Below are 115,343 nucleotides of genomic sequence, written 5' to 3'. Positions count from 1 at the left end.
ACCGGCTGGATCTCCGGTTTAACCAATGTGTTTCCGCGTGAGTCGGTGATGTTATTTAAACTGGCCCGCGCCGGGCGTATTAACGAGGCACGGCAAATTTACCGCTGGTTTATGCCTCTGCTGCGGCTGGATACCATTCCAACCTTAGTGCAGTGCATTAAGCTGGCTGAGCAATTGCTGGAGCGTGGCAGTGAGCAGGTGCGTTTACCGCGGCTGGCATTGGAAGGCGCAGAGCGTGCTTATGTTGAACAGGTGGTTGCCCAGGCGCTGCGCACCCGGCCAGATCTGGCCAAGTATGACGCCATGTTGGCGCAATAACCAAGCGGAGGCTGGCGGTGTTAAAAGGAAGCTTTTTTTGTATCGACGCCCATACCTGTGGTAATCCGGTGCGGCTGGTAACCAGTGGGCACCCGGTGCTGCGCGGCAGTACGATGAGTGAAAAACGGCTGGATTTTCTCGCCCACCATGACTGGATCCGCAAAGGCCTGATGTTTGAACCTCGCGGCCACGCCATGATGTCGGGTGCCTTTTTGTACCCGCCCTGTTCAGACAATGCGGATGCCTCGGTGCTGTTTATCGAAACCAGTGGCTGTTTGCCGATGTGTGGCCATGGCACCATAGGCACCGTAACAGCCGCGATAGAGGCGGGCTTAATCCAGCCGAAAACGCCGGGCGAGTTGGTGCTGGATGTGCCGGCAGGGCAAATTCAGGTCAGTTATCGCCAGCAGGGCGACAAAGTGCTGGCGGTGAAAATTATCAATGTGCCGTCCTATCTGGCTATCGCTGATGCCTGCGTTACAGTGCCGGGGCTGGGGGAGTTGAACATCGATGTTGCTTATGGCGGTAACTTTTATGCCATTGTCGAGCCACAAGCAAATTTCCCCGGTTTAGAGCACTGGAGCGCAGATAAAGTGCTGCATTTCAGCCCGCTGCTGCGCGATGCGATGAACAGTGCTTATCAGTGTCAGCATCCACTCGATAGCAGTATTAGCGGCGTTAGCCATGTGCTGTGGACCGGTGCGCCGAAAACCGCCGGCTCTGATGCCGCCAATGCGGTTTTTTATGGTGATGGCGCTATCGACCGCTCGCCTTGTGGTACCGGCACCAGTGCCCGTATGGCGCAGCGTTTTGCCCGTGGTTTGTTACAGCAGGGCCAGCGCTTTGTACACGAGAGCATTATCGGCAGCCAGTTTAGCGGTGTGGTGGAAGCGGTAACTGAAGTTGCCGGTTGCACGGCAATAATACCGTCCATTGAAGGCTGGGCGCATGTTTATGGTTATAACCAGATCCGCATCGACGATGCCGATCCCTACGCCGAAGGTTTTCTGGTGAGGTAATGATGATTACAGGACAACATTATATCGGCGGTCACTGGTGTGGTGAGCCGCTAAGTAAAAACACTGCTTTCAATCCGGCGCAAAATGCGGCGCTGCCATGGTGCTTTGCCGAAGCGGGGCAGGCTGAACTGCATAGCCTGACAGAGCAGGCAGCGGCGGCTTTTGCGCAGTATCGTTATGTAACAAACACCGCTAAAGCTGATTTTCTTGATGCAATTGCTGCTGAGCTGGAGCAGCGTAAAGCCGAGATTATCAGCACTATGGTGCAGGAAACGGCGCTGCCCGAAGCCAGAGCAGAAGGGGAGCTTGGCCGCACCTGCAACCAGTTGCGGTTATTTGCCACTGAGCTGCGCGCGCCAGCCAGCGATTGCAGCCTGCCAGCGTTACCGCAGCGCCAACCCTTGCCACGGCCGTCGCTGCGGCTTGGCAAAGTGCCGCTTGGCCCGGTAGTGGTGTTTGCCGCCAGCAATTTTCCGCTGGCGTTTTCGGTCGCCGGTGGCGACACTGCCTCAGCGCTGGCAGCCGGCTGTCCGGTGATTGTTAAAGCGCACAATGCGCATCCGGCTACGTCTGAATTGGCAGCGCGGGCTATAGCAGCGGCAGCAGATAAAACCGCGATGCCGGCCGGTGTGTTTACGCTGGTGCATGCCCGGCAGCATGCATTTTCCGAAGCGCTGATCCAACATCCGGCGATTAAAGCGGTGGCCTTTACCGGCTCTGAGCAGCTGGGCATGCATTTTCAACGCTTGATCTGGCAGCGACCGGTGCCTATTCCGTTTTTTGGCGAGCTGGGCTCACAAAACCCGCTGTTTGTGTTGCCACGGTATCTGGCACAGCATGGCGACAGTTTTGCCAACCAACTGGCGCAGTCGGTGCTAAATGGCTGCGGTCAGTTTTGCACCCGGCCCGGCTTAGTGTTTGTACCCAAAGGGTCTGGGGCATTACAGGCGTTACTTAAACAGCATTTTAGCCAGGCTCAGGCTGGCGCCATGCTAACGGCGAAAATCGCCAGCCATTACCGCGCTGGCTGTCAGGCGCTACTGCAAACGGATGGCGTAAGCTTGCTGGCGCAAGGCGAGGGCGAAGAAACGGCCTGCTATACCCGGCCGCGGCTGTTTGCTACCTCTGCCAATGCGTTTATGCAACAGGGCGTTTTGCAGCAGGAAATTTTTGGCCCGGCCACGGTATTGATTGAATGCGCTGACCTAACTCAAATGCAGATGCTGGCCACCACCTTACAAGGCCAGTTAACGGCCACGCTGTATGCCACTGAGCCGGAACTGGCCCCGGCGTCCGCTTTGGTGCAGGAGTTGGAGTTGCACTGTGGCCGCCTGGTTTATAATCAAATGCCAACCGGAGTTGAAGTCTGTGCCGCTATGCAGCATGGTGGGCCCTTTCCGGCCACTACCGACAGCCGGTATACTGCGGTAGGCAGCCAGGCGGTGCAGCGTTTTTTGCGGCCACTGTGTTATCAGAACTTTCCAGTACGTAGCGGAGATGCAGAATGAGTAAACAAATTGGTGGCGCAAGCGCCGCAGATGCACTGGCGCAGCTAAACGATATGACGGCTGGCGTGGTGCCAATTACGGCCGACGAGTTTGCTCAGCGTCTGGCTAACGCCTGCCAGCTAATGCAACAGCAGCAGTTGGATGCGATGCTGCTAACAGCCGGCACTAATTTGTATTATTTTACCGGTTTGCGCTGGTATGCCAGCGAGCGTCTGGTGGCGGCATTGCTGCTGGCCGATGGCAGCTTGCATTACATTATTCCCGAGTTTGAACGCGGTACTATAGCGCCGCTAATGCTGTTGCCCGGCCAGCTGCATGGCTGGCAAGAGCACGAAAGCCCGTATCAGCTATGCGTGCAGCTGCTGCAGGGCAAAACCACGCTGGCGCTGGATGAAAGTGCCGCGTTTTTTATTGCCGATGGCTTAAAACGCGCAAACCCGGCGCTGCAGCTAACTAATGCTGCCAGTGTTAGCGCGGTATGCCGGCGCTGTAAATCAGCCGCCGAGCTGGCCATTATGCAGCGGGCGATGGATATGACGCTGGCCGTGCATAAAGCGGTAGCCAGCATCTTATATGTCGGCATCAGTGTGGCTGAAGTCGAGGCGTTTATTGCTGCGGCGCATCGAAAGGTAGGGGCGGTAGAGGGCAGTTATTTTTGTATAGTGTTGTTTGGTGGCGACACGGCTTATCCGCACGGTGTGGCTAAGCCCAAGGCGCTTGAAGACGGCGACATGGTATTAATTGATACCGGTTGCCGCTTGCACGGCTATCTGTCAGATATTACCCGCAGCTATGTGTTTGGCACGCCAAGTGCGCGCCAGCGTGAGGTGTGGCAACACGAAAAAGCTGCTCAGGCAGCTGCCTTTGCCACCGCCGCCATTGGCGTGCCCTGTCAGCAGGTAGACCGGGCTGCGCGCAGTTATCTGCAACAACAAGGCTACGGCCCAGGCTATCAGTTACCTGGCCTGCCGCACCGTACCGGTCATGGTATCGGCCTGGATATTCATGAATGGCCCTATCTGGTTGAGGGTAATGAGCTGCCGCTCTCAGCAGGAATGTGCTTTAGCAACGAGCCGATGCTGGTGCTGCCGGGCGAGTTTGGCGTGCGGTTGGAAGACCACTTTTATATGACAGAGCTGGGCCCGCGCTGGTTTACTGAGCCCGCTTTGGCCATTGATCAGCCGTTTAGCTGAACCCGCTAAAAGGAACTTAGCTGGCGGTTATTCTCTCCTAATATAAAGTTAGTACGCTCTAGGCCGATAACAGGTAAACCACTTTAGGAGAAGCCGATGGACGCTTTTATGCCCTTTATACAGCGCGTACCCGGTACGCCGGTCGAGCCTGATCCAAACCAGGTGGTGCCGGTGTTTAAGGATGCGCGTTTAAGCCCAATTAAGCCCAACGAGCAGAAGTACCTTATTTTAACCCGACAGGCGCGTAAACGTGACCGGCGTCAGGAAGACTACCCGGATGCGCCTTACACTACACCGGAAGATGAGCAGCATGTGGATAAAGACGGCCATCTGGATATTTTTGTCTGAAATTCCCCGCGATTAAGGCATAATAACCGACTTATTTTATTGTTGGTTGTTGCAGTGCTATCTGGTTTATTTAATCATCTATCGAGTTGCTATGCGTAAGCAGGTTGCCAGCGCCTTTGCGCCAGGCGGCGCTTTGGCGTCGCATATTGCCGGTTTTAACGCCCGCGACGCCCAGCTGCAAATGGCAGAAGCGGTGGCCGACGTGATTGAAACACCGGGCGCCCTGGTGGTTGAAGCGGGTACCGGCACTGGTAAAACCTACGCCTATTTAGTACCGGCGCTGCTAAGCGGTAAAAAAGTGGTGTTATCTACCGGCACGAAAAACCTGCAGGAACAGCTGTATTTCCGTGACTTGCCCAAAGTAGTTAAAGCCCTGGCCAGTCCGTTGCAGCTGGCGCTGTTAAAAGGCCGCAGCAACTACTTATGTTTATTTCGCTTAGAGCAGCATTACAACCATGTGCCGCTGCAGGATGAGCAGTTGATCCAGGATCTTAGCCTGATCAAAAAATGGTCGGCCGAAACCCAAAGTGGCGATATCGGCGAGCTAAGCTACATCAGCGAAGACTCCAAAGCCTTGCCGTACGTTACCAGCACCACGGATAACTGCCTGGGTAAAGACTGCCCGGTGTATGAGGACTGCCACTTACTCAAAGCGCGTAAAAAAGCCCAGGCGGCTGATCTGGTGGTGGTTAATCATCACTTATTCTTTGCCGATTTAGCGCTGAAAGACACCGGCTTTGGCGAGCTGTTGCCGCAAATGGATGTGATTATTTTTGACGAAGCACACCAGCTGCCAGATATTGCCAGCGACTATTTTGGTGAAAATGTCTCCAGTAGGCTTCTGCTCGATTTATGTCGTGATATCGATACCGCCTGCAAAACCGAGCTGCGTGACCACCCGCAATTAGCTAAAACTGCCGATAAAGTCGCCTTATTGATTAAAGACTGGCGGCTGCAGTTTGGCACTGAACCGGCCAAAGGCAACTGGCGCGAGCTTTATCAAAAAACTGAGATGCAAACCGCGTTGAACCGTGTAGGTGAAGCGATAGACATGCTGTATCTGGTGATGAAAAGCAGCCTTGGCCGCAGCGATTTAATTGATAATGCCTTTGAGCGTTTAGCGCTGTGTAAAGCACGCTTATTAAAGTTAACCGATATGCAGCAAAGCGGCGTTAGCCTGTGGTTTGAAACCACCCGCCTGCACGTTAGCCTGCATTTAACGCCGCTAAGTATTGCCGACAAGTTCCGCGATATTGTCGCTGCCGATAGCCGGAGCTGGGTGTTTACCTCTGCCACCTTGTCGGTAAACCATGGCTTTAGCCATTACACCGCGCAGATGGGGCTGAACAACGCCAAAACATTGTTGCTGGAAAGCCCGTTTAACTATGGCGAACAAGCGCTGTTGTGTGTGCCGCGCTATTTATCGGAACCGCACGAGCAGGGCATGGCAAAGCAGTTACTGCAAATTGCGGTGCGGCTGATAGAGGCCAATAACGGCCGCTGCTTCTTTTTATTTACCAGCCACCGCATGCTGCAACTGGTGGCAAAGCAGCTGCCGGATCTGATCCGTCAGCCGGTGTTGGTGCAGGGTAGTATAGGTAAGCGTTTGTTGCTGGATCAGTTTGTTAAACTGGACAACGCCGTGCTGCTCGGCACCGGCAGTTTTTGGGAAGGCGTAGATGTGCGTGGTGACACGCTAAGCTGCGTGATTATCGACAAACTGCCATTTGCCTCGCCGGATGAGCCCTTACTGCAGGCCCGCAGTGAAGACTGCGTTATGCGCGGTTTAGATCCCTTTGCGCAAGTGCAGTTACCGCAAGCTGTTATTACGCTAAAGCAAGGCGTAGGCCGCTTAATTCGCGATGTTACCGATCGCGGTGTGATGGTTATTTGTGACAACCGTCTGGTAACCAAGCCGTACGGCGAAGTATTTTTAACCAGCTTGCCGCCAATGCGCCGCACCCGCTCACTGGATGAAGCGGTGGACTTTTTACAACAGATAAAACAGGACAGCTAAGTTGAACACAGCCACTCGTAAACTTCTTGCCCTTGATACCTCAACCGAAGCCTGCTCAGTAGCCTTGCAGGTTGGCACGGACATCTTAACGCTGGACGAAGTCTGCCCGCAGCAGCATAGCAAACGTGTATTGCCGATGGTGCAGCAGCTATTAAGTCAAGCCGGGATCAGCTTGAATCAGCTCGATGGTATCGTGTTTGGTCGCGGGCCTGGCAGCTTTACCGGGGTGCGTATTGGCGTGGGGGTAACTCAGGGGCTGGCCTTTGGTGCTGATGTGCCGGTGTATGGCGTTTCAACATTGGCGGCGATGGCCCAGGCGGCGCAGCGTTTACACGATGCAAAACAGGTTATCGCAGCGATAGATGCGCGTATGGCGGAAGTATATATCGGCAGCTTTGTGTTACAAAACGGTCTTATGCAGCCAAGTAGTAGTGAAGTTGCTATTAAACCACAGGATATCAGCGGCTTTGGCCTTAATGGCGAAGTGCATGCTGTCGGTACCGGTTGGCAGACTTATACAAAGGCGTTGTTGCAAAAGCAGGCTGCTGTTATCGCCGATGATATTTTATATCCGTCGGCGCAGGATATGCTGACGCTGGCACTGCCAGCACTTGCTGCCGGACAATTTATTGCCGCTGAGCTGGCAGAGCCGGTGTATGTGCGTGATGAGGTGACCTGGCAAAAACTGCCCGGAAGATAACCTTCCTACTTGAAGCTGCAGCGGTGTTGGCTGCATTAACTCGCCCCAATCACATAGACAACTATGCTCATGGGGACGAGTTAACTTGCCGCCTTGCTGCATCGTCAATTAGTTTGGCTATCCGAAGTGTAAAAGTGCTTGGTTTGTTGGCGCGGCTGGCTATAATTAGCGCTATGTCAGGATGAGTTTTGTACTATGACACTGAATATTAACGCTGCAGCAAATGCTACGCAAAGTATTGGTACCGTATTTAATGGTGCTGAGCCGCGCCGTTCAACACTGCGCAACGACACCGCAACAGAGTTACCGTCAGGCCGCGGTGTGCGGGCAAGCTCAGAGGTAATAAACCGGCTGGATGATGAACGCCGGGAACAAGCCAGTTTCACTGCCAATACAGACCGGCGCAGCCAACAAGCGATAGATGCTTATCAAAGCCAGGCTAACGAGCAACGTCGCAGTGAAGTACAAGCCATGCTGGGTGTTGATCTTTACGCCTGAGTAAATCCAATTCTCTGTTATTGTCGTAACCTAAACGGTACTTACTTGTTTTGAGACGGTTATGACTTCTACCTGTTTAATCACCGGTGCCAGCTCCGGCATTGGCCGGCAGCTGGCACTGCACTACGCTGCCAATGGCTGGACAGTCTACGCTGTAGCGCGATCTGCAGATAAGCTTGATGAGCTGAGTAAAAATGCTCGCATTCATGCGCTACCACTTGATCTGACGGACAATACGGCCCTTCAAACTTCGGCTTTAAAATTGCTGGAACAAGGTGTTGTGTTGGATCTTGTACTGTTAAACGCCGGCACTTGTGAATATGTTGATGTGTATGATTTGGATTTAGCGGCTTTTGAGCGCACCTTTGCTATTAATTTTCATGCCGTGGTGGCAGCAACTAAATACTTTATGCCACTGTTAAAAGCCTCATTATCACCACAGCTTGCTATCGTAAGTTCGATGGCACATTTCTTTCCGTTTACCCGCAGCCAGGCCTATGGTGCCAGTAAAGCCGCCGTCAGCTACTTTACTGACAGTTTGCGGGTTGACCTGGCCGGCAGTGGTATCAGCGTGCATTTGATTGAACCGGGTTTTGTCGACACGCCTTTAACGCAAAAAAATGATTTTGCTATGCCGTTTTTGGTGTCAGTTGAGCAAGCTGCCAGCAGGGTTTTTGCCGGCTTAGAACAAGGCAAAAGCCGTATTCGTTTCCCACGGCGTTTAAGTGTGATGTTAAAGCTGCTATCGCTGTTGCCATATAATTTACGCAATAGTGTAGCGACGCGGATGAAACAATAATGAATGATAAAGCAACGTTTAATTGGCGGGCGTTAATTGGTTTTGAGCTTTGCTGGTTAGCACTGGTGTATTGGCAGCAGCTTGCGGTTATTCCGGTGTTGTTGTACTGGTGTTATGGCATGTGGCGGTTAAACAAGGCAGGGCGCATCGCGGTTGTGATAACTCTTATCGCCGGCTTAGTGGTCGATATGTTGTTGGTTCAGGTTAATGTGCTGCAGTTTAGCAGCGGCAGCCTGTTGCCGCTGTGGTTTGTATTACTTTGGGGCGTATTTGCCCTGGCAGCGGTGGAGTTTATGGCAAAAGTACTGACTAAACCCTGGCTGGCGGCGATATTAGGTGCCAGTGGCGGGCCCTTATCTTATTGGGGCGGTGCCGCATTAAGTGGCGGTGTTATGCAGTTTCCTCAGCCGTTATACTCGGCGTTGGTGTTAACTGCAGTATGGGCGCTGATTGCTATAGCGCTTGGTCAAAGCAGGAGGTGGTATGTTAAAGCCGTATAGTGTTGCATTGCTGCTGGGTCTGGCTGGAGCTGGTTTTAATGCGGCGGCAGTGCCGGAGCTGGCGACAGTAGGCGAGGGCTCTTACCGCTACCTGTTTTGGCAGCTGTATGATGCGCGCTTAGCGACACAGAGCGGTCAGTTTGAAAGTTATAGCCAAAGTACGCCGTTGTTGTTGGAGCTAACCTATAAACGCGATATTACCAGGCAGCAGTTTATTGATGCCACAGTAGATGAATGGCAAAAGCTCGGCCAAAGCAGTAAAGAGCAGCAACAGCAGTGGGCACAACAACTGCAAAGCTTGTGGCAGGATGTAAAAGAAGGCGACAAGTTAGCGGCGTTATTAGAAGCTGATGGCCGTGTCAGGTTTTATGTAAACAGTGTTGAAACCGGCATATTGGACGATACCGCTTTTGGTGCGGCATTCTTTGACATTTGGTTGCACCCAAACACCAGTGCGCCGAAATTGCGCCGCCAATTAATTGCGATTAATTAGTAGTATACAAACGAACCGGTTTGCCCACGCTAACGCGCCATGCCTTCAACGGTTAGCTTAGCGCAAATCGGTTCTTATTTCGGCGTAATTACCGAAAAGCAACTTACTTAGTTTGCTGAATATATTGCATCAGCTTCTTTGCGATTTCAGTATTATCCTGAAAGCCGGCAAAGTCTTTAGCATTTTTACCGTATGCCAGCACCGCAACATCTGCAGCGGTATGGCCGCCGGTCGTCCAGCCGGTGTAAGAGTATTTAGCCACCAACTGGTTTGACAGTTTGCGCAGCGTGGTTTCATCTTGTTGCCGGGTAGCCAATAACGTTTTTTGCTCTTCGTCAGTTAAGTTGATTGACGTAAGCTCTGCCCATAACGCCAAAGCGGCGGCATCAGAGTCTGCTTGCTTTAGCTGTTCTGCAATTTTGCGGCCGGTGGCTTTTACCTTACGTACAACATCTGGCAACCACTGGTATTCACCAGCTGCACCCAGCGACATACCGCCGGTTTCATGATCAGCGGTAATAACCAGCAAGGTATCCGGGTTTTTATCCACATAGGCTTTGGCTACCGCAATAGCTTTGGCGAAATCGTTCATTTCAGCCATGGCGCAGGCGATATCGTTATCATGGCCACACCAGTCAATCTGGCTGCCTTCTACCATCAACACAAAGCCTTTTTTAGCCGGTGTTAACAATGACAGCGCTTTTTCGGTTAGTGGCGCCAACATAGCATCGAAACCGCTGTTCAATTTAGCGGGCAAGGCGGTTTCAGCCAGTAACATCATCGCTGGCGCTGTGGTAATGCTGTCTAGCTGGGTGTAATCGTCTGTGTATTGATAACCCAGCTGCTTAAATTCATTGACCAGATTTCTGTCTTCACGCACAAAATATTTAGTGCCGCCGCCAATCATTACGTCGGCTACCGGTTTGCCATCAATACGATAATCCAGGTACATATCGGCAATTGCATCGTAATTGCGCCGGCTTTTATTGTGGGCTAAAAAAGATGCCGGTGTAGCATGGTTGATTTGTGAGCTGGCAACAATACCATTGGCTTTGCCGAGTTTTTTCGCCAGCTGCATCATAGTGCCGATCGGAATATGCTGACGGTTTACTGCGATAGCACCATTGTAGCTTTTAAAACCGGTGGCCAATGCCGTAGCCGCGGCGGCTGAGTCGGTAACATAGGTATCGTCATCCGGATAAGTACTGGCCATCCCCAGCCACAACTCATCAAAAATAGTGTTTTCTACCTCAGGTGTTGTTTTATCGTCAGTAAAATAACGATAGGCTGATAAGTAAGACGGCCCCATACCATCACCAATCATATAAATAATATTGTTTGGCGCAGAAACTACTGCCACAGGAGCCAATAGCAGTGACAGAGAAAATATATGTTGGCGCATCAGAATACCTTTTTAGTGTTTGACGTTGTGCGTTGCTAGTGTACTTTATACATCAGGTATGACCAACAGATGTCGACGGCTGGTGGGCGATTTACGCTGAATCAGTTTAACGGCAAATGGTTTATGCAATTTTAAAGGAACTGAAGTACAGCTGCAGGCTCAAACCATTACCGGTTCAGCTGGCAGTCAGCCAGCACTTAAGTATCACTCTACAAGGTATGATTTATGTCGATAAAAACTATAACAAAGACATGGCTATGTTCTGGCCTGTTAAGTGCGTTAATAATAAGTGGTGTAAACCAGGTTTATGCCGAAGACTGGAGCATACAGCTTCAGCAACTGGCACAAAGTGAGCTGCGTAGTAGTGAAAACCGTGCCCGAAATAAATACCGTAACCCTGAACAAACACTGCAATTCTTTGGTTTGCAGCCCGCTATGTCGGTACTGGAAGTTTGGCCGGCGCACGGCTGGTACACTGAAATACTGGCACCTTTTTTAAAACAACAGGGGCAACTAACGCTGGCGCAGTTCCGGCACAATGATGGTTCATTAAAAGATGACCGCAGTATTTTCTGGGCCCGTGTAAGCCAACGCCTTGCGCAGCGTATCGCAGAGAATACCGACCACTTTGGTGAGCCGCTGTTTGTTGAATTAGACCCGCCATTATTGTATCCGGCAGCCATTGAACAATTTGATATGGTGCTTACCTTTCGCAATGCACATATCTGGAATGAAACCGGCCATTTAGCCGACACATTAAAAACCTTATTTGCAGCGTTAAAGCCAGGTGGGGTAATGGGCATGGTGGAACACCGTGCCGCAAAGTTGTCAGATATTTCCAGTTCAGCTGTCGAGGGCTACCTCGACGAATCCTATATTATTAACGTTGCCGAACTGGCCGGGTTTAAGCTGGTTGCCAGCAGTGAGATAAATGCCAACCCGCTGGATGCAAAAAATTACCCTAAAGGCGTTTATGCACTGCCACCAACGCTGGCTATGGGGCTGGAAGATAAAAATAGCTATCTGGCTATTGGCGAAAGTGATCGTATGACGCTTAAATTCATTAAACCGGTGCAGTAACTGCCGCAATTGTGTTAACAAAGCAATTGTGGGATGATTGGCCGTTAGAGTAATAACTCCAATTAACTTGATGCAATAAAAGCGCGGCAACAGATTGCGTGCAACAGGTTTAATATCTATACAATAATAACCTTAGACAAGAGGAGAGGACGGTGGATAGAGTTTGGTTAAAACGTTACCCGTCAGGCGTACCCGCAGAAATTAATGCCGATCATTACCCGTCATTATTAGATATTTTTGAACAAAGCATTGCGCAGTATCCGGATAAGACCGCTTTTATCAATATGGGTAAAAGTATCAGTTACCGTGAACTGGACCAGCAAAGCACCGCTTTTGCTGCTTATCTGCAAACAGAGCTAGGCCTGAAAAAAGGCGATGCTGTTGCCATTATGATGCCTAATTTACTGCAATACCCTATTGCTTTAATGGGCGTACTGCGTGCGGGTTGTGTAGTGGTTAACGTAAACCCGCTTTACACACCACGCGAGCTGGAGCATCAGTTAAATGATTCAAAAGCTAAAGCTATTGTTATCGTAGAAAACTTTGCTCATACCTTAAGTGCTATTGAAAGCAAGGTAAAGCTAGACCATGTTATTCTTACTACCATGGGTGACCGCTTAGGCCTGCTTAAAGGTGCTCTGGTTAATTTTGTTGTCAAGCGCATTAAAAAGCTTGTACCCGCTTATACACTAAGTAAATTTGTGCGGTTTAATCAGGTGCTGGATAAAGGTCGCGAGCTTAGTTACAGCAAGCCTGATCTGCATGGCGCTGATATTGCCTTTTTGCAGTATACCGGCGGTACTACCGGCGTTTCTAAAGGTGCCATGCTAACGCACCGTAATATGGTAGGTAACCTGGAACAGGTTAGTGGCTGCCTGGATAGCTTCCTAAATAAAGGTGGCGAGAATGTGGTTACAGCTTTGCCGCTTTATCATATCTTCGCTTTAACGGCTAATTTCTTTACTTTTTTTAAGTACGGCGGTACCAACCTGCTTATCACCAATCCTCGTGATATGGCTGGTTTTGTAAAAGAGCTATCGAAGTTTCCGTTTACTGCTATTACCGGTGTTAATACCTTATTTAACGGTTTACTTAATACGCCAGGCTTTGCTGAGCTTGATTTTTCCAAGCTTAAGCTGTCACTCGGCGGTGGTATGGCGGTGCAACGTCCGGTAGCAGAACGTTGGCAGAAGACAACGGGTACACGTTTGGTTGAAGGTTACGGCCTGACGGAATGTTGTCCGCTGGTGACTATCAGCCCATACGACTTGGACAGTTTTAATGGCAGCATTGGCTTACCGGCTCCGTCTACTGATATTCGTTTAGTCGATGAAGAAGGCAACGATGTTGCCCCGGGTGAGCCAGGTGAAATGCTGGTTCAAGGACCTCAGGTAATGTTGGGGTATTTAAACCGGCCGGAAGAAACGGCCAAAGTACTGAAAGACGGCTGGCTGTACACCGGTGATATTGCCCGTATGGACGACGAAGGGTTCTTTTATATTGTCGATCGCAAAAAAGACATGATTTTAGTCTCTGGCTTTAACGTCTATCCGAATGAAATTGAAGAAGTAGTCGCGATGATCGATAAAGTGCTGGAAGTGGCTGCAGTTGGCGTACCTAACGAGTCGACCGGCGAAGCGGTTAAACTGTTTATCGTGAAAAAAGATGCCAGCCTAACGGAGCAGGAAGTGATCCAACACTGCCGGCAACATTTAACGGGCTATAAAGTGCCTAAACTGGTAGAATTCCGCACAGAATTGCCAAAAACTAATGTAGGTAAAATACTGCGGCGGGAACTTCGCGGCTAGCCTATAGCTGCAGTCTCAGTTGTAGTGTAAGCCGGCTTAACTGCCGGCTTTTGTTTTCAAGGAAGCGCATGTATTCGTTAATAACAGACAATAACGCGCTGGCAGGCTACTGTCAGCAGGTTGCTGCCGACAGCATACTGGCATTGGACACCGAGTTTATCCGTCAAAGCACGCTGTATCCTAAGCTGGGGTTAATTCAGCTATTCGATGGGCAGACCCTGGCGCTGGTAGATCCGCTGACAATCACTGATTGGCAACCGCTGCAACAGCTGTTATCGCGGCCAGATTGTATTAAAATGCTGCACTCCTGCACTGAAGATCTGGAAGCCTTTGCCAGCATCGGTATTAACCTTATCAGCCCGCTATTTGACACCCAACTGGCGGCAGAGCTACTGGGTTGGGGCAGCAGTGTGGGTTATGCCAGGCTGGTAGAGCAATTAAGTGGCGAGCAGCTGGATAAAAGTGAATCGCGTACCGATTGGTTGGCACGGCCGCTTAGCAGCACCCAACTGCAGTATGCTGCTAACGATGTGTTCTACCTTTATCCGCTATATGCAAAGCTGTGCAACGCGCTTAGCGTCGGCCAGCACGAGCTGTTATTACGTGAAGGCGAGCAACTAAACAAGCGCAAGCTACAGCAATTACCGTTGCAATACCGCTATCTGGAGATTAAAAACAGCTGGCAGCTGAGCCCACGTGAGTTGGCGGTACTGCGTGAAATGGCAGCCTGGCGTCAACAATACGCTATGGAAAAAGATTTAGCCTTAGGCCTGATAGTTAAAGATGCGGCTATGCTGGAGCTGGCTAAGCGCCGCCCGGCAACAGCCGAAAGTTTAATGAATATTCCATCCATTCCGGCGCGAGAGGTACGCCGCCATGCTAAAGCTCTGGTTGAGATTATCGCTGCTGCTAAAGAGTTGCCACAGCAGCTCTGCCCGCAGCGTTTTTATCATACCGACAGCTTTATAGGCCATAAAGAAACCACTGAGCAGCTAACAAAAGCGATAAAACAGGCAGCAGCGTCACTGGCGATACCGGTAGAGTTTATTTCAGTTAAACGCCAATTAAACGAATACCTTAATTGGTGCTGGCGGGTATCGGATCAGGACCGCGCCTTGCTGCCATTGCCTGAGTATCTGCAGGGCTGGCGCGCAGAGCTGTTAGCGCCGTTTTTACCTCAACCTATACATGTCCGTAGCTAAACCAACATTAAACGTACAGCAGGCAAAATAGATCAGACGATTTTTTGCCTGTTTTTTTGCGGTTTTTTGGCTATTTTTTTCATGATCCTGCCCTAATTCCTTTACGTAACTTTTCAGCACTTATCAACTGAAGGGTTACAACAATGAAAGGAATAAAAATATTTGCTTTGCCTGCAGTTCTATCGCTGTCTCTGTCAGGATGCTGGCTAGATGGTGATTCAGACCCGGTTCCAACACCTCCGCCACCACCACCTCCACCACCGCCAGTAGTGGTTAACGCGTCATTACAAGTCGTTCATACGTCTATAGATGCACCTGCCGTTAATGTACTTGCTAATGGTTCGGCGGCGATAGAGGGCCTTGGTTTCGGTGAAGCATCAGAGGTATTGTCTCTTGCGCCTGCCACTTACAGCGTGGCGGTAGACGCGTTATTGCCAGGTGACGGTAATACTGCAACGGTAATTGGCCCTCTGGATTTGGCGCTGGCAGAAGCGGTGCGTTACACCGTTTTTGCAGTAGGGAAAGTTGCTGAACAAACGCTCGAGCCCATAGTCGTAACTGGCTCGGTAACAGATGTTGCAGCGGGAAAAATTCGTTTACAGGTAGTACACGCCGCGTCAACAGCGCCTGAAGTTGATATTCATGTAACCGCCCCCGGCGCCGCGCTTGGCGCACCGCTGGATACCTTGATGTTTAAAGACTCAACCGAGTACGTCGAAGTTGACCCGGCTGAATATCAGGTGCGCATTACGCTGCCAGGTACTGAAACCGTGGTATTTGACAGCGGTACTCTGCCATTAACCACAGCCGGTACGGATTTAGTGGTAGCGGCGATAGACAGCCAGTACTCCGGTGCATCGCCGGTATCGTTGTTGGCCGTGGGGCAGGATGGCAGCGAGCTGGCCATTTTAGATGCTAACGCCACCTCATCGCTACGCGTGGTTCACAACGTGTCAGATGCACCGGCAGTAGATGTAGTGGTAAATGATAACTTTACCGAGCGTTTGGTTACTGCGCTGGAATTCCCGGATTTTACCGGTTATGTCACCCCGGCGCCTGCCGACTACAACGTCAAAGTGGTGGTATCAGGCACAGAAACAGCGGTAATTAATGAAGATGTGACACTTGACCCGGGTGCTTTCTACACTGTGCTGGCAGTAGGCTCACTGGATGCAGCTGACAACTTTGCCATTGAACCGCTGGTTCTGGCCGACAAACCACGTCGTATTGCCACCGCAGCCCAGGTTCGTATTGTGCATGGCTCTACGCTGGCTGGTAACGTTGATATTTATGTTACCGCAACAGAAGATATCAGCGCCGCCACGCCAGCTTTTGCTGCCGTACCGTTTAAAGCTGAAACCGGCTATGTAGCCCTGGCCGCTGGCGACTATGTGGTTACCGTAACACCTGCCGGCAGTAAAATGGCAGCGATTGGCCCGGTGGCGTTAACACTGGAAGCCAATAGCATTTATACCGCCATCGCCCGTGACGGTGCCGGTTTAACCGCAGATGTTGGTTTAATCTTGATGGACGACTTCGTCCAGCCATAAAACTAACTAACAGAAGGTCCTGTTAAGTTAAAGCCCGCGCAAGCGGGCTTTGTTTTTATGCGGTTTTTATTGTTAACTGCTGTGAAATATTTTGCCAGTAGTAAGGTTTTTTGCTACTTTGCCGCAGCAAAAAATAATGATAACAGGAACGTTAATAATGAAGTTGTCCGCTGTTTGCACCTTATTATTGGGGGCGGTATTGTCTGCTTTATCTGCAGCAAAAGAATTACCCGTTGAAGCTTTTGCCAGTGCGCCGGCGATCGACAAACTTAAGTTGTCGCCTGACGGTACCAAGCTGTCGATGATCCAGACACTTGATACCGAAAAAGAGCAGTTAGTGCTGGTGAAATTATTTGATTTACAAACTGGTGAGCAAAAATACCTGGTTAAAGCGGACAGTCGCGACCTGACAATTTACTCGGTGATCTGGGCCAATAATAACCAATTGCTGATGCGTGCGGCGTATGCCTCACATCGTTATGGTACGCCGGTAACTGAAACCCGCCTGATGGTAATTGATGTAGAAACAGGTAAAAACCGTAGCGTCGTGAATGGCCAGTTACAGCGTAAACTGGTGCGTACGCCGCAGTTTCAATCGAATATTGTTGATGTAATGCCAGAGGACGAGCATAACTTTTTATTGGCGTTAGACGGCTTTAGCTATGGCTCCGGCACCAGTGTGGTAAAAGTGAGCCTGAACGGCGAGCTGCATGAAATGGTGGCGCATGCGCGAAAAGATTTATATGACTGGGTGGCAGATCGGCAGCACCGGCCCCGTATTGCCCTGTTTCGTGATGACACCCGCTTCGAAGTGCAGGAAAAACTGCTCGATACCAAGGAATTTCGTACCTTATGGCAGTTTGAGCTGTTCTCCGAGCAGGAGGTCTGGCCATTAGGCTTTGATGCTGATCCGAATATTTTGTATGTCTCTGCCTATCATGAAGGCCGCTTAGCCATTTTTAAAACCGATTTATCGGCACAGCAACCGACGCTACAACTGGTTAAGGCCGATGAAAACTACGATGTGCCGGCCGACATCAGTTACTCCTGGCAAGACAAAAAGGTGATTGCCATTGGCGAGGAGTATGTTGATGCTGGCTATCAGGCGTTTCAAAAAGCAGTAGACAAGGCTTTACCTGATGCGGACAACCATATTGTCAGCATGAGCCACGATAAAAACCGCTACATTATTGAATCCAGCAGTGCCACAAACCCCGGCAGTTATCTGCTGGGCGATCGGAAAGAAAAGTCGATGACTTTTTTATTGGACAAGTTTAGCCAGCTTGAGCCAGAGCTAATGGTTGCCAAACAGAAAATTCAATACCAGGCTCGCGACGGCCTGAACATCGAAGGCTACCTGACCACGCCGCTAGGCTATCAGCAGGGCGTTGTACCAACTATTATTTTTCCGCACGGCGGCCCAATCAGCTTTGATGACGAAGGTTTTGATTACTGGACACAGTTTTTTGCCAACCGTGGTTATGCAGTGTTGCAAATGAACTTTCGCGGCTCACACGGCTATGGTTTTGACTTTAAAAAAATGGGCCTGCAAGGCTGGGGCCTGCAAATGCAGGACGACGTCGAAGACGGCACTCGCTGGTTAATTAACAAAGGCATAGCTGATCCTAAGCGTATTTGTATCGTCGGAGCCAGCTATGGTGGCTACGCTGCATTAATGGGTGTGGTTAAAACACCCGACTTGTATCAGTGTGCAGTAAGTTTTGCAGGTGTAACCGATGTTGAAGCGTTAGTTAAGTCACACCGCCGCTACACCAATTATGAAGTGGTTAAAAAACAGCTGGGTGATGATTTTGATTTACTGAAACAGCGCTCTCCAGTTAACCATGTCGATAAAATTCAGGTACCAGTGTTGCTGGTGCATGGCACTAAAGATCGCAGTGTGCCGGTAAAACAAAGTGTCGCCATGTATAAAGCGCTGAAAAGTGAAAATAAAGACGTGCAATATATAGAGTTGGAAGACGGTGATCATTACCTCAGCACCAACAGCCACCGGCTACAAACCTTTCAAGCGATGGACAGGTTTTTAAAACAACACTTAAAAGTGTCAGTGCAGCAAGCAGCTGTGCAATAAGCACTGTGGCCCTTTGGCCCCTAAAAATGGGGTTTTCCAGCCGTTTGTACCACAGGCAAAAACCTGTGCTGTCCCAGTACATCACTTTTAGACGGGTACGCTGCCGGTTACAGAATACAAACAAGGCACCGCTAAACGGCGATTGCTGCATGTCCTGTTCAACCAACAGCGACAAGCCATTGATAGACTTTCTAAAATCTACCGGCTGTTTATGCAGGTAGATTTTCGGCGGGTCGATAAACATCTTCATGATTAAAGCGCCCGGAGCAACGCTGCTAACCACAAGGCATCTGTACCGGGTGGTAAGTCCAGCTCAACATCGTGCTTTTTCAGCAGCATTGGCTGGCTAAGCAACATGCCTTGGGTGGTCAGCTCGACAAAGCCGGTATCGTCTTCCTGTTGCCAGGCGAGAAGTTGCCGCTTACGATAACTGAAATAGGTTGGGTCAATGCCTTGCTGTTTTGCAAATTCGGTTTGAGTTAACCCACTGGCTTTTTGCTGGTCAAACAGCGGCAGCCATTGCTCGGTTGTTCTGCGGATCATGTGAAACCCCTGTCTGGTAGTAGATTCAGACAGGGTAAGAAGATTTAGCTAAGCCTGGAATGTGCGGTTTTGGTTGCCAATTTAACCGATGTTTCGGTGCATCATGCCGGCTTAGTTGATGCGTTAAACGCCTTTGACGCAGAAGATGATGCCGCGCTGGATGGCAATTTGCCGCTAGCACCCACATTGGAGCAGTATTACTACTAATTGTAGATAAGCTAAAACACCACCTCCTATGGAGGTGGTGATCGCTCAGGCGGAGCTAGCTTGTATAGTAGCCTTGTTTAATGCCTGTTCGTTTGTAAACAATCAATAAAAACGGTATTGCTAAATTCGTTTTAGATTTCCAGGATCAAGTGCAAACTGCCCTTCAATCGTGAACATGTTTTTATTAATAATCTTTTTCTTTTTCGGCCCTATCGGCTTTGTTTGAAACGGGTTGTCATCAATATTACGATGATAACGTTGCTTTAATGCAGCTAACTCATTTAATTTTGCTTGTACTACCGCATTGTTAGGGGGCAATTTTTTTAGTTTAGAAATGGCAGTTACTAAGGCATTGTATTCTTGATCAAATTCAATTTCGGTTTTGCTGGGCAGGCGATCTAATAAAGCGGCTTTAACTGGCCCATTTTTGCAAATTGACTGGTGGGTCCAAGCCCATCCATAAGAGGCAATTATTTTTGAAGCGTCACTGTTTCGGTTTAATTCAAAGTTTAACCAATCAAATGCACCGGTTTTTATGTTTATCGGAGTAATACGGCTATGCGAATCTAATAAGTGCTGCATGACAGTGGCATCCATACCGAATACACCGCGAGTTAAAGCTCGCTGTATAATATCAAGAATGTAGATAATCATCCTAAATTCAATACTGCTGGTAATAGCGGTAACCGGATTCAAACTCTCCGGCAATTGGTTAAACGCAGCTGATGGCAAGTTCAGCGAACTGCCCTCTGAATTCAGCTTGTTGAGCGCGCCTTGCTCAATACGGTTGAGTGGTCTTCCGAGTAGTTTCCGTAGAAATATATCAATAAATGGTTTCCCAGCTGGTGCGGCTTTCAATGACAAGGCGGCATTTTCAGTTTCACCACCTTCGGTAAGCGTGAATATAAGAATTTGTCGGCTATTGTCTTGTTTGGTGTTTATAGCTGGATCTAAAAATAAATGCAGAGGTAAATTACTCGTCAGGCCTCCATCTACGATAGTTTTTTTACCCTCCTTGTTTTGACAAGGCTCGAATACAATAGGAATGGACATTGATTCACGAACTGCTACCGCTACTTCTTTGTTTGCAGAGCCTGCATCTCGTGAACTATAGACAATATGTGCCAGTCCATCTTTTGCAGGTTTAGAGGAATCTGTTGCAGTAACATAGAGATCTATTTTATCTGTGTTGGCTTTATTCAGCATGCCAAATGTCACGGGCTGTTTAATATCTGTAATTAGTTTTCGTTGCAAAGCTTTTGCTTGAATAAGTTGTCGCATTTTTGCCAAAAATTCATCACCCTTAAATAGGCGTTTTAATCCAACAAAGTTGATGTAGATCCGTAGTAAAGGATAAGTATTAATAATTTCAAGGATAATCGCGTCAGCAAGCGCCATTCTTTGTTTATTTATGCTGGAAAAAACGGTGTTTAGCACAGTCATAAAGGCTTTTATCAACTGACTAATAATTTTTCGGGTAAGAGCAGACGTAGATCTGACACCAGATTTGATTTGTTCAATCACAAATCTTGTTGTTGCTTCTATGCTGCTTTGCATTTCTTTTATAACAGGATCTACAAATTTTTTGACCTTCAATGCATTGAGCAGGGCTTTCCTGACCAACCCAATTAAGTTTGCTTTTAGTTCATCTGGTTTTAATACACTGCCATAGTCTGTTAAAATCACGCCAATCGATTGTGTCAGCTCAGCTTTTGCCCTGTTCAGGTGCCGCTGAAACTCAGCGATTAATTGATTAATAACTTCTCCGGAAAGCGTTAACCAAAGCACGTTATTACGGCGTAAATTGAGCGGGATGTCTTTTGCGTCTAAAGGCGCGTCAAGAAAGCTATCAAAATAAATTTTGCTTATATGTTGCTCAGGTGGCAGCGTCGCTGGACGTTGAGTCATGTCGTCTCGCATTAACCATTCAAATTCTTCCGGTGTATAGCCTACCGCAATCAATGATGCAATAATTGCCCCAGCAGAAGAGCCTGCGACACGCTCGAACCAATAACCTTTGTCTCTTAAGCAACGCAGCGCACCAACATAGGCTCCGCCTAAACAACCCCCACCTTCAAAAACTGCGTCAACCCGTGTTAATGGATAATGTATTGTTGGTACACTCATAAAATTTCCCTTTCATGTATTGTATTAATTTATGGTAAGTATTTGCAGGCAAAAACAGATCTCATGCCAGTCAAAATTAAATTCAACCAGTTAACAATGGTTAAAATTAAGTTTAAATTTAGCGGGTGTAACGAATTATTCAAGGTTAAATCAATGAGAGGGAATTGCTGAGTAAACGCCTTAACCGGCCTACGCTAGCGATGGCTGAGCTGATTGCCAGAAACACTAAAAACGGATAAATGCCCTGTAAGATTTGTTCAACTATAGAGTGCTGAAAATATCAATTGAGGCATAATTTTGTAATTAAGGTAGTTGTATGGGGCTGAAAATAACAAACCCGCTGGCGCGGGTTTGTTGGCTCAGTTTAACGCTTATCATCCGGGAAGGTGATATTCAGTTCCAGCACTGACAGTTCGTTGTCGCGCTGCTCTAACGACACGGCGATATCCTCCGGTGAAATGTCCACGTATTTGCGGATCACTTCTAAGATGTCGCGCTCCAGCTGCGGCAGGTAGTCGGGGCTGTTACGCTTTCTGCGCTCGTGCGCCACGATGATCTGCAGCCGCTCTTTGGCGGTATTGGCGGTGTTCTTTTTACTTGAACGAAAATAATCCAGTAACGACATGCGTTAACCTCCAAAAATCCGTTTTAACAGGCCCTTTTTCTCCACTGTTAAAAAGCGGAAGGGCACATTTTCGCCCAGCAGGCGAGCGACCGTGTCTAAATAGGCCTGGCCGGCATCACTGTCTTTATCCAGAATAACCGGTTGGCCGGAGTTAGAGGCATTAAGCACTGCCTGCGATTCCGGAATGACACCCAGCAGGTCGATGGATAAAATCTCTTTTACATCGTCAACGCTAAGCATTTCGCCTTTTTCTACCCGCTCCGGGTTGTAGCGGGTGAGTAGCAGGTGCTCTTTAATAGCATCCAAACCTTGCTCAGCGCGGCGTGACTTACTGGACAACATGCCAAGGATGCGGTCTGAGTCGCGTACTGACGACACTTCCGGGTTGGTGACGACCACGGCTTCGTCGGCAAAGTACAGTGCCATCATGGCGCCGGCTTCAATACCGGCTGGCGAGTCACACAGAATAAAATCAAAGTCTTTCGCCAGTTCGTTTAATACCCGCTCTACGCCCTCTTTGGTCAGGGCGTCTTTGTCACGGGTTTGTGACGCCGGCAGGATAAACAAATTATCAGTACGCTTATCTTTAATCAGCGTTTGTTTTAAATTGGCTTCACCGTTAATGACATTAACAAAGTCGTACACCACGCGCCGCTCGCAGCCCATGATTAAATCTAAATTGCGCAAACCGATATCAAAATCGATAATAACCGTTTTATGGCCTTTTAACGCCAGGCCGGTACCAATGGCTGCGCTGGAGGTGGTTTTACCTACGCCGCCTTTACCGGAGGTGACAACAATAATTTTTGCCATCAATAATTCCTTATACTAATTCTGCTAATACCAGTTGGTCGTCTTGCAGCCTGACACAAGCTGCTTTACCCCATAAATTGCCTTGCAGGCTCTCGCTTAACCAGTAGTTGCCGGCAATAGACACCAGCTCGGCTTGCAGGTTAGAGCAAAAGATCCGTTTTGAATTGTCACCGGCGGCTCCGGCAATGGCTTTGCCGCGCAGGGTGCCGTAAATATGAATGTTGCCATCGGCGATAACCTCAGCACCGGCACCGACAGTGCCCCTGACGATTAAATCTGTGCCTTTGGCGTAAATCTGCTGACCTGAGCGCACCGTTTGCTCAACAATACGCGCGTCCATTGCCACACTGACTTGCTCTGGCGCGGCCTGTGCCGGCACAGCGGCGCTGGGTTGGATAGCGCTATTGCTTGCTTTGACGTCTTTACCCAGCTGCAGCGCGGCTAACCCGGCTTGCTGTGCCTGCTGCTTTAACGTGCTGTCAGCACCACAAACGCCAACCAATACCAGATTTAAGCCAGTAAATAATTCTTTTATAGCTTTAAAATCAGGTGCTTGCTGACAGTTGCTAAGGTTTAGGATAATGGGCGCCTGATAAAAAAAGGCCGGAGCTTGTGCAAGTTTCTGGCTTAATTGTGTCGCTAAAGCATCGACACTAAGGTCGGCGCAGGACAGTACCGATAAAGGAAATAAACTGCCCTTTAATTCCAAAGACTGATCTGACATAAAGGTTGTTTGCGCACTAGTTAGAGTTTGTTGCTGTTACCGCTTTGCCAAGCTGCAACACGCGTTTTTATTTGCGCCGCGGCATTTACCTGCCTACGCATAAAGTTGGCTTCATGTTATAGTCTGAGCCTTCGTTAAGCAAGGCAGATACGTGGTTTTATTCGATGCTATGTGCAGTATATAAAAGTGTAAAAAAAGACGGGGCTTACCTGTACGTGCAGAAGCGGGATGATTTTAGTGCAGTGCCTGCTGCGTTGTTACAAAGCTTCGGCACTCCGCAGCTGGTTACGCTGATAAATCTGGCCGGGCGGGAACATTTAGCCAACGCCGACATCAATAAGGTTAAACAACAATTGGCAGAGCAGGGCTTCTATTTACAGATACCGCCGCCAGTTGAAGATCTGCTGGCGCAGCATAAACGCCGGCAATAATACTATTACTTAATTCTTACAGGCGATATCTATGTTGAAGAAGTTTATTTCGCTTGCTGTCTCAGCCGTATTCAGTGTGTCTCTTTATGCTGCTGACAGTAAGCCTGATTTTGCGCAATACACCGCGGCGCTAAAACAAGAAGCGCTGGACAAAGGCTACGCCGCTGAGCTTATCGAGCCGGTGTTTGCCTCGTTGCAATTTCACGAGCGCGTGGTGTCAGCCGATAAATCGCAGCCTGAATTTGTCGAAACGTTAAGTACTTATCTGCCTAAAAGAGTGAGCGAGACCCGCATCAGGATGGCACGCGAGCGCTATAAACAGTACTTACCCCAGCTGGAGCAAATTGCCGCTGAATACGGCGTGCAGCCAAGGTTTATTGTGGCGTTGTGGGGCCTGGAAAGCAGTTTTGGCCGCATTATGGGCAATTTTTCGGTGCCCTCGGCGCTGGTAACCCTTGCTTATGATGGCCGGCGCGAAAGCTTTTTCAAGCAGGAGTTTTATCATGCGCTGGATATTTTGGCGCAAGGCCATATCAGCCTGGATGAGATGAAAGGCTCCTGGGCTGGCGCGATGGGGCAAAGCCAGTTTATGCCCAGCTCTTTTATGGCCTATGCCCGTGATGGCGATGGCGACGGCAAAAAAGATATCTGGACCAATCAGGCAGATGTATTTGCTTCGATTGCCAATTATTTAAAGCAGCAAGGCTGGGATAACAACAAAACCTGGGGGCGTGAAGTACTGCTTCCGACAGACTTTGATGCGGCAAATGCCATTGCCCGTGGCAGCCTGCAGCGGGGCGAATGGCTCAAGCGTTGGGCGCAGTCAGAGCGCAGCCTGGCCGATTGGAATAAACTAGGGGTGCGGCGGTTAAACAATACTGCTTTGCCGGCACGGGATATTACTGCCGCGCTGGTGTTGCCCGATGGTGAGAGTGGCCGGGCCTTTTTAGCCTATGATAACTACAAGGTGCTGATGCACTGGAACCGTTCATACTATTTTGTGACCAGTGTCGGCTATCTGGCCGATTTAATTATTGCACCGGAGTAATAGCGCATGAGTTATCAGCATGTCAGCGTAAGCGGCCAGCCCATTGCGCTGCCGGTAGGCAAGGTAGTGTGTATTGGCCAGAATTATCAGGACCATATAGCCGAAATGCAAAGTAAAACCGCGCCCGACGCGTTGTTTTTTATCAAACCGGCTACCGCGCTGTGTGCCCTGGCGCCAGGTTTCACTATTCCGCTAAACCGTGGTGCGGTACACAATGAAACCGAGCTGGCGGTGTTAATTGACAAACCGTTAAAAAACGCCGGTTATGCACAGGTGCAAGACGCTATATGGGGCTACAGCCTGGCGCTGGATTTAACCCTGCGTGATGTGCAGGCGCAATTAAAGCAGCTGGGGCGGCCGTGGGAAATTGCCAAAGGCTTTGACGGTGCCTGCCCGGTGGCGGGGTTTATCGAAAAAAGCCAGCTGCAGCATCCGCAACAGACAGAATTTCGCTTAACGGTAAATGGCCAGCTGCGCCAGCAGGGTAACAGCGCCAATATGATCCGTGGCATTTGCCAGCTTATTTGCGAGATGAGCCAGCATTTCACGCTGCTGCCCGGTGACATAGTGTTAACCGGCACGCCGGCTGGTGTTGGACCACTGCAGGTGGGTGACGAGCTTGAACTACAATTGGCAGAACACCTGTATGTAAACACAAAGGTAAACGCATAATGGCATTGGCTGAACGCTTTTGGGAAAACAAATCCCTGCAAGAAATGAACAACGAAGAATGGGAAGCCTTGTGCGATGGCTGCGCCAAGTGCTGCCTGAACAAGTTTATCGATGATGACGAAGAGCAAGGCCCCACAGCGGTGCTGCATCAGGATGAACAGGTGCATTACACCAATATCGCCTGTCGTTATTTAAACAGCCATAAATGTGAGTGCACTGAGTACAGCCAACGTACGGTATTGGTACCTGATTGTATTGCGCTGACTAAAGATAATTTAAAAGACATTTTTTTTATGCCTACCAGCTGTGCTTACCGCCGCTTACATGAGGGCCGTGGCCTGCCGCATTGGCACCCGCTGCTTAATGACGGGAAAAAAAGCCTGATGCATAAAAAACAAATGTCGGTGCGTAATAAAACCATTTCGGAGTTACAGGTAAATCTGGATGACTTTGAAGATTTTATCGTACGCTGGCCACTGAACGATCTGGACTAACCGCAGGTACACTATCTTGTCATTTTTTCAATATAGCCAACAATTGCTTGAGCATCTGAGCCCGGTTACCCTGCAGCTGATTATCAGCTTCTTTGTGCTGGTATTGTATTTTATTCTCAGCCGCCGAATTATGCCGCTGCTATATCAGGTTATTGCTAATAGCCGGTTAAAAGCCGAGATGAATAAGCGCGCCGCAGTGGTTATTCATATTCTGCTAGTGCTGTTGTTAATTGTTGTGCTCAGTGTGGTTTGGGGCGTTGATATTCGTGGCTTGCTGGTGCTGGCATCATCAATGATTGCCGTTGTTGGTGTGGCGTTATTCGCGGCCTGGAGTTTACTCAGTAATATCACCGCCTTTTTTATCCTGCTTGGGCAAAAAGCTTTTGCCGAGGGCATGGAAATACGGGTAGTCGATGGCGCTAATTACCTTGAAGGCCGTATTGTTGAAATAAACCTGTTTAGCACCGTACTGCGCACCAAAGATAACGAGCAGGTGGTGTACCCGAATAACCTGTTAATTTCCAGACCTGTGGTGGTATTTCCGAAAAAAGCCCGCAAGTTAGTGGTTAATACCGTGGTGGAAAAAGCCCAGCGCTGGCGGCGCAAAAGTTTTAGCAGCACAGGTAGTGAATGATTTTTCCGTGACAGTGGTTTTGGCTGCTGCTACATTCGGCAAAAAGACCATGATAAAAATAACGTTAGCCTAAATGCGCTTAAAACAGATCAAACTGTCTGGCTTTAAATCTTTTGTCGACAGCACCGTAGTGCCTTTTCCACAGCAAATGACGGCTGTGGTTGGCCCCAATGGCTGCGGTAAGTCGAATGTGATTGACGCTGTGCGCTGGGTGCTGGGTGAAAGTTCGGCAAAAAATCTGCGCGGTGATGCCATGACAGATGTTATTTTTAACGGTTCGGCGCAGCGTAAACCGGTATCGCAAGCTTCAGTTGAGCTGGTGTTTGAAAACACCGAAGGCCGGGTAGCCGGCAGCCTGGCGGACCGCAGCGAAATAGCGGTTAAGCGCATAGTGACCCGTGATGCGCAGTCGTTGTACTTTTTAAATGGCAGCAAATGCCGCCGCCGTGACATTACCGATATTTTTCTTGGCACCGGCCTTGGGCCGCGCAGCTACGCTATTATTGAACAAGGCATGATCTCGCGTCTGATTGAGTCTAAGCCGCAGGAGCTGCGGGTTTTCATTGAAGAGGCCGCCGGTATCTCCAAATACAAAGAGCGGCGGCGCGAAACTGAGAACCGCATTAAACACACGCGGGAAAACTTAGATCGCTTAGCGGATGTGCGCGAAGAGCTGGGCAAAAATATCGACAAGTTAAAACGCCAGGCCAGTGCTGCCCAGCGTTACAAAGAACTCAAAGCCCAGGAACGCAAGCTAAAGGCCGAACTAACCTGCATAAAATGGCTAGCCTACAATGGCCGTTACAGCGAGCTGGAACAGCAACTGACACAGCAACAAACCGAGTTGGAAAAATATCAGTCGCAGGAGCTGGGCGACCAGCGCGTACTACTGGAACTTAAACAACAATCGCAGGATGTACGCCAGCTATTGGAACAGGTGCAGGCGCGTTTTTACCAGCTCGGGGCCACTATCAGCCGGTTGGAGCAGCAAATTTTGCATCAGCGCCAGCAACAGCAAACCTTAACGGCTCAGTTGCAGCAGGCACAACATACCCTGGCACAAGCAGAAGACTTTATCGCCACCGAGCAGGCGCAACATGCCGAACTGCAACAACAACTGGCAGAAGACGAGCCACAGCAAGCTTTGCTGGATGAGCAACTGGCAGAGCTGGCAGAGCAGCTGCAGCAATTGGAAGAGCTGCAGCAACAGCAGCAACAGGCGTTTAATCACTGGCAACAGCAGCATTTTCGTTTGCAACAGCAACAGCAACAACAACAGTTGCAGCAGCAAAATCAGCTTAGTCTGTTGGCGCAGTTACGCCAGCAGGAACAGCAGCTGCAACAAGAGCTGGCTGAACTGGCTCTTGAGCCTTTGCAACAGCGTGTCGAAGCGCTTGAAACTCAGTTTACTCTTGTCGCCACACAAGTGCAGCGAAGCACTGAGCTGCATGAACAATCGGCGTTGGCGGTACAGCAGCAAGAGCAGCTGAGTCGTGAGGCTGATGCTGCGCAGTTACAGGCAAAATCTGAGTTACTGCTGCTGCAGCGCGAGCAACAACAACTGCAACAACAGCAGCAACAAAAAGACGGTGAGCAACAGCAATTATTGCAGCAGCTGCAGCTTAAACCCGGTTGGGCGACGTCGGTAGCTCTGGTGCTGGGCCAGCTGCAGCATGCTGCGATAACAGAGCAACTGCAGGCTAAGGCGCAAAGCGTGGTGTGCCACAATACCCGTGTTGGCGTTAAAGGGAGCCTGGCCGGGGTTATTGTCGATGGGGTGTATCCCGACAGCTTTAATCAGATCCTTTGCGTAGCAGACATCGACGCGGCGCACCAAGCGCTGCCTGGCTTGGCTGCCGGCCACAGCGTAATCACAGCATCGGGCTATTGGCTTGGCAGCAACTGGTCATTACAGGCCGGTGCGCAGCAACAAGACAACTACTTATTCCGCCAGGAACGCCTGGTGCAGTTAACGCAGCAGCTAGCTACAGCGCAGTTGCACTTAACGCAGCTGAGCGAGCAATACGCCACGCAGCAGCAGGCGCAGCAACAGGCGCAGCACCAGATGCAGCGAGCCGCAGAGCAACTGCAACAGGCACAGCAAGCGCAACAACAGCAACTCACAGCTAAGCTGCTGGCACAGCAGGAGCTACAACAAGCGGAAAAACAGGTACAAAAGCTGGCGGCGGAACAACAGCAGTTACAGCTGAAACAAGCGCAACTGGAAGAAAGCACAGAGCAGCTGGCTATGGCGCTGGAACACAGCGCCGAGCAATTATTAGAGCATGAAGCTGCGCAGCAGCAACTGCACAGCCAAAGCGGTAATCAACAACAACAGTTGCAGCAATTACGCAGCCAGTTTGAACAAAAACGTACGCAGCAGCAACAACTGCTAATGCAACAAAAGGTTGCCGAGCAGCAATTAAATGCTCTGCAGCAGAGCTTACAACGTGCCCGTTTGCAACAGCAACAATTACAAGAGCAAACCACTTTGCTGCTAGCAAAACTGCATCAGGATGATGAGCCGGAGTTAATATTACAGGAACAACTGCAGCAGGCTTTGCTGGAACGCGAAGACGCAGAGCAACAGATGATTGCGCAGCAAGAGCAGCTGACAGCGATAGAGCAGCAAATTCGTGAGTTGGAGCAGGGCCAGCAGGGTATTTTACAGGTGCTAAACAAAAAGCGGGCTGTGTTGGCAGAATTACGTCTTGATGCTGAAGGCTATCGGGTGCGGGCCAACAATATGCTGGAACTTCTACGCGAACAGCAGGCCAATATGAAGGATGTTTTGGCAGAACTGGCACCTGAGGCGGAAGAGGCGCAGTGGCAACAGCAACTGGACAAAACCGTCGAGGCTGTCGGCCGGTTGGGGCCGATAAACCTGGCAGCGATTGAAGAATATGAGCAGCAGGCTGAACGCAAGTTGTATTTAGATGCGCAAAATGATGATTTAGCCGCTGCGATGGAGACACTGGAAACAGCAATCCGCAAAATTGATAAAGAAACCCGGCAGAAGTTTAAAGATACCTTTGAGCAGGTAAATGATGGCTTAAAAACGCTGTTTCCCAAAGTATTTGGCGGCGGCAGTGCTTATCTGGATCTAACCGACGAGGACTTACTGGAAACCGGTGTTTCGATAATGGCGCGACCACCGGGCAAAAAAAACAGTACAATCCATTTATTATCGGGTGGTGAAAAAGCCCTAACCGCCTTATCATTGGTGTTTTCGATTTTCCGGCTAAATCCGGCACCGTTTTGTATGCTAGATGAAGTAGATGCACCACTGGATGATGCCAATGTCGGGCGTTTTTGCAATCTGGTGCGGGAAATGTCTGAAACGGTACAATTTATTTATATTAGCCACAATAAAATCGCTATGGAGATGGCGGCGCAGCTAATGGGCGTGACGATGCAGGAACCTGGCGTGTCACGGGTGGTTGCAGTGGATGTGGATGATGCTGTAAAAATGGCAGCAGCCTCTTAATAAAAGGTAATTATATGGCTGACGAACTACGTTTAATTTTTATCATTATTGGTGCTTTAGTGCTGGGTGCCTTGTTACTACATGGGTTATGGACAGTACGCAAAAATGCCGGCCAGCCAAAGCATCGCTATTTTGACGAGTCTGCAGATAACAACGGCGAAAAACCCGATGGTTTTGATGAGCTGGGTGTCGGGCCGGTGCGGGTTATTAAAAAAGCAGCCATGGCTAAAACGGCATCGGTTAACCAGGAGACGCCAAAGCCTGCGGCCTTGCAGCAGCCTGTTGCTGAAGTGCAAACCGAACTAGCCTTTGATGAGCCGCAAGAACCACAGCTTAATTTCAGTGCGCTAACTGAAGAAGAGTTGCAACAAGACACGTTTAGCCAACCAGAACAGCAGCCAGAGGCAGAACAACACGCCGCTGCCGCGCCAGAGCCGGCCGAAGTGCTGATTTTGTACGTCCTGTTGCCAGAACACAAAGACATGAAAGGGCCTGATCTTTTATCGGCATTATTAACCCTGGGCTTTAAGTATGGCGATATGGACATATTTCACCGTCATCAGGACAGTGCAGGCTCAGGCGCGGTGCTGTTTAGTCTGGCGAATATGTTTAACCCAGGTACTTTTGATCTGGAAAATATCGAAAAACTTAGTACCCGCGGCGTAAGTTTATTTATGACATTGCCTGGGCCGGGTGAGCCATTAGGCAACTTTAACCTGATGCACAATGCCGCTAAAAAACTGGCCGAAGAGTTTGGTGGCCAGGTATTAGATGGTCAGCGCAGTGTGCTAACAGTGCAAACGGTGCGCCACTATGTGGACAAAATCCGTGAATTTCAGCGCCAGCAACTTATTCACGGTTAACGGCGAAAATAACATCAGCTAAACGGCAGGCAGTAGTCCTGCCGTTTTTGTTATGGCAAACTCAGGCGTATTTTTTTACAGGCAACGATTTATGAGCCAGTCTCTTTTGCAGCAAGTGCAGCAGCTTCGGCAACAACTGGAGCAATACAATTACCAATATTATGTGTTGGATAACCCAACGGTACCCGACGCAGAATATGACCAGCTATACCGCCAGTTACAGCAACTTGAAACTGCGCACCCGGACCTTGTCACTGCTGATTCGCCCACGCAGCGGGTCGGTGCTATGCCACTGAGTAAGTTTGGTCAGATCAGCCACAGTATACCCATGCTGTCGCTGGACAACGCCTTTGATGCAACTGAGTTTCATGCGTTTTGTAAGCGAATGGCAGAGCGGCTCGATAGCAGTTCGGAATTCAGTTTTTGTTGCGAACCAAAACTTGATGGTTTGGCAGTGAGCATTCGTTATGAACATGGCATTTTGGTGCAGGCCGCAACCCGTGGTGATGGTTTTACCGGTGAAGATATTACCAGTAATGTGAAGACCATTCGGGCCATTCCGTTAAAATTGCGCGGCGACGCTGTGCCAGCCGTGCTGGAAGTGCGCGGCGAGGTATTTATGCCACTGGCTGGCTTTAACGCCATGAACGATAAAGCCCGCTCTGGCGGCGAAAAAATATTTGCCAATCCGCGCAATGCTGCCGCTGGCAGTTTACGTCAACTAGATCCAAAAATTACCGCACAACGGCCGTTGATGTTTTACGCCTATGCTGTTGGCAGCGTAGAAGACCCGGCCTCTTTGCTTGACGGGCGCAGCCATTATCAGCGCTTAATGCAATTAAAGGATTGGGGGCTGCCGGTTTGTGCCGAAATCCGTTTAGTAACCGGAGCACAAGCCGCGCTGGATTATTATCAGGATATTCTGAAACGTAGGGCTGAGCTGGCATACGAAATTGACGGCGTAGTGATTAAAGTCGCTGATTTAGCCCAGCAACAGGCGCTGGGTTTTGTGGCCCGGGCGCCGCGCTGGGCCATTGCGTTTAAATTTCCGGCACAGGAAATGCTGACAACCTTGCTCGATGTTGAGTTTCAGGTCGGCCGCACCGGTGCCATTACTCCTGTGGCCCGGTTAGAGCCGGTAGTGGTCGGTGGTGTTACTGTCAGTAATGCGACCTTGCATAATCAGGACGAAATAGACCGGCTGGCAGTAAAAATGGGTGACAGAGTGATAGTGCGCCGCGCCGGTGACGTGATCCCGCAAATAGTCTCAGTGGTGCTTGAACAGCGACCTGATACAGCGCGCGATATTGTCTTTCCGTTAAGTTGTCCGGTATGTGACTCGGCAGTAGAGCGGGTAAGTGGCGAAGCCGTAGCGCGTTGTAGCGGCGGTTTGTTCTGCGGTGCTCAGCTTAAAGAGTCGATTAAACATTTTGTCTCACGCAAAGCCATCGATATAGAAGGCCTGGGCGACAAGCTGGTAGAGCAGCTTGTTGATCAACAGTTGGTGAAAACCCCGGCTGATATTTATACGCTTGATATGGCGGCGTTGGTCGGGTTGGAACGGATGGCCGAGAAGTCAGCATTGAAATTGCTGGCGGCAATTGAACAGTCGAAAAGCACTACTTTGCCACGGTTTATTTATGCTCTGGGTATTCGCGAAGTGGGTGAGGCTACGGCACTGAATCTGGCTAATCATTTTAGTACGCTTGAGCACTTGCAACAGGCAACGCTGGAGCAGTTACTGGCCGTAACAGATGTTGGCACTGTGGTAGCGGAATATGTAAAAGGCTTTTTTGCCGAGCCGCACAATCAAAGCGTCATAGCTGCCCTGGTTAGCGCCGGTATCAATTGGCCGGTAATAGCCCTGCAGGCACAAACCGAACAGCCATTGGCCGGGCAAACTATAGTGCTTACCGGCACGTTGAGTAGTATGGGCCGTGATGATGCCAAAGCTAAGCTGCAACGGCTGGGGGCTAAAGTGTCTGGCTCGGTATCAGCAAAGACTCATGCTGTGATTGCCGGTGATAATGCCGGCTCTAAGCTGGCGAAGGCGACAGAGCTAAATGTAACGGTGTGGACAGAGCCGCAAATGCTGGATTTATTTACCAAGTATGGGGTGAGCTAAATGCCAGATTTTCTGTATCAGCTATTGCTGGACTGGGGGGCACTGTTTCGCCCTTATGTACGCGATATAGCACTGGCCATGGTGGCGACGGCATTGGTGGTGTTTGGCGATGATATTAACCGTTTACTGCGCCGTCATACGGCAGCACTGCATTTTGTCTGGCGCACACTGATTTTTATTGCGCTGTGTGCTTTTGGTTATGGCGCTCTGACCATTTTTCTGACACCTGTGGTGGCGGGGCAGCTGGCTAAACTAAGCAACTTGTGGCTGCCCTGGGCAGCACTGGGCATTTTTGTGCTACTGGCGTTACTGGCGCAGCGCAAAAGGCAATTATGACAAAGGCACCGCTATGGCCGGTATTGGATGACTATGGCCTGCAGAAGATCCCGCTGCGGTTTTATGCTTTACTACTGTTATTGTTGCGGCCTTACATTTGTTGGGTAATGGTACTGACATTGCCACAAACCCAGCGCGATATGTTGCGCTGGTTTTACCCGCTGCAGCATGACTTTATTGTTGCCTGTCTGCTGGCACTGCCATTGTTACTGTTGCTGGCGGCGCTAAGCCAGCGTAAGCCCAAGGGCAAGCAAAGTTTCCGGCATATCTGGCGTTTTGGCCGGGTGATATTATTTACTGTGGCAACCATCGATTTAGTGCTGAGTATTAGCCAGTTACCGGCCCAGGTTATGCTGGACGCGCCCTGGCGTATTATTACCCCGGTGCTGTTGTTTCTAAGCGTGTTGTGGTTGTCGCGTTCACGCACGTTGGCCGTCGTATTTTCGGAATGGCCTGATGCCACACCGGCTAAAACACCGGACTAATTCAGGCCCGCTGGCTTAAATACTTTTGCTTCAATTGCAGATAACGTTGCTGTTGCTCGCCTTTAAGTGCTGTATTGTCTATCAGATGCTGGCACTTAGTTAGCAGCTGCTGTTGCTGCTCCGGCGTGCACAATGGCCTGGGGCTGGTAACTAAGGTTTGCCATAAGTTCAGGGCGATACCGGCGTTTTTGGGCATTACCTGAAAAGCCAGAACAAAGGCATTAAAGGCTTCTTGCCAGTTACCATGCTGATACAAATGTACCGCGTTGTTGTTTAACTCACGCGGGCCATGAGCCATCGCTGCGCGTTCTTGCTGCTCCTGAGCAACATAAGCGGCTAACGCAGGGTCCGGCTGATGTTGGCGGCAGTACTGACTGATGCGGCTAAACAACTGTTTTGATGCGTCAAGCAAGCCTACTTCATGCAGTGCTTTGGCTTTGTCCAGTGCAGCTTCCAGTGAGCTAATATCAGCGTCGGTAGTTAAATCTTCCAGCAGCTGACGAGCCTTCTGTTTATGATCCTGCAAATACAGCAGTCTTGCCTGCACCACCTGATGTTGTTGTGCCAATGTATTGGCGCTGTATTGGCGCTGTACGGTATTAAGTGACAAGGTGGCTTGACGGTTTAATCGCGATTGTTGCTCGTCATCGTCTATGCTCAGGGCAAACTCAATACTGGCACGGGCCAGGTTCAGATACAGCTCTGGTTGTTCGTACATAGAGTAGCGGGCAAACTTAACCATGTCGCGCGCTGCACGGTATTGTATTTCGTAGTCGTGGTTTAACCGTGACAGCTGCAGCAGTTTTTGGTGGCGCAATAAATTACGTGGTGCTATGTCTGCCGCCGCCAGAATATGTTGCTGCGACTGCTGGTAGCGTTGCTGGCGAAACTCAAGCTCAGCCAGGCAATCTAACGCAAACAAACGGGTGTCGCTGCGTGCCAGCAAACGTTCAAGCTCGGTAAAAGCCTCCCGTTCGGCTTCTCTTTGCAACATGCAGCGGACCTGCCCCATCCGGGCCCAGCTAAAGGGCTGTACTTGCAACATGGCTGCAAAAAACTGCTCTGCAGCGGCATAGTCGCGGGTTTGCAGTAAAATGTCGCCTTTGAGCTTAAGCAGCAACGGAAATAACTTATTTAGCTCGGGTTGTGTGAGTTGCTGGTTTATCAGTTGCAGGGCCTTGGTGTATTGCTGCAGTTCGAGCTGCTCATAAATCGGACGAAGTAGTTGTTTGCGTTTTAGTAAGCGCTCTATGCGTTGTTGCAAATCGCGGATCACGAAAGGTTTGGCCAGAAATTCGTCAGGTTGTAATTCCAGCACACTGTGTACCAGTTGAGGATCTGTGTCGGCACTGATAAACAGCAAGCCACAGCTTAACTTTTGTAACCCGCTAAGCTTTAACTCTTCAAACAGTTGATAGCCATCTTTACCCTGTGCCAGGTTGTAGCCACAAACGATTAAATCATAACTGTTTTGTTTGCATAGGTTTAGTGCGGCCTGCGCTTTGTCGGCGTAGCTAAGATTATGGTAACCGAGTTGCTCCAGTGCGTAACGCAGGTAACTTTGAGTCAGACTTTGATCATCAATAATAAGAATGCGTTCATCGCGTTTAACAGCAGTTTCCATAGGGATAAAGCAGATACCAGGCAGAAGATTGGCTTTACTATAGCAAGTTTATGGTAACAAGAAAGAGAGAAGTGGTGGATTGTACTGGGTTGAATCAGTGGAAACCGTCTTGTCATGAAGAGCGGGCGGTGCTTCTCATGATAAACTGGAATTGGTGGATTGTACTGGGTTGAATCATTGGCAACCGTCTTGTCATGAAGAGCGGGCGGTGCTTCTCATGATAAACTGGAATTGGTGGATTGTACTGGGTTGAATCATTGGCAACCGTCTTGCAATGAAGAGCGGGCGGTGCTTCTCATGATAAATTGGAATTGGTGGATTGTACTGGGTTCGAACCAGTGACCCCCGCCTTGTAAGGGCGGTGCTCTCCCAGCTGAGCTAACAATCCATGGGAGTATCAAGCAGTTTTAAATTTTGGTGGATTGTACTGGGTTCGAACCAGTGACCCCCGCCTTGTAAGGGCGGTGCTCTCCCAGCTGAGCTAACAATCCATGGGAGTATATTTGTATCAATTGGTGGAATGTACTGGGTTTTAATCAGTGTCCACCGTCTCGTCGTGAAGAGCGGGCGGTGCTTTTCATGATAAAACATCAAGTGGTGGATTGTACTGGGTTCGAACCAGTGACCCCCGCCTTGTAAGGGCGGTGCTCTCCCAGCTGAGCTAACAATCCACGCTGTTTGATGGCGCTCATTATAGGGAGCATGGAAAAGCTGTCAACAATATTTTGGCAATTGTGGTTCAGCTGCTGCAAAAGTAAACATTCTACCCGGTTTTAACGCAAAACAGTGACAATGCGCAGCCCGTTGCGGGTGCATCCGGCGCGGCGCATTGTTACAATACGTCTCAATATTGCACTGTGATGGAAAAATTATGTCTCTTGTTACCCGTTTTGCTCCAAGCCCAACCGGTTATTTGCATGTCGGCGGTGCCCGCACGGCGTTATTCAGCTGGCTGTATGCCAGAAAAAACGGCGGTAAGTTTATTTTGCGTATTGAAGATACTGACTTAGAGCGTTCAACGCAGGCGTCGGTAGATGCGATTCTGGAAGGGATGCAGTGGTTGGGCTTAGATCACGACGAAGGCCCTTATTATCAAACTCAGCGCTTTGATTTATACAAGGAGGTTGTGGCACAGCTGGTGGCTGATGGTAAAGCTTATAAGTGTTTCTGCACCATAGAAGAAGTAGACGCTATGCGTGAAGCGCAAACCGCAGCTGGCGAGAAGCCACGTTATAACGGTATGTGGCGCGACCGTACTGATCACCCGGCAGATAAACCTTTTGTTATCCGTTTTAAAAACCCACAAAGTGGCACAGTGGTAATTGACGACTTAATCAAAGGCAAAATTGAGATTGCCAACAGCGAACTGGATGATTTAATTATTGCCCGCAGTGACGGCACGCCTACCTATAATCTTACTGTGGTAGTAGATGACTGGAAAATGGGCATTACCCATGTGATCCGTGGCGATGACCATGTAAATAACACGCCGCGGCAGATGAATATTCTGGCCGCGCTGGGAGCCGAGATACCGAAATACGCCCATGTGCCGATGATCCTGGGTGACGATGGCAAACGGTTATCTAAACGTCACGGTGCTGTAGGTGTGATGCAATATCGTGACAATGGCTTTTTGCCAGAAGCGTTGCTGAATTATTTGGTGCGGTTGGGCTGGTCACATGGCGACCAGGAAATTTTCAGCAAAGAAGAGCTTGTTCAGCTGTTTGATTTATCTGCCTGCAACCGTGCACCATCGGCTTTTAACACTGACAAGCTGATATGGTTGAATCAACATTATATGAAAACCTTACCACCAGAGCAGGTTGCAGCCCAATTGCAATGGCATATTGATGAGCAGAAGCTGGATACCCGCAATGGTCCGGCATTAACTGAACTGGTAAAAGCACAGGCAGAAAGGGTAAAAACGCTGAAAGAAATGGTAGAAGTGAGTCGCTATTTCTACGAAGATTTCACTGAGTTTGATGCCGAAGCAGCAAAAAAACATCTGCGTCCGGTTGCACTTGAACCCCTACAGGCAGTGCAGGCTAATCTTGAAGCATTAAATGACTGGAGTCACCAAGCCATTCACCAGGTTATTAATGCTACTGCTGAGCAGCTCGGTATCGGCATGGGCAAAATTGGTATGCCGCTGCGCGTGGCTGTGACTGGGGCTGGCAATTCGCCGGCGCTGGACATTACGCTGGCGTTAATCGGTAAAGCCCGGACGTTGGCCCGGTTGCAGCTGGCGTTAGACTTTGTTGCGGCGCGCGCTGCCGAGTGAGCTAAGCCGATATCAGGCTTGCGGCCAAATGCAGAATTTCTCAGCCCGTTAAACCGGGCTGAGATACACTGCAACTGTTACAATCTGACTTAGGACGACAAACAACACTAATACGTCGTAGGTTATAAAACTCATGGGTAAAGCTGGTTTAGGAGTATGTTAGCGAGATAATGCGATTTTTTTTATTTGGTATTAGCGTAGTGCTGATGTTTAGTCTGTTTGGGGTACAGGCATCTGAGTCGGAGGCCTTGCCAGACAGCGAAGAGCCGCTGCAGCCCATTGGTTTTTTTGGCACGGTAACCGGTAGCGTTGAACTGGGGTTTTTACTTACTTCCGGCAATACCGATTCGTTCGCTATTCGGGCGAACAGTGAGCTGGTGCATGATCTGCAGTTTTTTCGCAATAAATATCAGTTACACAGCGTTATCCAGAAAAACAATGTGGCCAATAGTGATTCGGGCAAAAAGCACCGGGTAACAACGGCCAATCGTTACGGTTTTTCAGGCCAAAGTAACTATAAACTGGTGACAGGTCGCGAGTCGATATTTGGCCGTGGTGCATATAGTTATGACAGGTTTGCAGCGTTTCGTGAACAAGCAACTCTGGCGGCAGGTTACGGTAATCGCATATACGAGCAACAAAGCAGCTACGTTGATTTAGAAAGCGGCCCTGGTTTTGCTTATCAACGCAGTGCTGCCGGAAACAACAACAGTGGCGCTATCTGGTTTGTAGCGGGAAATATGGATTACGCGTTATTTGACAATACCCGTTTTCGCCAGACGTTGGAAGGTGCATTGTCGTTAAATGGCGAAAACTCAACATTGCTAAGCCGCAGCAGTCTTACCGCAAAGATAGTGGATAAACTATCGATGCGTTTTAACTTTGTTGTGCGGCACAACTCGCGACCTGAAGGTACACTGCGCAAAACAGACACCGAAACATCGGCATCATTGGTGTACACGTTCTAACTGCTGTAACACACCTTATCAAATGTTCTTAGCTCTACAAAAAGTTAATTAGCAAGCTCATTGCCGGTAGCGGTATTGCTGGCAAAGGCCAACAAGTTATCACTGGTTACCTGACAAATTTCTTGCAATGCCTCTTGGGTAAAAAATGCCTGATGACCGGTTATCAGCACGTTAGGGAAAGTAAGTAAGCGCTTAAACACTTCGTCGTCTATCACCTGCTCAGACAGGTTTTCAAAAAACAAATCGGCTTCCTGTTCGTACACATCCAGCCCCAGGTAACCAATTTTCCGCTGTTTTAAACCGGCAATAACCGCTTTGCTGTCAATTAAGGCGCCGCGGCTGGTGTTAATCAGCATCACGCCATCTTGCATGCTACCGATGCTGTAATGGTTAATAAGGTGCTTGGTGTCGGGCGTTAGCGGGCAGTGCAGGCTGATAATGTCACTTTGTGCGTATAGCTCTGCCAGAGGCACATAACGGCCCCCCAGCTCCTGTATAAGCGGGTTTTGTACAATGTCATGGCACAGCAAGCGGCAACCAAAGCCATGCAGTATCCTGGCTGTCGCTATGCCGATACGGCCAGTGCCAATTAAGCCGACTGTTTTACCAAACAGGTTAAAGCCCAGCAGGCCGTCGAGGGCAAAGTTATCATCGCGTACGCGGTTATAGGCTTTGTGAAGTTTGCGGTTAAGGCATAACATCATGCCTATGGTGTGCTCTGCGACGGCTTCCGGCGAATAAGCCGGTACCCGAGCTACACGAATACCCAACGCTTTGGCGGCGTTCAGGTCAACATTATTAAAGCCGGCGCAGCGCAGCGCCACCATTTCAATGCCCATTTCAGACAACTGCTGTAATACAGCAGCATTTAAATCGTCATTAACAAACACACAGACAGCATGGCAGCCAGCTGCCAGTTTTACACTGTCACTGCTTAAGCGGCTGTCAATGTAAGTAAACTGCAGGCTGGTGTCTGCCCACTGGTTAAAACCTTCACGGTCATACTTTTTTGCACTGAATACGGCAACTTTCATGGCTATTCTCCCATTTGTTATCGTACAGCTTAGCGTATAACAAAATGAGATATTTAGCGCTGGATCAAAGTTACAGCAAGTCAGCTATTGATTGCGCAATGCTGGCAGGCTTGGTGCGTGGTGCATAGCGCTTTACTACATCGCCGTCTTTGTTTACCAAAAATTTGGTGAAGTTCCACTTAATAGCCCGGGTTTTTAGCAGGCCGCGGGCGCTGTCTTTTAAGTGCTCAAACAACGGTGATGCGTCCGGACCATTTACCATCAGCTTGGCCATTACCGGAAAGCTCAGCCCGTAATTTATTTCGCAGAACTGCTGAATATCGCTGTCGGAGCCCGGCTCCTGGCTACCAAACTGGTTACACGGAAATGCCAGGATCACCAGGCCTTTGTCATGATACTGCTGGTACAATTGCTCCAGCTCTTTATATTGAGGTGTAAAGCCACACTGGCTGGCGGTGTTAACAATAAGCAGCACCTTGCCGCGATACCGGCTTAAATCGACTTCGTTACCGGCTGCGTCTTTTACTTTGTATTGATGCACATTAGCCATGCGGATCCCTTAGTTAAAATGCTTTTCATTGTGTACGGAACTTTGTAAGCTTTGCGCCACAGTATGTCACAGATTTAAGTCATTAATATGTCAATTAATAGTGAGAACAAGGTCGCCTTTATCGGCCTGGGCGTGATGGGCTTCCCGATGGCGGGCTATCTGCAGCAAAAAGGCTATCAGGTAACGGTGTATAACCGCACCGGAGCTAAAGCGGAAAAGTGGGCAGCGCAATATGGTGGCAACTTTGCCCAAACCCCTTCTGCTGCGGCACAAGGCGCAGCGCTGGTGTTTCTTTGCGTGGGTAACGATAACGATGTGCGCTCTGTGGTGTACGGTGAGCATGGCGTGCTGGCCGGTATGGCCTCAGGTTCAGTGTTGATAGACCACACTACTGCATCGGCTAACTTAGCCCGTGAGCTGGCACAAGCGGCGAAACAGCAGGGGATCGGCTTTTTAGATGCGCCGGTATCTGGCGGACAGGCTGGCGCTGAAAACGGCGTGTTAACGGTGATGACCGGTGGCGAGGCCAGCGATTTTGCTAAAGCCGAATTGGCAATTATGAGCTACTCACGCTGCGCAAAATTATTGGGCCCGGCAGGCAGTGGCCAACTGGCGAAGATGGTAAACCAGATCTGTATCGCCGGTGTGGTGCAGGGCCTGGCCGAAGCGCTGAACTTTGCGCAGAATGCCGGTTTAGATGCCGCTGCTGTGGTCGAAGTGATTTCACAAGGTGCTGCCTCATCGTGGCAAATGCAAAACCGCTCACTGACGATGCTCGAAGGTAAATACGATTTTGGCTTTGCGGTTGACTGGATGCGTAAAGATTTGGGCATAGCACTTAGCGAAGCACGCGAAAACGGCAGCCACTTGCCGCTAACAGCGTTAGTGGATCAGTTCTACAGCGAAGTGCAGCAAATGGGTGGTAACCGCTGGGATACCTCCAGCCTGCTGGCGCGGTTAAAGCGTTAAACGCCATAGCAAAAGAAAAAGGCGCCGCGGCGCCTTTTTTGCTGTAGGTGTTTAGTTAAACACCATCTCCGGTATATCGCCTTCGACAACCAGCTTGCCGGCGGTTTTTTGCTTAATTTCGTCGACCGAAATACCCGGTGCGCGTTCCAGTAAGTGGAAAGCGCCATTACGTACTTCCAGCACGGCTAAATCGGTAACGATTTTCTTCACGCAGCCCACGCCAGTCAGCGGCAGGGTGCAGTCGGTTAACAGCTTGCTGTTGCCGTATTTGTCAGCGTGAGTCATGGTTACCACGATATTTTGTGCACCGGCCACTAAGTCCATGGCACCGCCCATGCCTTTTACCAGTTTGCCTGGGATCATCCAACTGGCGATATTGCCGTTTTGATCCACTTCAAACGCGCCCAGTACGGTTAAGTCAACGTGGCCACCACGGATCATGGCAAAGCTTTCGGCCGAGCTGAAAATCGCCGCGCCTTTAATGGCGGTGACGGTTTCTTTACCGGCGTTAATCATATCGGCGTCAATTTCGTCTTCAGTTGGGTAGGGGCCCATACCGAGTAAGCCGTTTTCTGACTGCAGCATTACTTCAATGCCGGCCGGCACATAGTTGGCCACCAGCGTAGGAATACCGATACCTAAGTTCACGTAGTAACCGTCTTGCAGCTCCTGCGCCACGCGCATGGCAACCTGTTCACGAGATAAAGCCATTGTTGCCTCCTTAACCTTGACGGACCATACGACGTTCAATGCGTTTTTCAAAGTTGCCTTTAATCACGCGCTGCACATAAATACCCGGGGTGTGAATTTGTGACGGTTCAAGTTCACCTGGCTCGACTATCTCTTCTACTTCAGCCACGGTAATTTTACCGGCGGTGGCCGCCATCGGGTTGAAGTTCATTGAGGTGTGGCGAAACACCAGGTTGCCGTAACGGTCGGCTTTCCAGGCACGTACTATGGCAAAGTCGCCGGTAATGGCCGGTTCTAACACGTAGTGACGGCCATTAATTTCGCGGGTTTCTTTACCCTCGGCCACCGGCGTACCGTAGCCGGTGGCAGTGAAAAACGCCGGAATACCAGCACCGCCGGCGCGCATTTTCTCGGCCAGGGTGCCTTGTGGTGTTAATTCCACTTCCAGCTCGCCGCTCAGCAGTTGTTTTTCAAACAGGGCGTTTTCGCCCACATAAGAGGCAACCATTTTTTTAATTTGCCGGTCTTCCAGCAAAATGCCCAGGCCAAAGCCGTCTACACCGCAGTTGTTAGATACGACGGTGAGATCTTTGGTTTTCATTTTTTTGATCTGGGCAATTAAGCCCTCAGGTATGCCGCATAAGCCAAAGCCACCGGCAATAACGGTCATGCCGTCCTGCAGGCCTGCCATGGCGTCTTCGTAGCTATGTACGACTTTATTAAACCCTGCCATTTGTTGTCCTCTGTTCTTTGCTGAACTATCTGTTGCGAACTGCTCTTCGACTGCGCGACTGCTATCTGTGCCAAGGTAAGCGCGCAGTAGACTTTGACCGGAACCGTGTTTTTCATGGATGAAAAACAGGAGCCTACAGGGACGTATTTACGGCGTGTTCCGGCAAAGTAGTACGGAGTGGTTACCGTGTTCGAAGAACCTTAGTTGTTGCTGTTAACTAACTACCAGTTTGCGTGCTCTTGGCCCTAAGCGCCAATCCTACTTTAGAACTAGGCTGCTTCCCCAACTTGTCGGTAATAAACCAGCCGGCTTTGGCCAGCGCAGTTAAATCGATACCGTGTAAAATGCCAAGACCGTTAAGTAAATACACCACATCTTCGGTGGCAACATTGCCTGACGCACCGGCAGCGTAAGGGCAGCCACCTAAACCTGCAACGGCACTGTCAATCACAGCAATGCCGCGGTTTAGCGCCACGTAAATATTGGTTAACGCCTGGCCGTAAGTGTCATGAAAATGCACCGCCAGCTTATCTGCCGGTACCATGCTAAGTACCGCATCCAGCATAGCGTTCACTTTATCCGGCGTGCCTACACCTATGGTATCGCCCAGTGAAATTTCGTAGCAGCCCATCTCCAGCAACGCTTTAGCCACCAAAGCCACTTCAGTAGGGGCGACATCGCCTTGATAGGGGCAACCGACTACGCAAGACACATAGCCACGCACCTTAATGCCGTCGGCTTTGGCCGCTTCTACTACCGGCGCAAAACGTTCCAGGCTTTGAGCTATGCTGCAGTTAATGTTTTTCTGGCTGAAGGCTTCAGAGGCTGCGCCAAAAATGGCTACCTCAGTGGCACCGGCGGCTTTGGCCGCTTCATAGCCCTTTAAATTGGGTGTTAGCGCCGCATAGGTCACGCCGGCTTTACGGCTGATACCGGCAAACACGTCTGCAGAGTCCGCCATTTGCGGCACCCATTTCGGCGAGACAAAGGCACCGCTTTCAATATAGCTATGGCCAGCTGCGGTTAGCATATCAATCAGCGTGATTTTATCTTCTGTGGCTACCGCAGCCTCGTTTTGCAGGCCGTCGCGCGGGCCGACTTCAACAAGGCGGACGAGCTTAGGTAAACTCATGCTTCCTCCGGCGTAAAATCGACCAGTTCGGCGCCGTCTTTTACCAGGTCACCGGCGGCATAGAATACTTCATTCACCACGCCGTTTTTCGGCGCTTTAATGCTGTATTCCATTTTCATCGCTTCCATTATCACCAGGGTATCACCGGCATTAACACTGCTGCCGGCCTTGGCCATTACCGCCACAATAGTGCCGTTCATCGGGGCTGTTAAGCTACCGGCATGCTCACTGCCATCTATCTCGGTGGCAACCTCAGTTTGATAGATAAAGTCGTAACGCTGATGTTTGATAAACACACTGATGGTGTCGCCGTAGCGGCTTACCCGCACCTTAGTGCGGTGATCGCCCAACACGGCGCTAAGCTCATCACCATTAAGCTCGGCAGTGCAGCATAGCTGTTGGCCTGCCACGTCAATCACATAATGCTGCTGTAGTTGCTGCACTGTTAGTTGTGTGCTGTGGTCGCCATGTTGCAAGGCGATGTTTACCGTTGGCATTTCATTTAACCGCCAACCATGGCTGAATTGCCAGGGGCTTGAGCCGCTGCTGCTTTGCGGTACTTTTTGCTGCTGTAAAATAAACAGCGCAGCTAATACCAATGCCTGATTATTTTCTTTATTCGCCGGCGCAAATAAGCTTTGCTGGTGTTTGTTGATAAAGTTGGTATCAAGCTCGGCGGCTTTAAACGCCGGGTGCTCGGTTAAGCTGGTTAAAAAGCTTAAGTTAGTGGTAACACCGGCAATGCGGTAATCGTCCAGCGCACGTAACATGCGGGCGATGGCGCGATCGCGGCTTTCATCCCAGACAATCAGCTTGGCGATCATCGGGTCATAAAACGGTGATACTTCATCATTTTCTACCACACCGGTATCCACCCGCACATGGCGGTTGGCTTCAGGCTGGCGCAAATAGGTCAGTTTACCGGTTTGCGGCAGGAAGTCGTTGTCCGGATCTTCGGCATACACCCGCACTTCAATAGCGTGGCCATCAAGTTGAATGTCGTCCTGCGCCAGCGGCAGTGGCTCGCCTGCGGCGACCAACAGTTGCCATTTAACTAAGTCTTGGCCGGTGATCATCTCGGTAACCGGGTGTTCTACCTGTAGCCGGGTGTTCATTTCCATAAAGTAGAACGAACCGTCTTCGTCGAATAAAAACTCCACCGTACCGGCACCGCGATAATCAATGGCTTTAGCCGCTTTTACTGCCGCTTCGCCCATGGCTTTGCGCTGTTCGCTGCTAAAGTTTGGTGCCGGTGCTTCTTCAATCACTTTTTGATGCCGGCGCTGAATCGAGCAATCGCGCTCAGCCAGGTACACGGCATTGCCATGGTTGTCGGCAAATACCTGAATTTCAATGTGGCGCGGCTTGGTTAAATAGCGCTCAATCAGCATTTTGTCATTGCCAAAGCCGGCTTTGGCTTCACGCCGGGCACTGGCTAAGGCATCATTAAATTCTTCTTTTTTCCATACCACTCGCATGCCTTTACCGCCGCCGCCGTAGGCGGCTTTCAGCAGTTGCGGGTAGCCGATACGCTCTGATTCTTTGCTTAACAGCGCATCGTTTTGATCGTCACCATGGTAACCCGGCACCAGCGGCACGCCGGCTTTGGCCATAATATCTTTTGCCGCACTTTTTGAGCCCATGGCGTTAATGGCACCCACCGGTGGGCCGATAAACACCACGCCGGCGTCCTCACAAGCTTTGGCAAAGCTTTCGTTTTCTGACAAAAAGCCGTAGCCCGGGTGAATCGCTTGGGCGCCGCTTTGTTTGGCGATGGCGATAATTTTGTCGCTGCGTAAGTAAGAGTCTTTGCTTGGAGCAGGGCCTAGTAAATAAGCTTCATCGGCCATGCGCACATGGCGGGCATTGGCGTCGGCTTCGGAATACACCGCTACGCAGCGGATACCGAGTTTATGTGCAGTGTCGATAACGCGGCAGGCAATTTCGCCGCGGTTGGCGATTAATATTTTACGAAACATTATGCGTCTTCCTTGCCAAGCCAGGCCGGTTTACGTTTTTCTAAGAATGCGCTTAAGCCTTCCTGACCTTCAGGTGATACCCGGATTTCAGCAATCGCTTGCTCAGTATGAGCAATGACATTGTTGCTGATTTTACGGTTATAAATATTATGAATAAGCGACTTAGCAGCAGTTAACGCCGCTGGGCTGTTTTGCAGCAGGGTATTAATCAGGCTTTCTGCGCTATCACCCAACTCGCCTTCGCTGACCACTTCATGCAGTAAGCCCAGTTGTTGTGCTTTGGCAGCCATAAAGCGCTCAGCCGTTAAGAAGTAACGCCGGCTTTCGCGCTCGCCAATGGCGCGTATAACGTAGGGGCTGATCACGGCCGGAATAAGGCCAATGCGTACTTCGCTTAAGCAGAAGCTGGCATTTTCCTCGGCGATGGCGATATCGCAGCAGGCGACTAAGCCTAAAGCGCCGCCGAAAGCGGCGCCTTTTACCAGTGCAAGCGTGGGTTTGGGGAATTTATCCAACCGGTGCATTAAGGTAGCCAGTTCGCTGGCGTCTGCCAAATTCTGGTTGTAGTCTTTTTGCGCCATAGAGCGCATCCAGTTTAAGTCGGCACCGGCAGAGAAGTTCTTGCCGTTGGCGGCCAGCACCAATACCCGCACTTCATCGTTATTGGCTAAGTCACCTAGCACGGCGATTAGCTCAGCGATCATCGCATCGTCGAAGGCGTTATGCACTTGTGGCCGGTTTAGCGTTAAAGTGGCTACGCCGCGCGGGTCGATACTGACTTCTGTGTAAACCTGGTTCATTTTCTTCCCCTGTTACATCCGGAACACGCCAAAACGGCTCTCTTCAATCGGTGCATTCAGCGCAGCGGCTAATGCCAGCCCCACTGTCATCCGCGTTTGTGCCGGATCGATAATACCGTCGTCCCACAAGCGGCCACTGGCATAATACGGGTGGCCCTGTTTTTCATACTGCTCAATAATCGGCTGTTTCAACGCTTTTTCGGCGTCCGCCGACAGCGTTTCGCCTTTGCGGGCCAAACCGTCTTTAGTCACCTGCGCCATAACGCCGGCGGCTTGCTCGCCGCCCATTACCGAAATACGGGCATTGGGCCACATCCACATCATGGTTGGGTCGTAAGCGCGGCCACACATACCGTAGTTGCCGGCGCCGTAGCTGCCGCCAATTAACACGGTAAATTTGGGCACCTTGGCACAGCTTACTGCCATCACCATTTTAGCGCCGTGCTTGGCAATGCCTTCGGCTTCGTATTTTTTACCCACCATAAAGCCGGTAATGTTTTGCAAAAACAACAGCGGAATTTTGCGCTGGGCACACAGCTCAATAAAGTGCGCGCCTTTTTGCGCAGACTCTGAAAACAGTATGCCGTTATTGGCGACAATGCCTACCGGATAGCCGAAGATGCGCGCAAAGCCACACACTAAGGTAGCGCCGTAGTATTGTTTAAACTCATCAAAGTCTGAGCCATCGACAATGCGGGCGATCACTTCCTTGACATCAAACGGCTTGCGCAAGTCAGTACCGACAACGCCGTACAGCTCTTTGGCTTCATACAGTGGCTCTTGAGGGGCTTTAACATCCATGGCTTGCGGGGCAGGGCGGTTAAGGCGGCTTACCGCATTGCGCGCCAGTTGCAGCGCATGTTCGTCGTTTAACGCATAGTGATCAGCCACGCCGGAGATTTTACAGTGCACGTCAGCACCGCCCAGCTCCTCGGCCGAGACTTCTTCACCGGTAGCGGCTTTAACCAGCGGCGGGCCGGCTAAAAATATCGTGCCTTGCTCTTTAACGATAATGCTTTCATCGGCCATCGCCGGTACATAGGCGCCACCGGCGGTACAGAGGCCCATTACTACGGCAATTTGCGGTATGCCTTTAGCCGACATATTCGCCTGATTAAAGAAGATACGGCCAAAGTGCAGTTTGTCGGGAAACACATCATCCTGGCGGGGCAGGTTGGCACCGCCGGAGTCGACCAGATAAATACAGGGCAGGTGGCAGCGCTCGGCTATCTCCTGCGCGCGCAGGTGTTTTTTTACGGTAAGCGGGTAGTAAGTGCCGCCTTTTACCGTGGCATCGTTGGCGACTATCATGCACTCGACCCCGCTAACGCGGCCGATACCGGCGACGACACCGGCGCTGGGCACGTAGTCGTCGTAGCATTCCCAACCTGCAAACTGACCGACTTCTAAAAATGGTGAGCCGGGGTCGAGTAATTTTTGAATACGGTCACGCACAAAGAGTTTGCCACGGGCGGTATGGCGGGCAATTAAGGCTTCGCCGCCACCGAGTTTAATTTGCTGTACTTTGCTGTTCAGATCATCGACCACGGCCTGCATGGCGGCGGCGTTTTTCTGAAAGTCCTCAGAGCGAGGGTTGATTTTTGAGGTAATTCTGGTCACTTAAGTCACCTTTAACCGGACCCTCAGGTCCGGTGCAGAAAAGCTTGAAAGGTTTGTGTAGCGTTTAGTTAGATTCGGTAAACAGTTCCCGGCCAATCAGCATACGGCGGATTTCCGAGGTACCGGCACCAATTTCGTACAGCTTGGCATCGCGCAGTAAGCGCCCGGTAGGGTACTCGTTAATGTAGCCATTACCGCCTAGCAGCTGAATCGCATCCAGCGCCATCTTGGTGGCCAGCTCTGCCGAGTACAAAATAACTGCAGCAGCATCTTTACGCGTGGTTTCACCACGGTCGCACGCTTTAGCTACCGTATAAACGTATGATTTAGCCGCATTCATCTGGGTATACATATCGGCCAGTTTGCCCTGCACCAATTGGAATTCACCAATGGCCTGGCCAAACTGCTTACGGTCGTGAATATAAGGCACAACAACGTCCATACAGGCTTGCATAATGCCCAGCGGACCGGCTGCCAGTACAACGCGCTCGTAGTCGAGGCCACTCATTAATACTTTAACGCCGCCACCAACCTGGCCCAGCACGTTTTCTTCCGGTACTTCGCAGTCTTCAAACACCAGCTCACAGGTGTTAGAGCCGCGCATACCCAGCTTGTCCAGCTTTTGCGCCGTGCTAAAGCCTTTAGTGCCGCGTTCAACAATAAAGGCAGTAATGCCCTTAGAGCCGGCGTTAATGTCGGTTTTGGCATAAATTACATAAGTGTGTGCATCCGGGCCATTGGTGATCCACATTTTATTGCCGTTTAAAATGTACTTATCGCCTTGTTTCTCAGCGCGCAGCTTCATGCTGACTACGTCTGAACCGGCGTTGGGCTCACTCATCGCTAGCGCACCGATATGCTCGCCAGAGCACAGCTTAGGTAGATATTTCATTTTCTGCGCTTCAGTGCCGTTGCGGAAGATCTGGTTTACACACAGGTTAGAATGCGCACCGTACGATAAGCCAACAGAGGCAGACGCGCGGCTGATTTCTTCCAGTGCTACTACGTGCTCTAAATAGCCTAAACCAGAGCCGCCGTATTTTTCATCAACGGTAATGCCCAGCAGGCCCAAGTCACCGAATTTGCGCCACAGCTCATTCGGGAACTCATTTTTTTCGTCAATATGGGCGGCGCGTGGCGCGATTTCTTCGCGGGCAAAGGCGTTAACCTGCTCGCGGATCATATCTACCGTTTCGCCTAAATCGAAATTAAGCCCTTTATAACTGCTAATCATTGTGGATCCCCGTTTGCTATGTTTTTCAACCGCTTAGGCGGTTTTATGTTGTTTGGCGTCGGCTAAGGTGTCGCGGCAACGTTTTTCTACCGTTACCAGCTCCATCAGCACAACTTTGATATCGTCCATCTGCTGATGCAGTTCGGCTTTTTTCAGCTCAATCAGCTTCAACATGGTACTTAATTGGGTCACGCTGCTTTTATCAGCGTCATATAATTCGAACAGCTGGCCGGTTTCGGCCAGACTAAAGCCTAAGCGCTTGCCGCGTAAAATAAGCTTTAACCTTACCCGGTCGCGTTTACTGTAAATGCGGGTTTGGCCGTTGCGTAAAGGCGTTATCAGCCCCTGATCTTCATAAAAGCGGATACTACGGGTAGTAATATCAAACTCTTTGGCCAGTTCGCTGATGCTATATGTTTTTTCTTCTTTTTCTGTCATATCCGCCTTCCCCGAAAACGCAATCAATATAAGTGAAGTTTACGTAAAGGTAAAGCTGAGGCGGTGCTGCTAAGTTGGCAAAATGGCCATTTTTACCGGCTTTGTAAAGCTAAAATGCCAGTTTGTACTGGTCAGACTGTACACTTTGCTGAACCAAAAGCGCCGCACCCTACCATAGTGTTAGGTGGTTGACGTTGGCGTAAACGTAAATTTGGTGTAGGCTCTGGAGCAACTTTTTGGCCGACAGCTTTTTGGAGATCTTTATGGCTACCGACAATATTGTAATCGTTGCTGCTACACGCACCGCTATGGGCGGTTTTATGGGCGGCTTAACCGATGTGGATGCGACTGTATTGGGGGCAACCGCAATAAAGGCTGCGTTAGAGCAAGCCGGTTTAAGCGGTGACAAGGTTAGTGAAGTAATAATGGGTAATGTGCTGCCGGCCGGTTTAGGCCAGGCACCGGCACGCCAGGCTACATTAAAAGCCGGCTTACCATTATCCGCCGGCGCCACTACCATTAATAAAGTATGCGGTTCAGGCTTAAAAGCCGTGATGCTGGCCAGCGACCTGTTAAAAGCCGGCAGCGCCGACGTGGTCGTGGCCGGTGGTATGGAGTCGATGAGCAACGCGCCGTACTTGCTGCCAAAAGCACGTAGCGGTTACCGCATGGGTCACGGCGAAATTAAAGATCATATGATGCTGGATGGCTTAGAGAATGCCTACGACGGCAAAGCCATGGGCTGTTTTGCCCAAGGCACAGCTGATGAAAAAGGCATTACCCGCGAGCAGATGGACGCTTTTGCTGTGCAATCTACCACCCGCGCCCAGCAAGCAATTGCCAGCGGCGCCTTTAACAACGAAATTACGCCGGTAACCTTTCAAACCCGTAAAGGCGAAATGACCTTTGCGATAGACGAGCAGCCGGGCAATGCCAAAATCGACAAAATTCCTTCTCTGCGTCCGGCCTTTGCCAAAGACGGCACTATTACAGCAGCTAATTCCAGCTCTATTTCTGACGGCGCAGCTGCGCTGGTATTAATGCGCGAGTCTGATGCTAAAGCACAAGGCGTTAAGCCATTAGCCCGCGTGGTAGCACATGCCACCAACTCAATGGAGCCAGCACTGTTTACCGTAGCTCCGGTTGGCGCGATGCAAAAAGTGCTGCAAAAAGCCGGCTGGGATAAACAGCAGGTAGATCTGTGGGAGATTAACGAAGCCTTTGCCATGGTAACCATGCTGGCGATTAACGAGCTGGGCTTAGATGAAAGCAAAGTAAACGTAAACGGCGGCGCCTGTGCGCTGGGCCACCCTATTGGTGCTTCAGGTGCGCGTATTCTGGTTACCCTGATTCATGCGCTGCGTAACCGCGGTTTAAGCAAAGGCGTGGCCTCACTGTGTATCGGTGGCGGCGAAGCCGTAGCACTGGCAGTGGAAGTACTGTAACAAACATTTAAAGCTGCCGGCGCAATTAAACATACAACCAGCTGGCAGGATACCCAAACAATCGGGAGAAGCAACATGACACAACAGGTTAAGCATTTTATCGACGGCGAGTTTGTCGCACCAACAGGCGACAAACTGATCCCCGTTACCAACCCGGCAACACAAGAGGTGATTGCTCAGGTGGCATGTGCCACATCGGCAGAAATGGAGCACGCTATCGAGTCGGCCAAGGCCGCTTTTTTAACGTGGAAAGAAGTGCCGGTATCAGAGCGCGCCCGTTTAATGATGCGCTTTGCTCACCTGTTAAAAGAGCATCAGGGTGAAATTGCCGACATTATCTGCCGCGAACTGGGTAAAACGGTAGAAGACGCCAAAGGCGATGTCTGGCGTGGTATCGAGGTAGTAGAGCAGGCAGCAAACATTCCGTCATTAATGATGGGCGAAACGGTCGAAAACGTCGCACGCAGCATCGACACCTACAGTTACATTCAACCGCTGGGCGTCTGTGCCGGTATTACGCCATTTAACTTCCCGGCGATGATCCCGCTGTGGATGTTCCCGATGGCTATCGCTTGTGGTAATACTTTTATTTTAAAACCGTCAGAACAAGACCCGATGACGGTAAACAAAATTGCCGAGTTGTTCGTGCAGGCTGGCGCGCCCAAAGGCGTATTACAGGTAGTGCACGGTGCCAAAGAGCAGGTTGATGCCATTTTGCACCACCCGGATATTAAAGCCATTTCGTTCGTTGGCTCGGTTAATGTTGGCCAGTACATCTACAAAACCGGTACGGACAATTTAAAACGCGTACAGGCCTTTGCCGGTGCGAAAAACCATATGGTTATTATGCCGGATGCGAACAAGCAGCAGGTGGTAAATGCCCTGGTAGGTGCCTCTGTTGGCGCCGCCGGTCAGCGCTGTATGGCGATTTCTGTAGCGGTATTTGTTGGCGCTGCAGCAGATTGGATCCCTGAAGTTGCTGCGGCCATTGGTAAAGTGCGGCCGGGTGTTTACACCGACCCGAATGCCGCTTACGGCCCGCAAATCAGCCCGCAGGCGCGTGCCCGGGTGTTATCACTGATTGAACAAGGTAAGAAAGAAGGTGCTACCTGCGTACTGGATGGTTCTGACTGTAAAGTGGAAGGCTACCCGAACGGTAACTGGGTAGGCCCAACGGTGTTTAGCAACGTCACTACCGATATGGAAATTTATAAACAGGAAATTTTCGGCCCGGTGTTAACTACTATGCAGGTAGATTCTTTAGCTGAAGCATTAAAAGTGGTAAACGACAGCCCGTACGGTAACGGTACTTCTATCTTTACCGCCAGCGGTGCGGCGGCACGTAAGTATCAGCATGAGGTGGAAGTAGGTCAGGTAGGTATTAATATTCCTATTCCGGTGCCACTGCCGTTTTTCTCGTTCACCGGCTGGAAAGGCTCGTTCTATGGTGACCAGCATGCTTACGGTAAGCAGGCGGTGCGTTTCTATACCGAGACTAAGACTATTACAGCACGCTGGTTTGATGACGATATTCCGGTGTCTGGCCCGAATATGTCGATTAATTTACGTTAACGTACACAGGTGAAGAGCAGACTTTACTAAACTGACCGTTGGAGGCCATGGATGGCCGGAATCGAGCCCCAGGGACGGTTTACGGCGTGTCAGTGTGTAAAGTGTGTTCCTCGCTGCCCGGTGCAAGCAACCGCTTCCACCGTAACAACACGCAGACCCGCTCGGATCTCCCATCCTCGCTTTTGATCGTCTGCTTAGTTGTTCCGGTTCCGCGTTGCAGTCAGTCTCCGATGCAGGTTCAAAACGGTTAATACGGCGACGTACGCAAGCAACTAAGCCGATTAGATAAGCAGGACCAACTATGAATTTCAATTTAACAGAAGACCAACAAGCCTTTGTCGATGTGGCCAAACAGTTTGCAGAACAAGAACTGGCGCCATATGCAGCAGAGTGGGATCGTGATCACCACTTTCCTAAAGACGTCATTCAAAAAGCCGGTGAGCTGGGGTTTTGCTCATTGTATACGCCTGAAGAAGACGGCGGTATGGGGCTTTCGCGGTTAGACTCGTCGATTATTTTCGAACAGCTGTCGATGGGCTGCACGGCCACTACGGCCATGCTGACCATTCACAATATGGCGACCTGGATGATAGCCACTTGGGGCACCAGTGATGCCAAAGCCGAGTGGGTAGAGCATTTAGTTACCGGCCAAAAGTTAGCCTCATACTGCTTAACCGAGCCTGGCTCGGGCTCCGACGCAGCCGGCCTGCGCACCAGCGCGAAAAAAGACGGTAACGACTACGTATTAAACGGCTCTAAGATGTTTATCTCTGGCGCAGGTTCCACTGAAGTATTGGTAGTAATGGCGCGTACCGGTGAAGCCGGGCCAAAAGGTATTTCGGCTTTTATCGTGCCGGCTGATGCCAAAGGTGTTATTTACGGCAAAGCGGAAGAGAAAATGGGCTGGAATGCCCAGCCAACCCGTTTAATCACTTTTGAAGATGTGCGCATTCCGGCGCATTACCTGTTAGGTAATGAAGGCGAAGGTTTTAGCTTTGCCATGAAAGGCTTAGACGGTGGCCGGATTAATATTGCCACCTGTTCTATTGGTACCGCGCAGCAGGCGCTGAACACCGCGCGTAACTATATGTTAGAGCGTCAACAGTTTGGTAAGCCATTGGCCGCATTTCAGGCGCTGCAGTTTAAACTGGCTGATATGGCAACCGAGCTGGTAGCTGCGCGGCAGCTGGTGCGTTTAGCGGCGTTTAAGTTAGACCAGAAAGACGGTGAAGCTACCGCTTATTGTGCGATGGCCAAGCGCTTTGCTACTGATGTTGGCTTTCAGGTGTGTGACCAGGCACTGCAGTTACATGGCGGTTATGGCTATATTAAAGAATACCCACTGGAGCGGCATTTCCGTGACGTGCGCGTGCATCAGATTTTGGAAGGCACCAACGAAATTATGCGGCTGATAATCGGCCGGCGTTTACTGGATGAAGCCGCAGGCGATATTTTGTAAGTAGCAGATGAATTCAAGCTGGGGGAACAGGATTGTTCTAAACCGACCGTTGGAGGCCATGGATGGCCGGAGTCGAGCCCCAGGGACGGTTCATGGCGTGTCGGTGTGGACAAACCTGTTTCACCGGGCTCGGTGCATGAACTTCGCCTAAATCAGGAGACAACAATGGCTCAATTAAAACTCGAAAAACGCGGTCACACGGCGCTTATCACTATGTCTAACCCGCCGGCCAATACCTGGACCCGTGACACCTTAACCCAGCTGCGCGACGCGGTTAAAAGCCTGGATCAGGATAAAAATATCTATGCCCTGGTCATCACTGGTGAGGGCGATAAATTTTTCTCTGCCGGCGCTGATTTAAAGTTGTTTGCCGATGGCGATAAAGCCATCGCCAGCGATATGGCGCGCATTTTCGGCGAAGCCTTTGAAACCTTAAGCGCCTTTAGCGGGGTGTCTATTGCCGCCATTAACGGCTACGCCATGGGCGGTGGTTTAGAAGTCGCGCTGGCTTGTGATATCCGCATTGCCGAGCAACAAGCGCAAATGGCGCTGCCGGAGGCCAAAGTTGGCTTATTACCGTGTGCCGGTGGCACCCAAAACCTGGCCTGGCTGGTAGGCGAGGGCTGGGCGAAGCGGATGATCTTATGCGGCGAGCGATTAGGTGCAGAAAAAGCGCTGCAAATTGGCCTGGTAGAAGAAGTAGTAGCTACCGGCATGGCGCTGGAAACTGCACTGGCGATGGCCGATAAAGCGGCTGAACAAAGCCCATCCTCGGTTACTGCCTGTAAAAAGCTTATTCAACAAGGTCGTAGCGGCAGCATTCAGAGTGCCTTACCACTGGAGCGTGAGCTGTTTGTCGCTTTGTTCGACACCAAAGATCAGGTAGAAGGCGTGCAGGCATTTTTAGAAAAACGCAAAGCTAACTGGGTGAACGGCTAATGAGCGGCGCAAATGACGTAGTGCTGTATCAAGAGCTTACAGCACAAAACGGCAAAAAAATCGGTGTGGCCACACTTAACTCAGAAAAGTCGTTAAATGCCCTTAGCTTGCCGATGGTAGAGTCGTTATTACCACAATTATTAGCCTGGCAGGCTGATAGCTGCATCAGTATGGTGCTGCTGCAAGGCGCGGGCGATAAAGCCTTTTGTGCCGGTGGTGATATTCGCGACTTATATAAAGCCATGCTGGATAAACCTGGCGAGTATGCGCCTTATGTTGAAGACTTTTTCACCAAAGAATACACACTGGATTATTTAATCCACACCTTTGGCAAGCCGGTGCTGGTGTGGGGTAATGGCATAGTGATGGGCGGCGGCCTCGGCTTAATGGCCGGCGCCTCGCACAGGGTGGTTACCGCTACCAGCCGAATAGCGATGCCGGAAATGGCGATTGGCTTGTATCCGGATGTCGGCGCAAGCTGGTTTTTAAACCGTATGCCCGCCGGTTGTGGCCTGTTTTTGGGTTTAACCGGTGCCTCTATTAACGCGGCTGATGCCAAATTTATTGGTCTGGCAGATAATTTCTTGCTGCATGAACGCAAAGCCGCGCTGTTAGAAAAACTGCTGACAGTGAAGTGGGGTGATACGGTAGCGCTGAATCATCAAAAACTCAGTGATATGTTGCGCAGTGAAGAAGAACAGTGCCGCGCGCAAATGCCGCTAAGTAATATCAGGCCGCATCAGGGCAGCATAGAAGCTTTAGCTAAGTTTGGCAGCTTAAGTACGGTGACCGATGCAATCAATGCTATGGCTGGTGAAGATAAATGGCTGCAAAAAGCCAAAGAATCGCTGGCTTATGGTAGCCCCGTTACGGCGCATATCGTGTTTGAGCTGTTAAAGCTGGGGCAGAGCAAAATACTTGCTGACAGCTTCCGGTTAGAGCTTGGCCTAAGTGTGCAGTGCGGTAAGTTGGGGGAATTTACCGAAGGCGTGCGCGCCTTGTTAATGGACAAAGATTTACAACCCAAGTGGCAATACAAAACCGTAAGCGACGTGCCGCAAAGCGTGATTGATGAGCTATTTCGCTCGCCGTGGGCTGCTAACGAGCATCCGCTGCGCGAACTGGGCCAATTGGATAACTGATTAGGAGCAAAGATGGCGAAGGTTGCATTTATAGGTTTAGGCAATATGGGTGGCCCTATGGCTATCAATCTGGTGAAGGCCGGGCATGCTGTAACCGCCTTTGATTTATCAGCAGCGGCGCTGGCGCAGGTAAAAGCTGAAGGCGCAGTAATAGCGGCAACAGCAGCAGAAGCCGTAACAGGGGCTGAGTTTGTGGTTTCAATGCTGCCGGCCGGTAAGCATGTCATTGGCTTATATCTGGGCGAGCAGGGTATCGCAGGCAATATCAGCAAAGATGCACTGGTCATTGACTGTTCAACCATCGATGCTGACAGCGCGCGTAAGGTCGGCGCTGGTTTAGCAGCCCAAGGCATTGCTTTTATTGACGCGCCGGTGTCCGGTGGTGTGGGGGGGGCTAAAGCCGGTACCTTAACCTTTATCGTCGGCGGTGATACAGCGCATTTTGAGCGCGCTAAAACCGTGCTTGGCAATATGGGTAAAAACCTGTTTCACGCCGGTGATGTTGGTGCCGGCCAGGTTGCGAAAATCTGTAATAATATGCTGCTGAGTATTTTAATGGTCGGCACCTCAGAAGCGCTGCAAATGGGCGTCGATAACGGCCTGGACCCGAAGGTGCTGTCTGACATTATGCTAAAAAGCTCGGGCCGTAATTGGACGCTGGAACTTTACAACCCCTGTCCGGATGTGATGCCAAATGTGCCATCCAGCAACGGTTATCAGGGCGGCTTTATGGTCGATTTGATGGCGAAAGATTTAGGCCTGGCGCTGGAAGCGGCATTGCAAAGCCAAAGCAGCACACCAATGGGCGCACTGGCGCGCAGCCTGTACGTGGCGCACCAGCGGGCTGGCAATGGCAAACTGGATTTTTCCAGTATTTTTAAGCTGTTTGAAAAGAAGTAATTGGTTAAGTGGTTAAGTCACGCGGCTACTGCGTACATTTTTTCTGAGACACGCCATAAACCGTCCATGGGGCTCGATTTATGAATTTCGTCCATGAAATTCACCCCACGGGGCCAGCGAAGCTGTTCAAATTCGTTCCTGACGAATTTGTCGGCATCCATGGCCTCCAACGGTCTCAGAAAAAAGTACATCCGTATCCGCTACTACGGCTTTTTTGCGAACTCCATCGTTACTTCAGAGACAGACGCGGATGTACTTTTTTGGCGGACCGTCTTTTTCATGGATGAAAAAGAGGAGCCTACAGGGACGTATTTACGGCGTGTCCGACGAAAAATGTACGCAGCGGCTGTCGGTACAGAACAATACTTGCAAATTAAGGTAGAAAGATGAACCTGCAAAACAAAACCATCGTTATTACGGGCGGGGCACAAGGCCTGGGCTTTGAAATGGCACGCATGTGTGCGGCAGAAGGTGCCAAACTGGCATTAATTGACATGAATGCCGATCAGCTGGCAGCCGCCAAAGCGGAACTGGGTGCTACAACCATGGTACACACCTACATTGCCAATGTTGCGAATGAAGAACAGGTAGAAGCTACCTTTGCGCAAATCGACAGCGACTTTGATGGCATTGACGGGCTGATTAACAACGCCGGCATTTTGCGCGACGGTTTATTGCTGAAATACAAAGACGGCGAGCTGCAAAGCAAGATGTCACTGGCGCAGTTCCAGTCTGTTATCGACGTTAACCTTACAGGCGTATTTCTGTGCGGCCGTGAAGCGGCTGCAGTGATGGTTAAACGCGGCACTAAGGGCGTGATTATTAATATGTCGAGCGTTGCCCGTGGCGGCAATATGGGCCAAACCAACTACGCCGCCTCTAAAGCCGGTGTGGTGGCGATGACCGTAACCTGGGCGCGCGAATTAGGCCGCTTTGGCATTCGTGTTGGCGCCATAGCACCGGGCGTTATCCGCACCGCCATGACCGATGCGATGAAGCCTGAAGCGCGTGACCGCTTAGAGAAAATGAAGCCGGTAGGGCGCTTAGGTGAAGCCAGCGAAATTGCCCACACGGCTAAATACATTTTTGAAAACGATTTTTTCACCGGCCGGGTAGTAGAAATCGACGGCGGCATCAGCATGTAAGTTGCCGGCTAGTGAGATGAAAAAAGGCGCCGCGGCGCCTTTTTTGTTTAGAGAACGCCGTTTTACATTTTACAATGGCACCCCGGCAAAGTTAGTTTATCTCTGTCGTAACAGCCTGGCGCACTGCAGGGATCAGGCGGCGGCTTACCGGTAGCTGCTGACCATTTTGTAACAATAACGAAGCGGCACTGCCAATGCTTTTAGTGGCACTGGTTTGTAATCGTGTTACCTGTTCTAAGTTGACCAAATATGAGCGATGCACCCGCAAAAAGGTACTGGGCAACTCTGACTCCAGGTTTTTAAGGGTGCCGCTGTATAAATGCTGGCGGCCATCGGCCAAATTAATTTCGCTGTAATCGCCCGCCGCCTGACAAAAGGTAATTTGCGCTGTATTCACAATATCTATTTTTCCTGCACTGTTTATCTTTAGTGTGGCAGGTTTATCGTGCTGTATATCTTGCGCTAAGCGTAACGTCAGTTTTGCAATGCGTTCTTTGTCCTGTTGATGCTTATCAAGCTGAATATTGTAGTCCAGCGCCTGTTGGATAAATAAGTAACCCAACAACAGCGTAATCAAGACAAAATACAGATTTTCATGAAAGTAATCTGCACTGAAAACGATAACCAGCAAAAACAGTGACAGTGCTATAGCGGCGGCAATGGCGTTTTTGTCCCTGCTGCGATAGCCATTGTGGTAAGTAAGGAAGGCAGATATCAGCACAGGACAAAATGTTGCGGCAGTGGTTTTACTATCAAAGCCAGGTATCAGCATTATGGTTAACAAAGTCGCTATAGCGCCGGCATAAATCCAATGCAGGGCATACCGGCTGGCAAAGCGCTGCGCCATAAATATCAGGAGGCAAAGGCCAAAAGAAAACGAAGATGCGGTGATAACCAACAACCGAAAATCATGCAATGGGTAAGGGTAGCTAAACAAGGCGCGACTAATTTCACTAAATAGCTGCAGCGTGACAAACAGGCTCATAAGAGCTAACAATAGGTGTTGACCACGCTGCATTGACTGCAAGCTGCGGATAGCAAAATACAAAGAGGCAGTAAGCAAAATACCGAGTATAACCAACATCCAGTTACTGTAACGTTGTAGATGGTGTTGGGGAGCGTTGTAGTGGTCGATGCCGATAAAGTGCACCGGGTTAGGTAGTGTAAATAAACTTTGCCGGGCCGACATTTTAACAACCAGTTGATTGTCACCCAGCAGCAGCAGATCCAACGGAACATAAAATCGCGCATCCATATTGCCTGCGATTTCGTCTGGTTGATTGCCAGGTAGGCCATTATTGCCAAGATGGTAGCCGTTTAAATAACTGCTGCTGGACGCTTTGGCGTTTAGATACAGCGCTAACGGTGGCTTTAGCTGAGTTAACTGCTGTTTACTAACGGGTAACGTAAGCTGCAACCAGAGCGTTTTGCCCTGAGGATCAACATCTGCCAAGGTTAGGTGCTGGCATGTGGCTGCGGTAAAGTCGACAGGCCAATCCGGCTGTATTGTCGCATCACACACTGTAACAGCCTGCTGCCGCTGCGGCGTGATAACAGCAAAACAGCTTGCGCTAAACAGCGTTAGCAAAGTAAACAGCGTTAGCAAAGTAAACAGCAGGCTAGCTGTTTTCAGCTTTAGAGTTGCGAACATCGGTATCCCGTTGCTTATAAGTTGTCCAACCATTTATCGACTATTTGCTACCGCTTACTGGTTTTGCATTGAAAGTTGCTACCACTAAACGAATAGCGCTGGGCTGTCTTTGGTTATTTCTGCTGTATTGTCAGCAGGTTAATCAAGGAGAGCATGTTATGTTATCAAAGCAAAAATTAATAGCGGTGCGTTTTTACCCGCTGCTAGCCGTTATCGACTCGGTACCAATGTTCGAGATCGAAACGAGGAAATGCTTATGAGATTTTTAGTGCTGTTGCTACAGGTTGCGGTTTTATTTTTATCAGTGCAGGCAGACGAAGCCGAAGCTGACAACTATTGGCGCGCCATTGAGAAAACGGTTAAGGACAGCGGTTTTAATGGCACTATTGTTGTTGGCAATAAGGCACAGGTTATTTGGCAGAAAAGTATAGGTTACGCCGACACTGATAGAATAATACCACTTACTGCAGAACACGTATTTAGCCCGGGATCGGTTGGTAAAGAGTTTACTACTGTCTCAATTATGCAACTGGCAGCCAATAACAGCTTGGAATACCAAGATAAAATCTCAAAATATATCCATGGGCTACCTTCGTGGGCTGATAACATAACCATAGAGCACATCCTTACGCATACCTCAGGTTTGCCTGATGTGGTGTGGAAGCAGCACATCAGTACGGCTGATGCGGTACAACAAATTAAGCAAGCGCAGTTAGCTTTTGAGCCCGGAGCTGGCTACAAATATACCAATTTGAATGTTGTTGTTCGTGCGTTAATAGTGGAGAGCATTACAGGGCAACGTTACGCAGATTACATTGCGGATACAATTTTTACAGTAGCAGGTATGACAGACTCGTTCCATCAAACCGAAACGGGCCTGGTCTCAAAAGCTGTTGTTGCAGGTGACTTTCCGACGAATATTGCGGGATTAACCGTCTATGTATCGCCGTTTGACCTGTTTAAGTTTGAGAATGCCCTGTGGAACGGTTCGTTAATTGACGCAGAGCAGTTAAAGTGGGTTTTGCGTGGCGACATTTTGTCTGGAAAAGACAACAGGGCATATTTTGATTTCGGCAGTTTTTCAATGAACGACAATGACAAGCTGGTTGCGTGGCAGCATGATGGTTCAAACCCCAGCCATCACACACTTAAACATCATGACTTTATCACAGGCAATGTATTTATTTTAATGTCGAGTGACGGCAATAAATCGACGTTATACAAGATTTTGAATGAACTGAAAATTTTGGCTTCGAAATACGTTCAGCCTATACCGTTAAAGCCTAATGAAGCAATGCAACCGACTGCGAATGAAACTGCAATCACCTTCACTGCCGACAATGGAAATAGCACTGAAGCTTACGCTGGGTCATTTCAGGTGGCGGAGAACAGAAACAAACCAGATAGCCGCCAACTTACCATTCACTATGTGCGCTTCCCCGCGTTAACTGATAAACCGGCAGCACCAATAGTGTATCTTGCCGGCGGGCCTGGCGGCTCTGGCATTAGCACCGCTAAGGGACGACGCTTTGAGCTCTTTATGGCGCTGCGTCAGCACGCCGATGTATTAGCACTAGACCAGCGTGGCACCGGTTTATCGGATGACGTGGCGCCTTGCAAGTCCAGCCAGATAATGGATACCACAGCGGTCTGGAACGAGCAAAAACTGGCCGCGTTGCATCAGCAGGCACTATTAGAGTGTACCGCTTTCTGGCAGGCAGAAGGCGCCGATATTTATGGCTATAGCACAGTGCAAAATGCGCTGGACATTGATGATTTGCGTAAGCACTTACAGGCGGAGAAAGTCAGTTTATGGGGCATATCCTACGGTAGTCATTTGGCGCTGGCGGCTATAAAACTGTTTGCAGGTAACTTAGATAAAGTGATTCTGGCCAGTGCCGAAGGGTTGGATCAGACAGTAAAGCTACCCCGGCATACCGATGAGTATTTTGCCGCATTGCAGCGGGTAATAGAGATGCAGCCAGCGCTTAACGCGCGTTATCCTGATTTTGCAAACACGATGCGACGGGTACAGCAAAAGCTTGAGCAAGCGCCAATAAAGGTAAAACTGGCTACTGACGACGGCCAGCAAACCAATTTTTTGTTTCAGAAGCTGCATTTGCAATTGTTATCGTCGATGCTTATCGCCGATCCCAATCGCTCTGTTGGTTTATTGCTGGAGCTATACCGCAGTTTGGACCAGGGTGAAACCGACATGCTGCAATTTGCGTTAAAGCGTGGCTTTTTTTCCAACCAGCCGATCACAATGCGGATTATGCCAACTGCAATGGATATTGCCTCGGGTATCTCTGATACGCGCTTAAATCAGTTTAAACAGCAAAGCGCCAGCGCCTTATTGGGTGGGGTGTTGAATTTCCCGATGCCACACCTGCACGGCCAGTTAGCTGATCTTGATTTGGGTGATAGCTTTCGTCAACCGTTGAACTCAAATTTACCAACTTTGTTACTCAGTGGCACACTAGATGGCAGAACTTACTTGCCAGAGCAGCTTGAGGCAGTAACGGGTTTAACAAATCTTAGCCATGTGGTGGTTGAACATGCCGGGCACAATCTGTTTATGGCGTCGCCGCAGGTTGAAACTGCAATACTGCAGTTTTTAGCTAAGGGCAAAACCGATATTAAGCACATAACGCTGCCGTTGCCTAATTTGGGGTTCTAACGTGAGCAGGATAATCAGTTTGCTTTGAATAAAAAGGCGCCGCGGCGCCTTTTTTATGCTCAGTTGCTAACTTTAAGCTTTGCTTGAGCAGAGGTCGGTACTATAACGGTGGTGCGCTGCCCCAGCCACACCCCAAGTAATACCAGCGCCATTCCGGCACTTTGCAGTAATGTCAGTTTTTGTTGCAGCACCAGTGCGCCCAGTACGGTAGCACTTAGCGGGCTAAGCAGGCTAAGTGTAGTTACGGCCGCCGCCGGCATTTTCATTACCCCGCGCAGCCAAAACACATAGGTTAAGCCGGTGCCAATTAACCCCAGCCAGATATAGCCCAAGGCGTTAGTCAGGCTAACTTGGGTCGGCAAGGTTTCAAACAGCAGAGCCAGCGGTAATAAAAACAGGCCACCGGCTGTCAGCTGCCAACTGGTTAATACCATAGCGCTGGCTGGCGGCAGCCATTTTTTTGTCAGTAAAGTACCGCAAGCCATGGCAAAGGCACCTGTAGCCGCAGCAGCTACGCCGATAAAGTCCAGTTTTGCTGCCGGCCCCAACACCAGCATGGCGACGCCGGCTAAACCACACAGTGCGGCAATCCAGCTTAATATGCTGGTTTTGGCATTCAGCACTGCCCAGCCCAGTAGCACCACCACCAGCGGTTGAATGGCACCAACTGTCGCTGCCACGCCGCCGGGCAAACGATAGGCAGCGACAAACAGCAGCGCCTGAAAGATGCCGATGTTCAGCATGCCCAGCAGAAAAATTTTGCCCCACCAGCCTTTAGCCGGCAGTTGGCGCAGACACAGCAACATTAGTAAGCCAACCGGCAGGGTGCGCAGTGTGGCAGACAGCAGCGGTACATCGGGCGGCAGAAACTCCGTGGTAACCAGATAAGTGCTGCCCCAAATTAATGGTGCTGCAGCGGTTAAACCAATATCAAACCAGCGGGCTGGCGGTACGGCTGAATTCATTGAACAACTCCTGAAATAAGCGGATTAAGAAAAACTAAGCTAAGTGCTTGTTGCAAAACGCAGGCACTGTAAAAGCTCAACTTAGCTTAAGGTCAACAGTTTTATATGACCGCACTTAAAAATTGCACACCGGTTAGTCGTGGTGTATTTTTGATGCAGTTATGCACCAAATGCAAAGGTGAACGTTATGACCCGTCAGAGCATTACCCTGAGTCAGCCAAATGATGAATGGCTGCAGCAACAAGTGAGTGAAGGCGCTGAGTACAGCAGCAAAAGCGAGCTGATAAACGAGCTTATCCGTAATGCCCGTCGTGCCGAGGCAATTAACCAAAAACTGGCTTTGGCTGAGCAAAGTGGTTTTACCAGCCAAAGTGCAGAAGATATTTTGCAGGAGTTTAAGCAAGGCTTAGCTAAGCATGTATGAGGTGCGGCTGTCTAATCTGGCGAAAGAAGATTTGCGGCGCATTTATTACTATGGAGCAGAGCGTTTTGGCCAACAGCAGGCGGATCATTACTTTTATGCGTTTTTCAGCATGTTTGAACAAATTGCAAATAATCCATTTTTGTATCAATCGGTAGATCATATCAGGCCAGGCTATCGCCGCTGCCTCTGTGGCGTTGACAGTATTTATTACCGCATCGACGGTAATACGGTAGATATTATGGCAATACTTGGCTCGCAGGATGTGCAGCCCTGGTTACGTTAGCGGACATATTGTGTGCTAGCTTAGCCAATAACAAAAACGAACAACAATAACCAACAGGGAATAGACAATGAAAACCAGCCTACTACTTGCCTCACTGTTACTTACGCCAAGCTTAGCCCTGGCTGACGACAAAGCCGAACTTACAGCCCTTTTAGCCGAATTTTTAGACGGCGCCACCCGCAACGATGCGGCTATTCATAATAAATACTGGGCCGACGAGCTGATTTACACCAGCTCTGGCGGTACGCGTTTTGGTAAAGCCGAGCTGATGCAAAGTGTGACCAGCCGCGGCATGTTAAAGCCAGAAGAGATAGACACCGTGTATAGCAGTGAAGATGTGCGCATTATGCAATACGGCGATACCGCAGTGGTGGCCTTTGTACTGGTAGGCAGGTCGGGCGTCGATACCAAGCGCTATTTAAACAGCGGTACTTTTGTGCGCAAAAATGGCCAATGGCAGGCGGTAAACTGGCAGGCGACGATTAAACCGGAATAGAATTCCCAACGCTTTGATCAGAATATTTATTCCTCTAGTTGTTGGAATGTTTGGAAGAGTCATTGAGGGAGCTGTAGTATAGTATTCCTAAGAGCAATTTAGGTAAGCAGACGGTATGAGAATTGACAGTATTCGAATGACAAACTTCCGTTGTTTTGACGAGGTTGAGTTTGAATTTGATCCCAATATGACGTTGGTCATTGGTAACAATACTGCGGGAAAAAGCTCGTTGCTAGATGCGTTAGCTGTCGCTCTTGGCGGCTTTATGTTGGGTATTCCTGCACCAATGAAAAATAAAACTGTTGCTTTACAGTCTCATACAAGAGCTATAGCGAAAGACGATATACGTCGGGTATTTGCAAAAAATAGAGAGATTTCTACACCTGAAATACAGCTATATTGTTCTGTTTCCGCCGTTGCAACTATTGCTACAGCAAATGAGCCTAACACTCTCGAGTGGCACAGATTTATTAAGGGTGTAAATGGCAGGACAAATAATAGTCGTGCAGCGAAAATGCGTGATTATGCCACTCAGTTATATAAGAACGCCGTTGATGGTGTAGGCACTTTACCGCTGATTGTATATTACGGTACTGGAAGATTGTGGTCTGGAATGAAAAACTCAGCAAAACTTGCTGAGGCTAATACAGCTTTAGGTTATTACTACTGTTTGACGCCTGATCAACAAAACAAAATTTTGCATGAGTGGATAAGGCATTTTGCTGAAATTGAGTTTGTGAAAGGCTCTCACTCACCAGCCCTACGTGGTGTCTACTCAACTATTTGCAGTGTCTTACCTGGTGCAGTTTCCGCTTATTTTTCACCACCTCATGGTGAGGTCTTTGTTGAATTTGAATCGGGTGAGAGTTTTCCTTTTTCTCTCTTAAGTGATGGTCAGCGTAGCATGGTGTCACTAGCAGGAGACATGGCAGTGAGGTGCGCTCATTTGAATCAAACTTTGGGTTCAGAAGCGGCTAGCCGAACAACAGGTGTTGTGCTTATAGACGAAATTGACCTGAATGTGCATCCTTCATGGCAACAAACCATATTGCCAACCTTGCAAAGGTGTTTTCCTAGTATTCAGTTTATTGTCACTACACACTCTCCTTTCATTATCCAATCATTGGAAAAAGGCAGTATTATCAATTTAGATGAGCACCCCATTCATAGGGATGTTTTGACTTTAACCAAAGATCAGGGGATTGAAGAAATAAGTGAAGAAGTGATGGGGGTTGAACACACAAATCATAGTGTGTGGTTTCAACAAAGGGTTGAGCTCGCAACAAAATATTATCAGCTTCTTGAGAGCGGTAAATCTGAGTCTGACCAAGAAGTTAAAAAACTATCCGAGCAGTTGGATAAGATAGAAGAGCGGTTTATTGATAATCCGGCTTGGTTGGCATTAATGCGCACAGAAAGAAAGGCTTGCTGAAAAGTTAAGGACGTTTGACAATGAGACCAGTTCAAAGACCTGCTTGTCCGATAGTTCAACCTAGACAGTATAAGACTTACCTTGACTCATTGCTTCAAGTGTTTGGAGCCTATTGCAGTTATTGTGAGCGCCCGGATAAACTTGATGTAGAGCATGTAACACCCACAAGTAAAGAGCCAACACTTGAGTTAGATTGGAACAATTTACTGCTTGGATGTCCTCGTTGTAATAGAGATTTTAAAAAATCTAATAATGATAATCGAATTGGGTATTTATGGCCTGATACAGACAATACTTTTCATGTATTTAACTATTTACCTGATGGTAGAGTTAAAGCAGTAGCCGGCGCCTTTTCAGCTCAGGCAGAGGCTTTGGCAGAGCTGGTGAAACTTGAAGACAGTGCCCACCAGTCAGTACTGAACTTGGGAAGACGGCGCGCTTTTAAAATAGCTAATCATATGTTGAACAGGTATCGAACGGGAAGTGCCGACATTAGTGAGGTTATAGATAATGCAGAAGCAGGTTTTTGGTCCGTTTGGATGACAGTCTTTTCAAGTGAGCGATCAGTGGTTGATGCGCTCACCGATAGTCAAAATTTTCCGGGTACCGCAAGGAGCCATTTCATTTAAACGAAAAACAGTTAACCATATGCACGTAGCAACGTCGTTAGTGCCTGTGCGCCGGCGGCTTGTTAAGCCTGCCGGCGTAATTGTATTTCCCGGTTACTCTTCTGCCTCTTTACTGCGCGGCCTCAAATCAGGGTGTTGCTTTAATACTTCAGTAAGGTATTTACCAAAGCGGGAACGGTTGTCGTCGTTTAGCTCGCTTTGGCTAAGCAGCTTAATCGCAGCGCGGCAGTAGCGACTTGTTACCTCATTTAACACGGCCCCCTTGCTCATTGCCTGCAGAATATTCAGTGCCAGAGTAGGGTTAGTGGGCATGTGGTCGAAGGTTTCACCAAATAAATCCACCGCCCGGCTGTACTGTCCCTGCTGATAAGCGTAACTTGCTTCGTTGTTAATTTGTTTAATTTTTACCTTTAGCTCGTCGTGGCGTTTTTGTTCGATGTTTTTCATAATACGCTGTGTTTCTGTCAGCATGTCATCATCTTTTAACATAGTCGCCATCTGTTCTATATAGTGTTGGCTGGCGTATAAATCACCCAGTTCAAAATAGGCCTTGGCAGCGTCCAGGGCTGAATCTGTGGTGGTGTGCTCATCTTTATTAAGCGGCACTTCACGGATCATTTTACGCGCTTTAGGCAGCTCACCCCGCGCAGCGACAATGCGGGTTTTTAACAGTGCGGTTTCACGTTGATGTTGTTTTACATCAAAACGTTTTGGCAAAGCGCTAACCAGCCGCTCGGCATGGCCTAACATGACTGCGCGCTCAAGTACGTTTACGCAATAGGATTGATCAATAATTGCGCGTGCCTGGTTCAGGTAGTTATCGACAGTGTCGTGGCTGGAGTGGCGGGCCTCAACAACAAGACGGGCACAAATGCGCACTGCGGCGGCTTTGTCATCGGTTATCGATGCCAGATTAGCCAGGGCTTTTTGCCTGGCAATATTTTTGGGTGATAACAACACCGCCTTTTGCAATGTTTCGAAAGCTTTTTCATAGCGGTTGTACTTAATATATAGCCGAGCCAGCCAATCCAGTGCTTCAACTTTAGTTTCGTCAAATTGAGTTAAATCAGCCAACTGTAGCTCGGTATCTTCCCAGCGATCCTGGTAAAAACATGAAACAGATAACCCCAGCCTGGCCCAGTTTAGCGTTTTTTGTGCGCTAAGCTGTTGGTAAAAAGCTTCAGCTTCAGCATAACGTTGTAGCTTCAACAATAATTCACCTTTGATACGGCAAGCGGCAATGCTGTGGTCATTATCCTGGCGAATTACACTGTCGCATTCGTCCAGTGCTAATACGTAATCGCGCTCATAAAGGGCGTAATACACTTTACGCAGCCCTATACGACTTTTAATAGCTCTGACTATCCGCTCTTCCAGCGCCGGAGCCGAAAAGGGTTTTAGCAGGTAATCATCCGGTTGCAGCTCTATCAGGCCATGCACGATCTGGCGCTGGTTTTCAGCGCTAATAATAATGAAACAACATAGCGGGCTTAATAAACGTTCATTTTTCAGCAGTTCAAACAGCTGATAGCCGTCTTTACCATCGCCAAGGTTGATATCGCACAGGATAAAGTCGAATGGAATTTCATAGCATTTGGTAATGGCTTCATTGGCATCGCGTGCCAAATGAATTGCATCAAAGCCCAATTGCTGGGTCATGCCTTTTATAGCAGCGCGAACAGGCGCACAGTCGTCAATAATCAGTAACTGTTTACAACGGAAAAAGCTGGCGTCCATAGCGACACCCTAAAACTACGTGTACATAGTCGGATACTAGAGTATGCCAGCGCCGAGGTAAAGCATGTCGCCATTGCAGCAACTAAAAGCGCTATGGGCTAAAGCACTATTACAGATAGCCGCAAATATCAGTTTTTAATGAAAACTGTTTTGCACTGTAGCGCGTAGTTAAATTGACCATTTTAAAAAGGAGGCAAATTATGCCATTTCATCGTGTTGAACATTTAAACCATCAGGATGTCCGCATTGCCGAATTGACCATTCATTCGTTTGAGATGGGTGTTTACCTGGCAGAAGCCGATTACGACGGCCGTAAAGCCTTTTTGGTTGACGAAAATAACAAGCCGCAACGTTTTCTTAGTATCGATGAGGTTAAACAAGCGTTGGATCGCTGCACCATATACAAGGCGTATTTAGTGCATCAATCGGCATATGACGAAATGTGCGGCGGCGCAGACAAGGGCGACAACACCTTAAAAGTGCCGCTATTTGTGTCCGGTGTGGCGTAATTAATCTGTGCTGACTGCCTGATACAACTGTTGCCACATTGCGCTATTTTGTTGTTTCAGCGCAGCGCCATGCTGCTTTATTTCTGTTTCAAGTAAGGCTTTGCTATCCAGCAGATGTTGCAGTGCGCTGAGTAAGCTTTGCTCGCTAAGTTTGGCCACGCAATAATCGCCCATGCCGAAATCTGACATCATGGCATGGTATTTATGGCTCCAACTGGTGGCAATACAGGGCACGCCCTGACTTAGCGCGTTTACCGCACCATGAAAACGTGAACTTATTGCAAGTGTAGCCTTACCGATAAAGGCTTTTACGGCCAAGGGATCTTCTATCTGCACTATTTGGCATGGTGCTTTGGCAGCGATCTCTTCGCATAGCTGAGCATCTTCTTTACCTTCATGATTTACCAGTACGCATTGAATGCCTTCTCCAGCCAGTTTGTTCGCCGCAGCGGCGAAGGCGGCAACGTAGTCGCTGCGCTGCTGCTCGGCAGCGGCATGGTTAAACTTCGATACCACTTTGTTGTTTGGAATAAGTGCCGCGTAAGGGCCGTCAATTAATGGCATGTCGTTATTGGCCCGGGCAGTTAAACTGATGGTAAAGTCCGGCGTTAGCACGACAGAATCGGGCAGCGTTGCCATACAGCTTTGTAGGTGTTGTAGCGACACAGGGTCACGCACAAAAATTAGCCGGGCATGGTTAATAATATCGCGCATCGCCGCTTTACTGTCCTCAGAGTTAAACGGGCCGAAGGCTTGCGGCATAAACACAAAGGGCTTACCAGCGTTGGCAAAACGCACTACTTCTTTGGCGGTATTCTGTAAAAAGCGCAGTGGCCATTGGTCGCCATAGGCAAAACCGCTGGCTTCCAGTATCAAATCAACCTGGCTCTCGCTTACCATGCCATAGCGGTTAAACAGCCGTTGTAGTGCGCCAGGCAATTTCCCAATCAAGGGGGTTAAATCCAGGCCGCCGCGGCGCAACGACAGTTTTTGCCAAGCCCCTAAACGGGCCCGTTCTACATAAGGCAGGTTAGGGCCGGGTGACAGCACTAATTCAACCGGTTGCTTCAGGCCTTTTAAGCCTTCTAAAGTAGCCAACAGCATTAAATAGGCGCCTTTATTACGAAACTGTACACCCTTTACTTCAACAAAAAGCGGTTTGGTCATATGTCACCTGAAATGCGTACGGGATTATTTAATGGATTTGAGCTGGCGTCGTTGCAACCTATGTTGTCGCAGGTGCGAGACAATGCGCCAGACATGGTTTAATAAATACAAATAGACGACAAACAACAGTAAAAACAGGGCCAGCATTACAACATCCGGTATTAAAAGGTACTCGCCTATAATGCCGATGCAGGCAAAAATACAGGCTAAAGCTGTTATCAGCAGCAAAGATTCGCGGGATGTTAAGCCCAGACGTAACGAAATATGATGCAGATGTTCACGGTCAGCGACAAACGGCGACTGGCCCTTGCGTATTCGTCTTAGCATAATTGCCACCATATCCATTAACGGAATGGCGATAATCCACAGTGCCGTTACCGGACGAAAGCTGGCGCTTTCGCTTTGGGTACCAACCAGCAATAACCAGATCACACTAAGACCAATTAACATACTGCCGGCGTCACCCATAAAAATACGATAACCGGGCAACAAATTAAGGTTACAGGCCAGGTAGGGTAGCATGGCAAGCACCAGCAACAATGCCAGGCTGGCGTATGCTTGTTGGCCCCACAACGACATAAATATAGCAATACTGACAAAGCTAACCAGGCTAAGCATGCCCGCTAAACCGTCGATACCGTCGGTCATATTAAACGCATTAATGGCGGCTATTACGGCAATCAGTGTAACAGGCAGGCCTAACACGCCAAGTTCAATAACACCAAAACCAAACAAGTTGCCCAAGCTGGATAAATGCAGGTCCAGGCTGTAAGTCATGGCCAGTGCCACCAGCGTTTGCACTGCCAGCCGCAGCTTAACGCTAAGATCCAGATAGTCGTCAAATACCCCCAGCAACACAATAATGCCGGTACAGCCCAAAAAGTACAGCGGTTGTAACGTGGTGTCGGCAAATAACAGCAGCGCAATTGCTAAACCACAGTAGGTAGCAATGCCGCCAATTAGCGGTACAGCACCCTGATGTTGCTTACGCCCCCGTGGTATATCTACCAGGCCAAAGCGCACGGCAATAGGCCGCAACACAACAATGGCAATACAGGCACAGATAAAAGCGCTGACATACAACAATAAAGATTCGTGCATTATCTTGTCCGTTTTTGTCTGGCGCAAACTGTGGCTGCAGTCTATGGCATCATTCAGCCGGGCGTCAGGGAAAATAAGTTATTAATATTAACCGTAGCTTGAGCGCAATGCGCTATAAACTAAGTGTTTTTTTCTCTAACAACACGTATTGTACACAGCCGGTACGGCTGTCAGGATGAAATTTCAGCGTGCAAACCAATAAGCCAAACATTTTAATCGTTAGTAATATGGGCGCTAAACCTTCGGCTCCGTTTCAGGGCAAGTTTGTCCACAACCAGGTGTGGGCATTGGCACATCTGAATCCTGCTTATCATTATATGCGCTGGCATAGTGACTCTTTGCTGAATAAGCTACTGAAGTATCCTGTGTTTTTGCTGGATTTTATCTGGTGTTTTGTATTAAGCCGGCGCCGTTTTGATATCGTACATGTGCATTATTTTTACCCCACCATCTATCTGGCGTTACTCTATCGCTGGCTGCGCAACCGCAACGTAAAAATAGTAGTTACCTGTCACGGTAGTGATATTTATTTGTATCAACCACCGGGTAAACTCTATCGCTGGTGCGCCACCAAAGTCGATCAATGGATTTTTGCCAGCAAAGCGCTGAAAAAGCAGTGTAGTTTAGCGCAAAAGCGCGCTTTGGTGCTCAGCGCCGGCATAGCAGAACTGTACGGCCAGGCTGAACAACTGAGCTGGCAGCAAAAAAGCATTGATCTTCTATACGTTGGTAGCCTGGACATCAACAAAGGGATGGATCGTTTGCTGGCGATGTTACCGGCTCTGGCAGATAAAAAAGTGGTGATTGCAGGCGGCGGCCCGATGCTGACACAATTGCAACACGCCGCCAGACAATTTCCGAATGTGCTGGTAGTCGGTCCAAAAGACAGCAATGCCTTAAAGCAGTTGTACAGTCAGGCACGTTGTTTTATCAGTTTGTCACGCCATGAAGCCTTTGGCCTGGTAATGGCAGAGGCGATGGCCTGTTACACGCCGGTTATTGCAACCGCTACCGACGGTGCTGCAGAGCAGCTGCAGCAGGGAGTTAACGGCTATATCGTTGAGCAGCACGCTAATGAGCAGCAGACGCAGGCAAGTCTGCTGCAGGCAATCGATCATTTGTATCAGGCCGTACCGCAGTACCCGGCCATGCAATTGGCCGCCCGCCAAAGCGCAGGGCAGTATTTGCTTAGCCATATTGCCCGGCAGTTACAGCAGCTATATCAGGAGTTAGCGGATGAGTAAGGCAACAGACAATACGGCGTCGCAGCTGGCATTGGCCGCAGTACCGCAGGTGCAAGTTGGGCCGGTGCACGTAGCGGCATTTAACGATATGCAGCAACTGCTTGAGTGTGTTCTGCCTGATGAGGGTGGCGTGTTTGGCGGCTGCGCTATTGCCATTAATCCGGAAAAAATCCTGTCGGCTATGCGCGATCAACAGCTGTCACACATTATTGCCGCTGCCGATATACGTTATGCCGACGGCATAGGTGTGGTTAAAGTGATGCGCAAGCGTCTGGGAAAGCGGGTGCAGCGAATTCCTGGCTGCGAACTATGGCAACAATTAATGCTTCGTGCCGCCTTGCTAAACACGCCGGTGTTTATTGTCGGCGCCCGGCCCGAAGTTAACCAGCAAACAGCGGCCAAGCTGCTGGCGCAACAGGTTAATTTGGTCGGCGCGGTAGACGGATATTTTAACGATGAGGCGGCGCTTATTGCGCAAATTAAACACAGTGGTGCCCGTATTGTCAGTGTGGCAATGGGGTCACCCAAGCAAGAGCTGTTGATCCAGCGCATTCGCGCAGCGCACCCAAACTGCTTTTACATGGGGGTGGGCGGCACCTATGATGTGTTTACCGGTAATGTAAAACGGGCGCCGCCGCTTTGGTGTAAGCTGAATCTGGAATGGGCCTACCGTCTGTTACTGCAGCCCAGCCGCATTGGCCGCCAGCTGGGCCTGGCACGTTATGTTTGGTGGTATTGGACCGGTAAAATCTGAGGCAGATAAATAACGATGAATAACGATGAATAACATAACGAAACCGCCACTGATCAGTGTCTACATGCCAACTTTTAACCGCGCCCAGATGGCAATATGCGCCATTGAATCGGTACTGGCGCAGAGCTACCCGAATATCGAATTGCTGGTTGTCGATGATGCCTCTACCGATGATACCTGGGCAGTATTAACCAACAAATATATTAACGAAGAGCGTATCCGCTTTTTCCGCCAGAGCAAAGGGCAGGGAGCCTGTGCTGCGCGCAACCGTGCTATCGGTGAGGCAAAGGGCGACTTTGTCACCGGTATCGATGATGACGATGAGTTTTTACCAAACCGTTTAACCAGCTTGTATCAGGCCTATGATGACAAATACAGTTGTGTCTGCAGCGGCTATATCTGGGATTATGGCTCAGTGCAAAAAACACTGTATGCCAGCCGCGATGTTGTTAACTTAACCCAATTGCTGGACTTACACACCTTGTCAAATCAGGCGCTGGTAAAGCGCGAACGCATGTTGGCCCTTGGCGGCTTTGATATCACGCTGGCAGCGTTTCAGGATTACGATATGTGGGTCAGAGTAGTGCAGGCATACGGCCCGGCACTGCGTATTGCTTCGCCAAGCTACAAAGTAAATGTAGGCCATGAACTGGGGCGCATTACCAATTCACCAAAGCGGCTGGATGCACACAAGCAGTTTGTTGCCAAACATCGCGTACACATGAGCGAACGCAACTTACACAATCAGATGTTTTACCGCCAAATGATGCAGCAAATGCCAATGCCATTAACAGCCTTGATCAGCAGCGCCCGTTATGGCTTGCTAAAACTAAAATGGCGCTATTACCTGAAGCACAAATTGGGTGTGTTAAGCCGTTGGCGTATCAGATTATTAAGTAAAGGTATTGGCGGAATGTTTAAAAAGTAATGCATATAGCCCTTAGCAAGCTTAGCGGGCAGCTCGGCGCAGATAAGCTGCTATGCCTGCTTATACCCTGGTTTTTGCTGGTAGATTGTATCAACGGTGCCCTATTGCAATTGTACGGTAACAGTTATGCGCTGGCGCCGCTGTACAAACTGACGTTGCTGCTGCTGATGGCATACAGCATAGCCAGGTTGCAGCCTAAATGGCTGCTGGCCATATTGTTGGCGTTGTTGCTGTTGTTAGCCGGCCCGGCACTGCACTGGCCACAGTTTACAATGCGCTGGATGATAGCCGATATTCAACTGGCCGTTAAAGCCCTTAGCCCGCTGTTGGCATTAGCCTATTTGCTATTGCTACAACAGCGTCAGCCACAACAGGCAGCAAAGCTACTACACCACAGCTTGTATATCAGTGCGGCAGTATTGCTGGTTAATGCGCTGGCGGGCTTGGCCGGGCTGGGGTTTAGTGCTTACCAACCGTTAGAAGGCGTGGCGCAGTCTTTTTTGGGTATTAAGGGCTTTTTTTACTCTACCAATGAATTGTCAGCCGTGTTGCTGGTTATCGCCGGTGGTTTGTTAGCACTAAGCTGGCAACAAAATAAAGTGCTTTATATATTACTAAGTGGCGCCGCTTTGGGGCTGGCGTTAATGCTGCTTACCAAAACCGGTTTGTTCGGCATAGTTATGCTGGTGGCGTTAATTCCGTTGCTAATGCAAGATGCCGTATTCTGGCAGCGCCAGCGCCGTGTCATTGCTATGCTGGCGTTTATGTTACTGTTGCTATGTATAGTGTTGCTGTTAAATGGTGAATACCTGCTTAAACTGCTTGGGGTGTACGACAAACTTAGTTTTGTCTACCAACAGCGTGGTATCAGCGGCATAGTGCTCTCGTCACGCGACTACTATGCTGGCCGCATCTGGCAAACCGCAGCCGATAACTACCCGGATTGGCAACGTTTAGCCGGGGTAGGTCAGGGTGCTGTTGCCTTGCATCTAAAAAAACACTTTGCTGAGCTGGACTGGTTTGACTTGCTGATATTTCATGGCATAGCAGGCCTGCTAACCTTTGTGCTGGTTTTTGTATTGTTTATCCGTCATAGCTGGCAGCAGCGCATAAGTGGTATCGGGCGTAGTCTGCTGCTGCTAAACCTGTTACTGCTGCTGGTGTCGTCGCTGGCCGGCCACGTAATAAGCTCTGGTATGGTATGGCTGCCATGGGCACTGTGCAATGCCTTGTTGTTACATGCCAGCAATATCAGGCTCAGGAGCGCAAATGAAAGATATACTTGAACCGTTAATGTTTCCGCACAACCTAATGCTTTACGGTTTGTTGCTTGCCTGCCTGTGTTATCGCAAAAAAGGCCTGTGGCTGTTGCTGATATTTTATTATCTGGCTGGTAATAGCTTTGTTGCTAATCAGGTGCGTGCCTGGTACAGCAATAGCCACCATGTTAGCCATAGCGTTAACGCAAACAGTAGCGTGTTGGTGCTGGGTTGTGGTGGTTCAGATAGCAGCTTACCGGCTTGCGCCAAAGCGCGGTTGCAGCACCTGTCACAGCTTATGCCTGACGGTGGCAGCGTAATATTAACAACCCGTTATTGTCAGCCATATATCGACTACTTGCTTAGTATGCCGGGCAATTTTGCAATTAACTGCTTTGCCGGTGGTGACAATACCTACCAGGAGTTCAACACTATAGCGGCAGTGTTGCAAGCCAGGCCGGATTATATCCTTACCAGCGATTTTCATGCCTGGCGGGTGCAGCAATTAGTGCGCTATCATGGTTTTAACAGCAAGGTACTGGCAACATCAAGCCAGACATTCCGCCGGCTAAACTGTGGCTACAACTGCTTTATCACGGTAAACCTGACTAACTTTGATTTTTACAGCAAGCTAATGGCTGAGTTTGCCAGCTACGGCGTCTTTATGGTCACCCGACGCTGGAGTCACTGGCATGCACAACCGTCTACCGGCGGCTAGGCTGTGATTCATTGCTGTTGTGATACGCCAAATGGCTAAGGGTTAAAATGGTGACAAACAGCAACGCATTAGCCGGCGCCTGCAAGCTAAAATCTACCGTACTGTGGAGCAACATATGCAGGTTTGCCATCATAGCACCAAAAGCAACGCCTTTATAAAAGCGCGTATTGCGCCGGCGCATGGTTTGCAGACACAACCACAATGCATACAGTTGCCAGGCGCCTAATATCAGGGTAATCGGTATGCCTAATTCTACGGCAAATTGCAGGTAATCATTGTGTGCATGGTCGTAAAAACCGGTATATACGCCTTGCTGGTACGCCGGAAACACCGTGTAAAAACTGCCGGCGCCGCTGCCGGTTAGCCAATGCTGTTCCAGCAACGGCATACTGTGTAGTACAACCTCATCGCGGCTCTCACCGGCAAAGCTGGTTTCTTCCAGCCGTTGCTTTACTTTTTCTACGCCAAACATGGCACCAACAATAATTAAATCTAATACAAAAATACTCAGCACCAGCGGCTTTAATAAACGCGGTGGCTTTTTATAACACAATATGGCCAGCAAAGCAGTGATGGCCAGCGCGACAAAAAATGCACTGTTACCCATGCGCGAGCGGCTTAAAATCAGGCCAATTACCATTACCACTACCGCCAGGCGTAACAGCATCTTGGTACTTAGTAAGGTACCCAACGCCTCACGCAGTTTGGCCTTGGCATTGCCGCGGTGTTTTTCGGTTGCCAGCTCACTGATGATCCAGCCAATAGCCAGGCTAAGGCACAGCGCCAGATAATTAGCAAAATGGTTCTGATACACAAAGCTGCCGCGGGCGCGGTCGCCTTCGGCAACACCGAATATTGGCGATAACTCCAGCCCGGCAAGGTTTATCATGCTGCCGTAGGTTGCCTGCAGGGTGCCACTGATTACAATGGCCAGTACCAGCGTCTGCATACGCGATACGCTATTAATGTAATGACATACCAGCCAGATAAACAACAGCAAAAACAAGCTGCGCTGCGCTAACATCAAGCTATGATAAGGATCGGCCGAGCCAATGCCCGGTACAAGCTGTAGCGCTTGCAGCAGCATATAGCCGGTAACAAGGGCTGGTACGGCTAAAAAAAACGTCATCCAGCGGGCGCGTAGTAAGGGCATGCTATGGTTAAAAGCATTAACGCAATGCAGCACAACACCCAGTGCTATCAGGCTATGTAATACCGACCAGGCCCAAATACGGTTAGAACCCAGCGGAATAGGTGCCCAAATTAAGATCAGGGCTAAAAATAGCGGCATAAAGCGGCTTAAAGTGGTTTGCGTGGTCATGCTGATATTACTGCTGGCTGTCCGTAGTCAAAGTAGATTAAACACACTTAACAAAGCAAATAATAAAACAAAAAGGGCCAAAGGCCCTTTTTTAAACAGTGATATGCTGCTTAGTTACCAGATACGGTACCGCCACCACCACCACCGCCGCCACCGAAGCCCGGTGCGCCAGGTGCTGGCAGAGAAACAGGTGCCACTGAACCAAAAGCAGGTGCAATAGACGTTGGGCCAGCAGCAGTTTGCGTATCAGCCACAACCTGAGCAACTTGTGTCGGGTCAACACCCTGGCCAACAGCAGCTGTCAAAATAGTATCAGCGTCAACACCCGCTTCTGCAGCGGCTGCTAAAATAGCGTCGATAACAGACTTATCACCGTTGGCAGCTGCAATTGCATCAGCAATCAGCTGGCCTGCATTTTGTGGTGCAGCAGCAAGTTGTGTTGTTAAGTTAGTAGCATCAAACTGTGCAGGTTCCTGTGCAAATACTGCGCCTGAGCACAATAACATCGTGCACGCGGTACCCAGCACCAGAGCTTTACGAAGCATCATAGGTATCTCCATTGGGGTTAAGTAATTGGGTAAGAGTATAGGGGATTTTGTTTTTGCTGACATCTTCTTTTTTGCTTAAAAGGGTAAAATTTGTTATTTCATTGACGGCAAAGCCCTGAAATCCGTCTATATTCAATAACTTAAGTTTGTTTATGAAACTTTTACTTTCAAGGTGAGTTGTTAACACTTTTATGCCAACACTATGGCAGATTTGTGTCAAAGTGCTGATAATAAACCGGTTGTTATCCAGATCCGCAGAGGTTGAAAAACTGGCATCAAGTTTAACATAGTCGATGTCTAAGTTTTGAATATGACGCAGTGAGGTTAAATTGGCACCAAAACGCTCAATTACTACACTTATGTTACGCTTCTTCAGTTCGGTGATAAGCCGGACGCACTGCTCGGGCAATTGCAATAAGCAGCTTTCTGCAATTTCTACCAGCATGGGTGGCAGCTGTGCTGAGAGTTGGTCAAGCTGCTGCAACAACCATTGGCTGAGTGACGTGCTTTGCAATACAGCAGAGCTGATATTCAGCGCCACAGCGCCGCCCTGCAGTTGCTGAAGGTTATCCAGACTAAACTGTAACATTTGCTGCTCCAGTTCATCTGCTAACCCCAGTTTTTGCGCCATGGCCAGCACTTCCAGCGTAGACAACTGTTGCTGGTCTACCACAAAGCGCAATAAAGCCTCGGCGTACAATAACTGGCCGTTGTTATCTACTACCGGTAACAACAGCAGCTGCATATGCTTGCTGGTTTGGCCGCTGTTTAACAGGCGTTGTAACAAGGTTAGCCATTGCTCACGGCCCACAGCTGCTACTTCAGTGGTTTTAGCGTCGACATGCCAGCTGTTTAGCATAAACAACGTGTCCTGCGTTTGCAGACTGTCAAGCCGGGCCATCATTTTATCAAAGGCTTCGTTCGGTGTGACCAACAGGCTGACAGCACTGGCAAAACCATTGTAATAACGCGCACTGTCATGGCTTTGCATTGCTTGTTGCAGCTGCTGATCTGCAGCGCCAGCTTGTTGTCGGGTCAAGGTGCCAAGTAAGATAAATTCTGAGCCGGATACGCGGTAGGCTTCAAGCTCCGGATGCAGTTGCTGTAACAGTGTGGCGGCCTGCTTGACGTAGTCATCGCCACTGGCAAAACCCAGCTCGGTATTAACCTGCGCTAACGAATTTAACGTGATCATCGCCACATACAGGTCGTTGTGTGCTTGTTTGGCGTCATCGCGCAGTACCGCTAAGCGCTGCTGCATGGCTCGCCGGTTTGGCACGCCGGTAAGCGGGTCAAGATAGGCTTCTTTTAGCAGTTGCTCAGCCTGTTGGCTTTGTTCGTTAAATACCTGGCTTATGTTGCGCACCATAATATCTAACGCTGACATCACCGTGCGTAACTCCCGGGTATGGCTGCTACTGTTGTTCTGCCGAAACTCTTTGCGGGTTACTGCTTTTGCCTGTTCAGTGATCAGGTTAAGTGGGCGCAGTACCGCCCGTAAAATAATATGAATGCACAAGGCAGCCAGTAAAAACAACAACAATGACGACAGGGCATTGCTTTTAGTTTGCTGCCACAATGTTTGCTGAGCCAAGCCGGTGTGCGAGCGCACAGTCAACTGCCCCAGGCTTATCCAGCCATCGCCAATGTCGCTTTGCATCAGCGGCGCAGTAAGCACAAAGCGATTAACAAACCACAGTGGCACATCAGCTTGTTGCTGTTGCTGCAGGTTAAGCAGCTCTTGTTGCTCGTTGTTAACAAAGCGGATTTGCTGGTAATAACCAGAGTCAAATAAACTGCTGGCCAGGGTGTGCACCAATACCAGGTCGTTGGCGTCACTGGCACTAATGGCCAGGCCCAGATTGTGGGCGGCGTCGCGGGCATGAGAAGCCAGTTGTTGGTTCAAATAATCGCGCATGGCATAAGTGCTGTTTAGCAGGCTGGCGGCGAAAGCAAAAAAAGTCATACAGATGATTAGCGCATAAAACTGCGACCGTAAAGAAATTCCGTTCTTAAACACGCTTATAACGTCCTTGTAATATTTGGTTGCCTATTTATCATGTTCTATACGTTCAAGCAACTGTTTCCATTGTGATACACCAGAGCTGTTTTCTACTTTGGCGCCTAACCCCTGCGCTTTTGCCATCCAGACACCGCTGGCATTAAACGCATATACCGGCCGTAAATCGGTGCGTTTATTGGCTGGCATAATAGTGGGGTTAATATTGTCCAGTACCAGTGGATACTGGCCGGGTTTTTCGGTGTAGGTAAGCACCATGTGTGGCTCGTCCCAGTTCAGTGCCCGCACATACATCAGCCGCAACTTGCTTTCGTCTACGCCCATAGCGCGCAGGGTAAAGTACTTTAAAATGACATAGTCTTCGCAATCACCTGCGGCTGTTTGCAGGCTTTGCAATGGCGTAGCCCAGTAATCACTTTTACCCCAGTGCGCAATGTCTAGCTTGTAAGCCACCTGGCGGTTAGCAAAGTCGTTGGCTTTGTGTAGCTTTTGCCAGTCGCTGCTGCCGCGGGCATCATTTATCAGCTGTTGCCATAGCTGCAGCCGGTTTAATGCATTTTCGCCATAGTCAGCCAGCGTAGTTTGCAAAATCTGCGGGCTAAGGCTAAAGGGTTCACTGCGGGTTAACACTGCCATACTGCACAGTGCAGCACAAAAAAACAGCAAAAACGTTAATGTACGCCTTGGTAAATAAGGCGCAACAAAAAAATTTAATCTTGGTAACGTCAAACTGCAGCTTATGCGCAATATGTAACAGCCTTTGGTAATCAACCACTTATATGGCAAGACTATAGCTGTTGCGCCTGCGCTGTGCAATTTGCAACCGACAAACGTCAGCAAAATGTCACAAAGCAGCGGTAAATTAGCTTTGACATTCTATGTTGTGTACGTAAAATTGCAACGCTCGACAGGATGCAGTACCCGGTGCCATGGATGAATGCCTTACCGCTTCACGTATTTCCTCGTTGTTTTGCTATTTTACCTCTGCATTGCTAACAAGATGTTGAAATCTTGCTTTTGCTGCACTTGTTGCAAAGGTGTTATTTGTTGTGTTTTTTATGTGTTTACACTGATTAATTGGATATTTAGCTTTTAAGGACTCTTCTATGTCATCTTCGTTATCTGCAGGCTTACCTAATCGCATTACTAAAGCGGTTATCCCGGTAGCAGGTTTAGGCACCCGTATGTTGCCTGCCACCAAAGCGATGGCAAAAGAAATGCTACCGGTAGTAGACAGGCCGCTAATCCAATATGTGGTGCAAGAAGCGGTAGCGGCGGGCATTACTGAAATTGTATTGGTAACCCATTCATCTAAAAACAGCATTGAAAACCATTTTGACACCAGCTTCGAGCTTGAAGCCACGCTGGAAAAACGGGTAAAACGGCAGCTATTAGAAGAAGTACGTGCCATAGTGCCAAAAAATGTCACTATTATATCGGTGCGTCAGCCGGTAGCGCTGGGCCTGGGGCATGCCATTTTATGCGCCCGCCCGGTGGTGGGTGACAACCCCTTTGCCGTGTTGCTGCCAGACGTATTAATTGATCAATACCAGTGCAATCTGAAAAAAGACAACCTGGCCGCCATGATAGCGCGCTTTAACCAAAACGGTGTCAGCCAGATCATGGTAGAGCCGGTGCCACACGACATGGTAAACCAATATGGCGTGGTAGATTTAAACGGCACTGATTTGGGTGCAGGTTGCACGGCAAAAATTCACGATATGGTCGAAAAGCCCGCCGTAGAAGACGCGCCAAGCAACTACGCCATTACCGGCCGTTATGTATTATCTGCCGCCACCTGGGATTTACTGGAATTTACCCCGCCAGGCGCCGGTGATGAAATTCAGCTTACCGATGCCCTGCATCAACTGCGCTTATTAGAGCAACTCGAAGCCTTTCGTATTGTAGGCAAAAGCCACGACTGCGGCACCAAGCTGGGGTTATTGCAAGCCAATATGGAATACGGCTTGCGCCACCCAACACTGGGCGCACCGCTGCGGGCCCATATGCATAAGCTTATTAGCGAACCGCTTAAAAAGGTTGAGCTGGAGTTAGCAGTAGCACAGTCGTAATATAGCCACCTGGTTTTAGAAAAGCAGCTAATGAGGGTTTGCCGCTAAGCGCAGGTAAATACCTCGTTGGCATGCTGGTATAGCAATTTTAAGGAAGACGCGTCGTGAAAGTAACAGTATTTGGTATTGGTTATGTAGGCTTGGTGCAGGCGGCAGTATTAGCCGAAGTGGGCCATCAGGTAATGTGCGTCGATGTAGACCAAAAGAAAGTAGATAACCTGAAAAAGGGCGTTATTCCTATTTACGAGCCCGGTTTAACACCCTTAGTAGAGCAGCACTACACCAATGGTAGCCTGCAGTTTACCACCAACGCCGAAGACGCCGTTGCGCATGGTGAGGTACAGTTTATTGCTGTGGGCACACCGCCAGATGAAGACGGCAGCGCCGATTTAAAATATGTACTGGCCGTAGCAGAAACCATCGCCCGCTTTATGAGCGAGCCTAAAGTTATTATTACCAAATCAACCGTGCCGGTTGGCACCGCCGACAAGGTCACCGCTAAAGTACAGCAAACCCTGGCCAGCCTGAATAAAGTTGTCGATTTTGATGTAGTGTCTAACCCTGAATTTTTAAAAGAAGGCGCCGCGGTAAACGATTGTATGCGCCCGGATCGTATTATCGTTGGCACATACAACGACAAGCCGGTTGACCTGATGCGCGAGCTGTACGAGCCTTTTAACCGTAACCACGACAAAATGGTGTTTATGGATGTACGCAGCGCCGAGCTTACCAAGTACGCGGCAAACTGCATGCTGGCGACCAAAATCAGCTTTATGAACGAAATGGCCAATCTGGCAGAAATTCTCGGCGCCGACATTGAAAACGTGCGCAAAGGCATTGGTTCTGACCCACGTATCGGCTACCACTTTATTTACCCGGGCTGTGGTTACGGTGGCAGCTGCTTCCCTAAAGACGTGCAAGCCCTGATCCGCACCGCTGAAGGCGAGCAGTACCAGCCAAAAATTTTGCAGGCGGTAGAAGAAGTAAACAACCGGCAAAAATTCAAGTTGCCCGGCCTGGTTAAACAGCATTTTGGTACCGACCTGGCAGGCAAAACCTTTGCGCTTTGGGGGTTAAGCTTTAAACCTAATACCGACGACATGCGTGAAGCCAGCAGCCGCACCCTGATTAGCGAGCTTATTGCCGCTGGCGCCACCATTAAAGCCTATGACCCGGAAGCAATGGAAGAAACCCAGCGCATCTTTGGCGTGCGTGACGATGTTGAGCTGGTAGGCACCAAAGAAGCCGCGCTTAAAAATGCCGACGCCTTAATTATTTGTACCGAGTGGCAGCAGTTCAGAGCGCCCGATTTTGACCTGATTAAGCAGCAGCTGAAAAACGCCGTTATTTTTGATGGCCGCAATATGTTTGACCCGGCCCGGTTAAGCAAAAAAGGCTTTGTTTACTACGCCATTGGCCGCGGCGAAAGCGTAAAAAAGGTTAACTAATACGATGAAATACTTAGTAACAGGTGCCGCCGGCTTTATTGGCATGCATACCGCTAAAGCCTTGCTGGCACAAGGCCATGACGTAGTGGGTATTGATAACCTGAACACCTATTACGACCCGGCATTAAAGCTCGCCCGTTTAGCGCAGTTGGCACCTTTTACCAATTTTCGTTTTATTAAACTGGACTTAGCCGACCGCGAAGCGATGGCACAGCTGTTTGCTACTGAGCAATTTCAGCGTGTTATTCACCTCGGCGCCCAGGCCGGTGTGCGTTACAGCATTGAAAACCCGATGGCCTATGTCGACTCTAACCTGGTTGGCACCGTGACCATTTTAGAAGGCTGCCGCCATAACAAGGTGGAGCACCTGGTTTACGCCAGCTCCAGCTCGGTTTACGGTAACCAGCAAAAAGTGCCATTTAGCGAAACCGACAGTGTTGATACACCCATATCGCTGTATGCAGCAACTAAAAAATCCAATGAGTTAATGGCGCACACCTACAGCCATTTGTACCAGCTGCCAACTACCGGTTTGCGCTTTTTTACCGTGTACGGCCCCTGGGGCCGGCCCGACATGGCCCCCTGGTTATTTACCGAGGCCATTAGCCAGGGCAGGCCAATTAAGGTGTTTAACAACGGCGATTTAATGCGCGACTTTACCTATATCGACGATATTGTAGAGGGCATAGTGCGTGTTGCTAATGTTATACCCACGGCCAGTGCTGAACAGCCAGTGCCATATCAGTTATTTAATATTGGTAACAATCAGCCGGTTAAGTTAGAAAGTTTTATCAGCACCATCGAACAGGCACTGGGCAAAGTCGCCCAAAAGCAATACCTGCCAATGCAGGATGGCGATGTGTATCAAACCTATGCCGATGTCAGCAGCTTAAGCGCAGTAAGTGGTTTTACACCGAAAACGGCGTTAGCAGAAGGCATAGCGCAGTTTGTTGAGTGGTATAAAGAGTTTTACAGAAGGTAATATGAAAAAAATTTACTTGGTCACTCCTTTAAGAGATGAAATGCAAAATATAGATCAGCTCATCACATCTATATCAAATAATTCATATCCCATCGCTGCCTGGGTTGTTGTCGAAAACAACAGTACTGATGGGAGTAAAGATAAACTAGATAAAATAAAAAGCGTAAGAAATGTAGAAAAGTTTATTGTTATTAATAGAGACGATTTTTCAAAAAGCTATCAGCTAGGTGGCAAATATTCTGCGATAGTGAATGAAGGTTTTAAGTATGTAGAAGAAAACTTTAAACTTGATGAAGAAGATTTTATTGGTATTCTTGATGCGGATAGTTTCCCAAATCCTAATTATTACAAAGAATTAGTACATGCTTTTGATCAAGATTCTTGTTTGGGGATTACTAGTGGTAGAGCAAAAGCACTTGATACCGATAGAGAATCAATACATTCTAAATCGTGGGTAATGGGTTCATGCAGACTTTGGCGGTATAAGTGTTTCAGAGATTCCGGCTATGAAGTTGGGCCGTCTGCAGATACGATTTCTGTTGCATTAGCTGAGATAATGAATTGGAAGGTCTATCCTATTCAAAATGTATTTTTTTATGCAAGAGAAGTTGGTCAAAGAGTTGATTTTTCTTATTATGGTAAGTCAGCGTATTTTAGAGGTAATACATTGATTTATGCATTTTTCCGTTCTTTAAAGTATTTTTTGAAAATGGAATTCAAAAATTCTTATATGTTTTTAATGGGATATTTAAAAGACTTTCTTAAAAATGAGCCTAAGATATCTAACCTTCAAGTTAGAGCGTATTTTTCTTCATACTTACTTCATTCTATTCGGAAAAAGTTTAACAGATGAATACTTTTTCAAAAGAATTAAGTGCAAAATTGTTTTTTATTGTTCAGTTTTTGATGTTTACTGCAATTGCATCTTACACTGAAAGCTACCCGACTGTGTATATCTCGATTGTTTTATTTGTATTGTCATTCGTCTTTCTTTTTAAAAATATAATTCATACGCTCCTCGGTGTATTTTTTACTTTCTATTTGGGAGTTGGACTGCTAAATATATCTGAATATAGAGGTGATATTTCCCTAGAAACAATAAGGTTGTATTGGTATTGCATTTCTTCTTTTTTGATCGTTGTTGTACTGTTTTGCTCATCTAAAGCCGATGCTCTATCCAAGGAAAAATACATAGAGTCTCATTTTTTTAAGTTATTTATGCTTGGACACCTGGCTATTGTTTACATTCTAACTGGTTATATCTATATAACGAAAGGTCTTATTATAGTCCATCAGGACTTACGCTTCGGAATTCCCACTTCTATTGGTTATGCTATACGATCACCAATTTTTATCCCAATAATTCTGATGCTTGTGAAGGACTGGAAACCAGATATTAATTTTTTTAAAATTTCGCTGATTTGTATAGCGCCTAGCTTTTTAATAGGTAGTAGATCAACTGGACTTTTGGCAGTTATAGCAATGTTACTTCTTTATGTTGCTTTGAACAAAGGCTCTACCTTGAAAAAAGTAAGCTTGTTGAAGGTTTCTGTTATTGGTTTCATAATTTCTTTTTTAATGATAGGTGGTGGTTTTTATCTCCGCAGAGCGTATAGCCCAGATCTAATGACTGGCCCTGAAATGATTGACATATATTTTGGCGGAAATCACAGCTTCTACATTTATATTCTGCTTCCATTTCATCAGGGATTTAATGAGACCGCAGCATTAACCTCTAGAATTGTAGATTATGGTATTACTAACGTTTTCTCAAGCACTGCGCTTTTTTTTGCCGATTTCAATAATTTGTTTGGGATAAGCAACATTGCAGCAGCCCAATACTTCGGTGATGAGATCGGGCGAGTTGGTGATGGAGGCTTGACACCTGGAGTTGTAGGTGGCCTCTTTATGGATTTTTCATACTACACAGTACTAATTTTTATTATATTCGGTCTTATTTACGCATATCTAGTTAAGTCATCTGAAAAGAGTAAGTGTGCTTTGTGCATATGCTGTATTTACGTAACTCAGTTTATGCATCTTTTCCATAGAGGTTTTGTAAAGCCAGAGTATATAACTATTTTTTTAATAGCCGGTTTTTATGTTCTTTTATTAAAGAAGTTAAATCAATAATGAAAAACAAATTCTCTTCTGAATTTTTCTATCTATGCATAAATAGATTTTCGAATCCGTTTATGGCTTTTTTAGCTCTCGGCATATTCTCTAGAGCATACAGTGGTGAAGAACTAAGCAAGTATTTATTGGCTTACACAGCTTGTCAATGGGCAATTACATCATGCTTTCAATGGCAGAAAAATGTTTATGTCAAGACTTATAATGATGTAAGTGAAAAGTCCTCATTGTTAGTTCTATTTGTAAGTATAGCTGTATTTCTCCCTGTCTTCATTTTTGTAACAATTGATTATGGCTTTTTCTATTCTCTATCATTAGCAATGGTGTGTATTGCTACTGGTTTGTCCTATTACCTAGGAATTGCTGTTCGTTTACGCGGTGGATATAAACTTTATTTGATCGGTGACTCTGTTTCGATGCTTTTAAGATGGGGTGGAGCTATTGTTCTGTGCATGCTGTTTTTCAGTATTGAACGTTTTTATCTTTTTATATTTCTTCTTAGTATTCCTTTGCTTTATCTCTATGTAAAGTGGTTAACAAGTAATATCTCCAACTCTGATTGTGTAGATTCATTTTATAATAAAGTTTCATTATCGGATTTTAAGAGCATATTTTACTTTGCAGGTTTTTTTGTTCTTATCGACTTTGCGTCTAGTGGTTTGAATTATGTTGACAGATTTTATGTTTCAGAGAGTGTGCGAGAAAACTACTTAGTAAACGCAGCAATTGGAACTCAACTATCTTCAATTTTTTTTGGTGCCTTAATTTCTACATTAATGCCAAGGCTGAAATCTATTGATATCAGTTTAGCTAAGAATTTATATCTTTCTTCAGAGAAAAAGTTACTCTGTTTAGTATTATTTATAGCCGTTTTTTCGTTCTTTTTAGGCCCGCTAATAGTGAGTTTTGTAGCAACTAGCGACGGCGATCCGTATTTATTACTCTTATTCTCTATTTCCCAATTTTTGCATTTCTACATAACGCTATCTTTTGTTTTTAGCTTGCATTTTTATAATCGTATAAGAATAGCTATAGTTTATTTGTTTGGTTTTTTAATTTACTGGATTTTTTTAAATTTTATAGATCCTGAAAACATACGTTTTATTTTGTATTTGAAGATAACGTTGCTTTCGATAATTTGTTTATATTCGAGAGTTAGCTTCTGGAGTAAAGTAAGTGATTGATAAGTTTTTACAGGATGTTACTAGAGCATATAGCTCAACCAGTTTTCTTGCTATTGTAAAGGCTGTTTTCATAAACCCGGGTACTCAAGCTTGCCTTTTAATCCGGTTGTCTCAGTGTTCTGGTAAAATTGGATATTTGATTTTTAGACATATGCTGATTTTTAAGCATGGTATTGATGTCGGTTATGGTTTGAAAATTGATGGTGGTCTGTATTTGCCTCACCCAGTTAACATCGTTATCGGTAAGGGAGTTGTTATAGAGAAACAGGTAACTCTATATCAAGGTGTAACTCTTGGTAAGAGTAAAGGCGCCTATCCTCAACTTATGAGCGGTGTCGTTGTATTTCCAAATTCAGTCATTGTTGGAAAGGTAAGTATTGCCGAAGGTGTAAGAATAAGTGCATTAAGTTTTGTTAAGGGAGATGTTAATGACTAAAGTAATGTTTGTCGCTTCAGGTGGGGGACATTGGGTGCAGTTGAGACTTTTAGACAAACAATTAGGCTCTTTTGAGCGAGTTTATGTTTCAACTCTTTCAGATTTTAAAGTTAAAGATAAAATGTATATTGTTAAAGATTGCAGTTTTAAAGAAAAAATTGAACTTTTGCGATGTTTATTTCAAATTTTGAAAATAGTGCGTAAAGAAAAGCCTACTACGATATTTACTACAGGCGCAGCACCTGGGATATTAGCTGTAATGTGTGGTCGTTTATTTGGTATTAATACGATCTGGGTTGATAGTATAGCTAATGCGGAACAGTTATCGTTAAGTGGAAAGTTGGCAAGACGAATATCAAATGTTTGTTGCTCTCAATGGGAAGATGTAGCTATTGCGAATAATGTTATGTTTTTAGGGAGGGTTGTATGATTTTTGTAACGGTTGGTACTCAACTTCCTTTTGATAGGCTTCTCAAAATGGTTGACGATGCCGTTAAAAATCTTAATGTAGAAGTCTTATATCAAATTGGCCCCAGTGAATTTCGACCTAGTACTGGAGTTATAAAAGACTATCTGACTTCTGAAGAATATCAGCTAATTATTTCTAAAAGTACGTTGATAATTTCTCATGCTGGAATGGGTACTATAATCACAGCTTTAGAAAACGCAATTCCTGCTATGATCGTGCCTCGAGAGTACTCTTTAGGAGAGCATAGAAATGACCATCAACTTGCAACAGCGCAAAGGTTTCTGAATACTAACGGAATTTATGTTGCTAGAACAAAGGAAGAAGTATCTGAGTTGATATCCAAATGTCTAACTTCTGATAGGAACCGCGTAGTCAATTTTGAGAATGAAAGTGTTAAAAAGCTTGCAAGTGAGTTAGCTCGTTATATTGTTTAATTGAATCCAATTTCGCTAAAATTCGCGCAAATTTTATTTTCTTTGTCTTTTTGATTTGGGGTCCAGCTTTTATCACTTCCTCCATGGAAGGTCTGAAATAATACTGTACTTATTTTTGAATTATCGTTATATATTTCTCGAAATTTAATACCTGTTTCATCTAATATTTTTTTTTCATTTACTTTCAATAATATTTTTCCGGGGGTTCTTTCTAAATTTAATGTAACGCTTAATTCTATTCTGTATTCTCTATTTTTTTGCATGGTGAATTCTGTTTTAGTTGACTCGCCGTATTTTTGGCCATTTTTTTGAGTGTACTTATATATGATTAATTGTCCACTACCACCAAACATCAATCTAACGCTCCACTGATCTTTCTGTCGTTTATTTCCACCAGTTGTTGGTTTCTCAGAACCGATTCCAGGTAGTTTTCCACCGCGTCCAAAATCAAAGTTGTCACAAAACTTTATTGTGTAGTAAAGAGTTCCAGACTCCGTCTTGTAAGGTGTTTTTAAATTCGATATAACTCTCTCAGAGCCAATGTCATTAGGCTGGTAATATACAGTTATTGAATTTTCATCTATCTCTACATTTGATTTTTCTTTTAAGGTGTTTAGTATTTCACTTGGGCTATACGTTTTTACTGCAATCGCTTTTTGAGAATATGATGTTAAAATGAGAAGTAGAGCTAATGTTAAGTGTTTTTTTAACAAGGTCATATTTAATTACGCAATTTTATTGGACATGCCGCAAATCAGTGTATAAAACAAATAGGATTAAGCTATGAGCAATTAGGACTACTTAGCAAGCACTTAACTGAAGTTGTAACAACATCCTATAAATTCTTTTTGGTGTCAACTTTACTTTATTTATGTAAATCCATTTCGAACGGTAAAAGTCCTGAGAGTTGTCTAATTAAGTTGTGTAAGATCCATCGTTAAATTTTATGCCGTGGATTAAGACTTTTAATTAGTAAAACAGATAATCGATCACGATCAACGTCCTTTCCATGCAAATTTTTGTTGTTCATGTAAGGGTGTTGTTTGTTTAGTAGGAACAGTGTTGGAGGGCGAAGCAAGTTGCTTAACTTGAAACTTAAATCGAAATTGATGTTGTTTCTTGAAAGCATAGCCGTAATGTTTTTACTTACTGCTGTATCTCTGGTGTTGTTACATGCACACCCTACCAGTTTTAAGCTGATTTCGCCGCTGGCGATGGCACTGGCCGGTACCGACAACGTGCTGCATGTTTTTGTTGGCGCTGTGCTGCCGTTTAGCCTGGCGATAATATGCCGGGTGGCGCAGCGTTCTGCCAGGTTTAACCTGATATTTTTTATGGTGTTTCCTGTGTGTTATGCACTGGATGAGTTTATTCAGTCTTTTACACCGCACCGCAAATCAGACTGGGCTGATTTTGGTATGTCTTTAGCTGGCTGGCTAATGGCCATTAGCGTCTGGTGTTTACTGCATGTGTGTAAAACAAGGTTAAGCCGTCGCTAGCGCGGCTTTATGTGCACCCCGCACTGTAACCGCTTTGCTAAACAACAAATTTACCGCTTGGTTATTAAAAAATCGCCTATGCTTGGTTTTTGCACAATGCTAACAGGGCTTTTATGCAGCACCACGATCATCTTACGGTACTTAACAGCAGCGAAGACTTGATAGTTAAACTGTCGCACTTACACGGCTTAATTCAGCGGCATCACCCTTTTATAGAGCGGGTAGCGTTGGCGCTGTATGATGACGCAACCGATATTGTCCGCACCTTTGTTTATAGTGGCGAACAAAGTGCGCTTAACCACTACCAGGCCAAGTTAGCTGACTGCTATTCGTTAAATAGTATGGTAATTAAGCAACAACCCCGGGTTGAAAACGACTTAGCCGTGTTTCTTGACAGTACACACCGCCATGCTGTGCAAATTTATAAGGCCGGTTACCGCGCCAGTTATACACTGCCATTGTTTTGGAACCATAGCTTGCTGGGTTTTGTGTTTTTTAATGCCAAAACCAGCAATGTGTTTACCGAGCAATGCATGCAAGAGCTGGATGTTATCGGGCATCTGTTAAGCCTGGTACTGCTAAATGAAATGACTAACGTACGTACCTTGCTGGCCACGTTGCGCTCGGCGCTGGACCTTACCCATTCGCGCGACCCTGAAACCGGTTACCATTTAGAGCGCATGTCGCGCTATTCACGCTTAATTGCCCGTACTACTGCCGAGCAGTTTGGCCTGGATGACCACTTTGTTGAGCACGTGTTTTTATTTTCGCCATTGCATGATCTGGGCAAAATGGCCATTCCTGACAGTGTATTGCTAAAGCCCGGCAAGCTTACCGAAGAAGAGTACAACGTGATGAAAGGCCACTCTGAAGCCGGGCTGGCGTTAATTGACAAATTACTGATTAACTACGGCCTGGATGGCGTTAACTATATCAGTATGCTGCGCAACATAGTGTTGCACCACCATGAAGCCTGGAACGGCAGCGGCTATCCGATGGGGTTGGCCGGTGCGGCTATACCGGTAGAAGCCAGAATTGTTGCTGTAGCCGATGTATTTGACGCGTTAACCAGCGAGCGGCCATACAAAAAAGCCTGGAGTAACGACGACGCCTTTGCCAAATTACAAGAGCTGGCCGGAGTGACGCTTGATCCGGTATGTGTGACTGCACTGTGCAATAACGTTGCAGAAGTGTCTGATATTCAGCAAAGCTTTAAAGAGCGCTGTTTTGGCTAGGGTATTTAACGTAAAAATATTATGGGATATGATTTATATCTAAATTAGCACGTAATCTTCAAATGGACACTTAGCTTCTAAAAGTAATACAGCGTATGCCAGTTGAGTTACATTTGCTCTTATTGATGACAGTGATTCGCTATCAGCTATTTTTCCCCACGCGCCAATCGTACCTATTTAATGCACGTGCCAGTCGAATATATATTTCTAAAGTGCTTCAGCGTTTAGAGTTTCAGGATGTAATTCCCAATAGTTTTTGCTAATAAAATTTCCTATTTAGCGATACCCAAAAATAATGCTAGGCGTCTCTCGATTTCTTGCATCAGTGATTGTTCAATGACACCAATTCTGCTGCCGGCTTTTTCCCTCGCTATGGTCATCGCTTTATCGATCATCACTTGGGAATCTTTTGTCAGCCCATTTTTCTTGTTTCCTGGCACCGTCACTCTGATTAGTGGCGCCTCAACGATCTTAGATGTAACCGGTAAAATCGTTATGCTTGGATGCATGTCGAAATTATCTGATTGAACTACTAGCGCTGGGCGCGGTTTACCGTAATCCCCTTGCATGGCCACAGTGATTAGGTCACCTCGTTTCATTCCCAGCCCTTAATATCATTCAGTGAATTTTCCAACAATTCAGTCAATTCGATATCGCCTTCATCGCTAGATGCGACTATAAGGCTCTGTCTTTTGCACTCAGCTGAAAAGCCAGCAGCCCTAGTATCAGGCACCCATATTTGAATCGGACGCAAACCAGCGCGTCTGAGACGGTCTCTGTGCTGCTGAACTCTTGTTGCAATATTTGGCATAGCTATCTCCTTTTGTTGTTACATGAAACATGATAGCTCTAATTGTTTCATGTAACAAGTTTATCCTGCTCGTTACGTAACGCTTTCGTATTTTATGGCCTTTGGCCATGCAGCGAGCATCGACTGGAAGGAGACGCACAGCGGGAACACATCGCCGCTTTCACTAAAAAAGCAGTTTTTAATCTAACCTATTGAAAAATAATCTTATTTATTTACCATATTCGGGCAACATCGGCTATTAAAAACAGGCCCCGCATTGCGGGGCCTGATGCTTACAACGTAATGATTATTACTGCTTAGCGGTTTTTCTGCGGCTAAAACCCAGGCCGGCTAAGGCCAGGCCAAATACTGCCAGGCTGGCTGGCTCTGGTACCACGGAAAAGCGCACGTCAGTAAAGGTGTTGCTGTTGCCTTCAAAGCTTGATACCGCAGCCCAGGTGCCGGTTAACCAGCTGTTGCCTGGTAAAAAGCCACGTACATCACCTGTCCAGAAGTCAATACCGGTTAAACCTGGGGTAGCTTGCAGGCTTGCTACATCGTCCCATGAGATATAGGCATACCAGGAGGTGGCGAAGTCCCAATTGTTAGTGGCGGTATTGAAGTAATAAAACTGAGTAAACCATTCTAACAAGCCGTCATTCCAACCCAGGCTTGAATCACCGTTGTCGGTAGTGCGATCCAGCGCTGCTAAATCCAGCCGGCTGGCAATGCGGATGTCGTCTGTCATATAAAACAGATCCTGAGGCAGCAAAGTAGAGCCAAGGCTGTAAGGGGTTGGGAAACCACCTACATCGCCAATGCCAGGTGCCAGATAGCTAACCGCGCCAGGGGCAACATTAGTTTGTGTAGTTTGAATTAATGCTGCCTGGCTGCTTAAGCTAAAGCACAGGGCGGCAGCAGTTAATGCAGATTTTAATAAAATGTTCATATTTATCACCTTTGTTATAAACCTGCTGGTTTTTAGCAATAATTGCGCCAAAAATAAAAACCTTATATAACAATTAGATACGAATTGGTGTTTTGCTAAGTGTAAGATTTTATGACGAAAAACCTGTATGCGCGGTAATGTTGGCGTAAAGTGGCCAGCTAAGACAAAACACTCATTTACGCTAAATATCTTTAGGTTGTCGTCTTAATGTCACAATGGCATGCTGTAATTTGTATAAAATTTAACCTGCGCATGTAACTATATTGTAATTTTTGGTGTGTGCGCTTAGTAAGGTTATGATATTTAATGCAATATACTACTTATTAGAAATAACTGTTACAGCATTGATTTGAATTAAAAGCACCATATTAGTGAGTTGTTGCACATAAAATGTGCAGCCTTTTTGCAGTTAATTAGTTGTTTTCTATTTGTAGCCTGTTTTTCTTGCATTAGACGGGCAATATGGTAAATTGTCGGCGTTTTAAGTACAGCCAGTTTTTGTTATGCCCAGCGTTAACCCTGCGCTGTGTAAGGTTGCAGATAACACCCGGCGTATAAATACAGCGTGTCAGGCTGTGTTGGGTGAGCAAACTTAAGCCATAACTTTTAGGCTGTAACGCTTTACCCCGGTTAAATGGAGTTAACACAGTGAACAAGCAAACCTTTCGTTATACGGGGCATGCCTCGTCTGTTATTTATCGCTTGATTGATCTGCTGATATTGGCTGCGGTGTTTGTCGTAGGCGTTAAGCTTTACGATGTAACACTAAACAGCAAATACGCACTGCTGCTGTGTGCCTATCTGGTGTGCTATTCCTACCTGGCTGAGTCGGTGCAGCTGTATCGCTCGTGGCGGGTTGGCCGCTTTTCCCGCATGTTGGTATTGTTGGCAGTGGTACATACGCTGGCGTTTTTACTGGTGCTGGCAGCCTTGTTTGTGTTTAAACAATCTGAAGCCTTTTCGCGTGCGGTATTGGTAGGCTGGTTTGTCGGCTCTATTTGTACGCTGGTGTTATGGCGCTGCGCTGCCAAGGTGGTTAAAACCGTGCAACGTCGCCGTGGTTTGGCCATGCAAAAGGTTGCCATTATTGGTGCTAGTGACAGTGGGCTTAATTTATTTCGTGAAATTTCAAGCCACCCTGAACTGGGCTTTGAATGTATCGGCTTTTTTGATGACCGCACTGCCGATCGTCTGCCGCAAGAGGCGCAATCGCATTTATGTGGCGGCTTTAACCGCGCCTTAGAGTTGGCCCGCAGTGGCGAGCTGGTTAAGTTGTATATTTGTTTGCCGATGCTGGCTGAGCAGCGGGTGGCACAGATGATCACCGAGCTTGGCGATACCACGGTAGACGTATTGCTGGTGCCAGACTTTTTAATGAAGAACCTGATGCATGGCCGCATTGGCAATGTGGGTGACGTAGACACCATCAGTGTGTTTGAATCACCAGGCTTTGGTATTCAGAACTTTTACAAGCGCAGTTTTGATATTGCTTTTAGTTTTGGTGTCTTAGTCGCAATTTCTCCGCTATTGGTGTTAATTTCGCTGTCAGTAAAGCTAACGTCGAAAGGCCCGGTGTTGTTTAAACAAGACCGTTATGGTCTGGATGGCCGCCGCATTGGGGTGTATAAGTTTCGCTCGATGCGTGCCATGGAAAACGGTGGCAAGGTAGTACAGGCAACGCGCAACGACAGCCGCATTACGCCGGTAGGCGCCTTTTTGCGCCGCACCTCGCTGGATGAGCTGCCACAGTTTTTTAACGTCTTAATGGGCGACATGTCTGTTGTCGGACCGCGCCCGCATGCTGTTGCACACAACGAAGAATATCGTAAACAGGTTGCATTTTATATGTTGCGCCATAAAATGCGCCCCGGCATTACCGGCTGGGCGCAGATAAATGGTTGGCGCGGCGAAACCGACACATTAGAAAAAATGGAAATGCGGGTTAAATTTGACCTGGATTACATTCGCAACTGGTCGCTACTGTTTGATATAAAAATAATCTTAAACACCTTGATAAAAGGTTTTGTTAACAAAAACGCTTATTAATAAGGACGTTCAATGTTTAAACTTTCTCCTGTCACACTTGGCTTAGTTGCTTTGGGTTTAACCACGCAGCTTAGTGCAAATGAATTTGCTGTAGCCAGTATCGCCACTGAAAGCGGTATAGATTTTACGCCTATGCTGCAGGCGCGTTTGAGCCACAACGATAACATTGCCAGTGCCAGTGCGAACGAAGAGTCGAGCTGGATTTTAGCGCTGACACCCAGCCTGCGCGCTATGCTGCAAGATGGTGCTAACCTGTATACGGCTTCTGTCAGTGCAGCCAGTGGCACTTATTTCTCCAGCTCGGATGACAACTTCCTTGATTTTTTCGCTGATGCCAAGGCTAAGGTTGAGTTAAACCAGAGCAACCGTTTTGAAGTCGGTGCGGAGTATGTGTCAGGTCATGAAGACCGTGGTACCGGCGTATCAGAGGGTTTAGGCAACGCCCAGCAAAAACCAGCTGAATTTGATACGGTGAATATCAAAGCACATTACGAGTATGGCGCTATGTCTACACCGGCCCGCGTTCGCTTGATGGTTGGTTTGTACGACAAAGAATTCAGCAATTATGAAAATCTTACCCTGTACCGTAACTATGACAGCGTGTCTTACGGCGCAGCATTTTATTACGACACCCAGGCGACCAGCCGTGTTGTAACCGAAATTACCCGCGAAGACATCAGTTATGATGTAGTTGACCCAACCGGTTTACGTGACAGTGTAACAACCAACTACCGCATAGGTATGGAGTGGGAAGCTACGGCATTAACGTCGGGCAGTTTCCGTGTTGGCTATCAGGATAAAAACTTTGACAACGCTGCGCGTAAAGACTTTAGCGGCATTACCTGGAACGCGTCGGTGGCTTATGCGCCGCTGAGCTATTCGACATTTCAGTTAAGCACCGGCCGTCAGGCTAAAGATCCAAACGTTCAGGGTGATTACGTAAAAGAAACCCTGCACAGCGTAAGCTGGAAGCACGATTGGTCTGAATTGTTGTCCAGTTCTGTTGGTTTTAACTATAGCCACGAAGACTATTCAGGCGCTGACCGTACTGATAAAACCAAAGGCTTTAATCTGGCCGCTAACTACTTGCTGCGCAGCAATATTTTGCTAACGGCAGGTACCGATTTAACGCGGAAGTCTTCTACCGTTGAAAACATTCGTTTCGACAGAAATGTGTTTTACGTTGGAGTTCAAGCGGGTTTCTGATGCTGACACTGAAACAAGTATTGTTACTGGGAGGGCTGGCATTTGCCAGCCTGAACGTTTTTGCTGACGACAGTTATCTGTTGGGTGCTGGCGATAAAATTGATATCCGGGTGTTTGGCCAGGATGATTTAGCCCTGCAAACCCAGCTTACCGATAGCGGTACGATTAACTATCCGTTTTTAGGCAGCATTAAGGCTACCGGCTTAACGCTGAAACAGCTTGAGCAGCTTATTTATCAGGGCCTTAAGGGCGATTACCTGGTAGAGCCTAATGTGTTTGTTGGCATTGACGAGTACCGGCCATTTTACATTCATGGTGAAGTGAAAAAACCGGGTGCTTATCCTTATCAACCGGGAATGACCGTAAACCAGGCGGTGGCGTTGGCTGGCGGCCTGACCGAGCGTGCTTCACGCGATCGTATTGTTATTGCCCGCGAAGCCAATAAAGCCCAAACCGAAAACGGTACGCTAAACAGCCGGGTGCTGGCGGGTGATACCCTGACTATTTTACAGAGATTCTTTTAAATGCAGCTTGAAACAATGCGTGCTGATGGCGCCGGTTCGGCAGTTCAGGTTATTGATTTAAAAAAAACCTTTAATGTAATTTACCGTGCTAAGTGGCGCATTATGGCGTTTACGCTGTTGTGTGGTGCGCTGGCAACGCTGGTGTTGTTAAATATGGCGCCGGTATACCGCGCTACCTCAACCTTGTTGTTAGAGGCGACTCAGGCACGGGCGATTAAAATTGAAGAAGTTTACGGCTTTAACTCATCGCAGCAGGAATATTACCTGACGCAGTTTGAGGTATTAAAGTCGCGTTCTATCGCCGAGCAGGTATTTAACCGGCTGGATGTTGCCAACCATCCGGAATATCAACCCAAGCCCGGTGTTAAACAGCAATTGCTGGCACTGCTGCCGTTTTTACCGCAGCAGGGAGCAGAGCACGATGCTGAATATGCGGCATTTTTACAGCGTAAACAGCAGTTGGACGCCTTTGTCAGCAATATTGCTATTGCGCCGGTTAGACGTACCCAGTTAGTGCGGCTGAGTTTTAGCTCTGAAGACCCGCAGCTGGCGCGTGCCGTGGCAAACGCCCTGGGCGATGAATATATTAACAGCCAGCTGGATGCACGCTTGGGTATTACGCAAAAGGCCAGTAGCTGGCTGGGCGGGCGCGTGGCAGAGCTGCGTGAACGGCTTGAGCAAAGCGAATTAAAGCTGGAGCAATTTCGCGCAGAGCATAACCTGGTTGATGTTGAAGGCGTAACGTCTTTAGATCAGCGTGAGCTGGAGCGTTTAAACGAGCAGCTATCTGTAGCGCGTGCCCGTAAAGCAGAGACTGAGGGCTTTTTAGCTTTGGTACAACGCTTTCGCCGTGACGACATACGTGGCCTGGAAAGCCTGCCGGAAATTACCTCGCATGTTTCTATACAAAATGTAAAGCGCGAGGTGTTGATCACTGAACGTAAAGTGTCAGAGTTGGCTAAGGTCTTCGGCCCTAAACACCCAAAGATGATCTCGGCTCAGGCTGAGCTGCAAACGGTGCAGAAAAGTCTGGCGCAACAAATTTTGCGCCTGATAGACGGCGTAGAAAAAGAAGCCCAGGCGGCTGCCGAGCGTTTAACTGCGCTGGAGCAACGTTTTGCCCAGGCCAGAAGCCGGTTTTCTGGTTTAGGATCAGTAGAAGCCGATTATCGTCGCTTGGATCGGGAAGTGCAAACTAACCGTCTGTTGTTTAATAACTTTATGGACAGACAAAAAGAAACCGAAGTAACAGGTGACTTTGATGCGCCGATAGCCCGGTTTACTGATTTAGCCGGTTTGCCAACCGAGCCTGAAAAACCGAATAAAAAGTTGATATTGTTGCTGGTATTGGTAGCTGCCGGCGGTTTTGCTACCGTAATGGCATTGGTATTTGATGCGCTGAACGATACCGTTAAACATCTGGCTGATGTCGAAAATATGCTGCAACAACGTGCATTGGGCTTTTTGCCCCGTGGTGCGAAAAAAGCCGGCGAAACGCAGCGTGCGCGGGCGTTTTTTGACCGCACACAACGCCAGCATAAAGAAGCAGTGGCCAATATCCGCACCGGTTTATCCTTACTGGCAATTGATAAGCCATTAAAAGTGATTGAGGTTACCTCATCTTATCCGGGCGAGGGTAAAACCTCTGCCAGCCTTAATCTGGCATTTGCTTTTGGTGCGCTGGAGCGGGTATTATTGATTGATGCTGATATGCGCAAGCCTACACTGGGTGCAAAATTGGGCTTGCCTGGCTATCAAACCGGCCTGGCCAATGTATTGTCCGGTACAGAAAAGCTCAGCGATTGTATTGTTAGGGACGAGCAAAGCGGCGTTGATGTGCTTACCGCCGGTGCTGTGCCGCTAAATCCATTGGAGCTGTTAGCTGGTGGCGCCTTTAACAAGCTGTTAAATGAGCTAAAAGCAGATTACGACAAGATTATTGTTGATACGCCGCCGGTGCAGCTGGTTAGTGATGGCTTACTGTTGGCGCCGATGTGTGACGCGGTTATTCTGGTGGTTAAAGCCGACCATACCCGCAGCCCGGCGGTAAAAAATTCTATAGCGAAGATCAATCAAGCACATGGTAACCTGTATGGTGTTGTGTTAAACCAGATGGATACCGAAAAAGCAGCCAGTTACTACGGCCAATATGGCCAGTATGGTTACTATGGTACAGAGCAGGCATAACCCTTGATTGATTTACATTGTCATATTTTACCGGCAATTGATGATGGTGCAGCCGATATGGCTGAAGCCCTGGCGTTGCTGCGTCTGGCGCAGCAGCAAGGTATCAGCCATATGGTGGCAACGCCGCATGTGCAATCGGGTTACTATGACAATAGCGTAACGGTAATTACCGATGCACTACAGCAGCTGCGCCAGGCAGCCGCCCAGGCTGGTATTGATATTCAGCTTGCCGCTGCAGCCGAGCTACGGGTTGAGCCCCAACTTCTTCAGTTGGCCGAGCGTAAAGCGTTGCCTTTGCTAGGCCATTATCAAAACGATATGTTGCTGTTGTTGGAGTTTCCACACAGCCATATACCGCCTGGCAGCGACAAGCTGATTAAATATCTTGCCCGGCTTGGTTACCGTATTATGGTGGCTCACCCGGAGCGCAACCGCGAATTGCAACAAGAGCCGGACAAAATTAACCAGTTAAAACGGCTGGATTGTCTGTTTCAGCTCACCGCCGCTTCGGTGCTGGGCGTGATGGGCGATAAACCGATGCAATTGGCCCGCCAGTATCTTAGCGACGGCATTTTTACCGTGGTGGCCACAGATTGCCATTCGTTAAAACGCCGGCCGCCACAATTGGCGCAGGCGAAAGCACAGATCGCCAGCTGGTTGTCGCCAGAGCTGGCACAGCAGCTTTGCGTGGATACACCGGCGCAGATCAGCCAGTCGTTGTTTGCCAGCGCTGCCGGCGTCAGGGTTGCCAGCTGATGCAAGCGAATAGTAGCCGCTGGGTTTATCCGCTACTGGCTCTGCTGATGTTACTGGCGGTGGTGTTGTTGCTACGCCAGGGCCTGGCCAGTGCGTATCATTTTAAATCGGTGTTTTATCTCGACAGCTGGCACAGCAGCAAAACGCTTTCTAATACCGCTTATCAGGATGCGAAAGCGGCTGCTGAGCGCGCCGTGCAATTAGATAGTGCCAACCCGCATTACAGGTTAATGCTGGCCCGTACGTTAGAGTGGGGGCATCATCAGCAGCTGGAGCACATCGACACTGGGCTGCTGAACCAGCTGTATCAACAAGCGCTGGCGCAGCGGCCACAATGGGGCGACGGCTATGCCGCTTACGCTTATGCGTTGGCCTGGGTATTAAACCAACCTGATGCTGCGGCTGAGCAACTGTTGCTGGCTGAGCAATTCGGGCCCTATATGCCACAGCCACTGCTGTTAAGCGTAAGGCTGGCCAACGATTTCTGGCCACACCTAAACCAGAAGTTTAAAGCTCAATATTTTCATAACCAGTTAAAGCTGGCCAAAGCCTATTACCCGGTTTATCGCCAGTTTATTACCTTATCCCGTAATAGCCCGCTGCAAAAAGTGCAGTGCGCTTACTTACGTCAGCAGGCGCTTAGCTCAGACGAATATAGCCGTCTGCAACGCCAGCTGTGCCAACATTGGCCAAAATCAGTTGGCTAACGTAGCCACATTACCCTGGCTTGGCAGTTTTTTACTGCCCTACCGTAATCGCGTGCTGTTGGCTCTGCTGTTTTTATTGATTGGCTCGCTTAGCTGGCTGGCGTTGGGCCAGGGTGTGCGTTTATTGGTCGATGAAGGCTTTGTAGCGGATAACGGTGCGCGGTTAAATCAAATTACCCTGGGTATTTTGCTGGTGTGCACGCTGGCGTCTGCTGCGGTATTTTGCCGCTTTTATTTAATGACCTGGTTGGGCGAGCGGGTGAGTGCCGATATCCGTAACCGCGTTTATCAGCATATGCTTAAACTGTCGCCGGCATTTTACAGCCAGATGCGCACCGGCGAAGTTATCTCCCGTTTTACTGCCGACACCACCTTGCTGCAAAGTGTGGTGGGTTCTAGCCTGTCTATGGCACTGCGCTCTACCGTGACGGCTATTGGCGGTTTGCTGATGATGGCGCTAACCAGCTATAAAATGACCGGCCTGGTGTTACTGGCGGTACCGCTGGTCTTGTTGCCCATTATTGTACTGGGGCGCAAAGTACGCAGTTTGTCGCGGGCCAGCCAGGACAGGTTAGCTGATGTTGGTGCCTATGTAGATGAAAGCCTGCACGAAATTCACACCGTACAGTCATACGGCCACGAGCCGCGTGATAAGCAGTTATTTGCCGGCCACATTGAACAGGTGATGCAAGCGGCAAAGCAGCGCATTGTTTACCGCTCATTGCTTATAGCTGCGGTAATGCTGCTGAGTATCAGTGCCATGGTGCTGATAAGCTGGGTGGGCGCGCGTGATGTAATGGCGGGCAGAGTAAGCGCGGGTGAGCTGACCGCGTTTATGTTTTACGCAGTCATGGTGGCGGGCAGCGCGGCTACTATCAGTGAGGTTATCGGTGATATTCAGCGTGCCGCCGGCGCTACCGAACGGCTGATTGAACTGGCTACCGCACCGGTAGACATTTGCTCACCGCTGCTGCCGCAACAGCTAAAACAGCCAGTTAGTGGTGCGCTGAGCATACGTCAGTTAAGTTTTGCCTATCCGCAAGCCGCCGATAAAACTGTGCTTAGTCAGTTAAATGTTGACATTAAACCCGGTGAACGCATTGCGCTGGTAGGCCCCAGCGGCGCCGGTAAAACCACCTTGTTTCAGCTGCTGCAACGTTTTTATCAACCCGCTGCCGGGCAAATTTTGCTCGATGGCACTGATATCAGCCAACTGGATCTGGCTGAACTTCGCGCTCAGTTTGCCCTGGTGCCGCAAGAGTCGGTGATCTTTGCCACCACAGTGCTGGAAAACGTGCGCTACGGCCGGCCGGACGCGACAGAGCAAGAGGTAATTGCCGCCTGTGTTGCGGCGCGTGCCGATGGTTTTATCCGTGATTTTACTGATGGCTACGCTACCGAGTTGGGTGAGCGCGGTGTGCGCTTATCCGGCGGCCAAAAGCAGCGTATTGCCATTGCCCGGGCTATTTTGGCTGACCGGCCGGTATTACTGCTGGATGAAGCCACCAGCGCACTGGATGCTGTAAGTGAGCAGCAGGTACAGCAGGCGCTGGACTATTTAATGCAAAATAAAACCACGCTGATTATTGCCCACCGTTTAGCTACCGTTATTAATGCTGATCGGATCTTGCTGCTGGATCAGGGGCGCCTGACAGACAGCGGTACGCATCAGCAGCTGCTGCAAAGCAGCCCTTTGTATCAGCAATTAGCCCGCTTGCAACTGTTAAGCTGATAGGTTGTTGCCGGTGCCACCGGCTGCTAGCCAGTAACAGCAATAGCTGTCGCATCTTAACGCCGTGCCAGCTATAGTTAATCTACACCATAGCTATCGACAGCGATCTAAAGGAATGCCGTATGCCGCAGGGCTCTGATGGCCAGCACCTTACCGGGCCGGATGACAATATACTGGTGTTTGCAGCTGATACCGACGCAGACAACGCGCCGCTGGCCAGCTGGACGGTACTGATTGTTGATGACGACGCCGAAATTCATCAGATCACCAAATTGGCGCTGCGCGACTTTAATTTTCAGCAGCACAAACTTAATTTTATCAGCGCCTACAGTGCTGCCCAGGCCCGTGAACTGCTGGCAACCACGCATGATATTGCGCTGATCTTGCTTGACGTGGTAATGGAAACCGACGACGCCGGCTTAACGCTGGTGCGCTATATCCGCGACAACTTGCATAACAACCTGGTCAGAATTATTCTGCGCACCGGCCAGGCAGGTCAGGCCCCTGAACAGCGCGTGGTGCAGGACTACGATATTAACGATTATCGTGCCAAAACCGAGCTGACGGTACAGCGCCTTACAACCTCGGTAGTGTCGGCCTTGCGGGCTTATGTGGCTATTGAACAGTTGGCCCAGTTAAATACTAACCTCGAGCAGCAGGTACAGGCCAGAACCGCAGAGCTTGAAGCCAGTAATCAGCAATTGCAGCAAACCCTGGCTGAACTGGAAGCCGGCGAGCGTGCCGGCAAGCAAGTGCAGTTTAAAATGCTGCCGCCACAGGATTTTTGCGTGGCACAATTTCACTTCAGCCATGCGTTGTACCCGTCTGAGTTTATGAGTGGCGACTTTGTCGACTATTTTGCCGCCGACGAGCACAAGGTGGTGTTTTATATTGCCGATGTGTCGGGCCATGGCGTGGCGTCAGCCTTTGTTACCGTGTACTTAAAACGTTTTATCAGCGCCAACCTTGAACTTTACCGCCGTGGCAGTTCGGCTAAAGTGGTAGACCCTGCAGCATTGCTAACTGGCCTGAACACCGAATTACTGCAGGAAAAAATCGACAAATATATCGCCTTGTTTTACGCCGTGCTGGATACCCGCAGTGGCGACATAACCTATGCCAATGCCGGAGCCTTTCCCTGGCCCTTGTTATTGCAGGCTGCAGATGCCGGTTATTTGCCGTTAAAAAGCACCCCGGTGGGCATGTTCGACTTTGCCGCTTACACCAATCAATGTTTGCAACTGCAGCCGGGCGGTCGTTTGTTACTGTTTTCTGACGGTATTTTAGACTTACTGCCACAGCAGGCTACGGAGCAAAAACTGCAATATTTGCAGCAATCTGGCCAGCAGCACAGTGATATCAGTGCATTGCTGGAGGCATTGGAGATTGATCCTACGCAGCCATTGCCGGACGATTTAACTATACTGACACTGACACGCTTTTAACCTGCAGGAGGGATAATGCCAGAGCAAGAGCAAATTTTGTTTGCCTGTGTGGATAACTGCTGTTATTTCAAACTACGAGGCGCGCTGCGCTACACCAATGCGACCGGCATGGACGATCTGGTAGAGCGGCTGTTCAGCCAGCACACCGCCTGCAACCGGGTGGTGGTCGATTTAAACGAAACCAGCTTTATGGACAGCACCTATATTGGCCTGCTGGCTGGCCTGGCGCGTTATTGTCAGCTGCAACAACTGCCACGGCCAACGCTGTTTTCGACCAATGCCGAGGTGAACGAGCTGCTGTTTAGTCTGTGCCTGGAGCAGGCCTTTGATATTGTGCAACAACCCACCCATCAGGTGCTTGCCATGGCGGCAATAGGCACACAGCAATACACTGAACAGCAGCAAGGAGAGATGATCCTGCGGGCGCACGAGGCACTGATTGCATTGAACGACAGCAATAAGTCGCAGTTTCAGCCGGTGGTTGATTTACTGAAACAACAATTAAAATAGCGGCCGCACAGACCAATTAGCTGTTTTATCGCAAACCGGCGGCGAAGCTGTTTGGCAGGTGCTACAGTGGGCCAACGGTTGTTATGGCAACGGATCTAAAATGAATAAGCAGTTTTGGTCAACGATTTTACTAATAGGTTTCATAACAATGGTGCCTGCTGTTAGCAGTGACACTGTTCAGCCGCAAGCACCGTACACCTTGTTTGATCAGGTGCATGTATTACCGATGGACTCAAATCAGTTGCTGCGCAATCAGCGCGTGCTGGTGCAGGGCGATCGTATTATTGCCGTTGCGCCAGCGGCTGAACTAGCGCTGCCAAAAGGTGCCACCGTGATTGACGGGGCGGGGCGTTACCTGATGCCGGGCCTGGCAGAAATGCATGGCCATGTGCCGCCGCTGGCCGATTTCAGCGGCATGCCAGCGCGCTATTTAGACGATGTATTAACACTGTATCTGGCCGGTGGCGTGACCACAGTGCGAGGCATGTTGGGGCATGATCAGCAATTGCGTTTAAAAGAGGATATTGCCACCGGCAAGCGTCTGGGGCCAACCTTGTATCTGGCTGGGCCCAGCTTTAATCAGCATACGGTAACCTCAGCAGAGCAAGCGCGTGAACGGGTGCGCCAGCATAAGCGGGAAGGCTGGGACTTACTGAAAATTCACCCGGGTTTAAGCCTCACGCACTATCAGGCGATAGCCGATGAAGCAAAACAACAAGGCATCGATTTTGCCGGCCATGTGCCGGAGGCGGTAGGCATTGAGCAGGCTATTTTGCTCGGCAGCCGCACCATCGACCATTTGGATGGTTATATGGCAGCCTTGGGCGGTTTTGATAAAGCACTGACGGCTGCCGATATGGCGCCACTGGTGGCGCTGACTAAGAGCAACAATGTGGCGGTAGTGCCTACTCAGGCGCTGTGGCAAACCATTATTGGCGCATCTGATGCCAGGCAGCTGCAAAACTATGACGAGCTGAAATATATGCCGACGCGGGTAATCGCCGGTTGGCAACGTTATTTGCAACAGCCGGGCGGCGCTTATTACAGCGGTGATACGGCGGCGCTGCATGCACAAAACCGCCAACGCTTACTGCGGGCGTTAAATGACGCCGATGTCACTATCTTAATGGGTACCGACGCGCCGCAGCTATATAGCGTGCCCGGGCTGTCGCTGCGCCGCGAACTGCCACAGATGGCCGCCGCAGGCATGAGTAATTACGCTATTTTGCGCAGCGGCACTGCGCTGGTGGGCGAGTATTTTGCTGATAAAGACCGCTTTGGCCAGGTAAAAGCCGGCCAGCGTGCCGATTTACTGTTGCTGGAGGGTAATCCGCTACAGGATTTATCCGTGCTGTATCAGCCGGCCGGGGTAATGGTGCGCGGCCAGTGGCTAAGCCGCGCCACGCTTGATAGCAAATTGGCAGAAATAGCCGAAGCTCGGCTGTCAGAAAATAGTGCAGCAGCAAAGTAGTTATATCAACAACTTACCAAAAAACTGATTCTCAGGGCTTTTGTAAAATGAGCAGACCTTTATACGGTAAGCCCTGATTACTAAGCGCGTCTTTTTAAGCCCTAAATACTTATATTTGTTTAAACTGCCGTTGTGTTATGCGCCGATTTTGGGGAGCCATGAAACACTGCTGATCGCAAATATGCCTATTGCCATCGCAGCGCAAAACACAAAGATGAGACTGGCGACGGCGCTCTGGTAGCGTTTGTTTTTAGGCTTGCTGGCCCAAAAATACAGTTCCAGCACTGCTAGCGGCAGCAAATACTGGGCAAAGGACACCACTTCGAGGAAAGGACCGGTGAAGGTTTTGCCGTCGATGCCGATGCCGCCTGTAGCGATAAACCAGCCAAACACCATCAGTCGAAGAAACCACACTGCGCTGACTACCATAAACAGCCGCAGTGCCCAGCGGCGGTGTGCGGCAAAGTTGCGTTTGATTGCGTAGTAAAGGGCTATGGGCACAAAAAGCATTACCAGCACGCCGCTGCCGGTGACACCAATATCCTGGATCAGTGAACCGATGACCCGCTCCCGCGACCAGGTGAGGTAGAATCCAGCGATACTGACAATCACCGAAGCGCTCATAAAGAACCAGCCGCTGCTACGGTGCAATAGGGGCAGTTTACTACGGATGGCTGGCACCAGCTGAATTTGACCGGCGGCAATAATCAGACCCGCCAGCAGAATATGGATTGCCAGTGCCATATTGCCAATGTCGTCTTCGGCGATAAAGCCATTTGCCAGATGGGTTCCTGCAAAGCCACCGACACCATCCGCGGCAAACCGCAGGCCGTAATAGCCCGCGATATAAGCCACGAACAGCCACTGGCCTATAGCGGTGATGATAAACCCGGTTTTGGCTGAGCGGGCAAGCCAGTCTGGTTTAGGTTTTTGGCGCATAGACGTGTTGGCGTCAATTGTAATATCGGTCATTGTGTTTCCTCGTATTTTTGCGGGCATAGATCCGGCACTGCTTGCTATATATCATTGGAATAGCCACTTTTTTTGTTGAGCATGTTCTGAGTGCTTCTTGCTTGTAAACACTGTCATCGTGCCAGCCAATGCGCCCCTTATCGCGCCAAATTTCAAATTCGGCGCATGGTTTTATGTTCAAAATCAGGTTTTTAAAGACGGTTACTTTTTGTAACACAGCAATCAACAATAAAAAAAAATGCACTTTGACGTTAACTTAAGCCAACTGTTAGCATTAAGCGTTGCGGTTTGTGGGAGAGGCAGGGTGTACCAGACTATTCATATAGTGTTGCTGATTGTCAGCTGTGGCTTACTGTGTAGCCAACTGTTCGTGCGGCAAAAAAAGCTGGTGCATCTGCTGTTTGCTGCATTCTGTGGTTCTATGGCGATTACGGCGATTAAACGCCTGGGTGGCGACGGCTTTGGCTTTTACCAGTATTTTGTGGCGATGGGCGCATGTATGACATGCAACGGCGGTTGGCTGCTAGCCCGGGCGTTATTTAGGCAAGGCCGGGCTATTTTACTACAGCATATTCTGGTGGCTGCTGCGATAGCCTTATTAATGATAAGCTTACAGGCCATGCAGTTGCTGCAACAATTCTGGCCGGAAAGCCAAACGCTGCTGGCTTCGGCCCGTGTGGTTTGTAAAGAGCTGCTAATCTTACTGTCTTCCGCCATTTTAATGCTTACGCTGTGGGAAGGATGCCGGGGTTATAGCCAGACACGCGGTGCTGAACGATGGCATCGGCAGGTGTTTTTGGCTACCTATGGCGGCGCCATAGCAATTTGTGGTGTTATCGCAAAAATATGGCTGCCAGCCGAAGGGGCCGCATTGCAGCATGATTTACTTAGCGCCGTGGCGGCTTTAAGCATACTGGTGGTGACGCAATGGCTTATTTACTGCCGCTTTAATAAGCCACTTTGGGCCCAGCCACAGTGTACTGAGGAGGCAGTAATACAAACCCGGCTTGAGCCTGCGGCTTTACAGACTGCGTCTTTGGCAACGGCGTTAACGCAGGCGGATAGCCAGCTATGCGACAACATCCGCCAGCTGCTATTTCAGCAACAGCTGTTTTTACAGGCTAATTTGCGGCTAACCGATCTGGCGAAATTGTTGGACGTACCGGAATACCGCATCAGCAGATTGCTCAGGTCACAGTTTCATGCCAGCAATTTTAATCAGTTTATTAATACGTTACGCATTGAGCATGCAAAAACATTGCTGTCAGATCCTGCTAAAGGACATTGGCCGGTAGTAGTGATTGGCCTGGAAAGTGGTTTTGCCTCGGTTGGTCCTTTCACCCGGTCGTTTAAAACGATAGTGGGTTACACCCCACATGAGTTTCGTCAAACCGTGCTGCAGCTATGCCATAATACTTAAGTAGTTGCTCAGCTGCGGCGATTACAGGCAGCTGCTTATTATTGGCCTGCAGCCAATAACGCTATGCGTTGCTGCAAATACTCAATAGCGGCATCGAGCTGCACATCGCGTTGCTGACGGATACCCTCTACCGTTAACGGCACCAGAATATCTGGCTGAATGCCTACACCAATCAGAGCACTACCGTCATGTTGGGTGACTTCCATGCCGGTAAAAACCCCTGTAAGGCCTGTTGCCTCAATACCACCTAACAAATTGAAAAAGGTAATATTGCCGTTAATACCAAAGGTTGGCTCGCCTAAAATGGGTAAACCTGCACTTTGCGCATACCCTAATGCGTGTTCGTTTTGAGACACGCTATAGCGGGAACTCAATACCACCACTGGCTGTGTAAGTCTTGGTGTTAAGGCGCTGGCAGATTGCGGAATATGCTGGCGAAAACGTTGTAGTGGATCAGGGTGGTTAGCATAGTGCAAGTACATAGGAAGCGAGCTAAAAGTGTCAGTAGCAAAATAGCCCAGCATAGTACGCCAGCCTTCCCAACTTTGCGGATAATTGCGCAGATCAAGCACCACAGCCCGACTCTGCCTCAGGTTATTAATTGTTTCTGCAAAGTGCTCCGGCTGGGTTTTACTGACATTAACATAGGCTATATCAGCAGACAGTTGTTGATATTGTGGTAGCGCTTTATAGGTCAATTGGTCAGACGCTTGGCGTGAAAAAGCTGAATCTTCCGTCGCGCTAAGACGTTGCTGAAACAGCTGGCCGTCTTTGTTTCGCAGCGTCAGTGTAAACTGCTGGCCTAATGCGCCGCGCAACATAAACTGCGTTACAGCAGTATTAGCACTGAACTTGGCTGACTTTAGCGAATAAGGCTGTAAGGATGACACGACGTCTGCTACTGGTTGGCCGTTGATTTCCAGCAGTTCATCGCCAAATTCAATGTCGGTCACTGCAGCAGTTTTATGCACAGCCACCACTTTGTTTTCAATTAAATCGAAACGAACCGGGGTAAAGTGGTTGCCTAACCATGATTCAATGTAAGGATTAATTAGCACGATATGGTTATCCTGCAACTTTGTTAAACTGGCATAGATTTGTTTTATCAGCGCTTGCCTATCCTCAGTTGCGCAGCTGCTTAGCAAGGCTGGTAGCTCGGCTTGCCAATCGACATCAATCACCAGAAAATAAGGATAGAAATTGGCAATTACCGACCAAAGTTCGCCGGCAACTGCTAAGCACACCATCGGATGAGCCAAATTAGCCGGGATCCGAAAGCGTTGCGAAGTGTGAAAGGTATTGCCTAAGGGCAGGGTGCGTTGCCCATCGTAACGGTTTACCTGAGGAACAACCGCACTAAGTAGCTGGTCTTGATAGCTAAATTGTGCACTGGCCGGGCTGCCTGCAGTAGCGGCTAACTGAGTCATGGCCATACTGATGCGCTGGCGGGCATAGACTGAGCCAGGATCGTTTTCGTCGTAACCATTTTGCAGCCAGAACAACACTCTGCTGTCGCTATCCAGTTGTCGGTCTACTGCAGGTTGGCCATTAAAACTAATATCCGGCGCTATGCTGCTCAGTCGCTGCTGAATAACCGATAAGGCTGCAGCTGTATCGCTGGCTGTGGCAATCAAATAGGCCGACTCGGCCAGAAATGCATCCCAATTGCTGTTTGCTACCGCATCGCCGGGATGATGGTAACGTACTTGTCCAGCTAATTGAAAAAATGAGGCAAGATAGGGGAGACGATCTGTAAATGCCGTCTCGGGCAGCTGCGGCAACTGCTGGACCGGAGGTGTCACGGGCTCTGATTTTGGCTCAGAACCACCGCAACCGAATAAGAACGCAATTAACATCAGTCCAACCCAACGTGCATCCATGATCGTCACCTTTTTTTGTTTAAAAAATAAACTAACATAAAAAAAACACTGAATAAACCAAATGCTGTTTTTGTTAGCATTGTTTGGCCTCGCTACCAGACCCAACAACAAACAGCGGTATTTGGCTACCTGGTTTTGCATACGACAGTGTTGCTTCAGGTTGTGTTACCCTTAAGGTCTTACTGCAACAACAGGAGACATTATGGAAGCCAATCATGTTGAAGTGCGCCATCTGACCCATGAGGATATGACGGCGCTGCGTAAAGCATCAGAAAAGGTGTATCAGGACGCGCCGTTATTGAGCTGGACCGAGCCGGTTGTTAATACGTTACTTACCAAGTTTCCTGATGGCCAGCTGTGTGTTTGTGTTGATGGCAAAGTTGTCGGCTGTGCCTTTTCGCTGATTATCGACTACAGCAAATTCAGTGACGAGCATACCTATGATCAAATTGTCACCGGCTTCTCGTTTAAAAATCATGATCCCAACGGTGATGTGTTATACGGCATCGAGGTGTTTATTCACCCGGACTACAGAGGCCTGCGTTTGGCACGCCGCTTGTACGATGCCCGTAAAGAGCTATGCGAAAATCTGAATTTGCGCGCCATTATGGCCGGCGGCCGCATGCCGAACTATACCGATTACGCCGATAAACTCAGCGCCAAGCAATATATTGAAAAAGTGAAAGTGCGGGAAATTCACGACCCGGTGCTGAGTTTTCAGCTTGCCAATGGCTTTCATGTGCGCAAATTACTTAAGGGCTATCTGCGCGGTGATACCCAGTCGCAGGAATATGCCACCTTGCTGGAATGGGCCAATATTTACTATACCAAGTCAGTTAAGCTTATTAATGCACCCAAGGCCGAAGTGCGGCTGGGGTTGGTGCAGTGGCAAATGCGTAATATGAAAGATATCAATCAACTGTATGAGCAAATGGAGTTTTTTGTCGATGCGGTATCGGATTACAAAAGTGACTTTATCCTGTTTCCCGAGCTGTTTGCTGCACCTTTAATGGAGCACTATAACCATTTAAGCGTCACCGAAAGTATCCGCCAACTGGCCAAATATACTGAAACCATCCGCGATAAATTTATCGAATTTGCCATTGCTTACAATATCAACATTATTACCGGCAGTATGCCGTATCTGATTGACGGCAAACTCTATAACAGCGGCTTTTTATGTCGCCGTGATGGCAGCTGGGAGCAGTACGACAAGGTGCATGTTACCCCGGCAGAAAAACGTAACTGGGCGATGACCGGTGGTAATAAGGTTGAAGTATTTGACACCGACTGCGGCAAAATAGGCATTATGATTTGCTACGATGTCGAGTTTCCGGAATATGCCCGGTTGTTGTCTGATCAGGGTATGAATATTTTGTTCGTACCGTTTTTAACCGATACGCAAAACGGCTACACCCGGGTGCGGCATTGCGCCATGGCGCGTGCTATAGAAAACGAGTGTTATGTTGCTATTGCCGGGGCGGTAGGTAACTTAGCCAGGGTAAATAATATGGATATTCAGTACGCGCAGTCGGCGCTGTTTACACCGTCGGATTTTGCCTTTCCTACCACGGGTATTAAAGCCGAGGCCACCCCTAATTCCGAGATGTTGCTAATAGTGGATGTTGATCTGGATGCACTAAAAGAGCTGCACACCCATGGCAGTGTTAATACCATGAAAGACCGGCGCCACGATGTCTATCAGTTATCGCTGGTCAAGCCGGTGCAGAAATAACAAAAGCCACCGGCAGCAGTTAGCTTAGCTACTGCTGCCGGCGTATAAATTAACCGAATAACTTCATGATTGCTTGATAACGCTGTTCTTCAGGCAGCTCTGCCAGTTTACGGCTTAGTGCTGCAGTTGGACGGATAACCGAACCGTTTAACACCTCACGTAACAGTTTTCTGATGTCCTGCTCCGTTGCTACTGGCTTAGTTTGTACGGTTTTACCTAACAATACCCGGCACTCATTCGCCGCTGGGGTAAAACCCAGTTTGTCACTATACGCATTCAGATGCGCAGCTGAAGTGTTGCTTGCGGCCAGTTTACAGTACTCGGTATTTGAATAAACATAAGTATTGTTGCTTGCATGGCTTTCAGCACTGATAACAGCCAGAGTAGATAATAACGCGATAGATGCCAGTTTCATTTTAAGCCCTTTAGATACATGATTTAACTGCTGGCTATGTTAGACATTAATGGTGACAGTTCTGTGTAAGATACACGAGATAAAACAGAGCTTAACCATAAGAATAACTAATGGTTAAAGCGGAGTTTGCTACAGTTACTGTTATGTGGTTGTTCGCCAGATGCTGTCATGTTGCTGCAATATCTTGCCGCTATTTTAGTAGCGTTGTTTTATCAGCAGTTAATCAGGTGTTGCAGTGAGTTCAAATGCTAATAATGCTTTAAATCTGGCGTCCGCGTTGACGCAACTGGCACAGCTTTGCCAAAGTCATTTTCAAATCCAGTTATCGGCAGACAAACTGCAAAGCGATAAGCTTTATCGCGACAGCGTGCTGGCCGAGTTAGCACAGTTGGATGAGCCCAAACTGCAGTCGTTGTTAGCGCAAATACAGCAGTTGGCCATGCCCGGTGCTGGCAGCACTGAGACGGCGCCGCTGGCATCAACGGCGGTGCCAAAGCCAGCGCCAAACGTTAAACCGCTAGCAGTAGCGCTACCTGCCACGGCAATGTGGTCGGTGTTAGCTCTGGTGCTGCTAACCAGTCTGGCAGCAGGTATATGGTATCTGCTTGGTAGTACATCACAGCCAGTGAGCGCTAATGCGGCCCCGCTTAGCACAGTAACCACTGGAAATGCAGCCATAGCGCAACCTGTTGTGGAGGCTACGTTGCCTGAGGTTAATGCTGAGCTTGTGCTGCGGCTACATGGCTCAAACACCGTGGGCGAAAAGCTGGCACCGGCGTTACTGGAAGCGTTTTTGGCTGCGCAGGGGGCCTCGCAATTTAACTGGATAAAACAGCAAGCAGAGGTTGAACGACTGCTTAATTTTGATAACAGCAGCGGGCCTGCCCGGATACAGCTGCATGCACATGGTTCCAGCACGGCATTTAAAGATTTGCTAAGCGGTAAAGCGGATGTCGGCATGTCGTCGCGCCGGATCAGCACAGCTGAGACAGACACAGCGCGCTCATTGCTTGGCGATTTAAGCAAAATAGGTAACGAACATATTATCGCGCTGGACGGCCTGGCTATTATTGTTAACCAAAACAACCCGCTAAAAGCCATATCCACAGAAACGCTGGCAAAGGTGTTTTCCGGCGAGATCACCAACTGGTCGCAGCTTGGCGGCGCCGACAGGCCTGTTGTCTTGCTGGCGCGGGATAATAATTCCGGTACCTTTGATACCTTTAACAGTTTAGTGCTGAAAAAGTTTGCCAGGCAATTAAGCGCAGAAGCACAACGTTTTGAATCGAGCACTGAGCTGTCTGTAGCGGTGTCACAAGATGAGGCGGCGATTGGTTTTATTGGCTTAAATTACATTTCTTATAACAAAGCACTGGCGATCTCTGAAGGTGGTGACACCACACCTATTTATCCAACCCGCTTTACGGTAAGTACAGAAGACTATGCGCTGTCCCGTCGTTTGTATTTGTATACACCTACTGGCGCATCGCAAATGGCGAAAGATTTTGCCCAGTTTGCTATCTCTGAGCAGGGGCAGGCGCTGGTTGAGCAAACCGGCCTGATCTCTCAAAATATCCGGATAGAAAAAGTGTTTCCGATAGATAGCGCGCCGCCGTCTTACAACCGCTATGCCGAGACTGGCCAGCGTTTGTCGTTAAACTTCCGCTTTAATTACGGCGAGAACGATTTAGATAACAAAGGTAAGCGTGACTTGCAGCGTTTAATAAGTTTTATGGAGCAAAATAGCGGCCGGCGTCTGGTGTTAATGGGCTTTTCTGACTCGGTAGGCGCAGTCGTTAAAAATGCCGACCTGGCCATGCGCCGTGCCAAAGCGGTTGAGCGCGAGCTGGTATCACGTGGTATTGCGGTTATGGCGGTAGAGTCATATGGCGAGCTGTTGCCGGTGGCCAACAACGATACAGATGCCGGGCGGGAGCGCAACCGCCGGGTTGAAGTTTGGGTTATCTGACATGCACATAGGCTTAATGCAAATATAAGGATCAGCATATGTACCGGTTTTTATCTGACGCGACTAATTTAAAGGC

108 protein-coding genes and 3 tRNA genes (2 of these 111 cut by a window edge) are annotated in these 115,343 nt (G+C 48.7%); 74 read left to right on the top strand and 37 right to left on the bottom strand.

What is annotated here, in order from left to right:
- From dapA to ACYVIC_RS17155, 11 genes are all read left to right on the top strand, one after another.
- Window positions 1-318: the 3' portion of a 4-hydroxy-tetrahydrodipicolinate synthase gene (gene dapA / locus ACYVIC_RS17205; protein ID WP_460861938.1), read on the top strand. It extends 606 nt beyond the left edge of the window; the window shows 318 of its 924 coding nt (coding positions 607-924); the start codon falls outside the window, past its left edge; its stop codon occupies window positions 316-318.
- Between the two features lie 17 nt (window positions 319-335).
- Window positions 336-1,337, top strand: coding sequence for a 4-hydroxyproline epimerase (locus tag ACYVIC_RS17200; protein WP_460861936.1), 1,002 nt, complete (start codon window positions 336-338; stop codon window positions 1,335-1,337).
- Window positions 1,337-2,845 carry an aldehyde dehydrogenase (NADP(+)) gene (locus tag ACYVIC_RS17195; RefSeq protein ID WP_460861935.1) on the top strand — a complete coding sequence of 503 codons (1,509 nt, stop codon included), beginning with the start codon at window positions 1,337-1,339 and terminating at the stop codon, window positions 2,843-2,845. The genes ACYVIC_RS17200 and ACYVIC_RS17195 overlap by 1 nt, the downstream gene beginning before the upstream one ends.
- Window positions 2,842-4,038 carry a M24 family metallopeptidase gene (locus tag ACYVIC_RS17190; protein WP_460861933.1) on the top strand — a complete coding sequence of 399 codons (1,197 nt, stop codon included), beginning with the start codon at window positions 2,842-2,844 and terminating at the stop codon, window positions 4,036-4,038. Before ACYVIC_RS17195 ends, ACYVIC_RS17190 begins: the two co-directional genes overlap by 4 nt.
- A 96-nt stretch (window positions 4,039-4,134) precedes the next feature.
- Window positions 4,135-4,386, top strand: a complete 252-nt coding sequence (locus ACYVIC_RS17185) for a hypothetical protein (RefSeq protein ID WP_460861931.1) — start codon at window positions 4,135-4,137, stop codon at window positions 4,384-4,386.
- A 91-nt stretch (window positions 4,387-4,477) separates the two neighbouring features.
- Window positions 4,478-6,403 (top strand): ATP-dependent DNA helicase, encoded by a 1,926-nt coding sequence (locus tag ACYVIC_RS17180; RefSeq protein WP_460861929.1) that lies wholly within the window; start codon window positions 4,478-4,480, stop codon window positions 6,401-6,403.
- Between the two features lies 1 nt (window position 6,404).
- Window positions 6,405-7,103, top strand: coding sequence for a tRNA (adenosine(37)-N6)-threonylcarbamoyltransferase complex dimerization subunit type 1 TsaB (gene tsaB, locus ACYVIC_RS17175; protein WP_460861928.1), 699 nt, complete (start codon window positions 6,405-6,407; stop codon window positions 7,101-7,103).
- A gap of 195 nt (window positions 7,104-7,298) precedes the next feature.
- Entirely contained in the window at window positions 7,299-7,601 is a 303-nt protein-coding gene (locus ACYVIC_RS17170) for a hypothetical protein (protein ID WP_460861926.1), read from the top strand.
- Between the two features lie 61 nt (window positions 7,602-7,662).
- The gene (locus ACYVIC_RS17165) at window positions 7,663-8,400 is read left to right on the top strand and encodes an SDR family NAD(P)-dependent oxidoreductase (RefSeq protein WP_460861925.1); all 738 of its coding nucleotides are present in this window, start codon (window positions 7,663-7,665) and stop codon (window positions 8,398-8,400) included.
- Window positions 8,400-8,900 (top strand): DUF2878 domain-containing protein, encoded by a 501-nt coding sequence (locus ACYVIC_RS17160; RefSeq protein WP_460861923.1) that lies wholly within the window; start codon window positions 8,400-8,402, stop codon window positions 8,898-8,900. The genes ACYVIC_RS17165 and ACYVIC_RS17160 overlap by 1 nt, the downstream gene beginning before the upstream one ends.
- Window positions 8,884-9,393: a chalcone isomerase family protein gene (locus ACYVIC_RS17155; RefSeq protein ID WP_460861922.1), complete on the top strand. Its 510-nt coding sequence runs from the start codon at window positions 8,884-8,886 to the stop codon at window positions 9,391-9,393. The genes ACYVIC_RS17160 and ACYVIC_RS17155 overlap by 17 nt, the downstream gene beginning before the upstream one ends.
- A gap of 103 nt (window positions 9,394-9,496) precedes the next feature.
- On the opposite strand, the gene ACYVIC_RS17150 is transcribed toward ACYVIC_RS17155, so the two are convergent.
- Entirely contained in the window at window positions 9,497-10,795 is a 1,299-nt protein-coding gene (locus ACYVIC_RS17150; RefSeq protein ID WP_460861921.1) for an alkaline phosphatase, read from the bottom strand.
- A gap of 225 nt (window positions 10,796-11,020) precedes the next feature.
- Between ACYVIC_RS17150 and ACYVIC_RS17145 the strand changes: the two genes are divergently transcribed.
- The 5 genes from ACYVIC_RS17145 (at window position 11,021) to ACYVIC_RS17125 (ending at window position 18,527) form a co-directional block, all read left to right on the top strand.
- A complete protein-coding gene (locus ACYVIC_RS17145; protein WP_460861920.1) occupies window positions 11,021-11,875 on the top strand; it encodes a class I SAM-dependent methyltransferase in 855 nt (284 codons plus the stop codon).
- A gap of 152 nt (window positions 11,876-12,027) precedes the next feature.
- Window positions 12,028-13,683: a long-chain-fatty-acid--CoA ligase FadD gene (gene fadD / locus ACYVIC_RS17140; RefSeq protein WP_460861919.1), complete on the top strand. Its 1,656-nt coding sequence runs from the start codon at window positions 12,028-12,030 to the stop codon at window positions 13,681-13,683.
- A gap of 68 nt (window positions 13,684-13,751) precedes the next feature.
- A complete protein-coding gene (gene rnd / locus ACYVIC_RS17135; RefSeq protein WP_460861917.1) occupies window positions 13,752-14,885 on the top strand; it encodes a ribonuclease D in 1,134 nt (377 codons plus the stop codon).
- 143 nt (window positions 14,886-15,028) lie between these two features.
- Window positions 15,029-16,435, top strand: coding sequence for a DUF4397 domain-containing protein (locus ACYVIC_RS17130; protein ID WP_460861916.1), 1,407 nt, complete (start codon window positions 15,029-15,031; stop codon window positions 16,433-16,435).
- A 157-nt stretch (window positions 16,436-16,592) separates the two neighbouring features.
- On the top strand, window positions 16,593-18,527 hold the full coding sequence (locus ACYVIC_RS17125; protein ID WP_460861914.1) for an alpha/beta hydrolase family protein: 1,935 nt from the start codon (window positions 16,593-16,595) through the stop codon (window positions 18,525-18,527).
- Here the strand turns inward: ACYVIC_RS17125 and tnpB are convergent.
- Window positions 18,430-18,771, bottom strand: a complete 342-nt coding sequence (gene tnpB, locus ACYVIC_RS17120; RefSeq protein WP_460862649.1) for an IS66 family insertion sequence element accessory protein TnpB — start codon at window positions 18,769-18,771, stop codon at window positions 18,430-18,432. The genes ACYVIC_RS17125 and tnpB overlap by 98 nt on opposite strands.
- An 8-nt stretch (window positions 18,772-18,779) precedes the next feature.
- The gene (gene tnpA, locus ACYVIC_RS17115) at window positions 18,780-19,070 is read right to left on the bottom strand and encodes an IS66 family insertion sequence element accessory protein TnpA (RefSeq protein ID WP_460861912.1); all 291 of its coding nucleotides are present in this window, start codon (window positions 19,068-19,070) and stop codon (window positions 18,780-18,782) included.
- A gap of 69 nt (window positions 19,071-19,139) precedes the next feature.
- Between tnpA and ACYVIC_RS17110 the strand changes: the two genes are divergently transcribed.
- The gene (locus ACYVIC_RS17110; RefSeq protein ID WP_460861910.1) at window positions 19,140-19,277 is read left to right on the top strand and encodes a hypothetical protein; all 138 of its coding nucleotides are present in this window, start codon (window positions 19,140-19,142) and stop codon (window positions 19,275-19,277) included.
- Window positions 19,278-19,397: 120 nt separating this feature from the next.
- Here the strand turns inward: ACYVIC_RS17110 and ACYVIC_RS17105 are convergent, their stop codons facing one another.
- The 4 genes from ACYVIC_RS17105 to minC form a co-directional block, all read right to left on the bottom strand.
- The gene (locus tag ACYVIC_RS17105; RefSeq protein WP_460861908.1) at window positions 19,398-21,404 is read right to left on the bottom strand and encodes a patatin-like phospholipase family protein; all 2,007 of its coding nucleotides are present in this window, start codon (window positions 21,402-21,404) and stop codon (window positions 19,398-19,400) included.
- A 364-nt stretch (window positions 21,405-21,768) separates the two neighbouring features.
- A complete protein-coding gene (gene minE, locus ACYVIC_RS17100; RefSeq protein ID WP_460861906.1) occupies window positions 21,769-22,029 on the bottom strand; it encodes a cell division topological specificity factor MinE in 261 nt (86 codons plus the stop codon).
- A gap of 3 nt (window positions 22,030-22,032) precedes the next feature.
- Window positions 22,033-22,842, bottom strand: coding sequence for a septum site-determining protein MinD (gene minD / locus ACYVIC_RS17095; protein WP_460861904.1), 810 nt, complete (start codon window positions 22,840-22,842; stop codon window positions 22,033-22,035).
- A gap of 10 nt (window positions 22,843-22,852) precedes the next feature.
- Window positions 22,853-23,566, bottom strand: coding sequence for a septum site-determining protein MinC (gene minC, locus ACYVIC_RS17090; RefSeq protein ID WP_460861902.1), 714 nt, complete (start codon window positions 23,564-23,566; stop codon window positions 22,853-22,855).
- 164 nt (window positions 23,567-23,730) lie between these two features.
- Between minC and ACYVIC_RS17085 the strand changes: the two genes are divergently transcribed.
- The 10 genes from ACYVIC_RS17085 (at window position 23,731) to ACYVIC_RS17040 (ending at window position 34,141) form a co-directional block, all read left to right on the top strand.
- The gene (locus ACYVIC_RS17085; RefSeq protein ID WP_460861901.1) at window positions 23,731-23,997 is read left to right on the top strand and encodes a YcgL domain-containing protein; all 267 of its coding nucleotides are present in this window, start codon (window positions 23,731-23,733) and stop codon (window positions 23,995-23,997) included.
- Window positions 23,998-24,028: 31 nt separating this feature from the next.
- Window positions 24,029-25,045, top strand: a complete 1,017-nt coding sequence (locus ACYVIC_RS17080; protein ID WP_460861899.1) for a lytic murein transglycosylase — start codon at window positions 24,029-24,031, stop codon at window positions 25,043-25,045.
- Window positions 25,046-25,051: 6 nt separating this feature from the next.
- Window positions 25,052-25,717 (top strand): fumarylacetoacetate hydrolase family protein, encoded by a 666-nt coding sequence (locus tag ACYVIC_RS17075; protein ID WP_460861897.1) that lies wholly within the window; start codon window positions 25,052-25,054, stop codon window positions 25,715-25,717.
- Window positions 25,717-26,211 (top strand): YcgN family cysteine cluster protein, encoded by a 495-nt coding sequence (locus ACYVIC_RS17070; RefSeq protein ID WP_460861895.1) that lies wholly within the window; start codon window positions 25,717-25,719, stop codon window positions 26,209-26,211. The genes ACYVIC_RS17075 and ACYVIC_RS17070 overlap by 1 nt, the downstream gene beginning before the upstream one ends.
- A gap of 16 nt (window positions 26,212-26,227) precedes the next feature.
- Window positions 26,228-26,845 carry a mechanosensitive ion channel domain-containing protein gene (locus tag ACYVIC_RS17065; protein WP_460861893.1) on the top strand — a complete coding sequence of 206 codons (618 nt, stop codon included), beginning with the start codon at window positions 26,228-26,230 and terminating at the stop codon, window positions 26,843-26,845.
- Window positions 26,846-26,918: 73 nt separating this feature from the next.
- Complete coding sequence (locus ACYVIC_RS17060; protein WP_460861891.1) at window positions 26,919-30,332, top strand: AAA family ATPase; 3,414 nt, start codon at window positions 26,919-26,921, stop codon at window positions 30,330-30,332.
- A gap of 14 nt (window positions 30,333-30,346) precedes the next feature.
- Window positions 30,347-31,195, top strand: coding sequence for a cell division protein ZipA (zipA, locus tag ACYVIC_RS17055; protein ID WP_460861889.1), 849 nt, complete (start codon window positions 30,347-30,349; stop codon window positions 31,193-31,195).
- A gap of 91 nt (window positions 31,196-31,286) precedes the next feature.
- Entirely contained in the window at window positions 31,287-33,320 is a 2,034-nt protein-coding gene (gene ligA, locus ACYVIC_RS17050; RefSeq protein ID WP_460861887.1) for an NAD-dependent DNA ligase LigA, read from the top strand.
- The gene (locus tag ACYVIC_RS17045; protein WP_460861885.1) at window positions 33,321-33,656 is read left to right on the top strand and encodes a DUF3392 domain-containing protein; all 336 of its coding nucleotides are present in this window, start codon (window positions 33,321-33,323) and stop codon (window positions 33,654-33,656) included.
- Entirely contained in the window at window positions 33,653-34,141 is a 489-nt protein-coding gene (locus tag ACYVIC_RS17040; RefSeq protein WP_460861883.1) for a DUF2919 family protein, read from the top strand. The genes ACYVIC_RS17045 and ACYVIC_RS17040 overlap by 4 nt, the downstream gene beginning before the upstream one ends.
- A 1-nt stretch (window position 34,142) precedes the next feature.
- Here the strand turns inward: ACYVIC_RS17040 and ACYVIC_RS17035 are convergent, their stop codons facing one another.
- The 4 genes from ACYVIC_RS17035 to ACYVIC_RS17020 all read right to left on the bottom strand — a co-directional run bounded on the left by ACYVIC_RS17035 (window position 34,143) and on the right by ACYVIC_RS17020 (window position 36,436).
- Window positions 34,143-35,765, bottom strand: a complete 1,623-nt coding sequence (locus ACYVIC_RS17035) for a response regulator (RefSeq protein WP_460861882.1) — start codon at window positions 35,763-35,765, stop codon at window positions 34,143-34,145.
- A gap of 312 nt (window positions 35,766-36,077) precedes the next feature.
- A tRNA-Val gene (locus ACYVIC_RS17030) sits at window positions 36,078-36,153 on the bottom strand.
- Between the two features lie 27 nt (window positions 36,154-36,180).
- Window positions 36,181-36,256: transfer RNA gene (locus tag ACYVIC_RS17025), tRNA-Val, on the bottom strand.
- A 104-nt stretch (window positions 36,257-36,360) separates the two neighbouring features.
- Window positions 36,361-36,436 (bottom strand) — tRNA-Val (locus ACYVIC_RS17020).
- 200 nt (window positions 36,437-36,636) lie between these two features.
- Between ACYVIC_RS17020 and gltX the strand changes: the two genes are divergently transcribed.
- Complete coding sequence (gene gltX / locus ACYVIC_RS17015; protein WP_460861880.1) at window positions 36,637-38,046, top strand: glutamate--tRNA ligase; 1,410 nt, start codon at window positions 36,637-36,639, stop codon at window positions 38,044-38,046.
- Window positions 38,047-38,216: 170 nt separating this feature from the next.
- Complete coding sequence (locus ACYVIC_RS17010; RefSeq protein ID WP_460861878.1) at window positions 38,217-39,014, top strand: DUF481 domain-containing protein; 798 nt, start codon at window positions 38,217-38,219, stop codon at window positions 39,012-39,014.
- A 44-nt stretch (window positions 39,015-39,058) separates the two neighbouring features.
- Here ACYVIC_RS17010 and ACYVIC_RS17005 read toward each other — a convergent pair whose 3' ends face one another.
- Together ACYVIC_RS17005 and ACYVIC_RS17000 are read right to left on the bottom strand one after the other, a co-directional pair.
- Window positions 39,059-40,048 (bottom strand): 2-hydroxyacid dehydrogenase, encoded by a 990-nt coding sequence (locus ACYVIC_RS17005; RefSeq protein WP_460861877.1) that lies wholly within the window; start codon window positions 40,046-40,048, stop codon window positions 39,059-39,061.
- Between the two features lie 70 nt (window positions 40,049-40,118).
- Window positions 40,119-40,598 (bottom strand): glutathione peroxidase, encoded by a 480-nt coding sequence (locus ACYVIC_RS17000; protein ID WP_460861875.1) that lies wholly within the window; start codon window positions 40,596-40,598, stop codon window positions 40,119-40,121.
- 87 nt (window positions 40,599-40,685) lie between these two features.
- Between ACYVIC_RS17000 and ACYVIC_RS16995 the strand changes: the two genes are divergently transcribed.
- Window positions 40,686-41,567 (top strand): NAD(P)-dependent oxidoreductase, encoded by an 882-nt coding sequence (locus tag ACYVIC_RS16995; RefSeq protein ID WP_460861873.1) that lies wholly within the window; start codon window positions 40,686-40,688, stop codon window positions 41,565-41,567.
- A gap of 51 nt (window positions 41,568-41,618) precedes the next feature.
- Here ACYVIC_RS16995 and ACYVIC_RS16990 read toward each other — a convergent pair whose 3' ends face one another.
- The 8 genes from ACYVIC_RS16990 to ACYVIC_RS16955 form a co-directional block, all read right to left on the bottom strand.
- Window positions 41,619-42,278, bottom strand: coding sequence for a CoA transferase subunit B (locus ACYVIC_RS16990; protein ID WP_460861871.1), 660 nt, complete (start codon window positions 42,276-42,278; stop codon window positions 41,619-41,621).
- 10 nt (window positions 42,279-42,288) lie between these two features.
- Complete coding sequence (locus ACYVIC_RS16985; RefSeq protein ID WP_310210219.1) at window positions 42,289-42,990, bottom strand: CoA transferase subunit A; 702 nt, start codon at window positions 42,988-42,990, stop codon at window positions 42,289-42,291.
- Between the two features lie 217 nt (window positions 42,991-43,207).
- A complete protein-coding gene (locus ACYVIC_RS16980; protein WP_460861868.1) occupies window positions 43,208-44,122 on the bottom strand; it encodes a hydroxymethylglutaryl-CoA lyase in 915 nt (304 codons plus the stop codon).
- Window positions 44,119-46,101, bottom strand: a complete 1,983-nt coding sequence (locus ACYVIC_RS16975) for an acetyl/propionyl/methylcrotonyl-CoA carboxylase subunit alpha (RefSeq protein WP_460861866.1) — start codon at window positions 46,099-46,101, stop codon at window positions 44,119-44,121. The genes ACYVIC_RS16980 and ACYVIC_RS16975 overlap by 4 nt, the downstream gene beginning before the upstream one ends.
- On the bottom strand, window positions 46,101-46,901 hold the full coding sequence (locus tag ACYVIC_RS16970) for an enoyl-CoA hydratase/isomerase family protein (protein WP_460861865.1): 801 nt from the start codon (window positions 46,899-46,901) through the stop codon (window positions 46,101-46,103). The genes ACYVIC_RS16975 and ACYVIC_RS16970 overlap by 1 nt, the downstream gene beginning before the upstream one ends.
- Before the next feature lie 12 nt (window positions 46,902-46,913).
- Window positions 46,914-48,521, bottom strand: a complete 1,608-nt coding sequence (locus ACYVIC_RS16965) for a carboxyl transferase domain-containing protein (protein WP_460861864.1) — start codon at window positions 48,519-48,521, stop codon at window positions 46,914-46,916.
- Window positions 48,522-48,585: 64 nt separating this feature from the next.
- A complete protein-coding gene (locus ACYVIC_RS16960; RefSeq protein WP_460861862.1) occupies window positions 48,586-49,755 on the bottom strand; it encodes an isovaleryl-CoA dehydrogenase in 1,170 nt (389 codons plus the stop codon).
- 33 nt (window positions 49,756-49,788) lie between these two features.
- On the bottom strand, window positions 49,789-50,193 hold the full coding sequence (locus tag ACYVIC_RS16955) for a MerR family transcriptional regulator (protein WP_166840945.1): 405 nt from the start codon (window positions 50,191-50,193) through the stop codon (window positions 49,789-49,791).
- A gap of 263 nt (window positions 50,194-50,456) precedes the next feature.
- Between ACYVIC_RS16955 and ACYVIC_RS16950 the strand changes: the two genes are divergently transcribed.
- The 7 genes from ACYVIC_RS16950 to ACYVIC_RS16920 all read left to right on the top strand — a co-directional run bounded on the left by ACYVIC_RS16950 (window position 50,457) and on the right by ACYVIC_RS16920 (window position 58,795).
- Window positions 50,457-51,638, top strand: a complete 1,182-nt coding sequence (locus tag ACYVIC_RS16950; protein ID WP_460861861.1) for a thiolase family protein — start codon at window positions 50,457-50,459, stop codon at window positions 51,636-51,638.
- A gap of 75 nt (window positions 51,639-51,713) precedes the next feature.
- Window positions 51,714-53,210, top strand: coding sequence for a CoA-acylating methylmalonate-semialdehyde dehydrogenase (locus tag ACYVIC_RS16945; RefSeq protein ID WP_460861859.1), 1,497 nt, complete (start codon window positions 51,714-51,716; stop codon window positions 53,208-53,210).
- 301 nt (window positions 53,211-53,511) lie between these two features.
- Entirely contained in the window at window positions 53,512-54,669 is a 1,158-nt protein-coding gene (locus ACYVIC_RS16940; RefSeq protein ID WP_460861857.1) for an acyl-CoA dehydrogenase family protein, read from the top strand.
- A gap of 165 nt (window positions 54,670-54,834) precedes the next feature.
- On the top strand, window positions 54,835-55,608 hold the full coding sequence (locus tag ACYVIC_RS16935; protein WP_460861855.1) for an enoyl-CoA hydratase: 774 nt from the start codon (window positions 54,835-54,837) through the stop codon (window positions 55,606-55,608).
- On the top strand, window positions 55,608-56,750 hold the full coding sequence (locus tag ACYVIC_RS16930; RefSeq protein WP_460861853.1) for an enoyl-CoA hydratase/isomerase family protein: 1,143 nt from the start codon (window positions 55,608-55,610) through the stop codon (window positions 56,748-56,750). Before ACYVIC_RS16935 ends, ACYVIC_RS16930 begins: the two co-directional genes overlap by 1 nt.
- Before the next feature lie 12 nt (window positions 56,751-56,762).
- Window positions 56,763-57,650, top strand: coding sequence for a 3-hydroxyisobutyrate dehydrogenase (gene mmsB / locus ACYVIC_RS16925; protein ID WP_460861851.1), 888 nt, complete (start codon window positions 56,763-56,765; stop codon window positions 57,648-57,650).
- A 386-nt stretch (window positions 57,651-58,036) separates the two neighbouring features.
- Window positions 58,037-58,795 carry an SDR family oxidoreductase gene (locus ACYVIC_RS16920; protein ID WP_460861848.1) on the top strand — a complete coding sequence of 253 codons (759 nt, stop codon included), beginning with the start codon at window positions 58,037-58,039 and terminating at the stop codon, window positions 58,793-58,795.
- A gap of 91 nt (window positions 58,796-58,886) precedes the next feature.
- Here ACYVIC_RS16920 and ACYVIC_RS16915 read toward each other — a convergent pair whose 3' ends face one another.
- Complete coding sequence (locus ACYVIC_RS16915; RefSeq protein WP_460861846.1) at window positions 58,887-60,446, bottom strand: LytTR family transcriptional regulator DNA-binding domain-containing protein; 1,560 nt, start codon at window positions 60,444-60,446, stop codon at window positions 58,887-58,889.
- Between the two features lie 256 nt (window positions 60,447-60,702).
- Here ACYVIC_RS16915 and ACYVIC_RS16910 point away from each other — a divergent pair, with 256 nt between their 5' ends.
- Complete coding sequence (locus ACYVIC_RS16910) at window positions 60,703-63,126, top strand: alpha/beta fold hydrolase (protein ID WP_460861844.1); 2,424 nt, start codon at window positions 60,703-60,705, stop codon at window positions 63,124-63,126.
- A gap of 59 nt (window positions 63,127-63,185) precedes the next feature.
- Here the strand turns inward: ACYVIC_RS16910 and ACYVIC_RS16905 are convergent, their stop codons facing one another.
- Window positions 63,186-64,091, bottom strand: coding sequence for an EamA family transporter (locus ACYVIC_RS16905; protein ID WP_460861842.1), 906 nt, complete (start codon window positions 64,089-64,091; stop codon window positions 63,186-63,188).
- A 187-nt stretch (window positions 64,092-64,278) separates the two neighbouring features.
- On the opposite strand from ACYVIC_RS16905, the gene ACYVIC_RS16900 reads away from it, so the two are divergent.
- The 5 genes from ACYVIC_RS16900 to ACYVIC_RS16880 all read left to right on the top strand — a co-directional run bounded on the left by ACYVIC_RS16900 (window position 64,279) and on the right by ACYVIC_RS16880 (window position 67,355).
- Complete coding sequence (locus tag ACYVIC_RS16900; protein WP_460861840.1) at window positions 64,279-64,515, top strand: ribbon-helix-helix domain-containing protein; 237 nt, start codon at window positions 64,279-64,281, stop codon at window positions 64,513-64,515.
- Window positions 64,508-64,798, top strand: coding sequence for a type II toxin-antitoxin system RelE/ParE family toxin (locus ACYVIC_RS16895; protein WP_460861838.1), 291 nt, complete (start codon window positions 64,508-64,510; stop codon window positions 64,796-64,798). Before ACYVIC_RS16900 ends, ACYVIC_RS16895 begins: the two co-directional genes overlap by 8 nt.
- Window positions 64,799-64,865: 67 nt before the next feature.
- Window positions 64,866-65,294, top strand: a complete 429-nt coding sequence (locus ACYVIC_RS16890; protein ID WP_460861837.1) for a nuclear transport factor 2 family protein — start codon at window positions 64,866-64,868, stop codon at window positions 65,292-65,294.
- Window positions 65,295-65,409: 115 nt separating this feature from the next.
- The gene (locus ACYVIC_RS16885; RefSeq protein ID WP_460861836.1) at window positions 65,410-66,726 is read left to right on the top strand and encodes an AAA family ATPase; all 1,317 of its coding nucleotides are present in this window, start codon (window positions 65,410-65,412) and stop codon (window positions 66,724-66,726) included.
- 20 nt (window positions 66,727-66,746) lie between these two features.
- Window positions 66,747-67,355, top strand: coding sequence for an HNH endonuclease (locus ACYVIC_RS16880; protein ID WP_460861834.1), 609 nt, complete (start codon window positions 66,747-66,749; stop codon window positions 67,353-67,355).
- A gap of 93 nt (window positions 67,356-67,448) precedes the next feature.
- Here ACYVIC_RS16880 and ACYVIC_RS16875 read toward each other — a convergent pair whose 3' ends face one another.
- Window positions 67,449-69,092 carry a response regulator gene (locus tag ACYVIC_RS16875; protein ID WP_460861832.1) on the bottom strand — a complete coding sequence of 548 codons (1,644 nt, stop codon included), beginning with the start codon at window positions 69,090-69,092 and terminating at the stop codon, window positions 67,449-67,451.
- 200 nt (window positions 69,093-69,292) lie between these two features.
- Here ACYVIC_RS16875 and ACYVIC_RS16870 point away from each other — a divergent pair, with 200 nt between their 5' ends.
- A complete protein-coding gene (locus tag ACYVIC_RS16870) occupies window positions 69,293-69,601 on the top strand; it encodes a DUF6482 family protein (protein ID WP_460861830.1) in 309 nt (102 codons plus the stop codon).
- On the opposite strand, the gene ACYVIC_RS16865 is transcribed toward ACYVIC_RS16870, so the two are convergent.
- Window positions 69,602-70,768 carry a polysaccharide pyruvyl transferase family protein gene (locus tag ACYVIC_RS16865; RefSeq protein ID WP_460861829.1) on the bottom strand — a complete coding sequence of 389 codons (1,167 nt, stop codon included), beginning with the start codon at window positions 70,766-70,768 and terminating at the stop codon, window positions 69,602-69,604.
- A gap of 24 nt (window positions 70,769-70,792) precedes the next feature.
- Window positions 70,793-71,869 carry a UDP-N-acetylglucosamine--undecaprenyl-phosphate N-acetylglucosaminephosphotransferase gene (gene wecA, locus ACYVIC_RS16860; RefSeq protein WP_460861828.1) on the bottom strand — a complete coding sequence of 359 codons (1,077 nt, stop codon included), beginning with the start codon at window positions 71,867-71,869 and terminating at the stop codon, window positions 70,793-70,795.
- Between the two features lie 188 nt (window positions 71,870-72,057).
- Between wecA and ACYVIC_RS16855 the strand changes: the two genes are divergently transcribed.
- From ACYVIC_RS16855 to ACYVIC_RS16835, 5 genes are read left to right on the top strand one after another with little or no spacing between them, the layout of a single operon-like run.
- The gene (locus ACYVIC_RS16855) at window positions 72,058-73,113 is read left to right on the top strand and encodes a glycosyltransferase family 4 protein (RefSeq protein ID WP_460861827.1); all 1,056 of its coding nucleotides are present in this window, start codon (window positions 72,058-72,060) and stop codon (window positions 73,111-73,113) included.
- A complete protein-coding gene (locus ACYVIC_RS16850) occupies window positions 73,106-73,867 on the top strand; it encodes a WecB/TagA/CpsF family glycosyltransferase (RefSeq protein ID WP_460861825.1) in 762 nt (253 codons plus the stop codon). Before ACYVIC_RS16855 ends, ACYVIC_RS16850 begins: the two co-directional genes overlap by 8 nt.
- Window positions 73,868-73,892: 25 nt before the next feature.
- Window positions 73,893-74,795, top strand: a complete 903-nt coding sequence (locus ACYVIC_RS16845) for a glycosyltransferase (protein WP_460861823.1) — start codon at window positions 73,893-73,895, stop codon at window positions 74,793-74,795.
- Entirely contained in the window at window positions 74,795-76,081 is a 1,287-nt protein-coding gene (locus ACYVIC_RS16840; RefSeq protein ID WP_460861821.1) for an O-antigen ligase family protein, read from the top strand. The genes ACYVIC_RS16845 and ACYVIC_RS16840 overlap by 1 nt, the downstream gene beginning before the upstream one ends.
- Window positions 76,065-76,772 (top strand): hypothetical protein, encoded by a 708-nt coding sequence (locus tag ACYVIC_RS16835; protein ID WP_460861820.1) that lies wholly within the window; start codon window positions 76,065-76,067, stop codon window positions 76,770-76,772. The genes ACYVIC_RS16840 and ACYVIC_RS16835 overlap by 17 nt, the downstream gene beginning before the upstream one ends.
- Here ACYVIC_RS16835 and ACYVIC_RS16830 read toward each other — a convergent pair.
- The 4 genes from ACYVIC_RS16830 to ACYVIC_RS16815 all read right to left on the bottom strand — a co-directional run bounded on the left by ACYVIC_RS16830 (window position 76,759) and on the right by ACYVIC_RS16815 (window position 81,297).
- On the bottom strand, window positions 76,759-78,093 hold the full coding sequence (locus ACYVIC_RS16830; protein WP_460861817.1) for an O-antigen ligase family protein: 1,335 nt from the start codon (window positions 78,091-78,093) through the stop codon (window positions 76,759-76,761). The genes ACYVIC_RS16835 and ACYVIC_RS16830 overlap by 14 nt on opposite strands.
- 110 nt (window positions 78,094-78,203) lie before the next feature.
- On the bottom strand, window positions 78,204-78,641 hold the full coding sequence (locus ACYVIC_RS16825) for a hypothetical protein (RefSeq protein ID WP_460861816.1): 438 nt from the start codon (window positions 78,639-78,641) through the stop codon (window positions 78,204-78,206).
- Window positions 78,628-80,607: a bifunctional diguanylate cyclase/phosphodiesterase gene (locus ACYVIC_RS16820; RefSeq protein WP_460861815.1), complete on the bottom strand. Its 1,980-nt coding sequence runs from the start codon at window positions 80,605-80,607 to the stop codon at window positions 78,628-78,630. The genes ACYVIC_RS16825 and ACYVIC_RS16820 overlap by 14 nt, the downstream gene beginning before the upstream one ends.
- An 84-nt stretch (window positions 80,608-80,691) precedes the next feature.
- Window positions 80,692-81,297: a transglutaminase-like cysteine peptidase gene (locus ACYVIC_RS16815; protein ID WP_460861813.1), complete on the bottom strand. Its 606-nt coding sequence runs from the start codon at window positions 81,295-81,297 to the stop codon at window positions 80,692-80,694.
- Between the two features lie 470 nt (window positions 81,298-81,767).
- Between ACYVIC_RS16815 and galU the strand changes: the two genes are divergently transcribed.
- From galU to ACYVIC_RS16770, 9 genes are all read left to right on the top strand, one after another.
- Window positions 81,768-82,733, top strand: coding sequence for a UTP--glucose-1-phosphate uridylyltransferase GalU (galU, locus tag ACYVIC_RS16810; protein WP_460861812.1), 966 nt, complete (start codon window positions 81,768-81,770; stop codon window positions 82,731-82,733).
- A gap of 104 nt (window positions 82,734-82,837) precedes the next feature.
- Window positions 82,838-84,181, top strand: a complete 1,344-nt coding sequence (locus ACYVIC_RS16805; protein WP_460861811.1) for a UDP-glucose dehydrogenase family protein — start codon at window positions 82,838-82,840, stop codon at window positions 84,179-84,181.
- Between the two features lie 4 nt (window positions 84,182-84,185).
- Window positions 84,186-85,163 (top strand): NAD-dependent epimerase, encoded by a 978-nt coding sequence (locus ACYVIC_RS16800; RefSeq protein WP_460861809.1) that lies wholly within the window; start codon window positions 84,186-84,188, stop codon window positions 85,161-85,163.
- A gap of 1 nt (window position 85,164) precedes the next feature.
- The gene (locus ACYVIC_RS16795) at window positions 85,165-86,016 is read left to right on the top strand and encodes a glycosyltransferase family 2 protein (RefSeq protein WP_460861807.1); all 852 of its coding nucleotides are present in this window, start codon (window positions 85,165-85,167) and stop codon (window positions 86,014-86,016) included.
- A complete protein-coding gene (locus ACYVIC_RS16790; RefSeq protein WP_460861806.1) occupies window positions 86,013-87,296 on the top strand; it encodes an O-antigen polymerase in 1,284 nt (427 codons plus the stop codon). The genes ACYVIC_RS16795 and ACYVIC_RS16790 overlap by 4 nt, the downstream gene beginning before the upstream one ends.
- A 62-nt stretch (window positions 87,297-87,358) precedes the next feature.
- Complete coding sequence (locus ACYVIC_RS16785; RefSeq protein ID WP_460861804.1) at window positions 87,359-88,480, top strand: MATE family efflux transporter; 1,122 nt, start codon at window positions 87,359-87,361, stop codon at window positions 88,478-88,480.
- On the top strand, window positions 88,473-88,916 hold the full coding sequence (locus tag ACYVIC_RS16780) for a hypothetical protein (protein ID WP_460861802.1): 444 nt from the start codon (window positions 88,473-88,475) through the stop codon (window positions 88,914-88,916). The genes ACYVIC_RS16785 and ACYVIC_RS16780 overlap by 8 nt, the downstream gene beginning before the upstream one ends.
- Complete coding sequence (locus ACYVIC_RS16775) at window positions 88,909-89,346, top strand: hypothetical protein (RefSeq protein WP_460861801.1); 438 nt, start codon at window positions 88,909-88,911, stop codon at window positions 89,344-89,346. Before ACYVIC_RS16780 ends, ACYVIC_RS16775 begins: the two co-directional genes overlap by 8 nt.
- Window positions 89,343-89,819: a glycosyltransferase gene (locus ACYVIC_RS16770; RefSeq protein ID WP_460861799.1), complete on the top strand. Its 477-nt coding sequence runs from the start codon at window positions 89,343-89,345 to the stop codon at window positions 89,817-89,819. The genes ACYVIC_RS16775 and ACYVIC_RS16770 overlap by 4 nt, the downstream gene beginning before the upstream one ends.
- On the opposite strand, the gene ACYVIC_RS16765 is transcribed toward ACYVIC_RS16770, so the two are convergent.
- Window positions 89,816-90,538, bottom strand: coding sequence for a polysaccharide lyase (locus tag ACYVIC_RS16765; protein WP_460861798.1), 723 nt, complete (start codon window positions 90,536-90,538; stop codon window positions 89,816-89,818). The two genes, ACYVIC_RS16770 and ACYVIC_RS16765, sit on opposite strands and share 4 nt — an antisense overlap.
- Before the next feature lie 369 nt (window positions 90,539-90,907).
- Between ACYVIC_RS16765 and ACYVIC_RS16760 the strand changes: the two genes are divergently transcribed.
- Window positions 90,908-91,318 carry a VanZ family protein gene (locus tag ACYVIC_RS16760; RefSeq protein ID WP_460861796.1) on the top strand — a complete coding sequence of 137 codons (411 nt, stop codon included), beginning with the start codon at window positions 90,908-90,910 and terminating at the stop codon, window positions 91,316-91,318.
- 113 nt (window positions 91,319-91,431) lie between these two features.
- Window positions 91,432-92,553 carry an HD domain-containing phosphohydrolase gene (locus ACYVIC_RS16755; protein ID WP_460861794.1) on the top strand — a complete coding sequence of 374 codons (1,122 nt, stop codon included), beginning with the start codon at window positions 91,432-91,434 and terminating at the stop codon, window positions 92,551-92,553.
- Between the two features lie 272 nt (window positions 92,554-92,825).
- Here ACYVIC_RS16755 and ACYVIC_RS16750 read toward each other — a convergent pair whose 3' ends face one another.
- The 3 genes from ACYVIC_RS16750 to ACYVIC_RS16740 form a co-directional block, all read right to left on the bottom strand.
- Window positions 92,826-93,152 carry a type II toxin-antitoxin system PemK/MazF family toxin gene (locus ACYVIC_RS16750; protein WP_460861792.1) on the bottom strand — a complete coding sequence of 109 codons (327 nt, stop codon included), beginning with the start codon at window positions 93,150-93,152 and terminating at the stop codon, window positions 92,826-92,828.
- On the bottom strand, window positions 93,149-93,364 hold the full coding sequence (locus tag ACYVIC_RS16745) for an antitoxin MazE family protein (RefSeq protein ID WP_460861790.1): 216 nt from the start codon (window positions 93,362-93,364) through the stop codon (window positions 93,149-93,151). Before ACYVIC_RS16745 ends, ACYVIC_RS16750 begins: the two co-directional genes overlap by 4 nt.
- A 289-nt stretch (window positions 93,365-93,653) precedes the next feature.
- A complete protein-coding gene (locus tag ACYVIC_RS16740; RefSeq protein ID WP_460861789.1) occupies window positions 93,654-94,292 on the bottom strand; it encodes a PEP-CTERM sorting domain-containing protein in 639 nt (212 codons plus the stop codon).
- A gap of 648 nt (window positions 94,293-94,940) precedes the next feature.
- On the opposite strand from ACYVIC_RS16740, the gene ACYVIC_RS16735 reads away from it, so the two are divergent.
- The 10 genes from ACYVIC_RS16735 (at window position 94,941) to ACYVIC_RS16690 (ending at window position 106,876) form a co-directional block, all read left to right on the top strand.
- Complete coding sequence (locus tag ACYVIC_RS16735; RefSeq protein ID WP_460861788.1) at window positions 94,941-96,338, top strand: undecaprenyl-phosphate glucose phosphotransferase; 1,398 nt, start codon at window positions 94,941-94,943, stop codon at window positions 96,336-96,338.
- 12 nt (window positions 96,339-96,350) lie between these two features.
- Window positions 96,351-97,544 (top strand): outer membrane beta-barrel protein, encoded by a 1,194-nt coding sequence (locus ACYVIC_RS16730; protein WP_460861786.1) that lies wholly within the window; start codon window positions 96,351-96,353, stop codon window positions 97,542-97,544.
- Entirely contained in the window at window positions 97,544-98,068 is a 525-nt protein-coding gene (locus ACYVIC_RS16725; protein WP_460861785.1) for a polysaccharide biosynthesis/export family protein, read from the top strand. The genes ACYVIC_RS16730 and ACYVIC_RS16725 overlap by 1 nt, the downstream gene beginning before the upstream one ends.
- Window positions 98,069-100,255, top strand: coding sequence for a GumC family protein (locus ACYVIC_RS16720; protein WP_460861783.1), 2,187 nt, complete (start codon window positions 98,069-98,071; stop codon window positions 100,253-100,255).
- Window positions 100,256-100,258: 3 nt separating this feature from the next.
- Complete coding sequence (locus tag ACYVIC_RS16715; RefSeq protein WP_460861782.1) at window positions 100,259-101,011, top strand: tyrosine-protein phosphatase; 753 nt, start codon at window positions 100,259-100,261, stop codon at window positions 101,009-101,011.
- Complete coding sequence (locus ACYVIC_RS16710) at window positions 101,011-101,718, top strand: hypothetical protein (RefSeq protein ID WP_460861780.1); 708 nt, start codon at window positions 101,011-101,013, stop codon at window positions 101,716-101,718. Before ACYVIC_RS16715 ends, ACYVIC_RS16710 begins: the two co-directional genes overlap by 1 nt.
- Entirely contained in the window at window positions 101,711-103,450 is a 1,740-nt protein-coding gene (locus ACYVIC_RS16705; protein WP_460861779.1) for an ABC transporter transmembrane domain-containing protein, read from the top strand. The genes ACYVIC_RS16710 and ACYVIC_RS16705 overlap by 8 nt, the downstream gene beginning before the upstream one ends.
- Window positions 103,451-103,572: 122 nt before the next feature.
- Window positions 103,573-104,895: a PP2C family protein-serine/threonine phosphatase gene (locus tag ACYVIC_RS16700; protein ID WP_460861777.1), complete on the top strand. Its 1,323-nt coding sequence runs from the start codon at window positions 103,573-103,575 to the stop codon at window positions 104,893-104,895.
- A gap of 15 nt (window positions 104,896-104,910) precedes the next feature.
- A complete protein-coding gene (locus ACYVIC_RS16695) occupies window positions 104,911-105,405 on the top strand; it encodes an STAS domain-containing protein (RefSeq protein ID WP_460861776.1) in 495 nt (164 codons plus the stop codon).
- A gap of 100 nt (window positions 105,406-105,505) precedes the next feature.
- Window positions 105,506-106,876, top strand: a complete 1,371-nt coding sequence (locus ACYVIC_RS16690; RefSeq protein WP_460861774.1) for an amidohydrolase family protein — start codon at window positions 105,506-105,508, stop codon at window positions 106,874-106,876.
- Between the two features lie 135 nt (window positions 106,877-107,011).
- On the opposite strand, the gene ACYVIC_RS16685 is transcribed toward ACYVIC_RS16690, so the two are convergent.
- Window positions 107,012-107,875 (bottom strand): DUF2306 domain-containing protein, encoded by an 864-nt coding sequence (locus ACYVIC_RS16685; protein WP_460861772.1) that lies wholly within the window; start codon window positions 107,873-107,875, stop codon window positions 107,012-107,014.
- A gap of 277 nt (window positions 107,876-108,152) precedes the next feature.
- Here ACYVIC_RS16685 and ACYVIC_RS16680 point away from each other — a divergent pair, with 277 nt between their 5' ends.
- Window positions 108,153-109,268 (top strand): helix-turn-helix transcriptional regulator, encoded by a 1,116-nt coding sequence (locus ACYVIC_RS16680; protein ID WP_460861770.1) that lies wholly within the window; start codon window positions 108,153-108,155, stop codon window positions 109,266-109,268.
- A gap of 38 nt (window positions 109,269-109,306) precedes the next feature.
- On the opposite strand, the gene ACYVIC_RS16675 is transcribed toward ACYVIC_RS16680, so the two are convergent.
- Window positions 109,307-111,148, bottom strand: a complete 1,842-nt coding sequence (locus ACYVIC_RS16675; RefSeq protein ID WP_460861768.1) for a S41 family peptidase — start codon at window positions 111,146-111,148, stop codon at window positions 109,307-109,309.
- 202 nt (window positions 111,149-111,350) lie between these two features.
- Here ACYVIC_RS16675 and ACYVIC_RS16670 point away from each other — a divergent pair, with 202 nt between their 5' ends.
- Window positions 111,351-112,883 (top strand): GNAT family N-acetyltransferase, encoded by a 1,533-nt coding sequence (locus tag ACYVIC_RS16670; RefSeq protein WP_460861767.1) that lies wholly within the window; start codon window positions 111,351-111,353, stop codon window positions 112,881-112,883.
- A gap of 49 nt (window positions 112,884-112,932) precedes the next feature.
- On the opposite strand, the gene ACYVIC_RS16665 is transcribed toward ACYVIC_RS16670, so the two are convergent.
- Window positions 112,933-113,298, bottom strand: coding sequence for a hypothetical protein (locus ACYVIC_RS16665; RefSeq protein ID WP_460861765.1), 366 nt, complete (start codon window positions 113,296-113,298; stop codon window positions 112,933-112,935).
- Between the two features lie 235 nt (window positions 113,299-113,533).
- On the opposite strand from ACYVIC_RS16665, the gene ACYVIC_RS16660 reads away from it, so the two are divergent.
- The gene (locus ACYVIC_RS16660) at window positions 113,534-115,267 is read left to right on the top strand and encodes a substrate-binding domain-containing protein (RefSeq protein ID WP_460861764.1); all 1,734 of its coding nucleotides are present in this window, start codon (window positions 113,534-113,536) and stop codon (window positions 115,265-115,267) included.
- A gap of 38 nt (window positions 115,268-115,305) precedes the next feature.
- Window positions 115,306-115,343 carry the beginning of a hypothetical protein gene (locus ACYVIC_RS16655; protein WP_460861762.1) on the top strand. It continues 628 nt past the right edge of the window, so 38 of the gene's 666 nt are visible here — the first part of the coding sequence; the start codon lies at window positions 115,306-115,308; its stop codon lies beyond the right edge, outside the window.

This window comes from Rheinheimera gaetbuli (genome assembly GCF_054781935.1).
The sequence above is the reverse complement of the archived record's forward strand: the minus strand, read 5'-3'. Positions and strand labels throughout refer to the sequence as shown.

Bases quoted from the DNA above. Each gene is read 5' to 3' on its own strand.
- ACYVIC_RS16685 (WP_460861772.1), bottom strand. From the start codon at position 107,875: ATGCCCGCAAAAATACGAGGAAACACAATGACCGATATTACAATTGAC.
- ACYVIC_RS16910 (WP_460861844.1), top strand. From the start codon at position 60,703: ATGAGATTTTTAGTGCTGTTGCTACAGGTTGCGGTTTTATTTTTATCA.
- ACYVIC_RS16670 (WP_460861767.1), top strand. From the start codon at position 111,351: ATGGAAGCCAATCATGTTGAAGTGCGCCATCTGACCCATGAGGATATG.
- minE (WP_460861906.1), bottom strand. From the start codon at position 22,029: ATGTCGTTACTGGATTATTTTCGTTCAAGTAAAAAGAACACCGCCAAT.
- ACYVIC_RS17060 (WP_460861891.1), top strand. From the start codon at position 26,919: ATGCGCTTAAAACAGATCAAACTGTCTGGCTTTAAATCTTTTGTCGAC.
- ACYVIC_RS16725 (WP_460861785.1), top strand. From the start codon at position 97,544: ATGCTGACACTGAAACAAGTATTGTTACTGGGAGGGCTGGCATTTGCC.
- ACYVIC_RS17075 (WP_460861897.1), top strand. From the start codon at position 25,052: ATGAGTTATCAGCATGTCAGCGTAAGCGGCCAGCCCATTGCGCTGCCG.
- ACYVIC_RS17170 (WP_460861926.1), top strand. From the start codon at position 7,299: ATGACACTGAATATTAACGCTGCAGCAAATGCTACGCAAAGTATTGGT.
- ACYVIC_RS17180 (WP_460861929.1), top strand. From the start codon at position 4,478: ATGCGTAAGCAGGTTGCCAGCGCCTTTGCGCCAGGCGGCGCTTTGGCG.
- ACYVIC_RS16835 (WP_460861820.1), top strand. From the start codon at position 76,065: ATGAAAGATATACTTGAACCGTTAATGTTTCCGCACAACCTAATGCTT.
- ACYVIC_RS16995 (WP_460861873.1), top strand. From the start codon at position 40,686: ATGTCAATTAATAGTGAGAACAAGGTCGCCTTTATCGGCCTGGGCGTG.
- ACYVIC_RS17185 (WP_460861931.1), top strand. From the start codon at position 4,135: ATGGACGCTTTTATGCCCTTTATACAGCGCGTACCCGGTACGCCGGTC.
- ACYVIC_RS16920 (WP_460861848.1), top strand. From the start codon at position 58,037: ATGAACCTGCAAAACAAAACCATCGTTATTACGGGCGGGGCACAAGGC.
- ACYVIC_RS17125 (WP_460861914.1), top strand. From the start codon at position 16,593: ATGAAGTTGTCCGCTGTTTGCACCTTATTATTGGGGGCGGTATTGTCT.
- ACYVIC_RS17160 (WP_460861923.1), top strand. From the start codon at position 8,400: ATGAATGATAAAGCAACGTTTAATTGGCGGGCGTTAATTGGTTTTGAG.
- ACYVIC_RS17005 (WP_460861877.1), bottom strand. From the start codon at position 40,048: ATGAAAGTTGCCGTATTCAGTGCAAAAAAGTATGACCGTGAAGGTTTT.
- ACYVIC_RS17045 (WP_460861885.1), top strand. From the start codon at position 33,321: ATGCCAGATTTTCTGTATCAGCTATTGCTGGACTGGGGGGCACTGTTT.
- ACYVIC_RS16765 (WP_460861798.1), bottom strand. From the start codon at position 90,538: ATGACCTTGTTAAAAAAACACTTAACATTAGCTCTACTTCTCATTTTA.
- ACYVIC_RS16830 (WP_460861817.1), bottom strand. From the start codon at position 78,093: ATGACCACGCAAACCACTTTAAGCCGCTTTATGCCGCTATTTTTAGCC.
- ACYVIC_RS16785 (WP_460861804.1), top strand. From the start codon at position 87,359: ATGGCTTTTTTAGCTCTCGGCATATTCTCTAGAGCATACAGTGGTGAA.
- ACYVIC_RS17085 (WP_460861901.1), top strand. From the start codon at position 23,731: ATGCTATGTGCAGTATATAAAAGTGTAAAAAAAGACGGGGCTTACCTG.
- ACYVIC_RS16950 (WP_460861861.1), top strand. From the start codon at position 50,457: ATGGCTACCGACAATATTGTAATCGTTGCTGCTACACGCACCGCTATG.
- wecA (WP_460861828.1), bottom strand. From the start codon at position 71,869: ATGCACGAATCTTTATTGTTGTATGTCAGCGCTTTTATCTGTGCCTGT.
- ACYVIC_RS16905 (WP_460861842.1), bottom strand. From the start codon at position 64,091: ATGAATTCAGCCGTACCGCCAGCCCGCTGGTTTGATATTGGTTTAACC.
- ACYVIC_RS16755 (WP_460861794.1), top strand. From the start codon at position 91,432: ATGCAGCACCACGATCATCTTACGGTACTTAACAGCAGCGAAGACTTG.
- minC (WP_460861902.1), bottom strand. From the start codon at position 23,566: ATGTCAGATCAGTCTTTGGAATTAAAGGGCAGTTTATTTCCTTTATCG.
- ACYVIC_RS17190 (WP_460861933.1), top strand. From the start codon at position 2,842: ATGAGTAAACAAATTGGTGGCGCAAGCGCCGCAGATGCACTGGCGCAG.
- ACYVIC_RS16915 (WP_460861846.1), bottom strand. From the start codon at position 60,446: ATGTTCGCAACTCTAAAGCTGAAAACAGCTAGCCTGCTGTTTACTTTG.
- ACYVIC_RS16690 (WP_460861774.1), top strand. From the start codon at position 105,506: ATGAATAAGCAGTTTTGGTCAACGATTTTACTAATAGGTTTCATAACA.
- ACYVIC_RS16930 (WP_460861853.1), top strand. From the start codon at position 55,608: ATGAGCGGCGCAAATGACGTAGTGCTGTATCAAGAGCTTACAGCACAA.
- ACYVIC_RS16745 (WP_460861790.1), bottom strand. From the start codon at position 93,364: ATGCCAAATATTGCAACAAGAGTTCAGCAGCACAGAGACCGTCTCAGA.
- ACYVIC_RS16700 (WP_460861777.1), top strand. From the start codon at position 103,573: ATGCCGCAGGGCTCTGATGGCCAGCACCTTACCGGGCCGGATGACAAT.
- ACYVIC_RS16665 (WP_460861765.1), bottom strand. From the start codon at position 113,298: ATGAAACTGGCATCTATCGCGTTATTATCTACTCTGGCTGTTATCAGT.
- galU (WP_460861812.1), top strand. From the start codon at position 81,768: ATGTCATCTTCGTTATCTGCAGGCTTACCTAATCGCATTACTAAAGCG.
- ACYVIC_RS17155 (WP_460861922.1), top strand. From the start codon at position 8,884: ATGTTAAAGCCGTATAGTGTTGCATTGCTGCTGGGTCTGGCTGGAGCT.
- ACYVIC_RS17195 (WP_460861935.1), top strand. From the start codon at position 1,337: ATGATGATTACAGGACAACATTATATCGGCGGTCACTGGTGTGGTGAG.
- ACYVIC_RS16695 (WP_460861776.1), top strand. From the start codon at position 104,911: ATGCCAGAGCAAGAGCAAATTTTGTTTGCCTGTGTGGATAACTGCTGT.
- ACYVIC_RS16825 (WP_460861816.1), bottom strand. From the start codon at position 78,641: ATGATGCTTCGTAAAGCTCTGGTGCTGGGTACCGCGTGCACGATGTTA.
- ACYVIC_RS16935 (WP_460861855.1), top strand. From the start codon at position 54,835: ATGGCTCAATTAAAACTCGAAAAACGCGGTCACACGGCGCTTATCACT.
- ACYVIC_RS16985 (WP_310210219.1), bottom strand. From the start codon at position 42,990: ATGGCAGGGTTTAATAAAGTCGTACATAGCTACGAAGACGCCATGGCA.
- ACYVIC_RS16870 (WP_460861830.1), top strand. From the start codon at position 69,293: ATGCCATTTCATCGTGTTGAACATTTAAACCATCAGGATGTCCGCATT.
- tnpB (WP_460862649.1), bottom strand. From the start codon at position 18,771: ATGTTTATCGACCCGCCGAAAATCTACCTGCATAAACAGCCGGTAGAT.
- ACYVIC_RS16675 (WP_460861768.1), bottom strand. From the start codon at position 111,148: ATGGATGCACGTTGGGTTGGACTGATGTTAATTGCGTTCTTATTCGGT.
- ACYVIC_RS16775 (WP_460861801.1), top strand. From the start codon at position 88,909: ATGACTAAAGTAATGTTTGTCGCTTCAGGTGGGGGACATTGGGTGCAG.
- ACYVIC_RS16890 (WP_460861837.1), top strand. From the start codon at position 64,866: ATGAAAACCAGCCTACTACTTGCCTCACTGTTACTTACGCCAAGCTTA.
- ACYVIC_RS16820 (WP_460861815.1), bottom strand. From the start codon at position 80,607: ATGACTTTTTTTGCTTTCGCCGCCAGCCTGCTAAACAGCACTTATGCC.
- ACYVIC_RS16790 (WP_460861806.1), top strand. From the start codon at position 86,013: ATGAATACTTTTTCAAAAGAATTAAGTGCAAAATTGTTTTTTATTGTT.
- ACYVIC_RS16740 (WP_460861789.1), bottom strand. From the start codon at position 94,292: ATGAACATTTTATTAAAATCTGCATTAACTGCTGCCGCCCTGTGCTTT.
- ACYVIC_RS16945 (WP_460861859.1), top strand. From the start codon at position 51,714: ATGACACAACAGGTTAAGCATTTTATCGACGGCGAGTTTGTCGCACCA.
- ACYVIC_RS17070 (WP_460861895.1), top strand. From the start codon at position 25,717: ATGGCATTGGCTGAACGCTTTTGGGAAAACAAATCCCTGCAAGAAATG.
- ACYVIC_RS16800 (WP_460861809.1), top strand. From the start codon at position 84,186: ATGAAATACTTAGTAACAGGTGCCGCCGGCTTTATTGGCATGCATACC.
- ACYVIC_RS17035 (WP_460861882.1), bottom strand. From the start codon at position 35,765: ATGGAAACTGCTGTTAAACGCGATGAACGCATTCTTATTATTGATGAT.
- ACYVIC_RS16970 (WP_460861865.1), bottom strand. From the start codon at position 46,901: ATGAACCAGGTTTACACAGAAGTCAGTATCGACCCGCGCGGCGTAGCC.
- ACYVIC_RS16845 (WP_460861823.1), top strand. From the start codon at position 73,893: ATGAATAACATAACGAAACCGCCACTGATCAGTGTCTACATGCCAACT.
- ACYVIC_RS16710 (WP_460861780.1), top strand. From the start codon at position 101,011: ATGCAAGCGAATAGTAGCCGCTGGGTTTATCCGCTACTGGCTCTGCTG.
- ACYVIC_RS16885 (WP_460861836.1), top strand. From the start codon at position 65,410: ATGAGAATTGACAGTATTCGAATGACAAACTTCCGTTGTTTTGACGAG.
- ACYVIC_RS17130 (WP_460861916.1), top strand. From the start codon at position 15,029: ATGAAAGGAATAAAAATATTTGCTTTGCCTGCAGTTCTATCGCTGTCT.
- ACYVIC_RS17040 (WP_460861883.1), top strand. From the start codon at position 33,653: ATGACAAAGGCACCGCTATGGCCGGTATTGGATGACTATGGCCTGCAG.
- ACYVIC_RS16940 (WP_460861857.1), top strand. From the start codon at position 53,512: ATGAATTTCAATTTAACAGAAGACCAACAAGCCTTTGTCGATGTGGCC.
- ACYVIC_RS17150 (WP_460861921.1), bottom strand. From the start codon at position 10,795: ATGCGCCAACATATATTTTCTCTGTCACTGCTATTGGCTCCTGTGGCA.
- ACYVIC_RS16880 (WP_460861834.1), top strand. From the start codon at position 66,747: ATGAGACCAGTTCAAAGACCTGCTTGTCCGATAGTTCAACCTAGACAG.
- ACYVIC_RS16720 (WP_460861783.1), top strand. From the start codon at position 98,069: ATGCAGCTTGAAACAATGCGTGCTGATGGCGCCGGTTCGGCAGTTCAG.
- gltX (WP_460861880.1), top strand. From the start codon at position 36,637: ATGTCTCTTGTTACCCGTTTTGCTCCAAGCCCAACCGGTTATTTGCAT.
- ACYVIC_RS16750 (WP_460861792.1), bottom strand. From the start codon at position 93,152: ATGAAACGAGGTGACCTAATCACTGTGGCCATGCAAGGGGATTACGGT.
- ACYVIC_RS17145 (WP_460861920.1), top strand. From the start codon at position 11,021: ATGTCGATAAAAACTATAACAAAGACATGGCTATGTTCTGGCCTGTTA.
- ACYVIC_RS17080 (WP_460861899.1), top strand. From the start codon at position 24,029: ATGTTGAAGAAGTTTATTTCGCTTGCTGTCTCAGCCGTATTCAGTGTG.
- ACYVIC_RS16960 (WP_460861862.1), bottom strand. From the start codon at position 49,755: ATGATTAGCAGTTATAAAGGGCTTAATTTCGATTTAGGCGAAACGGTA.
- ligA (WP_460861887.1), top strand. From the start codon at position 31,287: ATGAGCCAGTCTCTTTTGCAGCAAGTGCAGCAGCTTCGGCAACAACTG.
- ACYVIC_RS16875 (WP_460861832.1), bottom strand. From the start codon at position 69,092: ATGGACGCCAGCTTTTTCCGTTGTAAACAGTTACTGATTATTGACGAC.
- ACYVIC_RS16730 (WP_460861786.1), top strand. From the start codon at position 96,351: ATGTTTAAACTTTCTCCTGTCACACTTGGCTTAGTTGCTTTGGGTTTA.
- ACYVIC_RS16895 (WP_460861838.1), top strand. From the start codon at position 64,508: ATGTATGAGGTGCGGCTGTCTAATCTGGCGAAAGAAGATTTGCGGCGC.
- ACYVIC_RS16815 (WP_460861813.1), bottom strand. From the start codon at position 81,297: ATGGCAGTGTTAACCCGCAGTGAACCCTTTAGCCTTAGCCCGCAGATT.
- ACYVIC_RS17105 (WP_460861908.1), bottom strand. From the start codon at position 21,404: ATGAGTGTACCAACAATACATTATCCATTAACACGGGTTGACGCAGTT.
- mmsB (WP_460861851.1), top strand. From the start codon at position 56,763: ATGGCGAAGGTTGCATTTATAGGTTTAGGCAATATGGGTGGCCCTATG.
- rnd (WP_460861917.1), top strand. From the start codon at position 13,752: ATGTATTCGTTAATAACAGACAATAACGCGCTGGCAGGCTACTGTCAG.
- ACYVIC_RS16955 (WP_166840945.1), bottom strand. From the start codon at position 50,193: ATGACAGAAAAAGAAGAAAAAACATATAGCATCAGCGAACTGGCCAAA.
- ACYVIC_RS16850 (WP_460861825.1), top strand. From the start codon at position 73,106: ATGAGTAAGGCAACAGACAATACGGCGTCGCAGCTGGCATTGGCCGCA.
- ACYVIC_RS16840 (WP_460861821.1), top strand. From the start codon at position 74,795: ATGCATATAGCCCTTAGCAAGCTTAGCGGGCAGCTCGGCGCAGATAAG.
- ACYVIC_RS16900 (WP_460861840.1), top strand. From the start codon at position 64,279: ATGACCCGTCAGAGCATTACCCTGAGTCAGCCAAATGATGAATGGCTG.
- ACYVIC_RS17165 (WP_460861925.1), top strand. From the start codon at position 7,663: ATGACTTCTACCTGTTTAATCACCGGTGCCAGCTCCGGCATTGGCCGG.
- ACYVIC_RS16975 (WP_460861866.1), bottom strand. From the start codon at position 46,101: ATGTTTCGTAAAATATTAATCGCCAACCGCGGCGAAATTGCCTGCCGC.
- ACYVIC_RS16980 (WP_460861868.1), bottom strand. From the start codon at position 44,122: ATGAGTTTACCTAAGCTCGTCCGCCTTGTTGAAGTCGGCCCGCGCGAC.
- ACYVIC_RS17000 (WP_460861875.1), bottom strand. From the start codon at position 40,598: ATGGCTAATGTGCATCAATACAAAGTAAAAGACGCAGCCGGTAACGAA.
- ACYVIC_RS16770 (WP_460861799.1), top strand. From the start codon at position 89,343: ATGATTTTTGTAACGGTTGGTACTCAACTTCCTTTTGATAGGCTTCTC.
- tnpA (WP_460861912.1), bottom strand. From the start codon at position 19,070: ATGATCCGCAGAACAACCGAGCAATGGCTGCCGCTGTTTGACCAGCAA.
- ACYVIC_RS16795 (WP_460861807.1), top strand. From the start codon at position 85,165: ATGAAAAAAATTTACTTGGTCACTCCTTTAAGAGATGAAATGCAAAAT.
- ACYVIC_RS16865 (WP_460861829.1), bottom strand. From the start codon at position 70,768: ATGACCAAACCGCTTTTTGTTGAAGTAAAGGGTGTACAGTTTCGTAAT.
- ACYVIC_RS16990 (WP_460861871.1), bottom strand. From the start codon at position 42,278: ATGGCTTTATCTCGTGAACAGGTTGCCATGCGCGTGGCGCAGGAGCTG.
- zipA (WP_460861889.1), top strand. From the start codon at position 30,347: ATGGCTGACGAACTACGTTTAATTTTTATCATTATTGGTGCTTTAGTG.
- minD (WP_460861904.1), bottom strand. From the start codon at position 22,842: ATGGCAAAAATTATTGTTGTCACCTCCGGTAAAGGCGGCGTAGGTAAA.
- ACYVIC_RS17010 (WP_460861878.1), top strand. From the start codon at position 38,217: ATGCGATTTTTTTTATTTGGTATTAGCGTAGTGCTGATGTTTAGTCTG.